Raw genomic sequence first — 115,343 nt, 5'->3', positions numbered from 1 at the left:
TCCGCGCTGATCGTCGGCTGCGGCAATGACGACGCCAAGGCGCCGGATACGGGCAACGCCGGCTCCGCGCTGAACGCCACCGATCAGAGCAACACCGCCGTCCTATCGGCAAATCCCCTTTCTGCATCGCCCTCGCCTGCCGCCGTCACGATTCAAAGCCCAGCACTGCCTGCATCAAGCGCCGACCCGGCATTGTCCGCCGCCGCTTCGACGCCCCTCGCCACACCTGTAATCCATACCGTTGACTGAGTCCCGCGCTTCACGCGCCGCTCATGCCTGCCGCGCTGCGTGGATCGTTTTCCCACTGAAGACACGAAAGCACATACCATGACCTCAAAAAATCGTCGTGATTTTCTACGCTCTGCCGCGCACGCGGCCGGTTCCGTCACCGCGCTGAGCATGCTGCCGCAAGGCATTCGCAACGCGCTCGCCATTCCGGCGAACAACAAGACCGGCACGATCCGCGATGTCGAACACATCGTGGTGCTGATGCAGGAAAACCGCTCGTTCGACCACTACTTCGGCACGCTCAAGGGTGTGCGCGGTTTCGGCGACACGCGCGCGGTCAACCTGCCCAATGGCAAGCCGGTGTGGTATCAACCGCTTGCCGCGGATCTCGGCTATGTGTTGCCGTTTCGCCCGAGCGCGCCGAACCTCGGACTGCAGTTCCTGCAGGACCTCGCGCACGACTGGAATAGCACGCACGCCGCGTGGAACGGCGGCCGCTACGATCAGTGGGTGCCCGCCAAAGGCTCGACCACCATGGCCTACCTCACGCGCGAGGACATTCCTTTTCACTATCAACTCGCCGACGCATTCACGATTTGCGACGCCTACCATTGCTCGCTGATGGGCCCGACGGACCCGAACCGCTACTACATGTGGGCAGGCGGTGTAGGCAACGACGGCACCGGCGGCGGTCCTGTGATCGACAATTCCGAACTCGGCTACGGCTGGTCGACCTATCCGGAAGTGCTGCAAAACGCGGGCATTTCGTGGAAGATCTATCAGGACATCGGCACCGGCCTCGACGCCAAGGGCTCGTGGGGCTGGACTCAGAACGCTTACATCGGCAACTACGGCGACAACTCGCTGCTCTACTTCAACCAGTACCGCAACGCTCAGCCGGGCAACCCGCTGTATGAGAACGCGCGCACCGGCACGAATGCATTGAAGGGCGACGGTTACTTCGACATTCTCAAACGCGATGTGCAGAACAACGCGCTGCCGCAAGTCTCGTGGATCGTCGCACCGGAAGCCTATTCAGAGCACCCGAACTGGCCCGCGAATTACGGCGCGTGGTACATCGACCAGGTCTTGCAGATCCTGACCTCGAATCCCGAGGTGTGGAGCAAGACGGTACTCCTGATCAATTACGACGAGAACGACGGCTTCTTCGACCACATGGTGCCGCCGTGTGCGCCGAGTTCGAGTGCGAACGGCCTCTCCACCGTCGACACCGTCAACGAAATCTATCCGGGCGATGCAAAGAACGTTGCCGCGCCGTACGGCCTCGGCCCGCGCGTGCCGATGCTCGTCGTCTCGCCGTGGTCCAAAGGCGGCTATGTTTGCTCGGAGGTGTTCGACCATACGTCGGTAATCCGCTTTATCGAACAGCGCTTCGGCCAGCAGCACAATCTCGGCGAGCCGAACATCTCGCCGTGGCGACGCGCGGTGTGCGGCGACCTGACGTCGGCCTTCAACTTCAGCAATCCGAACGACGCCTTCCCGACGTTGCCGAGCACGAGCGGCTATGTGCCGCCCGATCAGAACCGTCATCCGGACTACGTGCCGCTGCCGCCTGCGGTACAGGCAGTCCCGAGCCAGGAACCCGGCGTGCGCCCGGCTCGCGCGCTGCCGTATGAAATGTTCGTGCGAGTGCATGGCGAAGGCGCCGAAAAAACGTTGACCATGCGCTTCGTCAATACGGGCAGTGCGGGCGCGGTGTTTCTCGTCTATCGCGCGAACAGCCTCGAGGCGCCGCGCACGTACACGGTCGAGGCCGGCAAGCGCTTGCAGGATCAGTTCCCGCTGAATGCGGACGGCACTTACGATTTCACCGTGCACGGTCCGAATGGTTTCTTGCGCCGCTTCACCGGCCGTCCGATTGCTCGCAGCTGGTGGGACGGCTCGGATATCGCGCGCCCCGAAGTGCTCGAAGGCTACGACGTCGTGAACGGCAATCTGCAACTGCGCCTTGAAAACGTGGGCAGCGCGCATTGCAAGTTCACGATCGTCAATGCGTACGACCCGAAGCACACGATCAAACGTGTGGTGCGCGGCGGCGATACCGACGAGCTTTACCTCGATCTTCGCAATGCGCACGGCTGGTATGACCTGGCGATCACCGTCGACACCGACCCGCTGTTTGCCCGCCGTTTTGCAGGCCACGTGGAGACGGGCAAGAGCAGCATGAGCGATCCTGCGCTGGGCGCCTGAACGAGCGCGAACACCGACGCATGACAACGGCCGCTGCGATAACACGCAGCGGCCGTTTTCTTTAAATCGTAGTGCACGTTGGCCGTATTTGAATCTTATCTTCAGACGAATTCGCGCGATGCACTGCGTGAAAACACTAGCGCACATGCGCTCAAGACTTTCGGTTCGAGAGCCGTAAACCGCGTATGAGGCGCCCGCCTCAATCACTACGGCTCTATGCTCATCCGAAAGACTTCCACCATGTTCACATCCATTCGCGCGCGGATCGTTGCGCTGTGTGTCGCCATCGTCGTGGCGGCACTTGCTGCCAATGCGGTCCTTAATTATGTGGTCGCGAATTCGTATAACGCCGACGCCATCGACAGCAGTTTGACGGCAGTCGAGAGCGGCCATGCAGCCGGTATCAGCGACTGGGTTGCCGCCAATAGCCAGATGATCGACTCGCTGCAGAACGCGGTGCTGCAACCCGACCCGTCGCCGGCGCTCCAGCAGATCGCCACCGCTGGCAAGTTCACCAACGTTTATGTCGGCTACGCTGACAAGACAGCAAAGTTCTCCGACCCGACCGGCATTCCCGCCGACTACGATCCGACCGGGCGGCCCTGGTACAAGCAGGCCGTGGCAGCAGGCAAGCCGGTGGCGACGCCGCCTTATGTCGATGTCGGCTCGGGTAAGCTGGTGGTCGCGTTCGCCGCGCCCGTGGTACGCGACGGCGCGGTGAAGGGCGTGGTGTCCGGCGACGTCGCAATGGACAGCGTGATTGCCAACGTGAAGTCGATCCACCCGACGCCCGCGAGCTTCGGCATGCTAATCGATGCGAGCGGCAATATCGTCGCGCACCCGGATCCAAAGCTCACGTTGAAGCCGGTGTCCGATCTCGTGCCGGGACTCGCGGGCGACAAGCTCGCCGCGCTCTTTAGCGCGCAACGTCCGGTGCAGATGGACGTGAGCGGCAGCCCGAAACTGTTGCGCGCGCAATCCATTCCGGGCACCAACTGGTACGTGGTCGTCGCGCTCGACAAAGCGGAGGCAACCGCCGGCATGCGTTCGCTGCTGACCGCGTCCGTGATCGCGCTGATCGTGATTGCGGGCATTGCAGCGGCTGTCGTCGCGGCGGTCACTGCGGTTTCGTTCCAGCGTCTGTCGAAAGTACGCGATGCAATGGACGACATCGGTTCGGGCGAAGGCGATCTCACGCAACGCCTGCCCGCCGTCGGCAACGACGAAGTCGCGCAGATCGCCCGTTCGTTCAACACATTCATCGACAAACTGAGTCACGTGATGCGTCAGATTCGCGACGCGAGCGAGTCGGTGCGCGTGGCCGCCAATGAAATTGCAGCAGGCAACGTCGATCTGTCCGGACGCACTGAATCGGCTGCGGCGAGCTTGCAGGAAACCGCCGCATCGATGGAAGAGATCACGTCCACGGTCACCCAATCGGCGAGCGCCGCGAAGCAGGCCGACACGACCGCGGTTTCCGCATCGCAGGTCGCTTCGCGCGGCGGCGTGGTGATCTCCGAAGTGATTACCACGATGGGCGAGATCGAACATGCGTCGGTGAAGATCTCCGACATCATCGGCGTGATCGACGGCATTGCTTTCCAGACCAACATTCTTGCGCTGAACGCTGCGGTTGAAGCTGCGCGCGCCGGCGAACAGGGTCGCGGCTTCGCGGTCGTTGCGGGCGAAGTGCGCAGCCTCGCGCAACGCAGCGCCCAAGCCGCCAAGGAAATCAAGGCGCTGATCGAAGCCACGGTCGCGAGTGTGAGTTCAGGCTCGGGCCAGGTGCGCCAGGCGGGCGAAACGATGACGGAGATCGTGAGCAACGTCGCCAACGTGACCACGATCATTTCCGAAATCACGCAAGCCGCCAATGAGCAGACGCGCGGCATTCAGGAAGTGAACCGCGCGGTGAGCCAGCTGGATGAAATGGTTCAGCAGAACGCCGCGCTCGTCGAACAGTCGACCGCAGCAGCAGCCGCATTGCAATCGCAGGCGGTGAGCCTTGCGAGCGCGGTTACGCAGTTCAAGCTCGACTAGACGATCCGAAAAAACCGGTCGCGGCGGGCTCACGACTCGAAGTCGAGCCCGCCGATCAGTGCCACCGGATCGGCCTGCGTGTGCGAAAGAAAATCGAGGTCACGCGCATGATGCCACGCCGCCAGCTTTCGCGGCAGCGCAGCCAGATAGCGAGAGAAACGCGCCTGGCCTTCTTCTTTCATGAGCCTCTCGATCTCGTCGCTGTCCCACGTGAGATAGAGATTCAACGGATGCTCAAACTGGGCGATATGCTCTAGCGGTGCGGCATGAATGCGCAGGCGCGTGGGATGGCCAGGGCCTTCGTACGGCAGTACTTCCGTGTGCACGGTGGTAGCGAAGCACGCGGCGATGGCCTCGGCAATGCGAGGCGCGAACTCTTCATCGAAACGGGCGGCATTCTCTGGACGCATCTGATTCTCCGACATGCTGCGCAATGAGCGGAGCATCGTAGCATGTACTATGCGGCCCGCTGCAAGCACTCAGCTCGGCGCCGCCTAGCCCACGCGCCTCGTTTTACGCGCGCGATTGCCGCGCCGCCGGATCACGTAACTCACGAGCGCAGCGAGCGCTGCCGTCGCCGCATAGCCCGTCAGGCGAATAGCCTGCTCGGTGGGCAGGCGCGCGATCAGCATCGCGACAATGATGCTTGTGAGCACGACGAGAAATGCGATTGTCCACTTCATTCCGGTCTCCGCTGACGTTCACGACGTTCATGACGTTCTTCAGGTTCGTGGCGTACTGTTGCACGGCGCGTGCACGCTCTTTTTCACAGCATACTCGCGAGAGCTACATGAAGGGACAATTGTGGTTGGGCGAAAACGCGCGGGCTACAAAGTGTGGGATATGAAGCGCGGGCTATGAAGCGCCGCCTCTTCCGCTTGCTCGCGCCTGCGCCAGAATGAACTCGATGAAAGTCGCCGCGGCGCGAGTGTGGTGCCGGTTCGGCATGTAAAGCATGTACATGTTCGTGCCGAAGATGCTCAAACGCCATTCGTCGAGCGTGGTCACGGCATCGCCGCGTTTCAGATCATCTTGCACCACATAGTCCGGCAAGATGCCGACGCCCAGTCCTGCGAGTACCGCTTGCCGCAAAAACAGAAAGTTCTCGGAGATGATCGTCGGTTCGAGCAACACCTCGTGCCGTTCGTCACCGAGATAGGCGGCAACGCGTAACTGACGGCCCACGACCGCCGCCGTAATCAACGGCGTGGTACGCAGATCGTCTAGTTGCATGGGCATGCCGTGGCTTTCCGCGAACGCGCGCGATGCACAGGCAACGTATCTGACCGGCCCCATGTCGCGTGCCACGAGATTTTGCGGTGGCTCGGACATGACCCGCACGGCAATGTCCACTTCGTCGCGCATGAGGTCTTCCACGCGGTTCTCGAACAACACATCGAGAACGATGCCTGGATAGCGACGCTTGAACTCGATCAACCACTCCGACATGACGAGCTGGCCATAACCGCTCGGCACGCTCAGGCGCACTCGCCCCTGCAGGCTTTGCCCAAGCGTCGTTACCGATTCGCGCGCGGCCAGTAGCGCGTTCTGAATCGCGCGGCCATGCTCATACAGCTGAAGACCGATCTCCGTGGGCTCGACGCGACGCGTGGTGCGCCGAACGAGCTGCAAGCCGACCGAGCGTTCCAGCTGGTTCAGGTGGTAGCTCACGTTCGCGCGGCTCATCTTCAGGCGCCTCGCCGCCTCGCTCAGGTTACCTGCGTCGAGTATCTCCACCAGCAAAGTCAGCGAATGGACGTCCACAACCGCGCCTTTTGTCAAAGATATTTTGACAGTCTGTCAATCGTTCATGTGATTGTCAATGAACCTTGACCACTCCACAATCAGCACAATTCGCGGGCGCGGGATGCCGCCTACGCGCCCAGACAATCAGCCAGGAGACGACACGCCATGAGCCTCACCACTTCAACCGACGTCGTGACACGCGAATTGCGTGGCAAGGTGCTGCTCGTCACGATCGATCACGCGCCCGTCAACGCGCTCTCCGCCGACGTGCGGCGCGGACTGCTCGCCGCGATCGAAGCCGCCGACAGCGACCCTTCTGTGCAAGCCGTGTTGATTGTCGGCGCGGGCCGCAACTTCATCGCCGGCGCGGACATTCGCGAGTTCGGCAAGCCACCGGTGCCGCCGTCGTTGCCGGACGTATGCAACCGCATCGAAGCGTGTACGAAACCCGTCGTCGCGGCGATTCACGGTGCGGCGCTCGGCGGCGGTCTGGAGGTGGCGCTCGCGGCGCACTACCGGCTCGCCGTAGACGGGGCGAAGCTCGGCTTGCCCGAGGTCCAACTCGGGTTGCTGCCCGGCGCGGGCGGCACGCAGCGCACGCCGCGCCTGATCGGCGCCCAGGCGGCGCTCGACCTGATGTTGAGCGGTCGCCATGCAAACGCGCAGGAAGCACTGGCGTTAGGGCTCGTCGACCGGCTTGGCAGCAGCGACGACATCCTCGCGGAAGGGCTCGCCTATGTTCACGAATTGCTTGCGGGTCATGCGCCAGTGCGGCGCACCCGTGACGCCACTGCGTTGAACGACCGGGCCTCGAGCCTCGCCGCAGTCGCTACGGCACGCGCCGAGACCGCGAAAAAATCGCGTGGTCTGTTTTCACCGCTAAAAATCGTCGATGCAGTCGAAGCGGCGATCGCACAGCCTTTCGAAGACGGCTTGCGCCGCGAACGCCAACTCTTTCTCGAATGCCTCGACAGTCCGCAGCGTGCGGGCCTCGTTCATGCGTTTTTTGCGGAGCGCGAAGTGCTCAAAGCGCCCGAGACGCGCGACACGAAGCCGCGGGCGCTGAACGCGATTGGCGTCGTCGGCGGCGGCACGATGGGTGCGGGCATTGCCGTCGCAGTGCTCGACGCGGGCCTGCCCGTGACGATGATCGAGCGCGATGAAGCTTCGCTCGCCCGGGGCCGCGCGCACATCGAAAAGGTCTATGACGGCCTGATTGCGAAGGGCCGCATGAGCGCCGAGAAAAAGGCCCAACTCATGGCGCGCTGGACCGGCAGTACTTCATACGATGCACTCGCCGACGCAGACCTCGTGATCGAGGCTGTGTTCGAAGATCTGTCGGTCAAGCAGGCCGTGTTTGCCGAACTCGACCGCGTGTGCAAACCGGGCGCGGTGCTCGCAACCAACACGTCGTATCTGGACATCGACGCGATTGCAGCCAGCATCTCACGCCCCGCCGATGTGATCGGTCTGCACTTCTTCTCGCCGGCCAACATCATGAAGCTGCTTGAAGTAGTCGTGCCGAAAGCCGTCAGCGCCGACGTGGTCGCCACCGCATTCGAGCTTGCAAAGAAGCTGCGCAAGACGCCGGTACGCGCAGGCGTGTGCGACGGCTTCATCGGCAATCGCATTCTCGCCGTGTATCGCAGTGCCGCCGACGCAATGATGGAAGACGGCGCCTCGCCCTATCAGATCGATGCAGCGGTACGCGCTTTCGGCTTCCCGATGGGGCCGTTTCAGGTGGTGGATCTCGCGGGTGGCGACATTGGCTGGGCAGCGCGCAAACGGCGCGCAGCGACGCGCAATCCGGCGGCGCGCTATGTGCAGATTGCCGACCGTCTATGCGAGCGAGGCTGGTTCGGTCAAAAAACGGGACGCGGCTTTTATCTGTACCCCGAAGGATCGCGCAGCGGCCAGCCCGATCCGGAAGTCGAGGCGATCATCGATGCCGAGCGTGTACGAGCCGGCATCACGCCGCGTGAATTCTCCGACGACGAGATCATTCGCCGCTACATGGCTGCGATGATCAATGAAGGAGCGAATGTCGTGCACGAACGGATTGCGCTGCGACCGCTCGACGTCGACGTGACCTTTTTATACGGCTACGGTTTCCCGCGTTATCGCGGCGGCCCGATGAAATATGCGGACATGATCGGCCTGCCGCGCATTCTCGCGGACATCCGCGAATTTGCGAAAGAAGACCCATTGTTCTGGCGAGCTTCGCCCTTGCTGATTGACCTGGTCGAGCGCGGCGCGGATTTTGCGAGCCTCAATCACGCGGCATGAAGCGGCTCTTTCTCAGCGTAGCCGTTGAACTCACGAAGGAACAGTCATGGATCTGAACTTCACACCTGAAGAAGAAGCCTTCCGCGAAGAGGTGCTTGCGTTCTTGCGCGACAAGCTTCCACAGCACCTCGCCGACAAGGTGCATGGCGGCCGGCGCCTCACGCGCGACGACATGGCCGGGTGGCATGCGATTCTGAACGAGCGCGGCTGGCTCGCGAATCACTGGCCGGCAGAATACGGCGGACCGGGTTGGACTGCAGTGCAGAAGTTCATCTTCGAAAACGAATGTGCGCTGGCCGGAGCGCCGCGCATCGTGCCGTTCGGCGTCAACATGCTCGGACCGGTGTTGATCAGATACGGCAGTGAATCGCAGAAGCGGCATTGGCTGCCGCGTATTCTCGATGGTTCCGATTGGTGGTGTCAGGGCTACTCAGAACCCGGCGCAGGGTCCGATCTCGCTTCGGTCAAGACCACTGCCGTGCGCGGCGTCGACGCGGACGGCGAGCATTACATCGTGAACGGCCAGAAGACCTGGACCACGCTCGGCCACTACGCGAACATGATCTTCTGTCTCGTGCGCACCGCAACCGACGTACGCAAGCAGGAAGGCATCAGCTTCCTGCTGATCGATATGAAAACGCCGGGCGTCGAAGTAAGGCCGATCATCACGCTCGATGGCGAGCATGAAGTGAACGAAGTATTTTTCACCGACGTGCGAGTGCCCGCTGAGAACCTGGTCGGGGAGGAAAACAAGGGCTGGACGTACGCCAAATATCTGCTGACGTACGAGCGTACGAATATTGCGGGCGTCGGGTTCTCCGTCGCGGCGGTCAACCGGCTGCGCAAGATTGCCGCGAAACAGCAGCGCAACGGCCGGCCGCTTTGCGAAGATCCGGCGTTCGCGGCGCGCATGGCACGCGTTGAAATCGATCTGGAGAACATGAAGACGACCAACTTGCGCGTGATCGCGGCAGTAGCGGGTGGCGGCGTACCGGGTGCCGAGAGTTCGATGCTGAAGATTCGCGGCACGGAGATTCGCCAGGAAATCTCGTCGCTGACGCGCCGCGCGATGGGGCCGTATGCGCAGCCGTTCATCGAAGAAGCATTGCACGACGGTTATCAAGGCGCACCGGTCGGTCCCGAAGAAGCGGCGAGCGCGGCTTCGCTGTATTTCAACAACCGCAAGCTGTCGATTTTCGGCGGCTCGAATGAAATCCAGAAGAACATCATTTCTAAAATGATCCTCGGACTGTAGGAGACGCACGTCATGAACTTCCAGCACACCGAAGATCGCCGCATGCTTGCGGATACGCTGAACCGCTTCGTCAGCGAGCAGTACGGCTTCGAGACGCGCGACAGGATCGCCCGCTCGCCTCTCGGCTTTAGCCCTGAACTGTGGAGTCGTTTTGCGGAGCTAGGCATTATCGGTGCCCTCTTCGATGAAGCGAACGGCGGCTTTGGCGGCGGCGGATTCGATATCGCGGTGGTATTCGAGAGCCTGGGCCGCGGCCTCGTGGTCGAACCGTTCCTCGATACGCTTATTGTGGGGCAGGCCGTCGCACGAAGCGGCAACGCCACGCAACGCGCCCTGCTGGGCGAATTGATCGACGGCTCGCGTATCGCCGCACTCGCGCATGGTGAACCCGGCGGCCATTACGAGCTCTCGCGTGTCACCATGCGCGCCCAACGCGAGGGCAACGCGTGGCAATTGAACGGCGCTAAAGCGGTGGTGCAGCACGGTGAGCACGCTGCACTCTTCCTCGTGTCCGCGCGGACCACCGGTGCGGACGATTCAGAGGAAGGCATAGCGCTCTTTCTCTTGCCTCGGGACGCAGCGGGTGTCAGCGTGCGGGGCTATCCGAAGATCGACGGCGGACGCGCAGCCGAAGTCACGTTCGACAATGTCACACTCAGCGAAGAATCGCTGCTTGGCGCGGAAGGTGCGGGCTTCCCAACGCTCGAGTATGCGATTGCATGTGGTGTGCTTGCGTTGTGTGCGGAGGCTGTCGGCGCGATGGACGTCGCGAAGGACTACACGCTCGACTACCTGCGCACGCGCAAGCAGTTCGGCGTGGCGATAGGCAGCTTCCAGGCGCTGCAGCACAGGATGGCCGACATGCTGCTGGAAATCGAGCAGGCGCGTTCAGCGGTAATCAACGCGGCAGCGGCGCTCGGTGCGCAGCGCACGGTGCGGGAGCGCGCGGTGTCGGCGGCGAAGTACAGCATCGGCAGGATCGGCGCACTGGTCGCGCAAGAGTGCATTCAACTGCACGGCGGCATAGGCATGACGTGGGAGTTGCCGCTCGCTCATTATGCGAAGCGGCTTGTGATGATCGATCATCAGCTTGGAGATGAGGATCATCACCTGGATAGATTCGTGCGCTTGGGGCGTGAGTGAAGTCATAACCGTGTCTGCTCGCCAGGACCAGCAGTCTCCTGACCACTGATGAGAACAGCACTGATGAGAACAGTTCAGGTTCTAAGGGTTATGACTGACGCGCTCGCTTCGACGGTTTCGGGGCACTCCACGCTCGTTTCTGGCCAGCACTGCGCCAGATCGCAACCTCATTCAATGCGCGGGATAAATCCCGGGTTGCCGGTCTTCACGACCTGGTTAAACCGCTGCCTGGTTTCGATGCGATTGATCTCGTCGAAGGCATCAGCGGGAAGAGCTGAAATGTCGAAATTCTCGCGCGCACGCGCGGCGGTCTTCGGCGTCGTCAGGACGGCGGTACCACGCTGCACCGCCCATGCAAGCAGTACCTGTGCAGGCGTCTTGCCAATCCGCGCGGCAATTCGTGAGACGACCGGATCTTCGAGCGGCCCGGGTCTAATTCCGTGACCTAACGGGGCAAACGCCAGAAACACGATCTCTTTCTTCTTGCAGAACTCCAGGAGTTCGCTTTCCGGAAGATAGGGATGCGCCTCGACCTGAACCACGGCCGGCTTTATTCTTGCCGATTCATAGAGCGGTACCAGATCATCGAGGCCAATGTCGGACAGACCTATCGCGCGACATCTCCCCCCGTCGACCAGATCTTCCATCGCCCGCCATGTATCGAGCAGGGTTACTCCTTCGTCATAGAGGACGTTTCCATTTGCGTCGCGAGGATCCTGCTCGTCTCCCGCCTGGAATGCGAACGGCGTATGAATGAGATAAAGATCCAGATAGTCGAGTCGAAGCCTTTCAAGGCTCGCGTCGAAAGCCGGTTTCACACGCTCCGGGCGATGATTCGAATTCCATAACTTCGTGGTCACGAAGATGTCTTCGCGTGCGATTCCTCCCGCTGCAAGCCCCGCTTGTAACGCGTCGCCCACCTCGCGCTCGTTGCGATAGCGTTCCGCACAATCGAAGTGCCGATAGCCCGCTTCCAGCGCGTCTTTCGTGGCGCTTATCGTGATGGCCGCATCGGCGATCAGCGTGCCAAAGCCGATTGCGGGCATAGAGCCGCCTCCGTGGTTCAGCGCAATTCTTTTGAGCCGGAAATCGCAAGGCTCGATCATGACGATACCTCCGCATTGAGTGGTGCCGCACAGGTCCCGTAGCCGGGTACTCCGGTCGGGCAAAGAGACAGGGTCAATGCCACGCATCGAACCTGAAGCGAAGACTGTGCCTTTGCAATTGTCCAACCCTTGTCTCGACTTCCAGCATAGGACGATTTGTGAAGAACACCGGACGATTTCGACGAAGAGAAGAGACGCGATGCGCCGCGCGCCGCATTCACAAATGTAAGCTGACCTGTCTGGCAAACTCGCCGATCACCTCTTCATTGCGCGATAAAAAGACCCACTGGCCCACTCGCGTCGGAACCACAAGTTGCGCCTCTACCAGGCTTGCAACGTGCGCCGAGACCGTGGACTGCGATAGACCGCTGCGCGCGTGAATCGCGTTCGGTGGCACGCCACGACTGAAATCGATGTGACCCTGTGCAAAAACTTCGTCCGGCGTCTTTAACCAGGCGAGAATCTGCCGCCGGAAGGGATTGGCTAGCGCCTTATGAATCAGGTCGACATCAATCATGGCGTTTTGCCCGGAATGGAAATAGAACGCATCGAAAGCATGCTCAGAACATGTCCGCGGCCTGAAGCCGCACTGCCCCTTCCTCTCCCGCCACCGTCTCGGACCGCGACGCTATGAACGGCCCTGTGATCATGTTCGAATAGCTTTGACCCGGACCTACCATTGGAAATACGTCGGCGTTCTGATCGATCATCACTTCCAGAAAGGCGGGTCCCTCGAACGCCACGAATGCTTTCAGTTTCTCATCGAGTTCGCTCGGCGTTTCGACGCGACAGGCAAACTCGAAGCCGTCCGCGCGCGCCGCCATCACAAAGTCCTTGCGATGAAGAGCCTTGTCGCTTACGAAAGTACGTCCTTCGTAAAAGAGACGCTGCCACTGGCGAATCATCCCGTCACCGCGATTGTTGAGCAGCAAAACCTTCACTGGAACGCCATACGTGCTGGCCGTTTCGAGTTCTCCAGCGTTCATGCGGATACTGCCGTCACCGTCGATGTCGATAACCAGCGCATCAGGCCGCGCCAGTTGAGCGCCGATTGCGGCGGGCAGACCGAATCCCATCGTGCCCATGCTGCCCGAGGTAAGAAAGCTTCGCGGCTCGGTGAACTGGTAGAACTGTGCGGTCCACATTTGATGCTGGCCTACACCTGTGCTGATGATTGCGCGCCCACCGGTAATTTCGCTGAGCTTTTCAATCACACGCTGCGGCTGAATCAGCGGGTTGCTGCGGTCATAGTTCATGCCGTGGCGCTGCCTCAGTTCCGTCACCCATCCGATCCATAGGGCGGACGACAAAGCAACGGACTCGTGCTCCATCAATGCGCGCAATGCCTGCCTCGCGTCGCCTATGTGACTCCAATGCGCGCGCTTGACCTTGTTGATCTCCGCCTCGTCGATGTCGATATGTGCGACGTGTCGCGCGCCTGCCGCAAACATGTCCGGTCGGCCGCCCGCGACCCGGTCGTCGAAGCGTGCGCCCACCGCAATCAGGAAGTCGCAATCTTCAACGGCGTAATTCGCGCAGGCGGCGCCGTGCATGCCGAGCATGCCGAGCGATAGCGGGTGTTGCGCTGGTATCGCGCCGAGGCCCATCAACGTCGTCACGACCGGGATCTCGTAACGCTCCGCGAACTGACGCAGTTCGGCCGTTGCGCCTGCCGCGATAACACCGCCGCCCACATACAGGAGCGGTCGCTCGCTTTGTCTAAGGAGATCGAAGAACTGGGCGCCTTTTTGCTCGTCAAGACGAGAACCGTTAGCCACCAATTGCAACCGGTCGGAGTAGCCGCGAAAGTGCAAGGTGCCTTGCCCCTGATACTGACCGACCCAGTTCTGGATGTCCTTGGGCACATCTACCACGACGGGACCAGGGCGGCCGGTGCGCGCGATTTCGAATGCCGTGCGCAATGTCTGTTCGAGTTTGGCGGGGTCGGTGACGAGAAACACCTGTTTGGCGCAGGCCGACATGATGTTGAAGACCGGCGCCTCCTGGAAAGCGTCACTGCCGATTGCCGCACGCGGCACCTGCCCGCATATGAGGACGACGGGAATCGAATCGCCGTTACAGTCGGCGATCGGCGTGACTGCATTGGTCGCGCCAGGCCCGGACGTCACCATGAACACACCTACTTTTCCGCTCGCGCGCGCATAGCCGGCCGCCATGAAACCCGCCGCCTGTTCGTTGGCCGGCACGACGAATTTGATCTGGCGTTCAGGGCGTGCGGCGTGTGATTCGTTGAAACGGAACACCGCGTCATAAGTCGGCAGGATCGCGCCGCCGCTATATCCGAATAGCGTATCGACGCCCTGCTCCGCAAGTACGCGCAGGATAATGTCGGCGCCCGACATTGGTTCGCCGGGAAGCGTTGGTACCGGACAGACTTGTGAAGCAACGTTCAGATTCGTGGTCATGGCTGACTCGTGTGGAGAACCGCCTTGGGATCAACGGCCAGTTCTTACCGGCGATGGACCGGAAGAACCATGAAGACGATTCTGCCAATGTTCGAAACAGCACGCTCAACGATGCAGGCGCTCTACGGGCCAAAAGAGAACACATCCGGGCCAGCGTATCGCCGCGGCATTGCGAAAAAGGAAACGCGGTCGTTCCAGCACCTTGCGGTACACGCTTCGGTTCAAATGCCTGGACGCAATAGTGCTTTTGCAACGTCGCCGGCGATTTGTTCGCCCAGATCTTCTCCGACGAGAGCCAACGCGAGATAGATACCGGCACTCACGCCGCCCGACGAATAGAGATTGCCGTCCTTCAAGCAGATTTCATCCGTTACAACGTGTACTAATGGATACTCGCTTGCAAGACGCTGTGCGTCGCACTCACGCGTCGTCAGCCAGCGATCGTTCGCAAGACCCGCACGCGCCACGAGAAAAGCACCGTTCGACACCGACGCGATCTTTCTCGCGCTGCCTCCAGCGTTCGTTAGCCAATTCACCAGCTCGCGGTGCTCGCGCTCCGAACCTATCGCCGGAGAACCGGGCACCATGACAATGTCCAACGATGTCTGCAAATCGCGCAGAGATGCTGTGGTGCCCACCGCGGTGCCGTTCGAGCATGTAACCGGACCGGGACGCGGCCCGACAACGTGCTGCTCGTAGAAGGCGGCGCCGCATACGCGGTTCGCTTCCTGGAACACGTCCATTGGGCAACTCACCTCGAGCAGTTGAAAACCTGAATACACCATCATTCCGACACGCATGCGCCGTTACTCCGCGAGTGCACTCAACTAGATCGATCCTTCAAATCAACTTTAACCAATCGACGTCGCCCCGGAATGCATAGATCCCGCGATACCTGGCCAATCAGCGCGGAATTTGGGCCACTTCGTGCCGCCGGCATTGCCGTGAGTTTTTGACCGTTCTTTACACTGACGCAAAAGTCATTTAACGGTTACGGCGGGCGCCGCATGTGGCGGTTGCTGTAAGCTAGGCCATCGCTCGTTGCCGTCGCTTATCGCGTTGCATGGCGCCCCCATCAAGGAGCGTCGGCCCATGCTGGTAACGGAAGCGCGTTCCTATTTGATGAAGGTCACGGCATGAAAGTCGCCATTGTCGTATTCGATGGTGTGCAGGCACTGGACGTTGCAGGCCCACTCGATGTATTCGCGGAAGCGAATGCAAATCTCTCCGAGCATCAACGCTATGAGGTGTCGCTTGTCGGAAGCAAAGCCGGTACCGTGACATGCTCCAACGGGATGCAACTTTCCGTACCGTCGGCTTTTGCCGATTCTCTCGCCCAGTTCGATATGGTTCTCGTCGCCGGAGGACCGACCCTGCCCGATTACCGGCCAACCGACGACTTTTTGAAGTGGTTGCAAACGCAGGCATATGGCGCGGCACGGTTCGGTTCGGTGTGCAACGGCGCGTTTGTGCTGGGACACGCGGGACTGATCGACGGCAAGCAAGTAACGACCCATTGGGCAGAAGCCGCCCGCCTCGCGCGCGACTTCCCTTTGGCCTGCGTGCAGCCGGACCGGATTTTCATTCGTGACGGCCGGCTGTTTACATCTGCTGGCGTGACAGCGGGAATCGACCTTTGTCTTTCGCTCGTGGCCGAAGACTGGGGACACGAAATGGCGGTGCGTGTCGCAAAACGCCTCGTTGTATATATCCAGCGGGAAGGCGGTCAATCGCAGTACAGCCCTTACATCGGGGCCGGCAAGGATGACAATCCGATTATCGGCAAAGTGCATCAGTATGTGACCGAGCATATAACCGACACGCTATCGATCGAACAGCTCGCCACCGCTGTTTCGGTCAGCCGACGCACTTTCTCGCGCCTCTTCGCCAAGTATGCAAAGGTCACGCCTTCGGCGTTTGTCGAACAGGTTCGCGTAGATACGGCGAGAAAGCTACTCGAAGACTCGGACGCTCCGCTAAAAACCGTCGCATTCAAGTGCGGTTTTCACAGTGCCACGCAGATGCGTACCACCTTCGCCCGTCGGCTCAATGTCACGCCAAAACAATATCGCCAACGATTCCGCGGCACGGTCGAGTCGCGCCCGCGGACAGATACGGGCAGCGGCATGCTCGTGGCGGCACAAAGCGCGAGTTATTCGTGAGTTGCGCCATCGACGCTCAATCGCTTCCGGATGTTCTAGAGCCAGGTCTATCGCTGATATTTTGTGGAATAAATCCTGGCATGCGTGCTGCAGCGACAGGTCACCACTTCGAGGGTAGAAACAACCGCTTCTGGCAGACGGTGCACCTCGCAGGCTTTACTCCGCAACAGATTCGTCCTGAAGACGACTGTACTTTGCTCCGCTATGGTTGTGGACTCACCACCGCGGTCTCGCGTCCAACTGCGCGGGCAGGCGAGCTTTCGCGACTGGAGATAGAAGCGGCCGCATCTGATTTCCAGCGCAAAATCGCACACTATGCGCCGCGGTATATCGCCTTTCTCGGGAAGATGGCGATCTCGGCAATGTCCGGCACGCGCGATATCCAATGGGGACTGCAGGCCGACAGATTCGGCGGTGCGCGCGCATGGGTGCTGCCCAACCCGAGTGGTCTCAATCGTGCATATAGCCTCGATTCGCTGGTGAGTGCCTATCGCGAACTTTACGTGGCCGTTGCGTCTTCGTCCTGAAGGTGCGGATTGCTGCGCAGGCTATCGGTGACGAAATCCACAAACGCGCGCACCTTGCCGCTCGCGCCCCGTCGCTCGATGTGCAGCAGATTCACTGGCACAGCCTCGGGCTCGAACGCCGTCAGGAGAGCCCGCAGCTTGCCATCGAGCACCTCTGGCGCCGCTTGATACGAGAGCAGTTGAGTGATGCCTACGCCATCGAGTGCCGCCAGCACCGCGGCGGGAGACAGGTCGACAATCATCCGTGGCTGAAGCCGCACCGGCAGTCTCGATCCATTCTCGTTGAACACCCATTCGAACGGACTGGACACGCCGGTAAACGACACACAGTGGTGGTTCATCAGGTCTTTGGGATGGCGGGGCTCACCATGCGCCGCAAGGTACGCAGGCGCCGCGTAGGTCCGGCGTCGCACCGCGCCTAGAGGAACGGCAAATATCGTCGAGTCTCCAAGATGGCCGATACGAATTGCAATATCCACGCCTTCTTCCAGTAGCCGAGTCGTGCGATCGGCATACACGGCATTGACGTTGACCTCGGGGTAGCGCAGCGCGAACGCGTTGATCAAGGGCGCGACGAACCGCTGCCCGAATAGAACAGGCGCCGATACCGTCAGCGTGCCGACAGGATTCAGGTGGTCTGCAGCGACATTCGCGTCGGCCTCGGTAATAGCGTCCAGCACCTTACGGCAGGCATCGAGGTAGCCGACGCCTGCGTCAGTTGGCCGAACCGTGCGAGTGGTCCGTGCGAGCAGTTGCGTGCCAAGCCGCGCTTCAAGCGAATTCAGTGCCCGTGAGACCGCCGGTGTCGACATTCCGAGCTTCTCCGATGCACCCGTAAAGCTGCCACGATCGACGATGGCTACAAAGACCTCCATCTCGCGCAATTTGTCCATTTCAACTCCCCATCGGTCATCTGCTGCGCCCCTCGCGATTGTAGGCACCGGAATGCTTCGTTTCTTCACCTTGGCCCAAAGAAGACCGGGATTGGCCGAGCGCAGGCTATTTAAGGAAGACGCAGATGCAATGCACAAAGTGTTCGCTGTGCTAGCTATGCCCGCATCCGCACTATTGGTCTGACGGAAGAAGACGCTCGTCTCCGCGCGGCGACTGTGGTGACACGCGCCAGCGGAATGGCAAATTTGCCGAACTTATTGGCCCAATATGGGGCGCGCTTGCGCTTCAGTAAATTCGATGCGTCACGGACAATCAATGCGGCCAATCGCCCGACTGCGGGTCAATCGTATCGCTAAGCAAAGGAAGAGTCCGGAATGTTTTCTGCAATGCTCGAAGTACATCCTCTACGTGAACAGTTCGATCTGTATCTCGGCATGGCAAAGATGCTACGCCCAGAACTCGAAAAGATCGTGGGCTTTATCGACAACAACCGCTATGCAAGTTTGACGCGCGACGGGTGGCTACTTTCGCTGTCAACCTGGCGCGATGAAAAGTCCCTCGTGCGCTGGCGCACCACGACGAAGCATCATCAAGTACAACAGGCAGCGGGCGACCGTGTGTTTTCCGACTATCGCCTGCGAATTGGACAAGTCGTCGAGGACACTTGCCTGCCTGAGGGAGAAGTGCTGCTTGAACAACGTCTTGATGTAACCGAGACAGGAGCGGGCACTGCTGTGACGCTACTCGCTGCGACGTACGCTCCGGAGTGGCTCAGACAGGCAGGAGCAGAGGCCGTTGTGAAGTCAATGGGACTCGACCTTGCGGCTTCCGGTCTGGTTGCGTGGGATGTATTCGATGCGCTAATGACGCCAGGCGACGTCATTGCGGTGCTGACGTGGCGCGATCTAGATGCCGCACAGGCATTCCAGCGAGAAGCCGCGCTGCCGGCCAACGTGCACTTGCGACATATTCGTGTGGTGCGCGAGTATGGAATGTTCGATCGCCGTGAAGCACCTCAATACTTCAGCGACGCGCAGCCTGCTGCCTAGCGCGCGGGGCGAATCGGGAGGCGGCTCTACATTGCCTCTCGATACGCCCGAGTACCGTCAGCCTATGCCTCGACAATGCGCACGTCATAGTCTTCGTCGACGAAAGCGACGAGGAACTCCTCCGGCATTAACCACGAATCGACGCTCACGGTTTTTGCATCGACGTTCACGCTAACTTTGGCGTCTGCGTCGACCATCTTCATTGCATGTTCAATGGTCGGGACGTCGTCTGTGTGAATGTCTTTCTTCACCGAAAATTTCATGTCTCACCTCTCCAGTCAATAGCATTACGGCTGCACACGTTCTCCGCACCAGACATCAGACTGCATGCAAGCCAGCACGCAGTTCATGGCGATGCACCTTTCAGAAGAAGCATGGCGCGACGGCACATCGCCGGCTTGTCCTAACTATGGGTGTCGTATTTGCCATTGAAAAGCCTGCACTCTTGCGTTGGCCCAAAAACGATCAGAAATGGCCACCGTACGCTTCGTGGCGAGTTACACGTCTTCGTACTGTCTCCAGCACAACCCATGTCGATTGGCTCGTCCAATCGAAAGAGACTATTCCAGAACATGCGCATGCATGAGGGCGCTCGGACTCATTGGCCCGATTCGCAAACGGAATGGCCAAATGCACAAGCTCCATTGTCTTTCATGAAGATCAGTTGGTCTCCTAGAATTAATCAACCTCGATGCGGTAGTCCAGCGGCGCTGAAATACGTTGAACGGACGCGCCGGAACTACGAGGGGAAAGAAGCGACCTGTACGCCGGTTCCGCTCGATATTTAACACTACCGAGCGTCGGCAATCCCGGTGCCCGGCGCAAAAGCCCAACCATTCTGGTAGATCTGCAGACCTCATGAACATCGCAACGCCACGGACAACTGGAACGGCAGAACCGGAGGAAGTCGGCTCGCCGACGCCGGTCGCCTTACGGGAAGCAGACAGTCCAGCTCCAAAGAACGCTGCGACACCTGGGTTATCGCCTCGCCTCGCGATCGGGTTGGTTGGGATGCTTCTCTCCTCATTGCTGGCGATAGTTAATGAGCAGGTGACGGCGGTCGCGCTGACGGACATCCGCGGCGCACTGTCGATCGGACACGACGACGGAACGTGGCTGACAGCTCTCTTCGAGGCTGCAAACGTGACCACGATGGTATTTGCGCCGTGGTTCGCGATGACGCTCACGCTCAAGCGGTTCACGATCGGCGCGGTAGTGGCCACCATGGTGTTCGGATTTCTTTGCCCGCTGGCACCGAATCTGCCGACGCTGTATGTGCTTCGAGTACTCCAGGGAATAGCCGGCGGATGTCTTCCTCCGATGCTGATCATCGCAGCACTGCGCTATCTTCCGCCGAAGATCAAGCTCTATGGACTTGCTGGCTATGCATTGACTGCAACCTTCGGGCCGGCACTCGGAATTCCTCTCGCCGCGCTGTGGACTGAATATGTGAACTGGCGGATGACTTTCTGGCAGATCGTGCCGCTAGGCCTGCTGAGTTGTATCGCGATCCAGCAAGGGCTTCCTGTGGAGCCGCTCAAACTCGAACGCTTCAAATCGTTCAACTGGAGCGGATTCGTGACAGGCTGTCCTGCAGTTGCGATGCTGGTCATTGGCTTATTACAGGGCGACCGGCTGGACTGGCTCAATTCCGGCTTTATCCGCGTGATGCTCGGCGGTGGTGCATTGCTGCTGGTCGCATTCATCGTGAACGAGTGGTTTCATCCACTGCCGTTTTTCGGCCTGCGTCTGCTTGGCCGGAGAAACTTCACGCACGGCCTTCTTACGCTCGCGGGGGCCGTGATCCTGCTGACCGGCATCGCCGTCATCCCGTCCCAATACCTTGCGAAAGTACACGGCTACCGGCCGCTTCAAACGACGCCGTTGGCGCTGCTCGTCGCACTGCCTCTATTAATTGCGCTGCCTCTGACTGCGGCCGTTCTGAACATCCAGCGGATCGACCGCCGGTGGATTCTCGCCGTAGGAATTTCGCTGATGGGCGTCACCTGCTTCATGGGAAGCTTCATGACGTCAGAGTGGGTGCGCGATAACTTCTACTGGCTGCAATCGCTGCAAATTGCAGCACAACCCATGGTGATCCTCTCGATCCTGATGGGCGTAACCGGTGGTCTCGCTCCAACAGATGGCCCGTTTGCATCCGCCATGTTCAACACGGTGAAGGTTTTCGCAGGAGTGGTAGCGACCAGTCTTATCGAGGGGCTAGGTACTGCTCGCCTGCACTTTCATTCGAGCATGCTCGTTGACCGGCTCGGCAATAGCGCACTGATTACAGCGCAAAGCGTCGGTGAAGATCACGGCCTCCTCGCCGCACTTGCGCATCGTATTCACGAGCAGTCCGTCGTGCTGACATCCGCGGACCTTTATCGCGTGATGGGCTGCATCGCGATAGCCCTGCTTCTTCTCGTGCCCGTGTTACCGACGCGTATCTATCCGCCCTGGTGCACCACGCCTCCCTCTTCCCGCTGATCGATGAATATATGTCAACTGTCTTCCGACTCCCTTTGAAAACGCTTCGGCTCGCCGCGTATGTGGTGGTTCCCTGCGTCGTTGTACTTGTTTGTATATGGCTGTGGGCCGAGCCCGGCAGCGAGTCGACCAACGACGCGTATGTCACCGCCGATTTCACTCTGGTGGCGTCACGCATCGCAGGCCAGTTGTCTGACGTGCCGGTCACAGATAACCAGCAGGTGAAGGCCGGCCAACTGCTCGCGCGTATCGATGACCGTGACTTCCGGGCAGCGCTCATGAGCGCCGAGGCTGACGTGGCCGCCGCGAAAGCCTCCGTTGCGAACTACGACGCAGAGATTGCGCGGCATCCGTCGCTCGTCGATCAGGGCCGCGCGACGCTTCGCTCGGACGAAGCAGCCATCGAGTTTGCGCAAGCAAATGCATCGCGCTATCGCAATCTGTCCGAAACCGGCGCGGGCACGACGCAGGAACAACAGCGTGCATCGAGCGCACTGGCCGAGCAACTCGCACAACAGTCGCGCGATCGCGCGGTACTCGTCGCCACCCAGCAAAACCTCGACGTGCTGCGTACGCAGCGCGATAAAGCAGCCGGCGCCCTCGCGCATGCGCAGGCCACTCTGGAGCAGGCAAAGCTGAACCTTTCCTATACGGAGATTCGTGCACCCATAGACGGGAAGGTCGGACGACGTTCGGCACGCGTTGGCGCATTCATTACGCCGGGTGCCCCGCTTCTTGCCATCGTGCCGCTTACGGATGCATATGTCGTCGCGAACTTTCAGGAAAACCAGCTTGCAAGAATGCGCCCGGGAGCTACAGTGCGCATTAAGGTCGACAGTTTTCCGGGTGTCGTTATTCGAGGCCATATCGACAGTCTTGCGCCCGCTACCGGCGTCAGCTTTGCGCCTATCGCGCCCGACAACGCGACCGGTAATTTCACGAAAGTGGTGCAGCGCGTGCCGGTCAAGATCAGCATCGACCCGGGTCAGCAAGCGGCATCTGCATTGAGCGTGGGGCTTTCTGTCGAGACTGAAGTCGCTGTCGGCAAACCCGCCGATGTGTCGATGAAGGAGGCGGACCTCAAATGAACGCGCGCGAGTTTTCCGTCCGTACACCGGCATTGGCTGTGTTGGTGTGCTTTGCGCTAAGCGGGTGTCTGGTCGGGCCCAACTTCGAGCGCCCAGAGGCCGCTGCACCTGATGTGTTCAATCGAACACAGTCCGCGCAAGCAGCGAGCCGCCCGGTCGAGTCGGAATTCAACTCCGACTGGTGGAAGCTGCTTAACGATCCCACGCTGAATGCGCTGGAAGAACGTCTGGGTGATGCGAACCTTGATGTAGCGGCGGCGTCCGCTCGCCTGCTGCAAAGCCGGGCGGAGCGGCGCATCGTCGGCGCTGAGGAATATCCCAGCCTCAATGGAGCCGCCTCATATAACCGCGAGCGCGGCAGCATGAACGGCATCCTCTCGTTGCTCGGCGTTACACCCACGGGAACACAAACCCAGTCCGCTTCCGGTGCCTCGCCGACCGGCGTGGCGGCATTGCCTGGCGACAAAGGCTCGCCGGCGTACGACCTTTATCAGTTCGGCTTCGACGCGTCGTGGGAACTCGATTTCTGGGGACGAGTAAGGCGTGGCGTGGAGGCCGCCACCGCGATGAGCGAGGCGTCTTATCAGGACCGGAATGCTGTGCTGCTGTCTGCGCGCGCAGAACTTGCGCGAGACTACGTTCAGCTGCGCGACACTCAGGCTCTGCTGGAAATAGCAAAGCAGAACCTTGCAATCGCTCGCGATGCCACGAAGCTCACAGAGACGCGAGTACGTGAAGGCGTCACTACGAATCTGGACGTGGCCAACGCTTCCGCGCAGGCAGAGTCGATCGAGAGCCTCATTCCGACTCTCGAGGCCAGCCGCGAAACAACGATCAATGCAATTGGCGTGTTACTGGGAATGCAGCCGGGTGGACTACAGCAGATGCTCAGCGAGGCCGGTGATGTTCCAGCGTTGCCTCGTCAAGTACCTATCGGATTTCCGTCGGAAGTGGTGCAACGCAGGCCGGACATCAGGAGAGCCGAGGCGCAATTGCACGCAGCGACCGCGACGATCGGTATGGCGAAGGCAGACTTTTATCCGCGCATATCGCTCAATGGTAGCGCGGGATTTCAGAGCCTTCAGCTTTCTACTCTCGCAGACTGGGCGTCGGGTCAATTCGTGATTGGGCCGTCAATAACGCTTCCAATCTTCGAGGGCGGCCGCCTGAAGGGAACACTGCACTTGCGCGAGGCGCAACAGCAGGAAGCCGCTATCGTCTACAAGCGCACGGTGCTGCAGGCCTGGCGCGAGGTGGACGATGCGCTTGTCGTGTACGACGCCGAACAGCGCCGCAACGATCGGCTCAAACAGGTGGTCAGCCTGAATCAGAGTGCGCTTTCGATCGCACGGCAACGGTACAAAGCAGGGGCCGTCGATTTTCTCGACGTGCTCAACGTGCAGAAGCAGTTGCTCGACGCACAGAGTAATCTTGAACACAGCAAAGCGAACGCCGCCACTAATCTCATCACGCTCTGCAAGGTACTCGGCGGTGGTTGGGAGTCGACTTATGGCCAGCAGCAAGCGGAGCATTAGAAGTTGAGCCGCGACGCTGCCCGTTCTTACAATCGACACGCAATTAGGCAATTGCGGCACAAAGGGGTCAAAAGAAGGTATGTAATTCAACCTACACGGTTCGATTCGTGATCCTATCGATCTATACCGGATCGTGCTTCAAACTGAGGTTAAAAATGAAAGTTTCCTTATCTTCAATGCTGGTTGCCACGGTAATGTCCGCTGCATCGGGTCTCGCGTATTCGCAAACTGGCCAGCCTGTCCAGAATAGCGACGGATCAGGTACGACCATGTCGCAACCTGCAATGTCGCAACCTACGGCAGCGACACCCGGGTACGACTCTCTCGGACCGCAACCCGGCGGCTCCGCCGCAAGCGGCAGAGGGCGAGACGGGGGTCCTTGTATCGTTGGCTTGTCTTGTGACATTTATCGGGGCAGCTAACTCGGCCGGCGACACATGTCACCGCGAGGCGTCGAGCATGTGTCGAACGTGTGTCGACCGCCTCGCTCCAGGCTGCGCCGGAACCGCCCGTCATTCCGCCGCGCAGTGAACGTCGAATTTGATGAGCTTCGTCGGGCCGAACGTGTTGCTGATTGCCACGTCGGCGGCATCGCGGCCACGCGCCATCAGTACCCGACCGATACGCGGCACGTTATTGCGCGGATCGAAGGTTTGCCATGAGCCGCCGACATACGCTTCAAACCATGCCGCAAAATCCATTGCGCTCCAGGGCGGCGGCACGCCGACATCGCTGATATAGCCGGTGCAGTAGCGTGCCGGAATATTCATTGCACGGCACAGCGCCACAGCCAGATGCGCGAAATCGCGACAGACGCCTTTGCGTTCCTGCCATGCATCGAATGCGGTTTTGGTCGGGCGCGCGAATTCGTAGCCGAATTCGACATGGCGGTGCACGTAGTCGCAAATCGCCTGAACCCGTGCACCGCCGGGTGGCGTGCCCGAGAACAGTTTCCACGCAATGTCGGAGAGCAGATCCGTTTCGCAGTAACGGCTGCCGAGCAAGAACGCGAGGCACTCGTCCGGGAGCGCTTCGACGGCGTGCTGATAGTCAAAGGGACCGCGCGTCTCCGGCTGATCGGAGACGTTGAGCAGCGCGCTTGTCGAAAGCGAGATCGCCCCTTGAGGTGCAACAAGGCGGCTGCACAGATTGCCGAAACTATCGCGATACTGCGTAATGGCTACTGGCGGATCCACAACCAGAAGATCGGCGGACAACACGTCCTGAGCGTGCGAAAAGTGTGTGTTCAGCATCAACATCATCGGTGTCGGCTGTGCGCACTCATAGACCAGCTCATAGCCCACGCGAAGTTTCATCGGACCATCCTTTCATTGATAAAACACGTGACGCGCTGCGCGCTGGAGATGCCGGGTGCCGGCGGTGACGTGGGTCGGGTGGATCGAGCGACGGATCCAGCGATAACAATTCTGCCGATGGTGACTCGCCAAAAACAGGAAAAAGGTGCACGCGAAATTCGCAGCGACGCTGCTTCTAACTGGCTCTCGTACACCTTGTTGAAATGCGCACACACATGGGGCAAAGCGGCTGCCCGCCACGTGCGCGTGTCGTTACTTTTTCTTCGCTACCGCACTCGGTACGGCAGACTTGGAGGCAGGCGTCCTGAACAGATCCGTTCCCGGTGATGGTGACTTCTTCGGCTGTTTTGGCTTTTTCGCCTCGCGGTTACTACGCAGTTGACCTTTTGCCATTTTGTTCCCCCGTTTCGGCGGCCACGAAGAGGCCGCTCTCCTCCTCATTCTGGGCGCATTTCTGCTTAATGTCGCGATCTATTTAAAAGCGGTGCTCGGAGCCTGGGCTTGTGGCCGTCAACGGCTGCCGATACCGTGCTGCGTCGCGAGACTGCATGCGCTGGCAAACCGGGTCCGCCGGTCACGGGCGTCAATACTCGTAACCGGTAAATATGCATGTCAACGCCTGTCTACGCATCGCCTGCTGCGGGAGGTATTGGACTATGGTCCCATTCACCGTGCCCGACTGACTCGCCTATCCTTGATGCGGAAATGGCAGTGCGGAACACTCAAGATCGCGTCTCTTTTTGCTCAACCATCCGACAAATGCAAGCCGACCATCCTGTTCCGGAAGGTGGACAGACTGCGGCGCCCGCGCGGCGATGGCTGCGTTGGCTGCCCGGTCTGACGATGCTTCGGACATATCGGCTCAACTGGCTACCTAACGATCTCGCAGCGGGACTGGTGCTCACCACGATGCTCGTACCCGTGGGTATTGCGTATGCCGAGGCGTCTGGCGTGCCTGGCGTTTACGGTCTCTATGCGACGATCGTTCCGTTGCTGGCTTATGCCGTCTTCGGCCCCAGCCGGATTCTGGTTCTCGGTCCCGACTCGGCGCTGGCCGCGCCGATCCTTGCCGTCGTTATCGCTACCGCCGGCAGCGATCCGTCTCGCGCCATCGCGATAGCCAGCATGATGGCGATCGTCTCGGGTCTCTTCTGTATCGTGATGGGGCTCCTCCGCCTCGGCTTCATTACGGAACTGCTCTCCAAGCCGATTCGATACGGCTACATGAACGGCATTGCGCTGACTGTCCTGATCAGCCAGCTACCCAAACTCTTTGCCATTTCCTTTGACGACCGCGGGCCCCTGCGTGATCTGCTGTCGCTTGGCGCCGCAATCGTCGACGGCAAAACCAGCTGGTACAGCTTCGCGGTCGGTGCGGGAAGCCTCGCGCTGATACTGTTGCTAAAACGCTTCGATAAAGTGCCGGGCATTCTTATCGCCGTCGTCGTCGCGACGCTAAGCGTTATCGTTTTCGATCTGGACAGCCGAGGCGTCAAAGTACTCGGCAAGATCCCACAAGGTCTCCCGTCATTTGCGTTGCCATCGATCGGCGATGCCGATCCCATCAAGATTCTGTTGGGCGGCTGTGCGGTCGCACTGATTTCATTTGCGGATACCAGCGTGCTGTCACGGACCTTCGCTGCGCGATTTCATACACGTGTGGATCCAAACCAGGAGATGGTCGGCTTGGGAGCGGCCAATTTAGCGGCTGGCTTTTTTCAGGGCTTTCCGATCAGCAGCAGTTCTTCGCGAACACCCGTGGCCGAAGCAGCGGGCGCGAGAACGCAGGTGACAGGTGTTGTCGGCGCGGTGGCGGTAGCAATTCTTCTGATCGCCGCGCCCAATCTGATGCGCTACCTGCCTAATAGCGCGCTCGCCGCTGTCGTCATTGCCGCAGCCCTCGGCCTGTTCGAATTTGCGGACCTCGGCCGCATCTTTCGAATCCAGCAATGGGAGTTCTGGCTTTCCATTGTCTGCTTCGTGGGCGTCGCCGTCTTCGGTGCGATTCCCGGTATCTGCATCGCAATCGTGATCGCGGTCATCGAGTTCCTGTGGGACGGTTGGCGCCCCCACTACGCCATTCTCGGACGCGTGGAACACCTTCGCGGCTACCATGACATCGAGCGCTATCCGCATGCCATGCGGATTCCGGGACTGCTTCTATTCCGCTGGGACGCGCCATTGTTTTTCGCCAATGCCGAGCTCTTTCAGGAAAGCCTGCTGGAAGCCGTCGATACATCTCCAACGCCCGTGCGCACAATCGTAGTGGCTGCCGAGCCTGTCACCAGCATCGACGTGACTTCGGCAGATATGCTCAGAGAACTGACGCGAACACTAGGCAAGCGCGCCATTGAGTTGCACTTTGCGGAGATGAAGGATCCTGTGCGAGACAAGCTCAGACGTTTCGAAATGTCCGATGTGCTCGGCGATGCGCAATTTCATCCGACCGTGGGAAGTGCCGTCGATGATTACCTCGAGCGGCACTCAGCGCAATAACTCATCCGCTATGAATGGGTTACGCGCTTCCCAGCCTCAGATCAGCAGCCGCCTCGCCTCTCCAAACATATCCCGTTCAGGGAGAAGATCACTGCGTTTGAAGCGCAGCAATGCAAACGCACGAGTCAGGTTGGCGGACTCAGGCAGTTGCACGACCGTGAACTCGACCTCGTTCGCCTCCCGACCACCCGTTCCATTCGTACCATCCGTACCATCGGCCACGATATTCATCGGGTCTAGCCGCAGCTTCTTCTGTTGAATGCATAGGTATGGCCCCGGCGAAGACAGTACTTCGCATATCACACCCAGTCCACGCTCGATGGTCTCCGTCTTGAGACCGAGCTTCGCCAGTTCCTGTTCGTTCCGGTTGAGTTGCGCCTGGGCACTCGCCATCTCGCCGACGCTCGGCGGCGCTTTGCTTCCCAGCATGGACTGCACGCCAGCGGCTTGCCGCTCCAATAGCACGAGGCGTGCTCTCAACAGTGCGCGCTCTTCCTGAAGGGCATTGCGCCGCGATTCGTCGGTTTCGATTTTTTGCAGGCCTTGCAACATCAACTGGTCGAGCAGCCGCAGCACGATCTGTTGACGAAGTTCTGCATCGGTTGCGCCGCATACGCGCACCTGATGATCGCTGAAACTGACGGTAGTTTGAGCAACATCCGATCGGGTGGCTACGCCGTGCTGTGCAACGCCGAACACCTGTCTCTGATGCAAGGCCATGCCCAACACCGCGAATACCTCAAGCAATTCCGCATGCTCCTCGAAGTAACTCCGCAAGTGTTCTGATTGACTCAATGCGGCACATACGTCCTGCGGCGTCGTAAAGAAGGCGTGAATGCAGGGATCGCTGGACCATGCGGCAGCAGTCGCCTCGTGCGCAGCGGGAACTTCCGCAGTGAGCCGCTCGATGTAACGCACGGCTTCAGTCAACGCGGGCAACAGACGCGCCTCATAATTCCGGGCGAAACGTAATGGAGGGCTCATTCCGACGACGCGATCCAACATTTGCTTCATCTGCTGGTGATCGGCTCGATCGTCGTGACGGTGGCGGTTCAGCAACCATGACAGCATGCTCATCGCCGGCTCCTGGCGTGCTTTTATCTCTCGCGTCCCCGAAGAATCTGCGCGTTGATCAAGGGTACTGGCAGTACTTGTAATGGATGCGCGACGGCAATGTTCTCGAGGCGTGCATGAGCAAGCGGCACCGCGTTAACGGCCAATGCAAAGCGTAGTCCACGCTGGTCTTGATCGGCGTCTGTTCATGGTCGCACCGCTGTACGACTCCTGTAATCAGACCAAAGTCGTATTACCGGTGGATCAGCCAGCGGTTACGCTGGATTCGCCAACTCCGGTTCATTTTCGGGCGCGGTCGCGCGCTGCGCTCGACCGTCCATTCAGGCCGACGATGACGCGTATCTGGTGCCGTTGGGCGCTTGCGTGTGCAAGTGCATTCGGCACTCTACTGGCCAACGCCCCAGCGTGTTCACAGGAACTGGAACCTCGCTCGTATTCTCCTTCGCCTGTAGGCACCAATTTTCTGGTCGCAACATACTCGCATCTTTCTGGCGATGTACTGACGGACTCGTCTTTACCGATTACCGGTGTGCAGGCCCAATTCAACCTGCTGACGCTCGGCTACGTCAGGACCTTCGATCTGCTCGGTCACACAGCCTCGCTCGGAGTCGGAGTGCCGTTCGCGCGCGGCAACGTCAGCGGCAATGTGATCGACGCGCCCACCGAAGTACATCGAAGCGGCATTGGAGACACGCGACTTCGCTTCGCTTACAACGTCTTCGGTAATCCACCGTTGCCGCCCGAGGCCTTCACGAAGCCGGAATCGACTACGTCGCTTGGAACCAGCCTGACGGTCATTGCGCCGTCCGGGCAATATGTGGATTCGAGGCTCGTCAACATTGGCGCAAACCGATGGGCATTCAAGCCCGAAGTGGGCATCTCGCAGCCATTCGGAAACTGGTTCATGGACGGGTCCGCCGGTGCGTGGTTCTTCACGGCTAACAATGACTTCTTTCGCGGCAAGAAGCGCAGCCAGGCGCCTTTAATGATCTTTCAGTTGCACGTGGGCTACGGTTTTCGCCCCGGCCTCTGGGTCGCGGGCGATATCGGCTACGCAGCAGGCGGCCGAACCACGACGAACGGTGTCGACGCCGCCGATCGATCGGCCAATATGCGATACGGCATGACGTTCTCCGTGCCCATTGCACGAGGCTGGTCGACCAAGTTGGCCTTCTCGCACGGACTCGTCACACGCGCCGGCGGAGACTTCACGTCCATTTCGTTGACGCTGCAGTATCGCTGGTTCAGTCGATGATCATGGCCACGCGCCAAGGAGCGTTATGCCCGAGTGTGTTGTACCCGCTTAGCTAAGCGCTGCCGCATTCGCTCACTCGTCAATGGCGCGAGACCTTCAAGTCAGGTTTGGCCGCGACCGTACAGACGGCTTTATTCGGAACGAAACGTTGGCTATCTTTGATTCAGAGTTAATTAAAACCACATGGAGACGCAATCATGAAAACACTTCAAGTCGTGAGCCGGCTTGTCTTCGCCGGATGTCTGACGCTGGCCTCGAACGTCTACGCGCAAACCAGCAACGCCATGCCGACGACGTCAGCTTCAGGTGCAAGCTCAGGCAGTACGGCACAGTCCGACAAGAAGCTGGCCCGCGATGTTCGCAAAGCGTTGTCTAAAGCGCCCCACTTCAACGTATCGAACGTATTCGTCAAGGCGCGCGGCGGCGTCGTGACCTTATCGGGCAGCGTACCCGACGGTGCCCAGATCGAGCAGGCCGCGACGGTGGCGATGAACGTGCCGGGCGTAACCTCGGTGAGTAACCATCTATCGCTGTACACCAAGGGGTATTAACGCCCGACCATGCAAATCGCGGGCTTAACCGGCGGCGCCGCGAGGCTCGAATGCGAACCGCTCGATCTCGCCGCCGCGCGCCACCACCGCGGTGCTCTCCGGAATCTCTTGCCACCATCCGGGCAAATCGGCGAGCGGTTCTGAAAGAACCAGAAACGCATCCTGCCCGGCCATCGCGATGCGCGTGTCGTCGGGATACAACTGGTGCAGGTGGCGGAACGACGTGTTGTGAAACAACGAGCGCGACTGCCTTTCGCTCGAGTAGCGCACGGCGACGATCTGCTCGCCATCGGTTGCGCAGACGGTCATGTTCAACGGTTCGGCGACGCCGTGGCGGCGCCCCGTTTCTTCGACGAACCCCACCATCCTCTCGATAGCCGTAACGGGTTCAAGTTCGAGACCGAACGTGAGCGCGAGGAAGAACATCACTTCGGAGTCGGTCGAGCCTTCGATCGAAGGGAACAGTTCGGGCGAAATCGCGATCATCAGGTCGCGACGCACCGCAGGATAATTACGCACGAGCCCGTTGTGCGCGAACAGCCAGCGGCCATGACGGAACGGATGACAGTTGGTTTCCTGCGACGGCGTATCGGTCGCCGCCCGGATGTGGGCGACGAATAGCGGCGCGCGGACCGCTCGCGCTGCTTCGCGCAGATTGCGGTCGCTCCATGCGGGCTGAATGCAGCGGTAGCGAAAAGGTATGTCGGTCGGATGTCCGTACCAGCCGATCCCGAAGCCGTCACCATTGGTGGTCGTGTGGCCGAGCCGCGAATTCAGGCTCTGATCGATCAAGGAATGCTTGGCGTTGAACATCACCGTTTCAAGCTGAATCGGGTTGCCGGAATAAGCGAGCCAGCGGCACATGAGAGGTCTCCTGTCAGATACGCCGGGGTAAGTGGCGAAAAGTTCGCGAGGCAAAGGAGCGCCGCACCGGCTCTGTGAAATTGCGGGCCGCAAGCGCGGTGCTAATAGACAAACTTGACGATATCGTTCGAGCAAGGCAACTACGTCGCTCCCGATCCGATCACTGCACGGCCATTACGATCAACGCGGCGGCGACCACCGCCACTGCGTCTTCGACGAGCGCCGCCGGCCGGTCGCGACCAAACGCGCGCGACATGGCTCCGCGGGCTCTCGCGCCGCCCAATGTACCGATGACTGCTCCGACCAGTCCGGCAATCACGCCGCCGACCCAACCGCCGTGCGCCGCGCCGATTGCCGCGCCGCTCAGTCCGCCCGACACGAGACGCGCGCCGAACTGTATCGGCACGGTGCGGCTGGCGGTATTGGGCAACTGATCGACGATGAACTCCGCAATGGCCAGCACCATGAAAATGTAGGGTGTGGCAGCGAAGCCGAAAAATGCGAGCGGTGTCTCCCGCAACGGCAACCAGCCGAGGTACGCCGCCCAACTGACGGCGGTGGGTGCAGTCATCGTGCGAAGCCCTGCCACAACGCCAATCAGCAATGCGAGAACATACATAGACATGCGGACTCCAGGTCGGAACCAATAACGCGTATTAAACACGCTCATTGACTTCCGTGTCATCGGGGTACCGCATCGATTTGCGGTCGGGAGTTGCGATGCGCAGCTACAGGGACCGCCGGCGTTGGGTGTTCCTCAGAACAACAAAGAGGGATCTTCCGGGCGCACTCGCTATCGCGAGATCGGCTTCTTTTTGCTCGACAGGCCTGGAATGGATATCAGGTTAAGCGCAATCACCGCGATTGCGACACCGAAAAAAATCGCGAGTACGCCGTAGCGAAACTCCGCCGGGCGATCGTAAAGCAAGCCGACGATAGTCGTATAAAGACCGCTCAGCCATAAAGCGACGCCGACCAATGCGATCGCAACCCGCCTTTCCGATTTTTTCATCAGGACCTCTGCAGTCTGCGACTGGTTCCTCAAACCATATTAGTGCGCCGTTGCGGCGTTTTCCAGAAGAGGCGCGTTTGCGCCGACAAATATTCGGGCGGACGAGCCCATCGAGGCGCCATTCCGGAATCTCGACGTCCAGGACCAAGGTCTCATTGACCACCCTGAAGTTCGAGTGTTTTATTGCATCGGGAAGGTTTGCGTGTCCGTGACCTGCTTCGCGCCGGTTTTGGACTGATCTGAGCCCGGTGCGCGCTCGCCCGTGAAGCCTCCACGAAATACTGGCTGACGCACCACGGATGCCTCAGGCCACACCGCGATATGAACCGTGTAGAGAGAGAGCAGACATGGACTGGAATCGCTGGTACAGCTTGAAGAGCTACCTGAGGTCTTCGCTGTGGACTGTGCCGCTCATTGCGATCGCGATCTATGCCGTGGTAAAGCCCGTGGCTGAAATGATCGGAAGATGGATGACGAGGCAAGGGACCCTTGACGCAAAAACCAGCCTTCTTGGACTGTCCATGACGGGTGCGCGGTCGCTGCTCGGCGACATCGTTTCCGCAGACCTGGCGTTCCTGGTATTCACGTTTGGTTCATTGCTCGTCGCAATCCAGGTAGCCGGGGGACAGTACACCCCGCGAATCATCGCGACGACATTGCTGCGCGATAACGTCATCCGTAGCATTTCCGGGTTATTCGTTTTTACACTGCTGTTCGCCAATAGAACCGCCGGCTGGATGGGCGAGAATCAGGTACTCCAGCTGCAAGTGTTCATTGCAGCGCTATTCGGATTTACTTCCGTCGTCGCTTTTCTGTTTTTGATCGACTACGCGGCAAAATTTCTGCGCCCTGTCAGCCTCGTGGCTCGCGTGGGAGAGCAAGGAATCGCGGTTATTGAGAGCGTTTACCCCTCCCCGTCTACGGGCGTGGTCGTCGCGCCGGAACTTCACAAAGAGCGAGGCGTACCCGATCGCATCGTTTGTCAGCGCGGAAAGCCTGGCATCGTTCTGGCCGTGAATCTGGAAAGGCTGGTGGCCAAGGCACGGCGCGCTGACGTAGTGATCGAATTCGTGCCGCAAGTCGGTGATTTCGTCGCGGTGGACGAACCCCTCTTTCATTTGTACGGAAACTTCGGCGCAATCGACGAAAACAAGCTGCGCACGCTCGTCGCTTTCGGGACGGAGCGCACGATGGAGCAGGACCCTATGTTCGCGTTTCGCATCCTGGTCGATATTGCGCTCAAAGCGCTGTCGGCGGCGATAAACGATCCGACCACGGCGGTGCTTGCGATCGATCAGTTGCACCGGCTACTACGCATGGTGGGCAAACGTTCTTTGCGCGTTGAAGAGATCGAGGATCGCTCGGGGCGGGTTCGGGTGATCTTGCGGACGCCCAATTGGGAAGATTTCGTGCATATCAGTTTCCGCGAGATACGTCAGTATGGCGCGAGCAGCATTCAAATCGCACGGCGTCTGCGCGCGGCGATAGAAAATCTCATTCAGTGTCTGCCGGAGCATCGTCATGAGGCATTGCGCGTCGAGCTAACGCTGATCGACCGTGCGATCACCAGGCATCATCCATTCCCGGAGGACCTGGCGTTGGCCCGCATCCCTGACTCGCAAGGGCTTGGAGGTTCGGCGGTCTCGACGACAAATAACTATTAAGTAGCCCTTCCGGAGACAAGCCATGCGCAAACTGATAATGGGCATCGTCGAATTTCGCGAGAAAATGCTGCCGCAATACGCGAAGCAGTTCAGCAAACTGGCGCTTGCGCAGACGCCCGATGCGCTCTTCATTACGTGCTCGGACAGCCGGGTTGTGCCGGACCTGCTCGTCTCGACGCATCCGGGCGATCTGTTCACGATGCGCAATGTCGGCAATCTGATACCACCAGCAACTTCGGAAGGAACCTCTACCGGCGACCTCTCCGAGGCAAGCGCAATCGAGTACGCAGTGCTGGTGCTGAAAGTCGCGAATATCGTTGTATGCGGGCATTCCGAGTGCGGTGCGATGAAAGCCGTATATGCACACAACGCCAAGCTGAAAGCGCCGAATCTCGATAGATGGCTGTTCCACGCCAATAACGCAGCGTTTCGCCTCGAAAACGAAGGTCCGCTCAATGGGACGTTGAAAACGCACGATCAATTGTCGCAACTCAACGTGCTTGTGCAACTCGAGCACCTGATGACATACCCGATAGTTCATCAGCAGGTCACGTCCGGGGCACTGGTATTGAGCGGCTGGTGGTTCGACATCGCGACGGGCGACATGTACGCCTATGAGCGCACGAGCCGCTCATTCGAAGTCATCGACCGCGCGATGGCTGACCGGATGATTGCGCGCCTGGCCGCACGTGCACGGTGAAGGCGCGGGCCGATGTTCGCTCGTGGCGACGTCAATCGATGAAACGAAATCAGATGAGTTGCGCAGTGGGACGTACGACGATTTCGTTGACATCGACGTCAGCCGGCTGCTCGATGGCGAACACAATGGCACGCGCAACGGCTGTGGGAGAAATCGCTTTTTTGTAGATCTCCAGAATGCGGGCGCTGTCGGTGCCGGTAGTTTTGTTCTGAATACCACTGTCTACTGCACCGGGCGTGATCGAGGTCACCCGGATTGAATGTTGGGCCATCTCGGCTCGCAATCCTTCCGAGAGCGCTCGAACGGCAAACTTGGAAGCAGAGTGCACGGCGCCACCCGGTGAAAACACCTTCAAGCCATGCACCGAGCCCAGGTTGATCACGTGGCCAAAGCCTTGTCGCAGAAATACCTACGATCAAAACCACCTTACCCTTGATTCCTTCACGCATCACGTATCCTTTTGCCTTTGAAGAGCTTCGGCGCATTTTGCGTTGAGCAAACGCCCGAGCCGCCGTTCATGCATCGACAGATGCTGTTGCTCATCGAAGGACTCATGCTAATCGGCATGTTTTCGTTGAACCATTCGCTAATTTCTGACAATGGCTGATCAAATCCGCACACCGTTCGATTGGGAAGACATCCGTATCTTCGTGTCTCTTGCACGTTATGGGAGCCTGTCAGCCGCAGCGCGTGCGTTGTCGCTTTCCCACGCGACGATATCCCGCCGCATTCGGACGCTCGAGAAAGCGATGGGGGAGAAATTGGTGGAACGTCGTCCCGATGGTTATGCGTTGACCGCGGCTGGCGTGCGCGCTCTGTCTCCTGCGAGCGAGATGGAAGCGGCAGCTGCAAGATTCGGACGCCGAGGCGAAACCCAGGTGCCGAGTGGACTGGTGCGCGTCAATGCCCCTCCCAGTTTGGCCCAAAGCTTTCTCGTCGAAAGACTAGCCCGTTTGAGCACGACCTATCCAACGTTGGATATCGATCTCGCCACCGACTTTCGAGCGGTCAGCCTCGAGCGACGTGAAGCCGACGTTGCGCTGCGGTTCGGTCGGCCAACTGACGGCGATCTCATTGCAAAGCGGGCGGCGACGGTCGGTTTCGGTTTTTATGCTCTGGACGAATGGCGGCGACGTCTGGATGCCGGCGAGAGCCCAACCTTTGTTGGCTTCGACGAGGCCAACGCGCACTTGCCGGAAGCCACCTGGCTCAGTGAAACCTACGCGCGCGCCCGCATGGCATTCAGAAGCAATAGTCAGGTGATGCAGGCTGCAGCGGCGCGCGCCGGCGCAGGAATCGCCCTATTACCGCACTTTGTCGGGCGCAACCAGGATGCATTGGTGCGCTGCCTGATGTTGGAGGCGCCGCCATCACGAGAACTTTGGCTATTGATCCGACGCGATGGCGTCACCGACCTCGCAACCAAAACGGTCGCCGACTTTCTGATCAACCTCTTCTCCAGCGAGCGTGAATCGATCGAATAGGTTGCGCTCGGACATCGCTTAGCTTTTGCCAAGGGTTGTATCGCACGCACGTCGGTTCCGCCTTGAGTGCATCTGTACAAAATTGATCATCCGCTGAACAAATACGAGGAATGCCGCCCGGAGAGCGATGTCGCCATAATCGCCGCATTCTCATTCGACATTAGGCGCTGCGATGACTGGTGCAACGATTACCCTGATTGGCGGACCCACCACTTTGATCGAGATCAACGGCTGCCGGTTTTTAACGGACCCGACGTTCGACCCGCCTGGTACTTACCAGCCATACCCTGGCAAGTCAGTGACGTTTGATAAGACCACCGGTCCCGCGATGACGATCGAGCAGATCGGCTCATTAGATGCCGTATTGCTAAGCCACGACCATCACTTCGATAATCTCGACTCAGCGGGGCGCACAATCTTGCCGGTCGTGAAAACGACCTTCACCACGATGTCCGGGCAGGAGCGTTTGGGCGGCAATGCGTTGGCTCTCGCCCCCTTCGAAACAAAAACGTTCGAAGGCCCGGGCGGCAGGCGTTTGCTGATTACCGGGACGCCGGCACGACATGGCCCGGTGGGAATCGAGCCGTATTCGGGTGACGTCATCGGTTTTCTGCTGGGAGAAGAGGAAGAAGGCGATGCGATCTACGTGACCGGCGATACGGTCTGGTACGAGGGCACGGCTGAGGTCGCCTGCCGGTATTCTCCAAAGGTGGTGATAGTCTTCGCCGGCGCGGCCGAACCGCGGGGACGCTTCCAGATGACGATGGACAGCAACGATGCTCTCGCTGCCGCCCACGCCTTCCCCAATGCGAAGATCCTGGCAGTGCACAACGAAGGCTGGAAGCACAACACGGAAAGCGCCGACGACCTCGCGTCGGTATTCAACTCGCTCGGCGTCGGCGATCGCTTGTTGCCCTTGCTGCGCGGCGAGCCTTTGAGAATCGAGTGGTGAATGACAAACCCGGCGAACGCAGCCGGTCCTACGCTCGGTGTCGAGAAAGCGCAGCGCACACGCTATGCCTCATCCAGAAAAGTGTGCCGGGCCGCATGCAAGGCGCGACCCGGCTTCGCCCCGAGCATCAAGGCACGGCTAGAAGGACTGCCAGGCCGGATTGCTATCGCCGGACATAACGGGTGCGTCGGTCCTGCGCTGGACACTCTTCCTGGTCTTCAGCATAGGGCGGCTTGCTGCGACCGTCGTGTGCTCCGGCAGGCTTGCGAGACCGACGACGTGCGCGGGCAAACGAAACGTCGAAACAAGTTCGCGCAGCGTGCCTGACTGTGCCGCCATCGACTGCGCAGCTGCAGAGGCTTCCTCAACAAGCGCCGCGTTCTGCTGCGTCACCTCGTCCATCTGCATGACGGCCTGGTTCACCTGCTCGATACCGGTATGCTGTTCGACCGACGCGGAAGCGATCTCCCCCATCAGATCAGTAACACGCTTTACCGAGTCGACCACCTCTTTCATGGTAGTCCCCGCGTTATCGACCAGCGATGTTCCGGCCTCCACTTTCGCCACGGACTGGCTGATGAGTTCCTTGATCTCTTTTGCCGCCGAAGCACTGCGCTGCGCGAGTCCGCGGACTTCGCTGGCGACAACGGCAAATCCCCTGCCTTCCTCACCGGCCCGTGCAGCCTCGACTGCCGCGTTCAGCGCGAGGATGTTGGTCTGAAATGCAATGCCCTCGATCACGGAAATGATCTCGGCCACTTTTGCCGAACTCGCGGAAATGTCGTGCATGGTGTGAACCACTTGCGCTACGACTTCGCCACCTCTTGCTGCCACCTCGGATGCGTTGCTGGCCAGCGTATTGCCTTGCTTCGCGTTATCCGTGTTCTGTTTGACCGTCGCCGTCAGCTGCTCCATGCTCGCTGCGGTTTCTTCGAGCGATGCAGCCTGCTCTTCCGTTCGCTGGCTAAGGTCAGTGTTGCCGGCGGCAATCTGCGAGGAGCCGGTAGCAATGCTTTCGCTGCTGGATCGAACGCGGCTGACAACGTCAACGAGTCGTTCGTTCATGTTTCGCAGCGCCAGTAACAGTTGGCTGGTTTCATCGGAACCGGACACCGCAATGTCAGATGTGAGATCACCGCGGGCCACCGTCTCGGCAATACCAACCGCGCGGCCGAGCGGAGTGACAATTGAACGTGTGATCAGCCACGCCACGAAGATAGAAAGAAGGATCGCCGCACAGGCAAGCGTTGCAGTGAGCACAACCGTACTACGGTAGTTCGACGCAGCTTCAGTACTCGCTGCAGCTGCTCCGGCGCGATTCAGCTTCACACCTTGCTCGATCCATTGAAGCGCATCTGTGAATTGCCGTGCGGACTCGCCTGTTGCCAGTGTTTTAGCGGCGGCAAAACCAGCGTCTCCCGACTCGGACAGTTCAAGCAGGCTCTTGTCGGAACCGAGGTATGTCGTCCACGCCTTCTTCATGTTGTCGACGATCTGCTGTTCCTCGTGCGAGGAAACAAGCTTCTCATAATCGGCCATCGCAGTACTTAGCGATGACAGTGCCGCGTCGTGCTGCGTGCGTTGGTCCTGTTTCTGGCGCGCATCGCTTTCCAGTATGGAACGCAGACTTGCCCTGCGCACGCCGTTGGCCAAAGCCCTGATCTCCCCAAGACTCTGCACGCTCGGCAGCCAGTTCTCGGCGATGTCCTGAGTGCCTCCATAGATTCTGGAGACCTGCAAAACCGCCAGCCCCCCGGTCAGCAGCAGCAACAGCAGCGCAACGCCAAATCCGACTCTAAGTCGCGCCCCAATTCGTAGATTGCCCAGATACTTCATTGCTCAACTCCCACTTGATGTGTCTCAGATATATCGGATCGGTCAATGGCACACTGAACGGTGCCAGGTGTAAACACTTCTAACAAATAATGTTCGGTATGCTTAATTATTCTTGCAGTCCATTTAACGCGTAATTCAGGACCTCCAGTCTCCGCAGACATCAGGCGTACGAGAAGCACTCCCTCGAAGGTGACGTGCGCATCCCTTGCCCTATGGTCGATCGGGCGAGTGGCGACGCAGCGCAGGCGTCCGCTTTTCGCTCCCGCGCCTTCCCATGCGGCCCGCTCTCGTAGCTTTCTGCAACGGCAAGCAGCTCACCCAGCTCTCCGCTGCGCGCGGTCAGCGCGGCCCTGATGGACTGCTCGAGCGGTAGCTCCTGAGCAAAATCAGCCTGTTCCCGCGCATAACTCACGTGCAGCAACGACAGCATGCCGGTGAGGTAGGCGGTCTGTGCGAACGCCGTTCCAGCCGGGCGCTGCAACAGGGCGAGTCTCAGCATGAGAGACGCGCGTTGAGTCGCCAGCGCAATCAGCGGGTCACGGGAGACGATGTCGAAGTCCCCATGGTTGTAAAGCAGCAGGCTGCACCACTGGAAGAGCCTCGTTGTCCCGGCCGCAGCGAGTGCGTGGTGCAGCGATGAAATGGCCGTACGTTTCTGGTTGGCAGTACCCGGGCAGTTCGCAAGCCGAAGCAGTTGCGCCACCAGCACGGGCATGGTCGACAGCGCACGTATGATCCGGTGATCACACGCATCGTCGATCAGCAGGTTCAGCACTTCCAGCACCTGGCCCAGGTCAGGCACCATACGGCGCGCCTGCATGAGCTCTGGCCTGCTGAAGTAGAACCCCTGGACCATGTCGCAACCCGAATCGATGGCAACCTGCAACTGCTGCCTATCGTCGACCTTCTCTGCTACGACGACCTTGCCAGTGCGTTTCAGATCGCGCACCACTGTCTTTGCCCTGCCTGCTTCAATGGCGGGCCACTCGAGCTTGACGATGTCTACTACCGGCAGAAAAGCCTCGATGTCAGGAGTGATGTCCAGCACATCGTCCAGCGCGATCCGGAATCCGGCAGCGCGCAGCAGAGCGCATCGTTTTTTGAGCTGGTTGTCGAGCTCGCACGTCTCGAGTACTTCCAGCACGAAGCGCCTGCCCCCGAGGATCTGAGTCACTGAGGAGTGCAGGAAGTCCGCCGTGCAATTCAGATATCCATCGAGACCGTCCAGAACTGCCTCGATCCCCAACGCCCCCACGGTGCGCTCGACAACCTCCGCAGTGCAGCCAAACCCGTCGTGGACATTCGCCCCGGGGCCAGGCCCATCCCTGAACAGAAGCTCATAAGCCACGAGCCGGCCCGCCCGGTCGACAATCGGTTGGCGCGCGACCCGGGTTGTTGCAGCCTGGCTAGCTTCAGTCTGCTCACTGCTACTCATGCTCTCGCCTCCCGTTGTTTGTCCGGCTCGTATTGTTTTCGCCGCTGACCGGCGTCTTCAAATATTGATAACGGCGCGAGCCTGACGATTCTTTAGTGAAATTTCCATTTTTGCCATTTTATGCGGATGCCTAAAACGGCGCCGCGTCCACTCTTCCGAATTCATCGACATGCGGCTTTTCCAAAAAAAAAACCGGCCAATGGCCGGTTTCAGAAATCCTTGCCCGTCGGGGTACGGGAAAGGACGAGGGTTGATACGAGCAACCATCTTAACTCGATTTGCCGAATTTGCTATATTTTTTTGTGATTCACCGTTAACCCCTATATGCCGTATCCTCCCGGGGACGAACAGACTGGAACAAGATGGAAGACCCAATCATCACCACCCGGGCGGCAGCAGAACTGCTCGGCGTTTCGATCCGTACTGCGCAGACATGGATCGAACAGAACGCCCTCGACTCATGGAAAACGCCAGGCGGCCACCGGCGCGTGCGCCGCAGCGCTGTAATGGACCTGATGGCGAGACTCGCGCGTGAAAGAACCCACGGCCCTGCGATGGTCCTCGTCCATGCGCCGCAACATAAGATGCATCGCTACGTTGAAACCTTGGGCGTTTTGCCGGAGTGCACCGTTCGCGCCGGTTCCGACCCGTTCGCAACATTGTTATCGGCCGGATATCTGCTACCGCCAGTGATCGTCGTGGAATTCGACGGCGAAGACGGCGGCTACCCGCGGCTCATAAAAGAAATCCTCCGGCATCCGGGCCTCGGACACACGCATGTCGTCGTGACCGGAGATGTGCCGGGCGAACACGTGGCGAATCTCGGGGGCCCAGGAAGCCGCCTGCATGTGTTGCCGGCGGGTGGGACTTCGGAAATTCTGCAGAAGACAGTCCGCCACTTACTCGGTGACAAAGGGGCACTGTCACGGCCTTCGGTCGGGCCGGAGAGCGGAGATCCAGCGAGCAACGAGTCGCAACGGTTGATGGCCGTTGCCGCCGCCGGCGTAGTCGATACGCCTGAGGAAGAAGCGTTCGACGAGATCACGCGACTGGCGGCAACCCTGCTTGAGGCACCCATTGCGTTGCTGACGTTGCTCACGCCTGAGCGGCAGTGGTTCAAATCTCATTGGGGCCTTGAGCGCAGCGAAACACCGCGTTCATGGGCCTTCTGCAACTTCACGATCCAGCAGGACGACGTATTCGTCGTTGAGGACGCGGTGGCCGACCTGCGCTTTGCAGAGAATCCGCTGGTGACGGGCGAGCCCCACATCCGTTTCTATGCGGGCGTGAGCGTTCGCGACATTCAGGGCTACGCGCTCGGGTCGCTGGCTGTGATCGACCGCGCGCCGCGCAGACTCCTCCAGTCGCAGCGCGACGCACTCTCCACGCTCGGGCGCCTTGCGTCGGACCGTATCAACCTGCGCATCAGGGAACGCCAACTCAGATGGGCTCTGACGAGGCGTGCTGACGCGGGAGCCCCGCCCGTCGCCTGAGATCGAACGAACGATCCTGGTCCATCACTTGAAGGCTCGCCGCTGTCAGTAAGCTCGACGGCGCGTCGCTCGCGCACTCGAAGCCGCGCTGTCTTTTTTCGCAACACATAGCCGCCTGGTTGCGCCAACGCGCAACAGCGTCATGACCGTCAGCGAGCACGCTGACGGGCTCCAATGTTCCCCGCCTCTCCAGCCTGGCGCGTCTTGCGGCTTAGCCCTGCCGAAATGGCATGCGACTTGCCTTGAACGACTCGCAGTCAGACTGCGTTCGCAATGCGATGACGTCGCCGTCCGGCTTCGCGTCGATAACTCAACAGCAACCATGTGGTGTGGATCGGACCAGCGCGCCGCGCTCGAGTTCTGATTGGCCGCGACCACGTCGCATGAGACCGGAGCAGCGCTTAAGCGCGACCTCAGGTCGACACAGGAGACAAGGATGAAAGCACGTTCAATTTCGGTGCTGCGGCCGCGAGCGCTTGCAACAAGCGTCGCCGCGGTCGTCAGTCTGTCATGCGCAACGGCCGCCTTCGCCGACGATTATCCCGCCGTCACCTACGACCGGCTGAGCGCCGCGCAAAGCGATCCGGGTTGGCTCACGTATTACCGCACCTACAACGGCCAGGCACATTCGCCGCTCAAGCAGATCGATACGTCGAATGTGAAGCAGTTGAAACAGGTGTGGAGCTACAAATTTCCCGCGGATCTGCAACAGGGTTTCGAAGCCACGCCAATCGTCAATGGCCATTACCTCTTCGTGACCACGCCGAAAGACAACGTCTATGCATTCGATGCGGCAAGCGGCAAGCAGTTGTGGAAGTTCGAACCGAAGCTCGGCGCCGAGTCGTTCAAAACCGCATGCTGCGACGTGATCAATCGCGGTGTCGCGCTTTACGGCAAGAACGTGTATGTCGCGATGCTCAACGGCGAGGTCGTCGCGCTCGACGCGCAAACAGGTTCGCTCGCATGGCGCAAGACGATGTTCGAGCCGGGAGTCGGCTATGCGTTCTCGCTTGCGCCGCTCGCGATCGACGGCGCACTGGTGGTGGGCAGCGCGGGCGGCGAGTATGGCGCACGCGGCTTCATCGCGGCATTGAATCCTGATAATGGCAACGTGCTGTGGAAGCGCTTCACGGTGCCGGCGGCCGGAGAGAAAGGCGCCAACACGTGGCCCGACGGCATGCAGGAGCACGGCGGCGCGCCTGCGTGGCTCACGGGAACGTATGACGCGGCATCGAGAACGCTGTACTGGGGGGTGGGCAATCCGGGCCCGTGGCTCGCAGATCTGCGGCCGGGCGACAACCTCTATTCGGATTCGCTGCTCGCGCTCGACCCGAAGACCGGCGACCTCAAATGGCATTACCAGTACACGAAACACGACACCTGGGACTATGACGGCGTCAACACGCCGGTGCTCGCGAACATCAAGTATCAGGACAAGAACTATGACGCGATCATTCATGCGGACCGCAACGGCTACTTCCACGCAATCGACCGCGGCACGGGCAAGCTGATCTACGCGAAGCCCTTCGTCAAAGCCACCTCAGTGACAGGCTACACCGCGGACGGCGTGCCGGTTCAGGACCCGTCGAAATACCCGAAGACAGGCACGACCATCGAGACGTGCCCGAGCTTCCTCGGCGGCAAGAACTGGTGGTCGGTTTCGTACGACCCCGACAGGCAGGTTGCTATTGTTCCGGCGCTGCATGCGTGCATGTCGCTGTCCGGCAAGTCGGTCACGTACATGGAAGGACTGCCGTACCTCGGCGAAGGCTTCGAGATCAAGCCTGAGCCTGGCAGCAAGGGCTACGGCGAACTGCAGGCTATCGACGTCACGACCGGCAAGAAGATGTGGAGTTACTGGAGCAAGCTGCCGTGGAACGGTGGCGTTGCCACCACCGCGAGCGGACTCGCGTTTAGCGGTTCGTTGGACGGCCATCTGTACGCATTCGATTCGTCGACCGGCAAGGTGCTCTGGAAGAGCCCGAAGCTCGCCAGCGGCATCGTGGCGCAACCGTCGGTGTTCGAGGTCGACGGCAAGGAGTACGTGGCGATTCTCGCCGGCTACGGCGGCGCTAATCCAATCTGGGGCGGGCCGATGGCGAAAGCTGCCGAAAAGATTCCACGCGGCGGCACGCTGTACGTGTTCGCACTCAACCACGGCTGATCTCCACGCGGGCGCCGCGCCGGCCTCGCGCGCCTGATCGCGCGCGCAGGTGGCTCGCGGCGGTCCGCCCTTCCCGGAAGCAATATCATGAAGACTCGACTCAACTCTTTTGCTCTAGCCGGCGCGTTGCTGGCGAGCGGCATGCCGATGCCTGGTCACGCCAGCGCGGGCGTGCGCGTTTGCACTTTTCCAGGCAGCCCTTCGACGGTGCTCGACGAGGCCGTCACACGCGAAGCATTTCGCACCGCCGGCGTTGCTTTGACGCTTGCGCCAGGAGGTTTCGCGAGCAACGACGACGACGGCGTCTCGCTCAAGGAACTCGACAAGGCGCTCGCCCGCAAATGCGATGTGATCGCCGGCTTTCCGCGCTCCGAGGTCGCCGACGGCTCCAATAGCAAGCTGACTTTCTCGCGGGCTTATCTGCACTCGGGCTATGTGAGCGTGACGATGCAAGAACCCGCGGGGCACACAGGCGACGCCGAGATCGTTGCGGCCACGTATGCGAGCCCCGCGCAGTTGATCGCCGTGCAGCAACCGAACGTGAAGCTCGACTTAGAGAACACCGCTGAACTGACCGTCGATGCCGTCGCCAACGGACATGCACAACGTGCGATCGTCTGGTACCCAGCTGTCGTTGCTTATACGAAAACGCATCCCGAGCGGCGCTTTCAGATCGCGCAAGCCGCTTCGGCATATGCCGACTGGCAACTGGTGTTTGCGTTCGGCAAAAACGGAGCAGCGTTGCAGCCGCGTATCGACGCCGCGCTGCGCAAGATGGAGTCCGACGGCAGACTCGCCGCATTGACGCGCGGCTGGACGCTGCCTCGCACAGCACAGGCGAGCATGCCGGACACAGGGGTGTTCGCGTATCGCGACGGTCCTCGTCATGCCGACATCAAAGGAGCAATCATGCGAGCCGGTGGTCGCGAGATTGCCGAGGGCCATTTCATCAAGGTCGATGCGGCCGTGTCCACGGACGCGCCGGCTTTCGACCGCGCCCAGGTCGCGCATGGCAAGACCTTGTACTCGAGCGCGTGCGCGAAGTGCCACGGTCCCGATCTGCAAGGACTGAACGCGCCTGCGTTGCGAGGTCCGTCGTTTGCACCAACGGCGAATGCGAAGCTGACTATCGGCGGTGTGTATGGGTATATGGCGACCAACATGCCCGCGGACCGTCCCGGCAAGATGAAGCCGCAAGACTACGCGGACATCATGGCGTTCCTGTTGTATTCGAACGGCTACAGCGCCGGAAAGAGCAAGATGACGGACGAGAGCGCGAGGGCGTCGTCGAAACCGCTGAGCGCCGGTAGCTCGCTCAATGCGGGTACTTCGCCCTAGAGGCAAGCGCTGAAAATGTGATTCGCGCCGTGCGGCGCGAGTGAAAGCGCTCAGCGATTCCCTGTGGTTCAGGAGAATCGCTGGGCGCTTTTAACGTATGTGATAAGTACCTTGCGGCGCCCCGAACGCTCAAGTCGTGATCACTCTACCCAGCCGCGTTGCCGGGCATGCTCGATGAAACGATAGACGTCCGTGGCGAGATCCGACGCGTTGAACATGTCCTCGAGCTCGCCGATGATCTCGTCGAGTTCGCGCGTGCCGTCGCAGCGGCTTAGTATTTCGCCTGCTGTCGGATTCAACTTGACGACCCCTGCTGCAGACACCAGCACATAGCCGACTTGCGCGACATCCCGCTGCAAGCGGAAGAGCGGATGCAAATTCGGGCGCGGACCGATGAAGTTTTCAGTATCCGGAGCATTCATGGCAGTCACGCGTGTCTGATTCGTTGTGGCAGGGCGCTGCCTGCATCGAAGCCCGGAATCTATGCTTGCCTAGGCGATGCTTTGAACGCCGCCGCGCGCCTCGTGCAACGTGACGCGCGCGGCGGCGTTTGAACATGGCTTAGCGAGTGGCGATATACATCGTGATTTCAAAACCGAAGCGCAAGTCGGTGTAAGCGGGGGTGGTCCACTGCATGGCTGTCTCCTTGAATAGGACATTTGATAAAAAACCGCGTCGGCGAAGCGGTTCTCTTATGAACGCAATGTCCATGCCGAACGTATCGACCTGCGCTTTGATTTCGCCTGTAGTGCAGCCAAAGCGCTGCGTCCCAAGCGACGGCTTGTTTGCGACCCAATGCCTGCCGCGCGTGGCAAGCACGCCACGCTAGGCGCGGCATCGAAATTCGCACCCGTTCAATTCCGGAACAGTGCTGTTGCACAACGGAGCATCGCAGCGCATAGCTCCCCACGCGAGTCACGCTGCGTCTTCGCTGTTGTTCGCGCCGTGCGCCGGCAGCTTCCGATAGATGGTATTGCGCGAGATGCCGAGCGTGCGAGCCGCAGCCGACACGTTGCCGCCATGCTGCGCGACCGCGTTGGCGATCACGCTCGCGGCAACGTCGTGAAGCCGCCCGCTCGGTAACGACAACACATCCACTCCGTGCGGGGACGATGGCCCGGCGACACGCAGGTCGTCGAAGAAATCGTCGGGAAGATGCTCGCGGCGAATTTCTCCGTCTGCATCCACCATCACCGCCGCCGTACGCAGCAGATTGCCGAGCTGGCGGAAGTTGCCGGGCCACGCGCATTGCCCGAAGAGCGTCATGACGTCGTCTGCGATGCTGAGCGCCTGGCCGCCGCCGTTCTCAGCCGCTGCGCAATCCAGCATTTTTCTGATCACCGCTGATAGATCGGTGCGTTCGCGCAGCGGCGGCAATTTGACGACCAGACCGTTGAGGCGGTAGTACAAATCCTCGCGAAAGCGGCTCTGCGCGATCATTTCACGCAGATCGCGATGGGTCGCGCAAATGATCGCGACATCGACGGGAATCGACTTTGTCGAGCCGAGCGGGTTCACGAGACGCTCCTGCAGCACCCGCAACAGACGCACTTGCAACGGGTACGGCATGTCGCCGATTTCATCGAGAAAAAGCGTGCCGCCGTTGGCCTGCAACAGTTTCCCGACGGCGCCTTTGCGCCGCGCGCCGGTGAACGCGCCCTCCTCGTAGCCGAACAGTTCCGATTCGATCAACGTTTCCGGTATCGACGCGCAGTTCACCGCGACGAAAGGGCCGGCGCGGCGAGGCGAATCGTTGTGGATCGCCTGCGCGAGCAGTTCCTTGCCGGTGCCGGTCTCGCCGGTGATCAGAATCGGGATGTTCTTGCCGATGACCTTGCGCACCTTGGCGATGACCGCCGCGATCTGCGGGTCGCCGGTGTCGAGATAACCGAGCTTCGACAGCGGATGCGCGGGCATGGCGGATGGCTCGCTGCGCTGGGCCGCAGCCGATTCGGTCGGCGTGCGGGAACGGGCGGGCTCTTCGGCGACTGTCGAGCGGCGGAACCGGACGTTCGCGCACACCACGGCGCCGTTGCTCAGGTTCAGCGACAGATGACGATCGCGGTGCGTGCGCAGACGGTCGATCAACTGGGCGCTGGTAAGCCCGAACAGCGACGACAGCGTATGCGCGCGCAACCCCGCAAGCGGCAAGCCGAGCTGGAATTGCGCGCTGCGATTCGCGGACAGAAAGCGGCCGTCGCACGTGAAGGCAGCGATGCCTTCCATCAAGGTACCCAGAAACTCCGGACGGCCATGAAATGCTATCTGCAAGGTTTCGCGGAACGTGTTGGCAAACAGATGATTCTCGATCATCTGCACGGACATTTTTGCGAGCGCCATGGTGTGCTGGTGATAGCTGCGATGGTCGCCCGTGACGTCGAGCACGCCGATGAGATCGCCGTACGGATCGAGAATCGGCACGCTGGAGCAGGTCAGGAAGCGGTTGGCGGCGAGATAGTGCTGCTCGCCGTGCACGACGGTTGCGCTGCGTTCGGCGAGCGCTGTGCCGATTGCATTGGTGCCTTGACGGTTTTCCGCCCAGTTCGCGCCCGGCCGCAGCGCGACCTTTTCGGCGCGCCGCAGGAAGTCGTCGTCGCCGATCGAATGAAGGATCAAACCTTCGGCGTCCGTCAGCACGATCATGCTCTGAGTGTTCACAATCTGCTCATGCAGGGTTTCCATGACCGGCGTGGCGTGCGCGCAAAGAATGCGGTTCTGCTCGAGCTTCAGCGCCAGTTCGCCGGCCGGCAGCACATCGTAGTCGGGACGCATGGACTCGCTCAGACCGAACACTTCCGAGCGTTCATGGGACTTCTGAATCGACGGGGTGAGCCAGCAAGTCTCGTTGGGGGCGAATGGGGTTACGGCGTGATACGTGTCGTCGCGCATTGTCTCCTCCTGGTCAGGCCCGGGTCGTTTTGCCCGGGCCGTGATGGTGCGACACGATGCAAATATTGCGCCAACTCGTCACACACAGCGGCTGGCCTGATGGTTGACGGCACGCATGCCGCCGACATCACGCGCCCGACGGACTCAGCAGATTCCCCAACGCCGACGCCGTCACCGGCCGCGAAAACCAGAAGCCTTGCGCCTCGTCACAGCCGAGCGCCTGTAGCTGCGCCGCCTGTTCAGGTGTTTCGACGCCCTCCGCCGTGACGCGCAGCCCGAGTGCGTGCGCCATTGCGACGATCGCGCCGACGAGCGCGTGACATTGCGGATCGCCGGCCATTCTCGTCACGAACGACTGGTCGATCTTCAGGCGATTGAGCGGAAACCGCGTCAAATACGCGAGACTCGAATAGCCTGTGCCGAAGTCGTCGACGGCAATCTCCACGCCGAGCCCGCGCAGCGCGTGGAGCGTTTCCAGCGTCTGGTCGGTGTCGCCCAGCAACACACCTTCAGTGATCTCCACTTCCAGATAGGACGGAGCGAGCGCGGCGCTGTCGAGCGCGCCGCGAATGGTCTCGAACAGGTCGTGCCGCTGGAACTGCTGCGGCGACACATTAACCGCGACGCGTGGCAGGTTGCCCGTCATGCGAAGGAGTTTGCCCGCGTCGCGACACGCGGTGCGGATCACCCATTCGCCGATCTGCTCAATGAGCCCGGACTCTTCGGCAACCGGCACGAACTCGGCCGGACTGATCATGCCTCGCTCTGGATGATTCCAGCGCAGCAGCGCTTCGACTTGCGCGATGCGGCCAGTGGCGAGCGTCACCTGCGGCTGGTAGACAAGATGCAACTGCTGGCGCTCCAACGCTTCACGCAACATGGTCTCGATCTGGAAGCGGCGCGCGGCCTGCCCTTCGAGCGCGGTCGAAAAACGCCGGACCGCGTTGCCGTTGACCGCCGCTGCCGCCGAGAGCGCGACGCCCGCGCGGCGCATCAACGTCGGCGCATCGCCGCCGTCGTCCGGATACGCGACGATGCCGATGCTCGCCGCAATGTTCAGCGCCGTACCGCCGTAGTCGATCGGTTCGGCAATGCGGCTGAGCGCTTCGGCGGCGAACGCATCGGCAGCGGAGCCGGTCTCGTTGATCAGCAATGCGAACTGCGTGCCGCCGATCGAGGCGATCGTGCCGTCGTTCGGAAAGAGACCGCGCAACCGCTCGCCGACGATCTGCAACACCAGTTCGGCTGCGTGCAAACCGAGTGCGTCGCGAAGCTTGCGCAAGTGATCGAGCTCGGCGATCAGCACGGTAAAGCCGCTCGTATGGCGTTCGCAGCGCGCGATCGTCAACTCGAGGCGCTCGGTGAAAAGCGTCTGATTGGGCAGACGCGTCACGCCGTCGTGATGCGACACATACCAGAGGCGCGCGTCCGATTGCGCATAGCGCGTCATGTCGACGACAACGCCGACGTAACGCGCGTCGCCGGGATGACACACCCCTTCACCGGAGAGCGGGGAAAGCGCGAGCACCACGCGCACGGGCGTGCCGCTGCGTCGCAGATAAGTCCACTCACTCTCGTATCGGGCGCCTATCTTGGCCAATATCGGCAATTCGCCGCGACGTCTCGCAAGCTCTGCCGGATCGTGCAGCGATTCGAAGCTACGCCGGCCGACCAGTTCATTGGCGGTCATTCCCGTCAGTTTTTCGAAGGCCGCGTTGACGTGCTCGAACGTGCCGCGTGCATTGCAGATGAACATGCCGAAGGGCGCCGCTTCGAGAGCGGCGTCGCGCGCATGCACTGCGGGATGAGACGGGTCTTGCATCGCGCGCCTTATATTTTTCTGATAATGGCCGAGACCGCGTGCGGCGACTAAGGCGCGCGCGGCAGCGCTGATTCGATAAACACCGCACAGAGCGCTTGCATGCCCTTTGCGTCGTCTTCGTCGAAGCGCGCAACGAGCGGGCTGTCCACGTCCCATACGCCGATCAGCGTGCCGTCTGGCGCAACGAGCGGCACGACGATTTCCGATTGCGACGCGGAATCGCAAGCGATGTGGCCGGGGAATTCGTGGACGTCGCGTACAACCTGCGTCTCACGCGTTTGCGCAGCCGTGCCGCAGACGCCCTTGCCGAGCGCAATGCGCACGCACGCCGGCTTGCCCTGGAATGGGCCGACCACGAGTTCGCGGCCATCGAAAAAGTAGAATCCGGCCCAGTTCAGACCGCTCAGCGAATGAAATACGAACGACGAGAAATTCGCGGCGTTGGCGATCCAGTCGGTTTCGTCGGCGAGAAGCGCGCGCGCCTGCGCGACGAGTTCTTCGTAATGTGCGGCTTTGGGCAATTGCGAGGCGGAGGAAACTTCGAACATGACGGGTCCGTGATGAAAGCGGAAAGTGAGGAAACCAGCCGGCCCAGTGTAAAGCAAGCGGCTTCCTGGTTCACTGGAGTGCGGCCACTACGACTGCACGCCGATGATCACGCTCGACGCCTTGAAGATCGCCGTCGCCGCTTTGCCTGCCGCGAGGCCGAGGCGCTCGGCACTCTCGTTGGTCACGACCGCAGCGATCTGCGCGCCGCCCGCGCCAATGATCACCTCCGAATTGACCGCGCCTTTCGTTACTGCCGTCACGGTACCCGCGATGCAGTTGCGAGCCGACACCTGATTTTTCGCTACGTCGACCATCACGATAATCGAGGACGCCTTCACCAGCGCGAAGGCTTTCTTGCCTGCGGCGAGACCAAGCGCCGTTGCACTGCCGTGCGTAATGATTGCGACGATGTCCAGTCCGTCCGCGGTGCGCAGCGTGACTTCGTCGTTGACGGCGCCGTGCGTGACCGTCGTGACTTCGCCGGCAAACTGGTTGCGTGCGCTCGTTTGCATATCTTGCTCCTATGAATCAACGCACGAGGCGTTGAATGCGTTCGTTTGCGAATCGATCAAGTGTAATGGAACGCGCGACACCGTATCATCGTGGCCTTGGACTTACTTTGCCGAACTCATGCCTGTAGCCGTCCCTTTCCGCATCGCTCGCTCCTGGCCGAACGCCGCGCGCGCCGTCGTCATTTCCCTGGCTTTCGCGTCGCTTGCGGGGCTCGCCGCGTGTAGTAATCCGTCGCAGACACGCGACGCGCGCGTTACCGCGGATACGATCACGCTGTTCCCGCTCGGCGCCTATGATCAGGACGTCGATCACTGGCTCGATCCGACGAGCCCCGGTTACGACCAGACGTTCCTGAGTACCGCCGACCAGCAGGCGCACTTCCGGGCGCTCTATGCACGCTACTTCGGCACCGGCACCAATGCGCCGTCGCCGTGGAATTCCGCGTACGTCGCCATGCGCGTCTATCGCCAGCAAGGCGCGGATATTGTCGCGTTGCAGCAGCGCCGCATTGCCAGCTTCGACAATAGCGGCAAGAGCGGCGCGGCTGTCGGTTATGGCGAGAACTTCCGCCCGCACGACAAGGCGTGGATCGACGCCATCGCGCGCAACATGAACGTCGCGCAGTTCACCGAGGCGCCGGTCTACCAGCCCTCACGGCGTGCAATCGCGACGACCAACCTCATGGTGCGCGAGTTGCCGACCTCCGACCCGTCGTTTTACAGCCACCGTCTGGCTGGCGAAGGCTATCCGTTCGACAATCTGCAAATCTCCGCGGTGCGGCCGGGCACGCCGCTGTATGTGCTGGGCACGAGCGTCGACGGTGCATGGCGTTATGTGCAAACGCCGGATGTGCAGGGCTGGGTGCGCAGCGACGGTGTGGGCATGGCGAGCGAGCGATTCGTCGATACTTGGCGCGCAGCGACGGCCAAGTCGCTCGGCGCGGTGATTTCTGCTTCGGCGCCGGTGCGCGATAGCCGCGGTGTCTTCCGCTTCGACGCGCCTGCCGGCACGCTGTTGCCATTGATCGCGCGCTCATCGGTCAACGCGGGACGCGGCTTGAAGACGCGTGCGGCGGCTGACGGTAGCGCTAGCGGTGCTGGTGCTGCCAATGACTCGAGCGTGGACGCCAATGCCGGCACCAACGTTAGCGAACCTGGCGCGGTCGCCGATACGCCGGCTCCGCACCAAGTCCTCGTGCCCGCACGCGACGCAGAAGGCGACGCGCTCGTTCGCACAGCCGAACTTACCGACCAACAGATTGCACCGATGCCGCTCGCCGCGACGCCGCGCCATCTCGCGACGCTGATGAAAGCACTGATTGGCCGGCCTTACGGCTGGGGCAACAGCGGCCTCTATAACGACTGCTCGTCGGAGTTGCAGAGCATCTTCGCGACCTTCGGCGTGTGGTTGCCGCGCCATTCGTCCACGCAGATGAGTGCCGGGCGCATGATCGATCTGTCCGCTTCGACGCCTGGGCAACGCCTCGACTATCTGGCGCAACATGGCGTGCCGTTACGCACGCTGATTTATATCGGCGGGCATGTGATGCTTTACATCGGCAATACGACTCGCAACGGCGTCACGGTGCCGGTCGTCTATCAGGACGTGTGGGGACTGCGTCCCGCTGACAATAGCCGGCGCGCGGTGATTGGCGGCTCCGTCATCCTGCCGCTTTTCGAGCACATTCCCGAAGATTCCACACTGCAGTCGCTTGCGGCCACGCCGACATTCCAGATCAGCATACTTGGCGCACCCGACGGGACGGCGGCGCCTTCGCCAGGGCCCGCTGCGGCGCCACCGGCGCCTGCGGATGAAGATAATCCGGCGGGCTGAGGGTCGGGTGCGATGGCTGAAAGCTGACGGCTGACGGCTGACGGCTGATGGCTGACAAGCGACTTTCAGGCCTTTCAACCTCGCCGGTACGCGCACGTTCGTGCTCGAAAATATTTTTTACGGAGTGTCGATCCGGCGGTGATGCGCTCGTCGTAACGTTGGGAGCCTGGCTGAAACAGTCGGACTTCAATCCACGAACCTGTTACTTCAAGGAGTCGCCGTCATGAGCAGCCCTGCTGTCAAACCGATCCCGGAAGGGATGCACTCGCTCACGCCGTACCTGATCTGCGCAAACGCAGCCGAAGCCATCGCGTTCTACACGAAAGCCTTCAACGCCGTCGAACAGTTCCGGCTGCCGGGGCCGGGCGGCAAGGTGATGCACGCGTGCCTGAAAATCGGCGATTCCATGCTGATGCTCACCGACGAATGGCCCGAACACCAGGCGTTCGGACCGAACCACCTGCAAGGCACGCCGGTGACGATTCACCACTACGTCGAAGACGTGGACGCCAGTTTCCAGCAAGCCGTCGATGCGGGCGCGACCGTCAAGATGGCTGTCGCCGACATGTTCTGGGGCGACCGCTACGGCCAGCTAAAAGACCCGTTCGGACATAGCTGGTCGTTGGCGACGCATAAGCGCGATCTCAGCACCGAAGAGATCCAGCAGGCCATGGCGGCGATGAAATAGTTTGCGAGGCGGAATGCCTGGAGGGGAGTGGCGGGGTGAAGTTACCCACAGATTCTGTTCAGTAGTCTGTGCATAACCACCCCACAACTTCCTCAACTCGTTGATACGGTAGCCGTTTTCGCCGTCATGCTGAACCGGGTCACGGTTCCTTAAGCGAGCCTGTGCATCGCCACTGCTGCCCTCCCCCGACTACGGGATCGAGCGGACTTTCCGTCTCCAGGGACCCAAGCCTGGTGTAAGCGCAAAACAGGTCTCCCCGAACGCACCGCCCGCTCAAGCCGCCGCGGCCTGCAACACCGCGTCAACCTGCTCTCCGCCCAACGCGTCGAGCAGGTCACCCAGCATGCGATCGAGTTCCGCAGTCATCAGCGTGAAATCCGAGTCGAAGCGTTCGTCGTCGTTCTGCGCGGTCGGATCGCTGGCTTCCTTCAGCACGTCGAGCGGTGCAATGCGCTTGATCGTCAGCGAAGGCGTCAGTACGAACGACACCCGATCGTTCCACGTCATCGCAAGCCGCATGCATTGCTTGCCGGCCTCGATATGACGGCGCATATCTTCGGCGTCCAAAGCATGTCCGACGTAACGCACGGTTGCGTTGCCTTCCGCCGGTGAGCGCAACTCGGTGTCCTGATCGAGCGTGAAACCAGCGGGCCCCTCGCCCGAGAGCAGCCAACCCGTCATGGCCGCAACCGGCGATTGTGTAACGCGCACGGTGCCAAGCGGCAACTGGTCGATCGACTTCACCAGCAACCCGCGCACTTCGTCGGCAACTGCTTGCGACGCTGCGTCGATGACCAGCCAGCCGTTGCGGCAATCGATCCAAACGCGCGTATCACGCCGGATGCTGAAAGCGCGCGGCAACAGTTCGTCGGTGACCTGCTCCTTGAGTTCGCGCATCTGTTTGCGGCCTGGTTTGAAACCCTGCTGCTCTTCCAGTTCAGCGGCGCGCGCCTTAGTGACTTGCGTGACGACCGAAGCCGGCAGCAGTTTCTTCTCAGTGCGAAACGTGAGCAGCAATTGGCCATTGAGCGCATACACGAGCGAATCATTGTCGCGAGGAGACGCCCAGCCATGGCTTTGCATCTCTACACTATTGCCGGGCGCGAAAGCATGCGGCGCTAGCCACTTCTGCATCTGTTCGGGAGTAACGGACCACGGCGCGGGAAGGCGGTGAAGCTGAAGGTTTTTGAACCACATGGGCAGAGTCGAGTACGGGCAAAGCGCACCATTCTATCTCTATCCGGCAGGTCGCCCGACATACTGACGATGTCGGCGAGCGACGCCGGAGGACCAGCGTTTAGAGATTAACGCAACCGCCACGCGATCGAAGTCCCGGCTCACCGAGACGTCGCCGCCTTCTCCTTCAACAGCCTCGAGGCCAGTGCGAGCATCCGCTGGTTCGCGCTTGCGGGCGCGAAACTGGCGACCTTTTGTGAAGCTGCCTGCACGAGGCCACGGCGCAGTTCGGTCTCGGTGAGAAGACGTTCCATGGCCAGCGCCATCGCGTCGACATCGCCCGGCGGTACTAGCAGGCCGGCTTTGCCGCCCTCCAGCAGATCGCGCGGGCCGGTCGGGCAATCCGTCGATAGAACCGGCGTGCCGAGCGCCATGGCCTCGCCAAGCACCATGCCGAAGCCCTCATAGCGGCTGCTCAGCACTAACAGCTCTGCCTGCCTGATATAGGGCGATGGGTTCGCGCAAAAGCCCAGGAAATGCACGGACGGGGCGATCCCCAGTTCGCGCGCGAGTTGCTCCAGCTCGCCTCGGTCCCGGCCCTCGCCGATCAGCACCAGCGCCGCGCTGCAGCGGCCACGCTCGCGTAATTGGGCGTAGGCTCGCAGCAGCGTCTTGTGGTCCTTCTGACCTTCGTCCAGACGCGCCACCGACACAATGAACGAATCCGCCGGACGTTCGATCTGCCCGGACGCCGCACGCCGCAACGCATCGATGTCGATCACGTTCGGCAACTCGGTAACGTCCACATGACTTGTCGCGAAAAGCTCGCGCGCTTCGCGCAGCATGGCCGGCGTCAGCACGGCTACCGCGGAGTAACGTGCGAAATGCCGGACGCGGCGGGCAACATAACGCTCGCTCTTGTTGCCAAGCCGCGCGGCGAGGCTGAAGTGACTGACGCCAATCCACGGCACGCCGCAACTTCCTGCCAGATGACGCAGCGAAAAATCGAAGTCGCAAACCAGGTCGTGCCGGCTCGCGAGGCGTCGCATCCGCCGCGCCGCCAGCGGCCGGATCGCGCCGTAGGTCAGCGCCTTGTGCAACAGCTTCTCGCCGAGGCCGAGTTTGCGTTGACGCGCTTTCTTATGCAGCGCGACCATCCATTCCGATGAAGCGAGCACATGGACATCGACGTCGTCGGGAATGGAATGCGCGCGCCAGAACGCCAGGTCGTCGGTCGGATAAGCCACCGAGAGGCTCGGTGCGAACAGCCGGCGGTCCAGTGTCTTGAGCCACGACAGCAGCGCCGTCTCGGTGCCGCCCTTACCGAAGTCGTTGATGTGAAACAGAATGCGCAACGGGGCGCGGTCGGTCTCAGCGGCCTTTAATGTCTCGCTCATCACCGCCCTTTTTCATCCAGCTTGACGGTCTGCGATTCGCGTAGCGGTTCGACCCGCCCGGCCGTGGACATGGTGCGCTCAACGCTTTGCGAAGATCCAGCCGACGCTCTGCCGTGCTCCGCGTACCCCAGCAGGAGGCCCGCGAACGACCAGAACGCCAGCATGGTCGTCTGCCACATGAAATCGTCGGTCATGTTTTTCGCGATCATGCCGGCCACCAGTGCGACGCCTGCAGCGCATAACCACGGTTCGGCTCGCTGATACCGCCAGAATCGCGCAACCAGGCTTAGCAACAGCGCCGTCTGCAGCACCACGCCAATGAAGCCTGTCTGCAACCACGTGTTGATGAACAGGTTGTGCGCATGCGTCAGCGCTTGCGGTTCTGCCGCCAGCAACGCAGGCGGCATTGCATTGCGATAGACGATGCCCGGCAATGGCTTGCCGAAACCGATGCCGGCCCAGGCGTGATGCTCGGCCTGGCCGACATAGAACGCCCACAACTTCGGGCGCGTATCGGCCGATACCGTATCGCCGATAGCCGACAGTGAGCCCGGCACGTAGACCTGGTGACCGTCGATCACGACGTCGCGCGCCTGCGTGACCTCCGGCGCGGCACCGCTCGTGCGCAAGCGGGAACTGAGTTCGAGCGTGCCGACGCCGGCTGCACCCACCACGGCAATGGCCAGCACCGCAAGCATGAGGCGGCGCCGATACAGCGGATATAACGCGACGAGAAGCGTTACGGCGGCGGCCGGCCAGAAGAACCGGTTGAGCGTCGCGAGCCCGATAAAGAGGCACAGCACAATGCCGCTCGCGCCGACCACGCGCCAGCGCGGACGCAACAGGAAGCCGGCGAAGAGCGCCATCGAGAACACCGCGAGCGTGCTGGTATGACCGACGCGATTATAGAAATGCAACGGGAAGGTGTTGGCCGTAGGCGGCTGCAGATGCCCCCAGTTGAGCGCGCTGATCGTGGCGAGCACAAGGCACGCAAGCCAGTTGACCGCGACCACGGGCTCGGGTCGCCGCAGTTGGCTGCCGAACAGCCAGAAGCCCCAGAACGATACCAGCGGATAGAGCACCTCGTCGCACCACGCGTGCAGGCTGACCATCGGATACGGCGACCACGCCACCGAAGCAAGCCCCCACCCCGCCCACGCGGCGACGGGCAGCAGCAGCGGCCAGCGCACGAGCGGCGGACGGTCCGCCGAAAAGGCAGCCGCCGCGACACCGAGCGCAAGCAACGCGAGCGCGTTGAAGACGATCGCCGTCATGTGGCCGAACATCACCACGAACAGCAGGACCGGACAGGCAACCCAGAACAGGCGCTCCACTCGCGCAGCCGTGTGAGTCATTACGCTTTCACCAGGATATTTTGCAAAACATTGAATACCGACTCGACCGTGAGTTGGCCCATGCACTCGGCGTGGTCGCCGCGCCACGCGACGCAGGTCGTCTCGTTGCGATCGCAGCGCCGCACCCATGCTACCTCGCGGCGGAAGATAAAAGGCTGATCGCGGCACGGCATGTCGGCGACGGTGATCGGCACGAACGGCACCTCGCGCCAGTAGCGTCCCGCGCCATGAATCTGCGCGTTGCCGGGACCGAAGAGCGCAAGCGTAGGCACACCGATCAGGCGCCCAAGATGGGCAACTCCGGTATCGGGACAAACCACGGCCTCAGCACCGGCAAACAGATGCCACAACTCGCCGAGACCGAGCTGAGCCGCCAGATTCGGATGACGCGCTTGCGGGTCGATCGCGCGGATCAGAGCCGCTTCGCCCGGACCGCCGGTCCACACCGGCAGATAACCCAGTGCTTCGACTCGCCGCGCCAGCTCGAGCCAGCGTGCATTCGGCCAGCGCTTGACGCTCCCACTCGCGCCCGGATGAAGCACCACATAACGTTTTGTGAACTGCGCCGGCTCCGGCAACGCAAGATGCGGCGGCGCGGGCCAATCGGCGGGACGGTAAGCGCGTGGAGGCGGCCCTTCTATCAGTTGCGCGGCGAGGTCGGCCCACGCCTCGGGCGCATTGGGATATGGCACGCTCCGGTCGAGCGGCCAGTTCTTCCACGCGGGCTTGTCGCCGGAGTGTCCGACGATCCACCGGCAGCCGGCCGCGAGCGCGAGCCAGCTATAGCGGTTATCGCCGAGCACGAGGCCAAGGTCGTAAGGTCCGGAAAGCAAAACGTTTCGCACGGACGCCGGATCGCGCGGATCGAACGGCAACGCGTTCACGCCGAAAGGCCGCCCCGCATATAGCGGCACGATGGCTTTCGGGCAGGCCAGAAGAATGTCCGCTTGCGGATATTGCGCACGCAACTTGGCGAGCAGCGGCGTGAGCAGCAACGTATCGCCAAGCAGAAGATGATGCGCGATCAGGATGCGGCGAATGCTCTGCGGCTCGCGGCGAAAAGGCTTGGCGAGCAGTCGCGGAATAGCCGACCTGAAGGTGAGAAGACGCCCGGCAAGCCGACTCATAGGCTCATCGGCGCGTTTATTTCCGCCGCGATCTTGCTGTACGCCGATACCCGGCGCGAGGTCGCGTTCGCCATGCACAATCTCCAGCGTATTCTTTTCGACAGATCCAGTGCGGCGGCTACGGCCCCGTCGTGACGGGTAGGCGCGCCCCGGCGACGGCGCTGCTGGCCCGCCGCCTGTCCTCGCGGGCATTGAAGCCCGGTGAAGTAAAGGGGGTGTTCGGCTCGAATGAGATCAAGCCGAATTCAAGCGTTAATTTCAAGCGTCGATATCGCAAAATTATAACATGTGGCCCTCGCGCAAAACGACGCCAGACCGTGCCCGGCGGCCCACGCGCGCCGTCCCGCAGAGAGTGGCGAGACCTACGAGACAGGTGCGATCTGCTTCGCCAGGCTCAGCAACGCATCGACGTGAGCGGCCACGCTCGGGTCATAGCGGACCGCGGCGGCGTCGGTGAGTTCGGGCGGCGCGAGGCGCGCGTGGTCGCGATGTGCCGCGACCACGCGCGCCAGCGTTGCCCGCAGGTCGGCCACGTCGCCCGGCTCGAAGACAAACTTTGCATGTGAGGCGATAGCGTCGCAGCAACCGATGTTCGACGGGAAAATCACCGGCGTGCCACACATCACCGATTCGATGCCGACGAGGCCGAACGGCTCGTACGTCGATGCAAGAATAGTGAAATCGGCGGCCTGATAACACTCCGCGAGTTCCTTGACGTAGCCGATGTAGCGCAGCCGTTCCGAAGTGCGCGCGGGCGGGCGCCCCGCCACCGCCACCACGATCGGCAGTGACGTATCCCGCAACGCCGCTTCGATGAGCGGCAACCCCTTGCGCTCGTGACTGCTGGACGGAAACAGCAGAACGATCTCGTCGTCCGCAAAACCGTATTTACGCCGCAGGGCGGCGCGAGTGGCCGCATCGGTCGGCTTGAAACGTGTTCCATCAACGGGCGGATACAACACACGGATTTTTGCTTCGTCGACCTCGTACAGTCGCCGCAACTCGTCATGCATGAGTTGCGAATGGGCGACGACGACCTTGGAGCGCGCGTATTGGCGCCGCTCAAGTTCGATCTGCCAATGGTCCGAGTGCTTCTGCGCGCGCCCCGTCGCCTGAAGAAAACCAAGATGCGTACCGCCGCAGATGGCGATATCCGACGAGTCAACGCGGTTGCAGCCAATCAGCAAGTCGACGTGCGCCGCTCGGCGCGCCGAGCGCAAACGCCATGAAAACCACCGGTCGCGCAGTTTGCCCGGCAGGAACGACACATTGATGCGGTGCCGTTCGACCATGCCGCTTTCGGGCAGAGACGTATCGAAACGGCGCGCAAAAAATGCAAGCTCGACGCCGCGTGCCGCGAAGCCTCGCACGAGATCCATCGCATAGCGCTCTAGGCCGCCGCTGTGCTGCAATGCGTTGCTGGAAAGTCCAAGTTTCATCATTCAGACAGCGCGCGCGAGCGCCTCGTCAAACGTTATCGGAGAAGGGGCGCGGCCCGGCAATCGTGGGAGACAAGACCGCCGAAGGCTGACGTCGCGCGCGTTACGCCGCGCTCTGCTGAAACTGGATGCGATGCAGATGTGCATACAGTCCGTTTTGCGCGAGCAACTCGCGGTGGCTGCCGCTTTCGGCGATTCGCCCCGCCTCCATCACGAGAATCCGGTTAGCGCGCTCGATGGTCGACAGACGGTGCGCAATGACGAGCGTCGTGCGGCCCTTCATGAGCGTTTCGAGCGCGGCCTGCACGTGGCGCTCAGACTCGGAATCCAGCGCTGAAGTTGCTTCGTCGAGAATCAGGATGGGCGCGTCCTTGTAGATGGCACGCGCGATTGCGAGACGTTGCCGCTGGCCGCCGGAGAGCATCATGCCGTTGTCGCCCACGAGCGTGTCTATGCCGTTGGGCATAGCCTCGACCGTGTCCCACAAATTGGCCGCCCGGAGCGCCGCGTTGACCTTGTCCCGATCTGCGGTCTGGCCGTAGGCGACGTTGTTGGCCACGGTGTCGTTGAAGAGCACGACGTCCTGGCTAACCATTGCGATCTGGCTGCGCAGCGCGTGCAAGTCGTAGTCGCCAATCGGAACTCCGTCGACCAGAATCTCGCCGCCGGTCGGATCGAAAAAGCGCGGCAGCAAATTCACCAAGGTAGTCTTGCCGCTGCCCGACGGGCCCGCGAGCGCCACCATCTCGCCGGGCGCAACCTTGAACGACACATGGTCGAGCGTGTGACGGTTATGCGTGGCGTTGGTGCTGTACATGAACGAGACGTTGCGGAACTCAACTTCGCCGCGCGCGCGTTCGAGCGGCTTGCCGCCGCCCGCGGGCTCCGCAGGCTCGTCGATCAGACCGAAGATCAGTTCGGCCGCCGTCATGCCGCGCTGCAGCGGCTGGTTCACGTCCATAAGATGCTTGAGCGGCGAGATGATCAGCAGCATTGACGTGACGAATGCGACAAAGCCGCCGACCGTGGTCTGATCCGACGACGACTGCACCACCGCGATCGTAATCACGACGGCGAGCGCGATCGACGCGAGGAACTGCGTCAGCGGTTGAGCAAGGCCGCCCGACACGGTCATGCGCATTGCATAGCCACGCAGGCGCTTGCTCATGGACGTAAAGCGGTCCATTTCGTACTTTTCGCCGTTATGAACCTTGACGACCTTGTAGCCGCCCACGGTTTCCTCGACGATATAAGACAGCTCGTTCGTGAGCAGCTGATGCTCGCGGTTCAGACGCCGCAGCCGGCGGTTGATCTTGCCGACCAGCCAGCCGATGCCCGGCAGCAGTACCGCCACGATCAGCGTCAGACGCCAGTTCAGATAAAACAGATAGCCGAGCAGGAAGATCACGGTGAGCGAGTCGCGCACCAGCGTCACCATCACGCCCAACAGCACGTTGAGAATCTGGTTGACCTCGAAGACGATTGCGTTGATCACCGTGCTCGCGGTTTCACGCTGAAAAAACGCGACGCTCGTGTGAATCATGCGGTCGAACATTCTCAGGCGCAGTTCGAGCAGGATCTTGTTAGATACGTATGCGAGCAGGTAGCCAGACGCATATTGCGATACACCGCGGATCAGCGCGAGACCGATCACAGCGGCCGGCACGAACCATTTTGCGTTGTCGCTCGCATGCGCGCCAAATCCTTTGTCGAGCAGCGGCTTGAGCAACGCGGGGATGGCCGCGTCGGTGCCGGCGCTGACCGCCATTGCGACGATCGCCCCGACGATCACCCACAAGAGCGGCTTGATGAACGGCCACAGGCGGCGGAAAACGACGGCAGGGGACGACGCCTCACCTTCACCGATGGGTTTGCTTAACGTTGGCTTCGCGCTCAAGGAATCCTCTGGGAATGCGGTACGAGATTCGCGCCGGCAACGGGCAGCCCGCCGCGCGAAGATCGAAAAGAAGCATTGTAAACGGTTGGAGTTGAAGGTCGGCTGACGTTTTGGCGCGACGATCCCGGTTAGCGAAGGATCGGACAGGCTGTGTATACTTCCGCGACCCGTTGCGCTCCATCGCGCGCTTTTGCGCGATCCGTCCGGTCATTCCGCCTCCAGTCCATTCCGCGATCAGGCAATTCAGGTATGCAAGAAATCACCCTCGGCGTCGCCATCATCACCAGAAACGCGGCGGCGCGGCTGGCCGAATGTCTGCAGTCCGTGGCCTTTGCCGATCAGATCGTCGTGATCGACGGCGGCAGCACCGACGGCACAGCTGAAATCGCGCGGGCACACGGCGCGCAGGTGATCGAACAAACGGACTGGCCAGGGTTCGGCCCGCAAAAGAACCGCGCGGTGGACGCTCTCACCACCACATGGATTTTGTCGCTCGACGCCGACGAAATCGTTTCGCCGGAACTCGCGGCCGCTATCCGTGCAGCGCTCGCAGCACCCACCGCCGACGTTTATGCAGTGGACCGACTGTCGAGTTTTTGCGGGCACTGGATTCACCACAGCGGCTGGTATCCGGATTGGATTCCACGTCTCTTCAAACGCGGCACCGCGCGTTTTTCCGACGATCTGGTTCACGAACGACTGGTGTTCGATACACCGGCGCAACGCCTCGCCGGCAAGCTGATGCACTACTCGTACGAAAACTTCGAGGGCGTATTACGCAAGCTCGACGCCTATTCGACCGCCGGCGCGCTGCAGCGTCACGCCGCGGGTCAACGCGGCAGCTTCGGCAAGGCGCTTGGCCGCGGCGCCTGGGCGTTCGTGCGAACCTACCTGTTGCGGCGCGGTTTTCTGGACGGCCGCGCCGGCTTCATGATCGCCGTGTTCAACGCCGAGACGGTGTACTACCGCTTCCTCAAACTCGCGAGGCTCGGCGAAGAGCGGCGCTCGCAGTAGCGCCCGCAGGGCGTACGCGGCGGCACCTGCATCGGCGCCAGCGGCGCTCGCATCAATACACGATTTCGATCGCGCTGCCGGCGAACTGGCCGCGCAGGTCGGCAAGCAGTTCGTCGGTGGGCTTCACGCGCCAGGCGTCGCCAAGACGCATTTCGCCCTCCGCGTTCTCGCTGCGGTACACCACCTGAACGGCGAGGCCGTTCGGGATCTGGACCGGCTGACGTTGGCGGCCATTGTCGCCGCCATAGCCGCCACCAAATCCGCCGCCGCCGTTTCGGCCGCCGCCATTGCCGCCGCGCGATGAAGCCGCCGGCGCCGGCACTGCCTGCGGCTCATCTTTACCCGCGCTATGTGCTTCGAGCACGCGCCGCAACGCCAACGCGTCAGCGTTGCCGTTCATCTGCACTTTCACGGCCTCGGCATAGCGGCAACGCGCGCGGCCCAGATCCATGACCGTGTCGACCGTGAAGCGGATACCGCCCGTGAACGCGTCGTTGCGTGCCTGGCCCTGCACGACCAGCAACTCGTCTTCCTTGAACAGTTGCTTGTTCGCTTCGAAGGTCTCGTTGAAGACCGTCACTTCGCATTGACCGGTGCCGTCGTCGAGTAGTGCAATCAGCATCTTGCCGCGCTGGGTCATCTGCGTGCGCAGCGACGCGATGATGCCGGCAACCAGCTTGTCGCGCCCCTCCTTCAGCTCGCCGATTTTCTGGCGCACGAAGCGACGCACTTCTGTCTTGTACGCATCGAACAGATGGCCCGACAGGTAGAAGCCGAGCGCGGCCTTCTCTTCCTGCAACTTCTTCTTTTCGGGCCACTCCGGTTCGTCCACCAGTTCGTGGCCTTGCGACGGCGCGTCGCCCATGTCGAAGAGTCCCGCTTGCAGCGCATTCGCGCTCGCCTGCTCGGCAGCTTCCATGGCGAGCGAAACCGACGCGATCAGCTGCGCGCGATTCTGATGCAAGGTGTCGAACGCGCCTGCGCGAATCAGCGCTTCAACCGTGCGGCGATTCACGACGCGGCGATCGATCCGGTTGCAGAAATCGAAGATGTCGATAAACGGACCGTCTTCGCGCGCGCGCAGGATTTCCTCGATCGCATTCTGGCCGCTGCCCTTGATCGCGCCGAGACCATAGCGGATGGTTTTAGAGCGCTTGCCGTCGGCTTCCGCGACCGGCTCGAAACGATACGCCGACAGATTGATGTCCGGCGGCAGCACCACCATCTTGTTGGCGAGACAGTCTTCGAACAGGATCTTGACCTTGTCCGTGTCGTCCATGGCGAGCGACATATTCGCCGCCATGAATTCCGCCGGATGATGCGCCTTCAGCCACGCGGTGTAATACGCGAGGAGCGCATACGCGGCCGCGTGCGACTTGTTGAAGCCGTAACCCGCGAACTTCTCCATCAAGTCGAAGATTTCGTCGGCCTTCTCGCCGGTCAGCCCGTTCTTCGCGGCGCCCTGGCGGAACAGCTCGCGATGCTGGGCCATTTCCTCGGCCTTCTTCTTACCCATCGCGCGACGCAGCAAGTCGGCGCCGCCCAGCGAGTAGCCGCCGATGATCTGCGCCATCTGCATCACCTGCTCCTGGTAGACCATGATGCCGTAGGTCTCTTTCAGAACAGGTTCGACGCGCGGGTCAGGATACTCAACCACTTCGCGGCCATGCTTACGTGCGCAGAAGCTCGGGATCAGGTCCATCGGGCCCGGACGGTACAACGCGACAAGCGCGATGATGTCCTCGAAGCGGTCCGGCTGCGCGTCTTTCAGCATGCCCTGCATGCCGCGGCTTTCCAACTGGAACACGGCGACCGTATTCGCTTTCTTCAGGATCGAGAACGAGGCCGGGTCGTCGAGCGGCACTTGCCCGAGCGACCAGTCTTTCTTCGACGGATCGAGGCGGCGGATATAACGCTCGGCCCAATCGAGAATGGTCAGCGTGGTGAGACCCAGAAAGTCGAACTTCACGAGGCCGACCGCTTCGACGTCGTCCTTGTCGTACTGGCTCACGACGCCGCTTTCGTCGCCCTGCGTGTAGAGCGGGCAGAAATCGGTCAGCTTGCCGGGCGCGATCAGCACGCCGCCCGCGTGCATGCCGACGTTGCGCGTGAGGCCTTCCACGCGTTGCGCGAGTTCGAGCAGCTGATGCACTTCGTCTTCGTTGTCGAAGCGCTCCTGCAAGAGCGGCTCTTCCTTCATCGCGTCGGCGATCGTGACGTGCTTGCCCGGCTTGAACGGAATAAGCTTCGCGATGCCGTCTGTGAACATGTAGCCGAGATCGAGCACGCGGCCGATGTCGCGCACCGCCGCCTTCGCGGCCATCGTGCCGAACGTCGCGATCTGCGACACGGCGTCTGCGCCGTATTTCTCCTTCACGTACTGGATCACGCGGTCGCGGCCGTGCTGGCAAAAGTCGATGTCGAAGTCGGGCATCGACACGCGTTCCGGATTCAGGAAACGCTCGAACAGCAGGTTATAGCGCAGCGGATCGAGGTCGGTCACGCCGAGCGCATAGGCGACGAGCGAGCCCGCGCCCGAACCGCGGCCGGGGCCCACGGGCACGCCATTGTTCTTCGCCCAGTTGATGAAGTCCGCGACGATCAGGAAGTAGCCCGGAAAGCCCATCTTGATGATCGTGCCGCACTCGAACTCGAGCCGCTGATAATACGTGTCGCGCTGCGCGGCGCGCTCCGCTTCGTCCGGGTACAACTGCTCGAGACGCTTTTCCAACCCTTCTTTCGACAGATGCACGAGGTAGTCGTCGAGCGACATGCCGTCGGGCGTCGGAAAGAGCGGCAGTTTCGGCTTGCCCAGTTCGAGCGTGAGATTGCAGCGCTTGGCGATTTCCACCGTATTGGCAAGCGCCGACGGAATATCCGCAAAGAGCGCGCCCATTTCCTCTTGCGTGCGGAAATACTGCTCGGGCGTGAAGCGCTTCTGGCGCCGCGGATTGGCGAGAATGTCGCCTTCCGAAATGCACACGCGCGCTTCGTGCGCGGTGAAGTCGTCGGGCGTCATGAACTGCATGGGATGCGTGGCGACTACCGGCAGCTTCAACGAAGCTGCGAGCGCGACCGCCTGCTGGACATACTGCTCGCCGCCGGGCTGACCGCAACGCTGCAACTCGATGTAGAAGCCGCCCGGAAAGACTTTTGCCCAATGCAGCGCGTTGCGCTTTGCCGCTTCCTGATTGCCTGCGGCAAGCGCGAGCCCGACGTCGCCCTGCTGCGCCCCCGACAATGCGAGCAAGCCCTCGCCCAAACCGGATTCCAGCCAGCCAGCCTCGACTTCCGCGCGACCGCGATACTGGTTCGTGAGGGAAGCCTTGCTCAGCAACTCGCACAGGTTCAGGTAGCCGCGACGGTCTTTCACCAGCAGCAGCAGGCGCGAAGGCTTGTCGCGGTCGTCCGGATTGGTGATCCAGACGTCGCAGCCGGCAATGGGTTTGACCCCTTTGCCGCGCGCTTCCTTATAGAAACGGACGAGGCCGAACGCGTTGCCGAGATCGGTGAGGGCGAGCGCGCCCTGGCCGTCTTGGGCAGCCGCCTTGACGACGTCGTCAAGACGCACGATGCCGTCGGCAATCGAGAATTCGGAGTGGACGCGGAGATGAACGAAGCGGGGATCTGACATGGGCGACATTGTAACTCCACCCTCCCGGAGATTTCAGCGCAAAACCCCGCGTTAGCCATCCGGCGTAGGACGCTGACTTCACAGCGCCGCGGATTGGCGCTTTCGGAACTTTTGCGAGGTCTCCCCCAGCCTTGTACGGACCTGATGCGCGCAAGTTCGCAGGCCATTTGCGCTAACGCAACTGACTGGCCGTTCGGCCGAGTCGGGGAAAGCGCTGGCTTGAGGGATAATACGGGTTTTGCCGCGTTCGACGTGGCCGCGGCTTCGGGCACCGGGCTTCACGCTGCGGGCTTTCCCCGCACGCGACCATCCGGCAGCAGCCCACCGCGCCCGTCACGCACAACGCCGCCACTTATTACCGCTGGACATTCATGAGTATCGTCAATCTCGCCGCGTACCATTTCGCGACCATCGAAGACACCGCCGCATGGCGCCCGCACGTCACGGAGCGCTGCAACGCGCTCGGCCTGCGCGGCACCATTCTGCTGGCGCCGGAAGGCATCAACCTGTTCGTCGCGGGCACGCGCGAGAACACCGACGCGTTCGTCCACTACATCCGTCACGATCCGCTCTTCGAGGGCAAGTTTGCGAGCCTGCAATTCAAGGAAAGCCTGTCGGAGAAGCAGCCGTTCACGCGCATGCTGGTGAAGCTCAAGCGCGAAATCATCACAATGAAAAAGCCGGCCATCCGGCCGGAGCTGGGCCGCGCGCCGTTCGTCGACGCGCCTACGCTGAAAGCCTGGCTCGACCGCGGCCACGACGACGAGGGCCGCCCGGTCGTCATGCTCGACACGCGCAACGCGTTCGAAGTAGATGTCGGCACGTTCGACAACGCCCTCGATTACCGCATCACGAAATTCAGCGAGTTTCCGGAAGTCATCGAGCAGAACCGTGCCGACCTGGAGGGCAAGACCGTCGTGTCGTTCTGCACGGGCGGGATTCGCTGCGAGAAGGCCGCGATTCACATGAAGGAAGTGGGTATCGAGCACGTGTATCAGCTCGAAGGCGGCATCCTCAAGTATTTCGAGGAAGTGGGCGGCGCGCATTATCACGGCGACTGCTTCGTGTTCGACTACCGCACTGCGCTCAATCCGCAACTCGAGCCCACCGCGACCGCGCAATGCTTCGGCTGCCGCGCGGTGGTCACGCCCGAAGCGCAGAAGTCGCCAATGTACGTGCCTGGCAAGACATGTCCGGCATGTCATCCGGACAGCAAGGCGGCTCGCGCTGCCTGAACGGCGGTGCTTGCCGACTCATGAACTATCGCGGACGCTTCGCGCCCTCGCCCACCGGCCCGCTGCATTTCGGCTCGCTGGTGAGTGCGCTCGCAAGCTGGCTCGACGCCCGGGCGCATCACGGCGCGTGGCTGGTTCGCATTGAAGATATCGACGGACCGCGCACCGTGCCGGGCGCGGCGCAAGACATCCTCGCCACGCTCGAACGCTTCGGCATGTACGCCGACGAGCCACCCGTCTGGCAAAGCACGCGCATCGCGCGTTATCAGCAGGCCTTCGAACAGTTGAAGGCGGCGGGCCTCGTCTATCCGTGCGGCTGCACGCGCAAGGAAATCGCCGACTCGCTGCTGCACGCACATACGCGTAACACCACGCTCGCCTATCCGGGCACGTGTCGCAACGGACTGCACGGCAAGCCGGCGCGCGCGTGGCGCCTGCGCGTGCCGGACGACGACGCGGCCGTGATCGCCTTCGAAGATCGCTGGCAGGGCAAGCAGACGCAGAATCTCGCCACCGACGTCGGCGATTTCGTGCTGAGACGGGCGGACGACCAGTGGGCGTATCAACTGGCGGTAGTAGTCGACGACGCCGACGCGGGCATCACGCACATTGTGCGGGGCGCAGATCTGATGGATTCAACGGCAAGGCAGATTTACTTGCAGCGATGCCTCGGCGTGCCAACGCCACGGTACTTGCACGTGCCTGTGGTGACGAACCAGTATGGTGAAAAGCTCAGCAAACAGAATGGAGCGAGCGCGCTCGACTGCGATCAGCCGCTCGAAGCGCTGAACGCGGCCGCGCGGCATCTGGGATTGAATCTGGACAGTGACGCAAGCGTCAAAGCCTGCACGACGCTGGACGATTTCTTCACCACGGCGACCGCGGCGTGGGCAAAGCGCATGCGCTCGGCGATATGACCTGGCGCTGCGCTGCATGCAAGGCCTGAGGCCGCCATTCGCATGAGCGCTGAAAAGCTACTTCCACGGGTCTAAATCAAACGCCCGGCGCCGCAACGGCGCCAACCCTGAAACTGTCGGCGGCCCTCTTTTACGACGACTTGCGCGGCATGCCAAAGCCGCCCAGCAATGCCGCAAGCGGCTGCTTCGAAGACGACTTCTGCGGCGCCGACCCGGCGGCCTCGGCCTCTTCGCCCTTGCGAACCGAAGCAGGCGACGGTTCATAAGGCTTCAGGAAGAAGTCGTCCACAGGCTGCGCGCGATGATGATGCGGCCGGTCGAACGAACCCGACGGCGCGCCCGAGCGGCGGCGACCGCCCCGCTCGTCACGGCCCTCGCTGCGCTCACGCCGCGGTGCGCGCTCTTCGTGATGATGACGCACGGGCGCCCCGACGGTCAGACGCAGAACTTCCAGCGGACGCTTGATCAGTTTCTCGATATCCGCCAGCTGCTTGCGCTCGTTCGGGCTGCACAGCGACAAAGCGTCGCCGGAAGCGCCCGCGCGGCCCGTACGGCCAATGCGGTGCACATAATCTTCGGCGTTGAACGGCAAATCGAAGTTGATCACAGCCGGCAGTTCGGCGATGTCCAGACCGCGGGCGGCGACGTCGGTGGCAACCAGCGCTTCGATCTCGCCTCGCTTGAATGCATCGAGCGCCTGCATCCGCTCGTTTTGCGAGCGATCGCCGTGAATCGCGGTCGCGACCACGCCGTCACGTTCCAGACTGCGCGCAAGTCGGCTCGCGCCGATCTTGCTGTTGCAGAACACGATTACCTGCTTCAGGCCGCGCTCGCGGATCAACTGAACCACCGCGCCAGTTTTGTCGCCTTCGGCCACTTCGTAGACGATCTGCGTGACATTGGTCGCGGTCGAGTTGCTGCGCGCCACCTCGATAGTCTGCGGATTGCGCAGATATGTGGCAGCCAGCTTCTTGATGTCGCCCGAGAACGTGGCCGAGAACAGCAGCGTCTGACGCTCTTTCGGCAGCAGATTCAGAATGCGCTGCAAGTCCGGCAGGAAGCCCATGTCGAGCATCCGGTCGGCTTCGTCGAGCACGAGGATTTGAACCTGCCCGAGGTTGGCGGTTTTCTGTTGCACGTGGTCGAGCAGGCGGCCCGGCGTGGCGATCAGAATTTCGACGCCGCGGCGCAACTGCTCCGACTGCGGGTTCATGTCCACGCCGCCGAAAACGACGGCGCTGCGCAGCGCCGTGTGCTTCGCATACGACTGAACGTTCGCCGCAACCTGATCGGCCAGCTCGCGGGTCGGCGTGAGAATCAGCGCGCGCACCGGATGGCGGGCGGGCGAAGCGCTCGTGCTGGCCTGCGGCAACAGGCGCTGGATGATCGGCAGCGAGAAGCTTGCGGTCTTGCCGGTGCCGGTTTGCGCGGCGCCCATGACGTCGCGGCCTGCCAGCACGACAGGAATCGCCTGCTCCTGAATCGGCGTGGGCGTGGTGTAGCCCGATTCTTTGACCGCTTTCAGGATGTCGGGTGCGAGACCGAATTGATCGAAGGTCGCAGTGCTGGGGGTGACGGCTGTGTCGGACATGGTGGCTTTCGCTAAAAATGCGCTTGGCGCGTGCGCGCGGCAGCGGTCGGAACCGCAGAAGGCATCAGGATGAAGGCGGAGCCACGGCGTTCCGCACAGGACCCGTCGTTGCGGGAAAGGATGCGGCCGGCTCCGGCCGGCGGAAACACCCGCCGGAAAGGCCGGTATTGTAGCACTTCAGCAAAAACACTCATGGCGCAGGCGCCGGCTTTCTGCTTATGCGGCAAAAGCCCGGCGGCGCGTGCCGGCGCGCGCCGCTGTGCGCCTCGCTCGGCGAGCGTAGTGCGTTCAAACGACAGTCGCATGACAGAGGGAAAAGCAGTTTTGCGCCCGCACCGACTCCCGCACCTCACCAGGTCTCGCGCATCACCATCAGACGCAGTTCGGTCATGTCTTCGATCGCATAGCGCACGCCCTCGCGCCCGAGCCCCGAGTCCTTCACGCCGCCGTACGGCATGTTATCGACGCGAAACGACGGCACGTCGTTGATCACCACGCCGCCCACTTCGAGTTCGTCCCACGCGCGATGCGCGTGCGCCAGAGAATCGGTAAACACGCCCGCCTGGAGGCCGAAGTCGCTGTCGTTGACGGTCGCGAGCGCGGCGCCGAAATCGTCGAAACGCTCCAGAATGGCGACGGGCCCGAACGCTTCCTTGCGATACAGGTCGGTGTCGCGCTTAACGCCTTCGAGCAGCGTGGCCTCGAACATTGCGCCGTCCACCTTGCCGCCCGCGACGATCGTCGCGCCCGCCTGCACCGCGCTTTCCATCCAGCCGGCGAGCCGCTTCGACTCCGATTCGGAAATCATCGGCCCGACGAAAGTCTTTTCGTCCTTCGGGTCGCCCATCACGAGCGACCTGGTTTTGGCGATCAACTTCTCGCGCAGCGCATCGTAGATGCTTGCGTGCACGAGAATCCGCTGCACGCCGATACAGCTTTGCCCCGACTGATAGAACGCGCCGAACGCGAGCCGGTCGACGACATAGTCGAGCTTGCCGCCCTGATCGCCGTCGACAATCGCTGCCGCGTTGCCGCCCAGCTCCAGAATCACCTTCTTCTTGCCTGCCTTTTTCTTCAGTTCCCAGCCCACCGCCGGCGAGCCCGTGAACGACAGCAGCTTGAAGCGTTCGTCGGTCGTGAAGAGATCTGCGCCGTCCCGGTGCGCGGGAAGAATCGAAAAGGCGCCCTTCGGCAAGTCGGTTTCGGCGAGAATCTCGCCCATGATCAGCGCGCCGACCGGCGTGCGGCTCGCCGGCTTCAGCACGAACGGCACGCCTGCGGCAATTGCGGGCGCGACCTTATGCGCGGTCAGGTTCAGCGGAAAATTGAACGGCGAGATAAACGAACACGGACCGATCGGCACACGCTTCACATAGCCGTGGTAACCGTTGGCGCGCGGCGAGATTTGCAGATTGACGATCTCGCCGTCGATCCGCACGGCTTCCTCGGCGGCTACCTTGAACGTGTCGATCAGGCGCGTGACTTCGCCCTTCGAGTCGTTGATCGGCTTGCCTGCCTCGATGCACAGCGCGAGCGCCAGCTCGTCGTAACGCTCTCGAAAGCGCTTCACGCAATGCTCGAGCACCGCCTGGCGCTTGAACGGAGCAAACGCACGCATTGCGGGCATCGCTTCGACGGCGAAGCCGATTGCCTTGTCAATCGCGGCCGCGTCGGCCATTGCGACACGCGTTGCGACTTCGCCGCTGAATTTGTCGGTGACTTCGAGATCCGTGTTCGCCGCAACGGCCTGGTTCGCGAGGTAGTACGGGTAAGTCTTGTTCAGCATGACGCATTCTCCTTCCGATAGGTCACAGCGACAGCGCGGCGCCGAAGCAGCCCGCACCGCTCACAGTTGCGCGGAAAGCCGCTTGATCTCGCGGTTCAGCACGCGCTCGTTATCCGAATAGTCGATGGGCACGTCGATCACATGCACGCCCGGCGTGGCAAAACATTCGCGCAGCAGCGGCGCGAATTCCGCCGCCGCTTCGACCCGGTGCCCTTTCGCGCCATAGCTCTGTGCGTACGCGACGAAGTCCGGATTCGCGAGCGTCATGCCGTAATCGGGGAAGTTCATGTTCTCCTGCTTCCAGCGGATCATGCCGAACGCGTCGTCGCGCAAAATCAGGATCACGAGATCGAGCTTCAGCCGCACCGCCGTTTCCAGTTCCTGCGAGTTCATCATGAAGCCACCGTCGCCGCACACGGCCATGACCTTGCGGTCCGGGTGCACGATCTTGGTGGCGATTGCGGACGGCAAGCCGGCGCCCATCGAAGCAAGCGCGTTGTCGAGCAGCAGCGAATTGGGTTCGTGCGCACGGTAGTAGCGCGCGAACCAGATCTTGTACATGCCGTTGTCCAGACACACGATACCGTCAACGGGCGTGGTCTCGTACACGTCGTTGACGAGCCGCACCGGGTACATCGGAAAGCGGTCGTCGTGCTGGCCTTTCACCAGATGCGCCTCGAAGTGCTCCTTGATCTCCTTGAAGCGCGTGAAGTCCCAGTGTTCCTGGCGCTCCTTCAGGCTCTCCTTTAGCTGCCACACCGCATTGGCGATGTCGCCGACCACTTCGATCTGCGGGAAATACACGGTATCGACTTCCGCGCCGAGGAAGTTGACGTGAATCACCGTTTTCTCGCCGGCCTCGCCGCTGCGCATGAAGAACGGCGGCTTCTCGATCACATCGTGCCCGACATTGATGATGCAGTCGGCGTGATCGATCGCGCGGTGCACGAAGTCGCCGTCGGACAACGTGGCGTTGCCGAGCCACATAGGATGCGACTCGTCGATCACGCCCTTGCCCATCTGCGTGGTGAAGAACGGAATGCCGGTCTGGTCGACGAATTCGCGCAGCATCTTCGTCGTGGTCTTGCGGTTGCCTCCTGCGCCGATCATCAGCAACGGATGCTTCGCTTTCATGATGGCTTCAACGGCTCGCGCGACCGCTTTTTCCTCGGCGACCGGACGCCGGCTGTAGCTCTTCGGAATCGGCTTGCCGTCGCCCTCTTCATGAGCGACGTCTTCGGGCAACTCGAGATGCGTGGCGCCCGGGCGCTCTTCCTCGGCCTGCCTGACGGCCTCGCGCACTGCCGCCGGAATGTTGGCGATGGACACGATCTGGCGCGTGTACTTGGTGAGCGGCTCCATCATCCGCACGACATCGACAATCTGAAAATGGCCCTGCTTGCTCGACTTGATCGGCTTCTGGCCCGTGACCATCAGCATCGGCATGCCGCCCAGCTGCGCGTAGGCCGCCGCCGTCACGAAGTTGGTCGCGCCTGGGCCGAGCGTTGCAAGACACACGCCGGTGCGGCCCGTCAGACGTCCGTAGGTCGCGGCCATGAAGCCCGCTGCCTGTTCATGACGCGTAAGGATCAAGCGGATTTTCGAGCGGCGCAGCGATTCGAGCAGATCGAGATTTTCTTCACCGGGGATGCCGAACACATACTCGACACCTTCGGCTTCCAGCGATTTGACGAACAGGTCGGATGCTTTCATGGAGGGTCTCGCTTGATGGTACGGACGCGGGCGCAAGGCCTGGCCGTGGGTGAGCGGAAACGGACGATCGGAGACTCAGGACGACCGCAGAGACAGCAACGGCGACAGCAGTCACGACGACACGCGCGATGCCACGCCGGACAGCTTACTACTCGGGAAGAAATGATGCGCGCACGGAGACACTGCAGCGCGAGAGAACAAAAGGCCGACGGCTTCGGCCGGCCGCTCGATGATATCGAGGCGGGATTCCGGCACGGCTTCGGCCGACCTTCAGCGATTGAGGGTGATGCAGTCGGACAGAACTGGCGGCGCGTCTTCGCCGGCCATGGCGTCGTAGAGATCGGCGCGCGGACCCTTGGTCCACCATGTAAAGCTGCCGGCCTGATATTTCACGCCGGACGCGGCGATCGTGTTGACGAACAGCAGTTGTTTGCCCTTCACGGGCACGAGCGCGAAGCTCTGGCCGTTGGCCGTATTCCAGTAGGTGACGTGCAGGATCCTGCCGGTCGCGCAGGTGTATTTACGCGTTTGACGATTTTTCGCCTGAACGTCGTCGAGATGCAAGGGCGCGGCGAACGCATAGCCACACATTGCCGCGAGGCTCACTGCAACCAGCCTTTTCTTCATTGAATGCCCCGCTCGTTGCTGATCAAGGGTCGATGACGTCGGCGCAGGCGTCGGTCGGCGCGGCGGCCACGTGCCCGACCACCGGCACGATCTTCAGACCGGCGGACGCAATGCGGCACGGTGCAGCGGCGAGCCCGCAGCCCGTCAACGCCGCACAAAGCGCGAACAACACGCCAAGAGTGCCGAGACGAACGGCGTTGCCGTGCCGGGTTGAGCCGCGCGTCACTGTGCTGCCGGATTCCTGCGACATTCGTACCTCGACTTCGGTGAGACCATTCATTCGTGGGCTCGGAACAATCAGGCTGCGATCGCGCCGGGCTGGCCGGCACGCTCGCGAGCGCGTCATTGCGCAGACTTTCCCGACACCGGACGCACTGCCGCCGCGGCCTCTTTCGCGCGCGAGCGTGCTTCGTCGATGTCGCCGCCTGTTGCCAGCGCCACGCCCATGCGGCGCTTGACGAAGCTCTCCGGCTTGCCGAAAAGGCGCAGGTCCGCATTCGGCACGGCGAGCGCTGCAGCAACGCCTTCGAAGGCGATGCCCGCTTCATCGAGCCCGCCGTAAATCACCGCGGACGCACCGGGCGCGCGCAACGACGTATCGACCGGCAAACCCAGAATTGCGCGCGCGTGCAATTCGAATTCCGAAAAGCGTTGCGAGCAAAGCGTAACGAGACCCGTGTCGTGCGGACGCGGGCTCACTTCCGAGAACCATACGTCATCGCCGCGGACGAAAAGTTCCACGCCGAAGAGGCCACGGCCACCGAGCGCGGCCGTCACCTTGTGCGCGACTTCACGCGAACGTTCGAGTGCGAGCGGGTTCATGGGTTGCGGCTGCCACGATTCGACATAGTCGCCCGCCACCTGCACATGACCGATCGGATCGCAGAAGTACGTGGCGACTTCACCAGTCGACGGATCGACGGCGCGCACGGTCAACTGCGTGATTTCGTAGTCGAAGTCGATAAAGCCTTCGACGATCACGCGGCCATAATTCACTCGCCCGCCGGCCATTGCATACTGCCAGGCGGCCTCGACGTCGGCGTCGCTTTTCAGCACCGATTGCCCCTTGCCCGACGACGACATGACCGGCTTCACCACGCACGGATAACCGACCTTGGCGATGCCCGCCCGCAGTTCATCGAGCGAGTCGGCGAACGCGTACGGCGAGGTGGGCAAGCCGAGTTCTTCGGCGGCAAGACGGCGGATGCCTTCGCGGTTCATTGTGAGCTGCGTGGCGCGCGCGGTCGGAATCACCTCGGCAAGACCGTCGCTTTCGATAGCGGCAAGCGCGTCGGTTGCGATCGCCTCGATTTCGGGGACGATCAGATGCGGGCGTTCCTGCTCGACGAGCGCGCGCAGCGCGGCGCCGTCGGTCATGTCGATCACGTGCGTGCGGTGCGCGACCTGATGGCCCGGCGCGTTCGGATAACGGTCGACGGCAATGACCTCGACGCCCAGCCGCTGCAGCGAGATGATCACCTCCTTGCCGAGTTCGCCGGCGCCGAGCAGCATGACGCGCGTGGCGGATTCAGAAAGCGGCGTGCCGATCCGTTGGCCGATCTGCATGGGGTCTCCAGATAAAAGTCGGATGAGGGTGGGATTGGGTAGAGCACGATGTTAACATGCGGGCCCCTCGCCGCGCCTTGCTCGCGGCGACCGCTCCGATCTGCGCGGTGCGGCTCGAAGAGCTGCCGCGCGCTGACCTCAAATGCGGCGCAATAAGGGCGCTGCCGCAATCTGCGTGAGCGCTCGACGCACCGAGTGCGTTACCCTTACGCCTTTGCCAGTTTCAAGAGGAACGACGCCATGCATCCAAGCTTCTCCACGCGACGTCTTGCGGGCATTGCTCCATTTGCGCGCACGGTCCTCGCCGCGTTGAGCGTCGCGGCGCTGCTCGGCGCTTGCGCGATTCCGAAACATCCGGATTCGGAAGCCCCCGCGCCCGACCCGTTCAACCCCGCCGCCACTCAATTACTCGACGACACGAGCTGGGTTCTCACCGGATGGAAGCAGCCGGACGGCACGGCCCGCACCATTCCGTTCGCGAATCTCGGCGCACCGATCACACTCACGCTTTCGACCGCGAAGGGCCAGCGCCACGCGAGCGGCTTTTCCGGCTGCAATCGCTATATGGGCTCGTACTCGCTAAAAGACGGCAAGCTCAGTTTCGGCACGCTGGGCGGCACGCGCATGGCTTGCGCGACGCCGGGCGGACAAATCGAGAGCACCTACCTGAGCGCGCTGACGCACATCGAACGGACCGGCGTGCAGATGCGCGAGCCGCAGCAAATGCAGCTGGTGCTCGATAACGGCGATACGCTAGTGTTCGAGCGCAGCGCCAAGTAGCAGTAGCGCGGGCGGCGTGCGCATTATTCGGCGCGCCGCCCGGTTTGCATGAGGACGCAGGCATACTTGTGTCCGCCTTCGGAGCCCTCGGGCTTCGCCGGTTTAAACTCGACGGATTGCGTTTCCCTCAATCCGTCATTTGTTGATGTCGAGTATGCACACCGTAGTTTTCGGCTGGTTCGGCGGGTCGGCCGTCTGGTTCATTCCTCTCATATGGCGGCTCGTCAAGTCGATGCTGCCGGGCGGCGCGGGTTTGCGCGGCCCCGGCACGATCCGGCTCTGGCTCGGCTTCGTCTGCGTGATGGTGGCGAGTTGCACGCTGGAGGCGTCGCTGATCGGCGCGGCCGGCACAAACGCGATCGGCCATGCGCTCGCGGCGGGCTTCGGCCATCTGCTCGGACATATCGGCACGCCGCTGGCAGCGCTGGCGCTGCTGTTGGTCAGCCTGCCCTGGCTGATCGGTTTCCACTGGCGCGAGTTTCTCGCGTGGGCCGACGGCGCGTTCGGCCTCGGCCTCGCCTCGCGCGGTCTCGCAAGGCGTGACGATGAAGCGCGCCGCCATCGCATCGACGATGCCGCGTCGCCGCACATTTCCAGTTCCATGAACACGATGGCGCCCAAAACCAAAGGTCGCTATTCGCGGCCCACCGTTTGGCGACCGCCTGTCAAGGCACGCGCTGCGGGTGGCGCCGGGGCTGCAGGCGTCGGCGCTGCCGGATCTGCCGCTGGCAGGGACGCGCCAACGCGCGCGACTGGCGAAAGCTGGCGAGCCGGGCGAGTTGCGCCGCGCAGCCGAAGCTCGCAAGCAGAGCCGGTTCTGGTCACCGGCAGCGCGAATTCGGCGCGGCACGCAACGTCACAGACGCCGATGCATGGGTCGTCTGCCGGCAAGGCGACTTGGGCGCCGACCGAACCGGTCGCGCCGGCGGGTTGGCTGCGCGAGACCACGTCGCAGCCGCGTGCGTCTACTGCGAGCACGGCAGCGCAAAACGCGGCCGGCGATAACGGCTCGCTCGGCACAGGCCGCCCAACTCGTGACCCGCGAGGCAGCGGATTGTTGGGAACCGGCACGGGTGCGGCGGGAGTGGCCGCCGGCATGCAAGGCGCTGATGCGCATGCCGCGCGCTTTGCAGCGAGCACAGCCGCGGGTCCGCGCGGGCCTGCCGGTACGACGTCGCCGAGCGGATCCGGCGATGGCCGCGCCGCGCTCAACCCTGCTTCGACGCCGTTCAATCGCGCGGCATCGCCGGCGCAAGTGCCGCCATCGGCCCCGCGCACCCAGGATGTCGCTTCGGTTTCGGGCACGCGTCGTCCGTTGTCGGCCGCGCCGAGCTACACGCGACCCTTGCCTGCAACACAGAAGGTCACGCCGCCAGCCAGCGTCCAGGAGACGCTGCGCAGCATTGCCGAGAACGCCGCCCGCTGGACGGATATCGCCGGCGTCAGCCTCGCGCGAAGCACCGGCGCGGACGTTGCGAAGATCGCGGAGCCGAACATGCCGACGTCGGGTTCGGGCGCCACTGCGAGCGGGGAAATTGCGCACTACGGCAACGTCGAGCCGCCTTCATTCGCGGATCAGGCAGAGTCTGACGATGTCGCAAGTCCGGCGGCCAGCGATGCGTCGCAAGTCGATGCGATCCACGCCGATGAAACGCCGTTCGAACGGCCCGTTGACATGCAGCCTCCAATGTCGGTGCAAAAAACTGCACTGGAAACGCCGCATGAAACGCCGGTTGTCGCGCACGCTCACACGCTGCGGACGGAACCCGAGGCGCCGGCTGCGAACAGTACGGTGCCGGTCGTGCAGTGGCCGATTGAGCCGCCGGTCATTCAATCGCCGATAAGCTTGCCGACTGAACTTGTGATCCCGTCAACGCCTGCGATCGTGCCCGCAGCAGGGATGGCATCGACGGTCGTGCCAACACTGCCGGTTGCCGCACCACCGCTCAATCGCACGCCGTTCGGCATCTTTGCAACCCGACTGCAGGAGCCCGACGCGCCGTCGCAGACGCCGCCCTGGGAAGAAGACCAGCCTTCGTCGGCGCAACAGCCGGATGACGGTCCGGACAGCCCGACCACGCTTGCAAGTCAGCACCGCGACGAGCGCGTCGAACACCCCGCTACGCCGCTCGTGATCCGGACGGTGTCGGTCGCTCCGGACATTGCGCCAGACAGCGCTCCGGTCCACGCTCCACAGGTCCAGCACGCGGCAATCACAGGCACAAACACAGATACGAGCGAAACCACCGCAGGCTTGGCATCCCCAGCCACTGCCGACCTGCACACGCCCCCTACCCTCGCGGATCAAGCGACCACATCGGTCGAACCGAACGCCGCACCTGTGGCAGATACAACCGGCGCGCCGGAGCCAGGCGCTGCGACGCCGGCGTCGTCTAACGTGGTTCGTTTCCCCAGCCTGGTAACTCAAGCGCACACGGCAACGCGCGACCAGGCGGTACCGCAACCGCATGCGCAACCGAATAACGAGGAAAGCCTCAGCGCACCCCCGACCGCACCGTCGATCCACGCTCCCGCTCTGGACGTGGACGCCACCCATTCCGCGCCGCCCTCTCCACCGCCGGCGGCATCGAACGCCGGGCACGAACCGGTGCCCGCGGCCGAACCGCCCGTGCAGCGCACGCCGCTGCGCGGCCACAGCCCGACTAACGGCTTCGAGTTCCACGCGCCGGCCGCGTCGATGGTCGAATTGCCCACGCTCGACCTGCTTGCGCCCGCCGATACCGACGTCGAGCCCGTTTCCGAGGAAAAGCTCATCGAGACCGGTCTTCTGATCGAACAGCGCCTGCAGGAATTCAAGGTGCCGGTGACGGTGGTCGGCGCATCGGCAGGTCCCGTCATCACGCGTTTCGAGGTCGAACCGGCGCTCGGGGTGCGCGGCAGTCAGATCGTCGGGTTGATGAAGGACCTGTCACGCGGTCTCGGACTCACGTCGATCCGCGTCGTCGAAACGATTCCCGGCAAGACGTGCATGGGCCTCGAATTGCCGAACGCGAAGCGCCAGACGATCCGCCTGTCCGAGATTCTCGAAGCGAGCGTCTATCAGAACTCGCATTCGCAATTGACGCTGGCGATGGGCAAGGACATTACCGGCCATCCGGTCGTCGCCGATCTGGCAAAGGCGCCGCACATGCTGGTTGCGGGCACGACCGGCTCGGGCAAGTCGGTCGCAATCAACGCGATGATCTGCTCGCTCCTCTACAAGGCGACGCCCGAGGAAGTGCGCCTCATCATGATCGACCCGAAAATGCTGGAGCTATCGGTCTACGAGGGCATTCCGCATCTGCTCGCACCGGTCGTCACCGACATGAAGCTCGCGGCCAACGCGCTGAACTGGTGCGTCGGCGAAATGGAAAAGCGCTACCGCCTGATGTCCGCGGTCGGCGTGCGCAACCTCGCAGGCTTCAATCAGAAAATTCGCGACACAGAAGCGAAGGGCAAGAAGCTGGGCAATCCGTTTTCACTGACGCCAGAGGCGCCCGAGCCGCTCGCGCCTCTTCCGCTGATCGTCGTGGTGATCGACGAGCTCGCCGACCTCATGATGGTGGCCGGCAAGAAGATCGAGGAACTGATCGCGCGGCTTGCGCAAAAAGCGCGCGCGGCCGGCATCCACTTGATTCTCGCGACGCAGCGCCCTTCGGTGGACGTGATCACCGGGCTCATCAAGGCGAACATTCCGACGCGCGTCGCATTCCAGGTATCGTCGAAGATCGACTCGCGCACGATTCTCGACCAGATGGGCGCGGAGTCGCTGCTCGGCCAGGGCGACATGCTGTTCCTGCCGCCAGGCACGGGCTATCCACAGCGCGTGCACGGCGCGTTCGTCGCGGACGAGGAAGTGCACGCGATCGTCGAGTATCTGAAGCAGTTCGGCGAGCCGCAATACGAGGAAGGCATTCTCGACGGCCCCGCGACCGACGGCGGCGCGGCACAGGACCTGTTCGGCGACTCGCCGGATGCGGAAGCCGATCCGCTGTACGACGAAGCCGTTGCGTTTGTCGTCCGCACGCGGCGCGCGTCGATTTCGTCGGTGCAGCGGCAATTGCGCATCGGCTATAACCGTGCGGCGCGTCTTGTCGAACAGATGGAAACCGCTGGGCTGGTGTCGGCCATGGGTATCAACGGCAGCCGTGAAGTGCTCGCGCCTGGACCTGCGGAATAAGCCTGTCTGACTGACGGTCAGCTTCGCCGACGCATCGAATACGCGTTACGAGGCGAGCCAGGCTTGCTACAAAACAACGGACCGCTCGAAGCGGCCCGTTTTTCATGCTGCATGCAGCGTACAGCGTGCGTGCTCGCGCGCATGATTCAGTGGCGCCCTCACCTGCGTACAGATGCGGGCCCCTCCCTCACGACGGCGACACGAGCTTGAAGTCAACCGGCGAGCCGATCTCGATACGCTTCGGGTTCGCTTCGAGCAAGCCGCTCTGCGGGTCGCGCCTGAACACGTAGACCGTGTCGCTGTTCTGATTGCCGACGATCAGCCATTTGCCCGTGGGGTCGATCGCGAACTCGCGCGGCGACTTTCCGAGACTCGATTGATGACCGATCTTTTTCAGATGTCCGTTCGTCGGATCGACGGAGAAGATCACGATCTCGTTCGCGTCGCCGCGATTGGTCGCGTACAGGAAGCGCCCGTCCGGCGACAGATGGATCGCCGCCGCCCCGACCGCGCCCTTGAAGCCAGGCTCCGTTAGCGAGACTGTCTGGACCTGCGTGAGCTTGCCGTCGTCGTAATTGAAGATGCTGACGGTGGCGGCGAGCTCGCTCGTCAGGTACGCATGCTTGCCGTCGACGCCGAACACCAGATGCCGGGGGCCCGTCCCCGGCTTTTCCTGCGTATAGCGCCAGTCGGTCGGACCGAACAGGCCGCGGCTGCCGTCGGGCGTGTAGCGGTACGAATAGAGCTTGTCGGCGCCGAGATCCTGCGCGAACAGATAACGTCCGTCCGGCGAAAAGACAGTGGAGTGCACGTGCGAGTTGTCCTGGCGTCCTTTCACCGGGCCGCCGCCTTCATGATGCACGGTCAGCACCGACGCGCCGAGCTGGCCGTCCGCCTGCACCGGAAACACCGCGAAGCTGCCGCCCGGGTCGGCCGCAACCGAATAGTTCGCGGTCAGCAGATATTTGCCATCCGGTGAGAGACTCAGGTAGCACGGATCGTTGCCGTCGGCGGAAACCTTGTTGAGGAAGCTCAACTGGCCGCTCGCGGCGTCGAAGCGAAATGCGCTGATGCCGCCGCGCTGACTGGCCGGTCCGTTGTCGCCAGGCAGTTCGTTGACGGCATAGACGAACCGGCGGTCGCGGCTCACTACCAGATACGACGGGTTGACCGTCTGCGCGACCGAGACGCGCGTCGCGTCGCCGGTCTTCGTGTCGAAGCGATAGACATACAAGCCTTCGCTCTTGCCGCCGGTATAGGTGCCGACCAGCATGTCATAGACGCCGTCGGCGGGAGCGGGGCCGGCGTCCTGGGCGAACGCGGGCGAAGCGACAATCGAGACCATGAGCGCGAAACCTTTTATGATCGAGCCGGCGGAGTGCATGGGAGACCATGTGCGCGCGCGCCGTGAAGGGGAGCCCGCATCGGCATACGAAGAAGGCTGAGTAACACCTGAGGCGGCGCGCACTGCGGCCCGGTGACGACGAAGCATATAACCTCCTCTAAATCGTTTATTTGCATGAACTGGTTGTAATGGCGTCTCTGGTCTGCCGCGCGACGGTCGAGCGTTGCTTACGTCGAGCAAGTATAAAAGTGTTGCAACGGATGATGCAGCGAAGCAGGCCGCGAATCTGTCGGCAGGTAGTCAGTCGCGTAGCGGACTGTTTTAGAACTCGGATGCTGCAACGCCGGCCGCTGCATGGGTAGCAATTGTCCCGCCTGAACGGGATCTTTTTTAATCGCGTATCACCACACTACGGAGTATTCATGAACGTCACACTCAGCCTGGGCCCGCTGGTTTCGTTGATCGCCGGCATACTGATTCTCGTGATGCCGCGGCTGTTGAACTATATCGTCGCGCTCTATCTGATCATCATCGGGATCATTGGGATTTTTGGCGTGGGGTCTTCGCACTTCTGAGCGCGGCAGCCGGGCGCAAGACGGCCCGGCATATTTCGATGCGAGGTGGATGGGCGGTCGGTATGCGAGCGTTGCCGACACTGCCGCCCGGCGACAGTGCTCAACGTGCACGAACTGCACGAACGCATGCGAGCACGCACAAGTGCGCACGGCCGGACAAGACCGTGCGGTCACTGCCGCATGGCAAGAATAGACGTCAGGCGTTCACGCAAGGCAAGGCCGGGCGCCGCCCGGTGTCAATGCCGTTCGCGGAAAACGCCGGCGTCAGCCGTTCGAAAGCTGTTCCAGACGCCAACGCCCCTGCAGCGACAGCGCGCCGACGGCATAATGGCCGTCACCTTCCTGATAACGCCGGAAGCAGGCTCGTTCGATCAGAAAGCTCGCGGCGGTCTGCATGCCGTTGCGGCTCAGACCAAGGCGGCTGTGATCGAGAGGCAACATTGAATCGTCCGCAAGCTGGCTCGCGGCGGAGAGAATCGTGATGCAGTCGGATTTTGACGGATTCAGCATGGCTTTCGTCCTCGAAACGGCGTGTGCATGCGCGATGGGCAAGCCGGTTCGCAAAACAGTGAAGATTTCCGCGCCGGCCAGATTACTGATTGTAGGCATAGGCTCGAAATTTACCAACTCGCGTTTTGCCGCATTGCCGACCAAGCCGAAAAACCGCCAGCGAGTCCGGAAAGAACAACGAACAGGTGGGGCCCGTTGCGCCGCACCTGCTACTCAAACGCACTGATACGCAAGCTCATGCCCGCACCCATCGAAGACTATGCGCTCATCGGCGACGGCCACACCGCCGCGCTCATTTCCCGCGAAGGTTCCGTCGACTGGCTTTGCTGGCCGCGATTCGACTCTGGAGCATGTTTCGCCGCGCTGCTCGGCACGCCGGACAACGGCCGATGGCTGATTTGTCCCGATACCGACGCGCCCGTGAAAATCACCCGCCGGTATCGGGGCGAAACGCTGATACTCGAAACCGACTTTGAAACGCCCGAAGGCGCGGTGACGCTCGTGGATTTCATGCCGCCGGGCAACGGCTGGTCGGAGATGGTGCGTATCGTCGTCGGCAAACGAGGCACCGTGCGCATGAAGATGGAACTCGTGCTGCGCTTCGACTACGGCTTCTCGATTCCGTGGGTCCAACGCCTGAAAAACGAAAGCGGCATCCGCGCGATCGTCGGCCCGGATAACGCGGTGCTGCGCACGCCCGTGGAACTCGTCGGCGAGAACATGAAAACGGTGGCCGAATTCACCGTCAAGGAAGGTGAACGTGTGCCCTTCTCGCTCGCCTACGCGGCTTCGCACTTGCGGCTGCCGCCGGCACGCGATCCGCACACGGCGCTCGCACGCACCGAGAACCATTGGCTCGAATGGTCGGCGCGCGGCAGCATCCAGGGAAGATGGGCCGAGCCGATCCGCCGCTCGCTGATCACGCTGCGGGCGCTCGCCTACGAGCCGACTGGCGGAATCGTCGCCGCGCCCACCACGTCGCTGCCCGAACAGCTGGGCGGCACGCGCAACTGGGACTACCGCTACTGCTGGCTGCGCGACGCGACCATTACGCTGCTCGCGCTGATGCGCGGCGGCTATTACGACGAGGCGCGTGCATGGCGCAGCTGGCTCGGCCGCGTTACGGCCGGCGCGCCCGACCAGTTGCAGATCATGTATGGGCTCGCCGGCGAGCGGCGCCTGCCCGAGTTCGAGATCGACTGGCTGCCCGGCTATCAGGGCGCGAAGCCCGTGCGGATCGGCAATAACGCGGTGGGGCAGCTTCAGTTGGACGTGTACGGCGAGGTGATGAACGCGCTGCATCTGGCGCGCGTCGGCGGCTTGCAGGCAGACGACACCGCGTGGAACGTGCAATGCGCGCTGCTGCGCCACCTGACGACGATCTGGCAGCAACCCGACGAGGGCATCTGGGAGACGCGCGGCGGGCGCCAGCATTTCACTTTCTCGAAGGTCATGGCGTGGGTTGCGTTCGACCGCGCGCTTGCATCGGCGGAAATGTTCAAGCTCGAAGGCCCGCTCGACGAATGGCGCGCCACCCGCGCGCAGATTCACGCGGAAGTCTGCGAAAAGGCGTGGAATCCGTCGCGCAATGCGTTCGTGCAGGCGTACGGCAGCGACCAGCTGGACGCGAGCGTGCTGCTCATGCCACTCGTGAGCTTCCTGCCGCCGAACGATCCACGAATAAAAGGTACGGTGGAGGCCATCGAACGCGACCTGATGCACGACGGTTTCGTGATGCGCTACCGCACGACCGAATTCGACGACGGCCTTCCGCCGGGGGAAGGCACGTTTCTGGCTTGCTCGTTCTGGATGGTGGACAACCTGGCGCTCCAAGGCCGGCTTGACGAAGCGATCGCCATGTACGAACGGCTGCTCGGACTATGCAACGACGTCGGGCTGCTCGCCGAGGAATACGATCCGGCAGCGAAACGCCTGGTTGGCAACTTCCCGCAGGCGTTCTCACACGTGTCGCTCGTCAATACCGGCCTGAACCTGATGAAACACGAACAGGCGATGGCGCGGGCCACGGGTCAGCCGTCTCATAACGGCATGCACCAGGCGGAACTTGAGGCTGCTGCAAGCCCGGATAGCGGCACAGCAACATCGCCAGTAGCATGATTCAATGACACTTTCACGGATTAACGCGACCAGATTGCTGCATTGCACAACACCACTTGTTTCTATATCATCGAACCGTCTGTCGGCCCAAAAATAGTGTGCCAACAACCAAAATGGCCTGCCGCAACGCCACACGCGTGTTTGCGAAGCCCCATGCGAACCGCTTAAAACGGAGCACCCATGCTCTACCAATTGCACGAATTCCAGCGGGCTATGCTGAGCCCGCTTACCGCCTGGGCTCAGGCCGCGTCAAAATCGTTCGCGAATCCTGCCAGCCCGCTGGCCTACGTGCCCGGTGCCACGCGCCTTTCCGCCGGCTACGAACTGCTCTACCGGCTTGGTAAAGATTACGAGAAGCCGGAGTTCAATCTGCATCAGATCGTCAAAGACGGTCACAACATCCCGATCATCGAGCAAACGATCATCGAGAAGCCGTTCTGCCGTCTGATGCGCTTCAAGCGTTTCGCGGACGACAGCGACGCCGTGACCCAGCTCAAGGACGAACCGGTCGTGCTGGTCTGCGCGCCGTTATCGGGCCACCATGCCACGCTGCTGCGTGACACAGTGCGCACGTTGTTGCAGGACCACAAGGTCTATCTGACCGACTGGATCGACGCGCGCATGGTGCCGCTCGAAGACGGCGAGTTTCATCTCGACGATTACGTCGCCTACATTCAGGAATTCATCCGCCACATCGGCGCGAAGAATCTGCATGTGATCTCGGTGTGCCAGCCGACCGTGCCGGTGCTCGCCGCCATTTCGTTGCTGGCGAGCCGCGGCGAAGACACGCCGCGCACCATGACCATGATGGGCGGGCCTATCGACGCGCGTAAGAGCCCGACCTCGGTCAACTCGCTCGCCACGCAACACTCCTACGAGTGGTTCGAAAACAACGTGATCTTCACGGTGCCGCCGAACTATCCGGGCGTGGGCCGCAAGGTGTACCCGGGCTTCCTGCAACACACGGGCTTTGTCGCGATGAACCCGGAACGTCATGCGGCTTCGCATTGGGACTTCTACCAGAGCCTCCTGCGTGGCGACGAAGACGACGCGGAAGCGCATCGCCGCTTCTACGACGAGTACAACGCCGTGCTCGACATGGACGCCGATTACTACCTGGACACGATCCGCGTGGTGTTTCAGGAGTTCTGTCTGGCCGAAGGCACCTGGGACGTGGCCGGCGAACGCGTGCGTCCGCAGGACATCACGAAAACCGCGCTCTTCACGATTGAAGGCGAACTGGACGACATTTCCGGCGACGGTCAGACCTATGCCGCTCATGGGTTGTGCACCGGCATTCCGGAGAACAACAAGCGTCACTTCACGGCGGAAAAGTGCGGGCACTACGGTATCTTTTCGGGCCGCCGCTGGCGCACGATCATTTATCCGCAGTTGCGCGACTTCATCCTCGAGCACAACAAGGCGCCGAAGGTCGTGAAGGAAAAAGCTGAAGTGTGACGCGTGTCATGCGGACTTCGAGCAAGCGTCATGCAGGCTTTTTCGGCCAATCATGAAGTCACACGAAGTCCTCGCGAAACAGATAAGAACGGCCTCCTGATTAGGAGGCCGTTTTTTTTGGCACGTCTCAAACGGCCCGTTCAAAAGCAAGCAAAGTTGACAAGCGTCTTAGCGCATCTCAACTTTGCAGACCAAGACCGAGGCCGTCCTACTTTCGCAACAGATAAGCGAGCAATAGTTCGGTGTTCATCTGAATCACCTCACTGCGTTCGCTCGCACTGCTGAAATCGCGACCAAGCGTGGCTTCGAGCGTGAAGCGATTGGACACGATGTAATAGCCCATGCCCGACAGCGTGACGTAGAAGCGCAGCGGATCCACGTTCGTGCGAAAGAGCCCTGCGCGTTGACCACGCTCGAGAATGCTGCCAAGCGTGGCGACGATCGGCGAAATCATTTCGCGGATGCGCGTGGACTTCTGCATATAACGCGCCTCGTGCAAATTTTCATTATTGACGAGGCGCAGCAGTTCAGGATGGTCGCGGTAGTAATCCCAAACAAAATGCGCGAGACGCGTAACTGCCTCGACCGGCGCAATGCCGTTCAGTTCGAGCGTGCGTTCCGCTTCGTTGAGCGCGCTGAACGCGTGCTCGAGTACTGCAGTGAAGAGCTGCTCCTTGCTACCGAAGTAGTAGTAGAGCATGCGTTCATTCGTCTCCGCTCGGCGGGCGATCTGATCGACGCGCGCGCCGAATAGCCCACCATTTGCAAACTCTTCGGCTGCCGCAAGCAGAATGCGGCGCCGGGTGCCTTCAGGATCTCTTTTGATTTTCGGCTGATTCATGGTGGCATGGTCTTCGTGAGCCGCGTTTTCCAGATCGTGCCGCCGGCCTCTCCTCGGGCCTTGCATAGACGGCACTGAACGGGCTGGTTGGGGGAAACCCTTCTGCGGTCTTTCGAAAAAGGCGCTTCGATTATGGCACATGGATTGCCGATGGCAATTGGGGAAATCGGCGATAATGTGCTATTTAGTTCAAGCTGTGCGGCCGCCCCGCCGAGCCCCGCTTGGCCCCACATCGTGACCGTGACACAGATCAAAACACTCGCAGATCGCATTGAAGATCTGCTTCCCCAGACGCAATGCACCAAGTGCGGTTATCCGGCGTGCCGTCCGTACGCCGAGGCCGTCGCATGCGGCGAAGCCAATTACAACCAGTGCCCGCCGGGTGGTCAAGAAGGCGTCGCGCGCCTCGCCGCCTTGCTCGGCAAACCGGTGATTCCGCTCAATTCCGCCAATGGCGTCGAACGCCCACGCCCTCTGGCGGTTATCGACGAACAGGTGTGCATCGGTTGCACTTTGTGCATGCAAGCGTGCCCCGTCGACGCAATAGTTGGGGCACCGAAACACATGCACACGGTAGTCGCCGAGTTGTGCACGGGCTGCGACCTGTGCGTACCGCCCTGCCCGGTCGATTGCATTTCGATGCCGCCTGTCACCGGCGACGCGACCGGCTGGGACGCATGGAGCCAGCCGCTCGCCGACGCCGCTCGCGAGCGGCATAACCGGCGCGAAGCGCGTCTTGCACGCGAGCGCGAAGCTGCCGAAGCACGTGTTGCGGCGCGGCGAAGCAGCGCAGCCGCTAGCGGGGCTACCACTGCGGCTGCCACTGCACCGGCTGGCAACGTGTCGACGCCCTCCGTATCGCCTGCAAGCACTGCTGAGAATGCGGACGCTGAAGCGAAGAAACGCGCGATTATCCAGGCCGCGCTCGAACGCGCGCGCAAGAAGAAGGAGGAGCTGGCCGCCAAAGGCCACGTCCCTTTGAACACCGAGCAGGTGAGCGCCGACGTGCAGGCGCAGATCGACGCGGCCGAAGCGCGCCGCCGCCGTCTCGGACTTACCGGCACAGGCACCGACCAACGTACCGATAAACGTATCGATAAACCCGCCGACGATACCGCCGGCAACCCGCCGCCGTCGACGCCGGCCGGCACGCGCAATCCGCGCTAACAGCATCCGCCCGCTGAGCATGAACGCGAACAAACGCCGCGCCATCTACGAAACGCTTCAGAGCATCAATCCGCATCCTACGACCGAACTGGAGTACACCACACCGTTCGAACTGCTGATTGCCGTGCTGCTTTCGGCGCAGGCGACTGACGTCTCGGTCAACAAGGCCATGCGCAAGATGTTCCCTGTGGCCAACACGCCGCAGAAAGTGTTGGAACTCGGAGAAGAAGGCGTCGCCGACTACATCAAGACGATCGGGTTGTACAGGAACAAGGCCAAGAACGTGATCGCGACTTGCCGCATCCTGCTCGATCAATACGGCGGCGAAGTGCCGGAGGACCGCGAGGCGCTGGAAAGTCTGCCGGGCGTCGGGCGCAAGACGGCTAACGTGATTCTGAACACGGCGTTCGGCCATCCGACTATCGCCGTCGACACACACATCTTTCGGGTTGCGAATCGAACCGGGCTGGCTCCCGGCAAAGACGTGCGCGCGGTTGAAACAGCGCTCGAAAAATTCACGCCCGCCGAGTTCAAGAAGGACGCGCATCATTGGCTGATCCTGCACGGCCGTTATGTGTGCAAGGCGCGTCGGCCGGAGTGCTGGCACTGCGCGATCGAGCCGCTTTGCGAATTCCGGCCAAAGACGCCGCCGCCCGATCTTTGAGCTGGCGCGTCCCCAGCAAGCCGCGGCACCGGCGCGTAAAATGCCGCGTTATATATAGTGCGGCGCCGGCCTGAGTTATACGCGGCGGCACCGGCCAGCGTGAGCGGCTCCGCAAGGCGCGTTCTCACAGCAACGCCTCACCGCACGCAGCCGTTGCGTCCTCTCACTTTCCACTCGATAAACCGGTCCCACGATGTTCAATCCAAGCCGCGACGAAGTCCGTCAATTTTTCACCGAGACCTGGCGCAAGCAGCGTCAGGGCGAGATTCTGACGCCGCTCGAAGCGATTGCCGCCGACTGGATCACTGAGCATCCGGAGTATCACGCGGAACTGACCGATACGGAGGCGGCCCAGGCCCAGGACTACTCGCCGGAGCGCGGACAGACCAATCCGTTCCTGCATCTGTCGATGCACCTGGCCATCACCGAACAACTGTCGATCGACCAGCCGCCAGGCATCCGCGCCGCGCATGAGCGTCTTGCCGCCCGTCTTGGGTCGACGCACGACGCGCAGCACGCGATCATGGAATGCCTCGGCGAAACCATTTGGGAAGCGCAGCGCACAGGCTTGCCGCCCGATACGGACGCGTATCTGCAGCGCATCGAACGGCGCGCGACGCGCGACTAGCGGCAAGCGTGCGCGGATCGCAACGCGAATAGGAGCATCGAAGGGAACGCGCAAAAGAGCGCGCGGGCCGCGAACTCAACCACGCACGCAAACTCCGGCATCAAAAAGCACGACACCCCGTCGAAGCGGGGTGTCGTTGAAGTTGCCAGGCAGCGCCGAGGTGGCGCGGCGAGCTTACTTCTTCTGCACGAGATCGCCGTTCAGCGATTCGATGTAAGCCGCGATGTCTTTCATGTCAGATTGCGACAGGCTCTGCACCTGCGCCTGCATGATCGCGTTATTGCGACCCATGTGCGGGTTGCCGTTACCCATCTGATACTGACGCAGCGCCCAGTAGACGTAATCGGAATGCTGACCCGCGAGCTTCGGATATTCCGGGCTTACGGGCTTGTTCAGGTTCGGGCCGTGACATGCCGCGCAGTTGTGGCTCTCGGACAGCACCTTGCCGTTGCCGGCGTCGGCCGCATGGGCGACGCTCGTTGCAACCAGACCGATTACTGCCGCCGACGCGCATGCAGCCTTGAACACCGTGTGGAGTGCCTGTTGGGGCTTATTCATGAATTCTCCTATCCCGCGAATTTAATAGCCGTGTGACTGGTTGGATAACCGCAGCCGGTCACTTGTCGGGATTGCTCTTCGATGAGGAATTTTGCGCCGCGTAGTAAGCAGCGATGTCGGCGATGTCCTGATCCGATAGCGACGCGGTGATCGCGTGCATCGTTTCGAAGTGGCGATCGCCCTTCTTGTAGCCGCGCAGGGCGTTTTCGAGGTACGCCTGATTCTGGCCGCCGAGCATGGGCACGCGGTAGACCTCAGGATAAGCCGTGCGATATTCAGGGATGCCGTGGCAGCCAATACACATCGCGACCTTGCCTTGGCCCGCTTTCGCGTTGCCGACGACATCCGCTGCCTGCGCACTGGCCGCATAGCCCGCGAGCACCGACAGCGCTGCGATCACGACGTGTTTGCCGACGAATTTATTCATAGCATGTAACCTGGCTTGAGGGGAAACGGGCGCCCAAAAAGGCAACGGCCCGCGCCGTTATTCTTATAGGGAGCCACGCAGGCCAAAAAAATCGGGCTAATTGTACCGCGACGCCGCGCCGAACGTCCACCGCGCGGGGCGCGCCGGCCGGCGGGCCTGCATTGCGGCCGGGCCGCACCGCGGCTGAAACCATACGCGAGCCCGTTTCAGGCCAACAGGGCTTCTGACTTATACTGGGTTTTTTCCGCCCAAAGAGCATCTCGCCATGCGTTTCGAAGGCTCATCGCAGTACGTCGCCACCGACGACCTCAAGCTCGCGGTCAACGCCGCGATGACGCTCAAGCGCCCGCTGCTGATCAAGGGCGAGCCCGGCACCGGCAAGACCATGCTGGCCGAAGAAGTCGCCGCCGCGCTCGGCATGCCGCTGCTGCAGTGGCATATCAAGTCCACCACCAAGGCCCAGCAAGGCCTCTACGAATACGACGCGGTGTCGCGCCTGCGCGATTCGCAACTCGGCGACGAGCGGGTGAAGGACATCCGCAACTACATCGTCAAGGGCGTGCTGTGGCAGGCGTTCGAGTCGGACGAACAAACGGTGCTGCTGATCGACGAGATCGACAAGGCCGACATCGAATTTCCGAACGACCTCTTGCGCGAGCTCGACCGCATGGAGTTCTACGTGTACGAGACGCACGAGTTGATCCGCGCGAAACAGCGTCCGCTCGTGATCATCACGTCGAACAATGAGAAGGAGCTGCCCGACGCGTTTCTGCGCCGCTGCTTTTTCCATTACATCAAGTTTCCCGACCCGGCCACGATGCAGCAGATCGTGGAGGTGCATTATCCTGGCATCAAGAAGGAGCTGCTGGCCGCGGCCATGCAAAGCTTTTTCGAGCTGCGCAACGTGGCCGGGCTGAAGAAAAAGCCGTCCACGTCCGAACTGCTCGACTGGCTCAAGCTGCTGCTCGCCGAAGACATCCCACCCGAAGCGCTGCGCTCGTCGGATCAGAAGCAGATCATCCCGCCGCTGCACGGCGCGCTTCTGAAGAACGAACAGGACGTAAGCCTGTTCGAGCGGCTCATTTTCATGAACCGCAATAATCGTTGAATTTCTAGTGAGTGCCCGCGCCGCGGAGAACCCAGCATGCTGATCGACTTCTTCTACTCGCTGCGCGCCGCGAAACTGCCCGTGTCGGTGAAGGAATACCTGACGCTGCTCGAGGCGCTCAAAGCCAACGTGATCGCGCCGTCGCTCGACGAGTTCTATTACCTCGCGCGCATGACGCTCGTGAAGGACGAACAGTACTTCGACAAGTTCGACCAGGCGTTCGGCGCGTATTTCAACGGCGTTGCGCAGACCTCGGAACTTGCCTTCGACGTCCCGCTCGACTGGCTGAAGAAAAAGCTGCAACGCGATCTGTCGCCGGAAGAAAAGGCGCAAATCGAGGCGATGGGCGGCATCGACAAACTGATGGAACGCCTGAAGCAGCTGTTCGACGAACAGAAAGAGCGCCACGAAGGCGGCAGCAAGTGGATCGGCACGGGCGGCACGTCGCCGTTCGGCAATGGCGGCTACAACCCGGAAGGCGTGCGCATCGGTGGCGACGCGGCGGGCAATCGCACTGCCGTGAAAGTCTGGGAAGCGCGCGCCTATCGCGACTACGACGACCAGGTCGAAATCGGCACGCGCAACATCAAGGTGGCGTTACGCCGCTTGCGCCGCTTCGCGCGCGAAGGCGCGGCCGAAGAACTCGATCTGCCCGACACGATCCGCAGCACGGCCGCGAACGCCGGCTGGCTCGATCTCAAGATGGTGCCCGAGCGGCACAACAAGGTGAAAGTGCTGATGCTGCTCGATGTCGGCGGCTCCATGGACGATCACATCAAGCGCACCGAAGAACTGTTCTCCGCCGCGAAGGCCGAGTTCAAGCACCTCGAGTTCTACTACTTCCACAACTGCGTGTACGACTTCCTGTGGAAGAACAATCGTCGCCGTCACACCGAGCGCATGCCGACGTGGGACGTGCTGCACAAATTCACGCCCGATTACAAGCTGATCTTCGTCGGCGACGCAACCATGAGCCCCTACGAAGTGCTGCAGCCGGGCGGCTCCGTCGAATACAACAACGCCGAAGCCGGCGCCGTGTGGCTGCGACGCCTCGCCGACCACTTCCCGCATTACGCGTGGCTCAATCCGGAACCTGAAGGCCTGTGGGCGTACCGCCAGTCCGTCAGCGCGATCCGCGAAGTGCTCGGCCAGCGGATGTATCCGCTCACGCTCGCCGGGCTCGAGTCCGCCATGCGGATGCTGAGCAAATAGAACCGACCGCTCCACCCTCCAACGACAAGAAAGTTTTTGCATGAGTCGCTCGTCATCGCCTGATCTCGCGCCTGCCGGCATTCCGCCCGGGCGCTTCAACCCATTGGCCGACACTTCGCTGTCGGCGATCGTCGCGGGCTTCGTCGCGATGATGACGGGCTACACCAGTTCGCTCGTGCTCATGTTCCAGGCGGGTCAGGCCGCACATCTGACGAATGCACAGATTTCGTCATGGATCTGGGCGTTGTCGATCGGCATGGCCCTCTGCACGATCGGACTGTCGTTGCGTTTTCGCGCCCCGATTGTGATTGCATGGTCGACGCCCGGCGCGGCGCTTCTGGTGTCGTCGCTGCCGCATGTGCCTTACGGGCAGGCGATCGGCGCGTTTATCGTCTGCGCGCTGCTGCTGACCATTGTCGGACTGACGGGCTGGTTCGACACGCTCATGAAGAAGATTCCCGCTGGCATCGCGGCCGCACTGCTGGCGGGCATCCTGTTCGAGATCGGCATCGAGATTTTTCGCGCCGCGCAGTTCCAGACGGCGCTCGTTCTGACGATGTTTCTGACCTACCTGGTCGTCAAACGCCTCGCGCCGCGTTACGCGATTCCAATGACGTTGATTGCCGGCACGATTGCTGCGGGTGCCCTCGGCCTGCTCGACTTCAGTCACTTCCAGGTGGCGCTCGCGCATCCCGTCTTTACGATGCCGGCGTTTTCTCTTGCCGCGAGCATCAGCATCGGGATTCCGCTTTTCGTCGTCGCCATGGCGTCACAGAACGTGCCCGGCATCGCGGTGCTGCGCGCGGACGGCTATACCACGCCGTCGGCGCCGCTGATTTCCGCGACGGGAATCGCGTCGCTGCTGCTCGCGCCGTTCGGCTCGCACGGCGTCAACCTTGCCGCGATCACGGCGGCGATCTGTACCGGCCCCGAAGCGCACGAAAACCACGGCAAGCGTTACATGGCCGCGGTGTGGTGCGGTATCTTCTATCTGATCGCCGGCGTTTTCGGCGCGACCATCGCGGCATTGTTCGCGGCGTTTCCGCGCGAACTCGTCGTGTCGGTCGCGGCGCTGGCGCTGTTCGGCTCGATCATGAGCGGACTCACCAACGCAATGCAGGACGTGAGGCAGCGCGAAGCGGCACTCGTGACCTTCATGGTGACGGCGTCGGGGCTGACGTTGCTCTCTATCGGATCGGCCTTCTGGGGGCTGGTGGCGGGCGTGCTCACCCAGGTCGTCCTGAATGCGCGGCGCGCATGAGTACGTGCGATGGCCCGCGCGTTGCGGGTGTTCCTGCATGCGGCGCATAGCGGCACCTTAGCTCGCCCGCAACAGCGGTGAATGCCAGTGAAATAGCTGTGAACGGATCGCCGCTACCAACTGTCAACACTACATCCGACGATCCGCCATAAAATAGAAGCATCCGGCAGCGTTTCCCGGCAACATCGGGCGAATGCTGCAGCGTGACTCGCGGCCGCCGGGCCCGGTCTTTCATTCCGGCGGCGACCTCGTTCTCCTGAACCACGGCGCATGCGCCCTCTGAAGGCACGAATATGACAACCGCACTCGAGCAACTCAAGCAATACACCACGGTCGTGGCCGATACCGGTGACTTCCAGCAACTCGCGCAGTACAAGCCGCAGGACGCGACCACCAATCCGTCGCTGATTCTGAAGGCCGTCCAGAAAGACGACTACCGGCCGCTGCTCGAAAAAACGGTGAAAGATCATGCGTCGAAGCCGATGGGCGCGATCATCGACCAGTTGCTGATCGCTTTCGGCACCGAAATCCTGAAAATCATCCCCGGGCGCGTGTCGACCGAAGTGGATGCGCGCCTGTCGTTCGACGTGCAAGGTTCGATCGCCAAGGGCCGCGAAATCATTGCGCTCTACAAGGACCACGGCATCGACCGCGAACGCGTGCTGGTCAAACTGGCTTCCACCTGGGAAGGCGTGCGCGCGGCCGAAGTGCTGCAGAAAGAAGGCATCAACTGCAACATGACGCTGCTGTTCTCGCTCGCCCAGGCCGCCGCCTGTGCTGACGCCGGGGCGAAGCTGATCTCGCCGTTCGTCGGCCGCATTTACGACTGGTACAAGAAAAACGCCGGCAGTGCGTGGGACGAAGCGAAGGACGGCGGCGCGAACGACCCGGGCGTGCAGTCCGTGCGACGCATTTACGCGTACTACAAGAAATTCGGCTACAAGACCGAGGTCATGGGCGCGAGCTTCCGAACCACGGGCCAGATTCTGGAACTGGCGGGCTGCGATTTGCTGACCATCAGCCCGGATCTGCTGCAAAAGCTGCACGAAAGCACCGAGAAGGTCGAGCGCAAGCTCTCGCCGGACAGCGCGAAAGACGCCAACATTGAACGCGTGCCGGTCGATGAAGCGTCGTTCCGCTTCCTCGTCAACGACGAGGCCATGGCAACCGAAAAGCTCGCCGAAGGCATCCGCGCGTTTGCGGCCGACGCAGTGAAGCTGGAAAAACTGATCGAAGCGCTGCGTTAAGCGCCTGCGTCAGTCGCGGCGGTCGTCTACGTCGGCAAGACTCGGCGACCCAAGCAGGCGATCACAACTCGCGGCCCCGAAGCTCATGGTTCGGGGCCGCGTTCCGTTTACCGGGATCCGGCTATCCGCTCATCCGCTGACGGCGGCCTTCGGCCGTTTCCGGCGAGCCGTCTTTTCCTCACGACACAAAGTCACAAACGCCCGAAAACCGTTGCCTAAAATGGTCTGCACGCCTGCTGCTTTGGCCGCCATACGGCGCGAAGGCGTTCATATCCACATTTCGGGAGACGATGATGGAAGTTCAACCCTACGTTTTTTTCAACGGACGCTGCGAAGAAGCGCTCGATTATTATCGCCAGCACCTCGGTGCCGAAGTCACGTTCATGATGCGCTTCAAGGACGCCCCGCCCGACTCGCAGAACCAGCCGCGGGCCGGCGTCGAAGACAAGATCATGCACGCGAACGTTCAGATGGGCTCGACACAGTGGATGGCGTCCGACGGCAATTGCGACCAGGACGCGAAGCCCATGAGCGGCTTCAGCCTGTCGCTGACGGCGGACGACACGGCATCGGCGCAAAAATACTTCAACGCGCTCGCCGACGGCGGTCAGATCGTGATGCCATGGGGCGAGACCTTCTGGAGCAAAGGCTTCGGCATGACGGTGGACCGCTTCGGCCTGATGTGGATGGTGACGCTGCCGCAAGAGTGATCGGCCCGAGCCCTTGTCAGAAACCGTGACCGGACTTCACCGGCATCTTTTCTAACTAAGCCTTCTGCAGAACCCGCGAGCGCCGCTCGATGTTCCAGTTCACCTCTGTCTCAAGTAACGCTGCGCGCAGGCGGTCCACCTGTTCCGCGAGCCGCTGCCCGAGCCAATACGGCCCTTGCAGGTCGGGCGGGAGTTTAGACGCGACGTCTCCCGCGGTTCGCACGAGCGGCGACGCGGCCGGATTGCCGGCCACCGGATTGCCGGCCACCGGATCGCCGGCCGCCGGAGTGCAGTCCACCGGCCCGCCGCCCGCCGGATCGCCGGCCGCCGGAATCCTAAAATGCGTCGCGCGGCCAAAGCGCAGGCCGCGCGCGATCGCCAGCAGCATGGCGCGCACCGCCCGCACCTCCGCGCCGCACTGTTCGGCATACGCGGTACGCGCGGCGGCGCCGGCCTGCATCAATGGACCGGTGGCAAGCAGTTCGAGCGAACTCAGCACCGAGCGATGCAGCCGCTGAATCTCCTCGAGCTTCGCCTGCGGCACGTCGATCTCCTTTGCCACCGAAGGCATCAGCGAACGCAATTGCACGAGCCGCCGGTTGATCGCGAGAAACCGCTTCACCTGCTCTTCCTCGCCAATCGTCTCGCCCTCCAGCAAACGCGTATAGATTTGCGCGCACTCGCGCAGATTGGCCGCAATACCGTAGCGCCATGAATAAGTGGCGTGCAGCGGCAGCGCGAATGAAAAAGCCAGCGCAATCACAATGCCGATCAGCACGTTCAGCGTGCGCCACAGTCCGACGTCGATCAGATTGTCGCCATGCCCCGCGACGATGCACATCGTGATGGCCGTCAACAGCCCGATATAGCCGGACGAGCCGATTGCGAACCACGCGCAGATCGCGGCGAAGATCGACATCAAAACATAGGTGAGCGGCAGCGAGCCAAGCAGATTCTGCTGCACGATCAGCAGCAGCCCGATCGACGCCCCGAGCAAGGTGCCCGCGGCCCGCTCCGCCGCTTTCTTGCGGATATTGCCGTGGTGCTGCAAACCGCCGATCACCACGAGCAGCGTCACCGACGACCAGATGCCGTGCGGAATGTCGATACCGGTTGTCGCGAGAATCGAGAACAGCATTGCCAGTCCTACGCGCAGGCTGTGCAGGACCTTCGCGTGTCGATAGCGGTAATACGGCGACGTGATCGCGCGAACCATCCGGCTCACCGCCGAACGGCGCGGAATCACGGTGCGGGAATCGGCAGGAGCCATGGCGGAGTTAACGACGCTTGTGAGAGACGGTCCCGCTATCGTGCCCTGGAGTGCGCCGCAAACACAAACGCCCGCAGACTTTCATCTGCGGGCGTTGCGTTTGAGTTGCACCGTTTCGCTTGCTAGCCGGTATGCCCGGCCGCCAACAAGCTTGCGACGCTTAGCTTTCGACCACGTCCAGATAGTCTTCCGGACGCGTGCGGTCTTCGGCGCGCTGCATGCCGAACGCGCGCACCAGCAGGCTCACCACCACCGCCACAACCAGGTTCACGATCAGCGACCAGACAGCCGCGTAGCCCGGAATCGCCATGCCGAACAGGTGGATCGTAAAGATCGAACCGGCGAGCTTCAGCGAAACGGCCATCCACGTGCCGGTCGCGATGCCCACTGCCCAGCCGAGCAGCAAGCCGCGATAGTCGAGCACTCGCGTGTACAGACCGAGCACGATCGCGGGCAGCGTCTGGATGATCCAGATGCCGCCGAGCAATTGCAACTGGATCGCATACGTGAGCGGCAGGCCGAGAATGAACGCCACTGCGCCGACCTTCACGATCAGCGACACCAGCTTCGCGACGTTGGTCTCCTGTTCGTGCGTCATGTTGCGATTCACGAACTCCTTGTGGATGTTCCGCGTGTACAGGTTCGCTGCCGCAATCGACATGATCGCCGCCGGCACCAGCGCGCCGATGCCGATCGCCGCGAACGCCACGCCGACGAACCACGACGGGAAGAAGTGCAGGAACAGCGCCGGCACCGCGAAGTTCGGACCGAACGCCTTGAAGTACGGGGCGAATTCCGGCATGTCCTTCACGCCCGAGGCAAGCGCCATGAAACCGAGCAGCGCGAGCAGACCGAGCACCAGCGAGTAAGCCGGCAGCATCGCCATATTGCGGCGGATCGTATTGCCCGATTTCGACGACAACACCGCCGTGATCGAGTGCGGGTACAGGAACAGCGCGAGGGCCGAACCCACCGCGAGCGTCGCATACGCGCTATAGCCGTTCAGACTCGACACGTCCGGCGCCTTGAGCAGCAGCTTGGCCGGCGGCACCGTTGCGAAGATGTGGCCGAAGCCTCCCAGTTGCGGCGGAATCACAATGATCGCAGCGAAGATCGTGATGTAGATCAGGACGTCCTTGACCACGGCGATCATGGCCGGCGCGCGCAAGCCCGACGTGTACGTGTAGGCAGCCAGGATCGCGAACGCGATGATGAGCGGCAGATCGCCGACGAAGCCCTTCGTGTCGAAGCCGAGCGCGCCGATCACCACTTCGATCCCGACCAGTTGCAACGCGATGTACGGCATGGTCGCGACGATACCCGTCACCGCGATTGCGAGAGCGAGCATACGGCTGCCGTAGCGTGCCGATACGAAGTCCGCCGACGTCACGTAGCCCTGACGTTTCGCGATACTCCACAGTTTCGGGAAGACGACGAACGCGAACGGGTAGATCAGAATGGTGTACGGCAGCGCGAAGAAACCGGTTGCGCCCGCACCGAATACCAGCGCCGGCACCGCGATGAAGGTGTACGCGGTGTAGAGGTCGCCGCCCAGCAGAAACCAGGTGACGATGGTGCCGAAGCGCCGGCCGCCGAGACCCCACTCTTCCAGATGAGCAAGATCGCCGCGCCGCCAGTGCGCCGCGATAAAACCGAGAATGGTGACGCCGATAAAAAATAGAACGAAGACGAAAGTCGCGATGGCGTTCATTATTGTGCGTCCCCCTGAGGACGGCCCGACGAGCGCGCCTTGGTCTTCATATAGACGAGCGCCGTAATGACTGCGCTGATCAGCACCCAGAGGAGCTGATACCAGTAGAAAAACGGAAAGTCGAACAGTACCGGTTCGACCTTGTTGTACGACGGCACCCAGACCATGGCGATCCAGGGCAACAGCAACAGCCAGAGCCAGTGCTTGCTGGCTTTATTCGCGTCGGCGTCGTGAGCCATGACGTCTCCTCTTCCCTATTATTGAAATGTTGGCCCGTGTTCGACGGGTGCTGGACCGCCACGCGGAAAACCGCCTCGCGGCAGCAAGCCCGCGGAGGATCGCCCCGCGTGGGACACGAGTGCCCCGAAAGCCTCGAAAGAGTATAGGAGCCGCGAACGTGCGGTCAAGCAGGGAGGACCCGAGGCATTGACACTGCCGCAAGAGCCGACAGGACGGTGTTTCAGCGGATGTCGGGCGGGAGAAGTGCCTTGGCGAGAACCTGGTCAGGACCCACGCGCAGCGCGGATCTTGAGGCCTCGGCGCGTTCGCGTGTGGAGCAGAAAACAGCGGATTTTCGGCGCAATGCCGGATAGATAGCAGATCTGAATTCCGTCGCGCGGATGCGACGCTCGTCAGGGTGAGGCCGGTCCGTTATGGCCCGGCCCCTTGCGGCGCTATGCGATCAGATGACGAACGACGCGCCCGTCTGTCCGGTCGACTCCTGCAGACCCTTGATCCATTTGCGGGCGGGCAAGCCGAGTTCCGCTTCGATCAGCTTCGCGCGTGTTTGCAGCGCCGTGAACGGCACGTCGAGCGCGGGGCCGGAAAACGCAATCGCGATGCGGTTGCCGTCGTGCACTTCCGGCAGCGCGACGACGCGACCGTCGAACGCTTCGTTCAGACGCTTCATGTTGCGCACGAAGCTCGGGTGATCGCCGAACAGATTGACCGTTGCGACGCCCGCATCGCTCAGACACGCGCGAGCCGCACGGTAGAAGCCGACGCTGTCGAGCACCGGGCCGCGCGCCGTTGCATCGTAAATGTCGATCTGCAATGCGCCGATCGTGCCGTGGTTCGCGCGGTCGTTGACGAAGTCCCACGCGTCCGTCTCATGCACGGTGAGGCGTGCGTCGTCCGGCGGCAACTCGAACATTGCGCGAGCGGCGATGACCACTGCCGGGTTTACTTCGACCGCCTCGACTTTGGCGCGCTTCAGGAAGCGATGTGCGAACTTGGTGAGCGCAGCCGCGCCGAGGCCGAGCTGGACGATGCGCCTAGGCGTTTCGATGAACAGCAGCCACGCCATCATTTGCTGAGCGTATTCGAGTTCGATGTGGTCCGGCTTGCGCAGACGCATCGCGCCTTGCACCCATTCCGTGCCGAAATGCAGATAACGCACGCCGCCTTCTTCTGAAAACGTGACGGGCGCAAAACGCGGCTTGCGCGGCGTTTCGATTTGCGGCGCGTCGTGCAGATCGTCGTCGTGCGATGACTTTTTCTTGTTGCGCGCCACCTCGCGTTTGCCCGCACCGTCGGCATTGCGGTTGCGGAATGCACGCGCTTCAGCCGAAGCGCGCTTGATGAGTTTCGTCATGTCAGGATGTCGCGCCACAGGCGCAATTTTTGATCGAACGAGAGCATAGCATTGGCCGGACTGGACGAAGGCAATACGAGGGTCGTGTAGCCCGCCTCGCCGATCACCGGCGCGAAGCGGCCCGCCGTCTTGCCGTTGAAACAGACCTTGCGCAGCTTCGGCGCGTGTTCGCGCAGCGACGCAAAGTCGTTCGGCTGCGCGTTGCGAATGGCCGCATCGAGACTGCCCTCGCGATGGCACGCGGCGAGCACGTCCCACACACCGATCCCGTGAGAAAGCACCCGCCGCAGCCGCTCTTCGTAGGCGAGTTCTGCGAGCGGGTCGTCGAGCACGGCGCCGAGCAGACGCCAGAACTGGTTGCGCGGATGCGCGTAGTACTGGGTCGCGGCGAGCGACGCCTCGCCGGGAAAGCTGCCGAGAATCAGCGTATGTGTGTCGGCGGCGACAACCGGAGGAAAGCCGATCAGCATTGTCTGCTCCGTTCGCTGGCCGCATGCGACACGGGATGCGCGCGCGATGCCGTGTGCTCGATCGGCCGGCCATGTTCGCGCATGCGCGGGTGACCCGCGGGCGTGGAGTCGACGGAGGGAGCGAGTGAGCGGCGAGAGCCGCCTACATTCGCTAATGACGCGAGATGCGTCCACAGGGCCGGCAGGAAACATTCGGTGACCATCAGCGGCTCGCCATGCCGCTCGAACACCGAGCGGCGCGCCGACAGTGCGTGCGGCGGCATCCCGCCGACTTCACGCGCCGCCAGCCGGTACAGCGGATGCCGCGCGGTCACGCGGCGGCTGACCAGCGCTGAGCGCGCGACGCTGCTATCGCTATACAGCAGTTCGGCAAGCGGCCGCGTGCGCAGGCGTCGCGTGGCTTGCCATACGCCGACGCTCGCGGTCAGAGGCGCAACACTGTGCGCGGCGACGAAGGGCACGGCATCGACCGACAAGACGACCTCGCGCACCCACACTGGCGCGCGCGCGGGCAGACCCAACGCGGCATGCTCGTCGGCCCAGGCCAACGCCACGCCTTCACGTGTGACACGCACCGCGACTGCGCCGAGCGCGCGCAGATGCGCGGTCAGCGAACCGCCACGGGTCAACCAGTCTTTCTGCGCGGCGCCGAGGCCAGGTGAGGGAGCGACGCGCCAGTGCGCGTCGGCAGCATCGAAACGGATAGGCATGGGTTCGGATTATAACGGCGCGACTGTCGGACGATTGCCCGGCCCGCACGCGTCTTTTCCGACGATCCGGCCGCACTGCCGCATCGGTATCGAAATGCCCAATCGGGTCGCCGATTTCGGAAAGGTCCGATTCTCCAACGCCGCGACCCACGATAAAACCTCCGTGCTTTACGAACCGGCGATTCGCCTGCTGTCGACGGGCGCGCCATCCGATGTGCAAACGAACGAGAGAGCAAACATGAAGAAAATTCTGAGCATGAGCGCCTGCGCAATGTCGGTGCTGCTGATGGCTGGCTGCGCCGCGCCGTTGAACCGCGATACTGAGACGTCGTTGAACAAGGCCGTGGGCATCGAGGTTGCACCGGTCGCGGATGGCGTCGCCGTGAAGCTGCCCGAGAAAGCGCTGTTCGATTTCAACAAATCGGAAGTGCGCGGCGATGCGAGCGCGGTGGTCGACCGGTCCGCGGTGCTGCTCAAGCGCAGCAAGAAGCCGGTCATCGTCGAAGGCTACACGGACAATGTCGGCACGCTCGACTACAACCAGCAACTCTCGGAAGCGCGCGCGACCGCCGTGGGTTACGCGCTCGTGGCGCGCGGCGTGACGATGGAGCGCATCCGCACCAAGGGCAACGCGTACAACAATCCGGTTGCAAGCAACGACACGCCCGAAGGACGCGCGCTCAATCGCCGCACTGAGATCGTCGTGCGTGGCGAAACCATGGAAACGTTGATGGGCAAGAAGTAGGCACCAGCCTCTTCAGGCGGATTACGCTAGTCACACCCAGGGCCGGCTGCGCCGCGCGCGCCCGGCTCATCTGCCGACTCACCTGCAGATTCACCTACCGATTCAGCTGCCGACGTACTCCTGCAGCGCCTGCGCGACCTCAGCGAGCACCGCTTCCCATTGATTCAACTCACGCTGTCTGAAAAGACGCATTGACGGATACCACGGACTATCGGCGCGTTCGGCCATCCAACGCCAGTCTGTAAAGGTGGGCACCAGTACCCACACCGGCGTGCCGCAGGCGCCGGCAAGATGCGCGACCGCAGTGTCTACGGTAACGACCAGATCGAGCGACTGAATGATCGCCAGCGTATCCATGAAGTCGTGAATCTCCGGTCCGAGATCATGCATGTCGATCCCCTCGGATAAAGCCGCCGCGTCGTACTGCGCCTCTCCTTTTTGCAGCGAGAACCAACGCACGCCCGGCTGCTTCAGAAACGGCCGCCATTGCTGAAGCCCAATGGACCGATAGCGGTCGAGCGCATATGCGGGATTGCCCGCCCAAACGATCCCGACGCGCTTCGTGAACGGCCCTTGCCCCGCGACAGGACCGAGTGCGTCCATGCGGTCACGCCAGCGCTGCACCGCTGCAGGCTGTGCCTGCACATAAGTCGTGGCAAGCGGCAACATCGGCAAGTCGAGTTTCATATGCGCAGGCATGCTCAACATGCGGCACCAGTAGTCGTACGGGCCGGGCGGCGCTGTGGTCCATGCCGCATGCACGCCCGCCGCATGGCGCGCCACATCGCCAAGCGGCTCTTCGACCCAGACGTCCACTTGCGCGCCACGCCGATGCAGCCAGTCGGCCATACGCAGAAACTGGATCTGATCGCCAAGGCCCTGTTCGCCGATCAGCAGGAAACGGCAACCGAGCACGCGCTCGCCTTGCCACTCCGGGAAATCCGGGCGAACCAGATCGTGATTTTCCGGTAGCGCGTCATGCCACCGGTATTGCTTCCAGCCTCGTTCGAAATCGCCCGCGCGGAGCTGTGATGCCGCGAGGTTGAACTGCATCGACGGGTTGTCCGGCATGAGCCGGGCGGCCTCGGCGGTATGCATCTGCATGTGCTCGAAGTCGCCGAGCATATTGAGCGCAAACGACGCGTTGTGATGCAGCCAGGCGTTGTTCGGTTCAACGCTGATTCCCTGCCTCGTGACGCTGACCGCGTCCGCAAAACGATGCGCGCTGTTCAGAGTGAATGCAAGTTGCTGCAGAGCTGCCGCGTCGGAACTGCAGCGTACGCGCAGGGCCGGCAACAGATCGCCGATCTCGGCATCGCGCTGGGCCTTCGACAAAGCCGCGATCAGCATGAACGCATCTGCAATGTTCGCGGAGTCGAGCGCCCATGCTCGCGCCCAATAGTTCGCTGCGTCGGCGTGCTGCTCCTGTTCCGTGCAGATCTGCGCGAGCGCGCGAACTGCATGGTGCAATGTGGGCTCGAAGCGGACCGCGGTCTGATAGTGTTGGCGCGCCTCGGCGAGTCGCGCGGAGAGCTTGAGGCAATCAGCAAGATTCCGATGAATGCTGGCACTCCCACCACTTAAGTTCAGCGCGCGATGGTAGAACGCCTCGGCCGCGATCCGATTGCCGCCCAGTGCCGCAAGCAGCCCGCGATGCTCCCAGATATCAGCACGGTCGGGCGCGAGGTTTAGCGCTTGATCCAGCAGCTCGCAGGCACGCTCGAGCGCGCCGTCGCGAAAGTGTGCAAGCCCGAGTTGATGCAGTGCGTCTGCGTCTGAATCTGCATCTAGGTCGGCTGGCAGGGCCTCGCTGCGTGATAAACCCGAATCACCCGTGTCAGTTGTCATCAGCCGATTACTGCCGGATGCGCTGCGTGGCTCGATTCCACGCTGCTCGCGCCGGTCGCCATCAGCGCTTGCAGGCGCGCCGTCACACGCTCGATGACGGGGGCCCAGTGCCCCGGCTGCGGCTGCCTGAAGAGCTCCACCGAGTCGTACCAGGGTTGCGCTTCCTCGTTGCCCCACGCCCAGTGCGACACGTGGTCGAGCATCGCCAACACCGGCCGCCCTAGCGCGCCGCCAAGATGCAACGGTGCACTGTCGACCGTGATTAGCGCGTCGAGCGCACCGAGATGGGCGGCAACGTCGTCAAAGCCGGCATGGTATTGCGCCGTCATGTCGCACACGCTGTAACCCTGCGCGGTCAGCACCGCGACGTCGGCCGCACGTCCTGGTGTAAGCGAATAGAAGATGACATCTGCAAGCGACAGCAACGGTTCAAGCGTTGCCCGCGCAATCGAACGCTTTTCGTCGCGACGATGCGTAGGGCTTCCCGCCCACACGAGCCCAACATGCAGTCTCGCCTGCGGCGCCTGTCTGCGTAGCTGCTCACGCCACGCGCTCACCTTGTCCGGATCTGCGTGAAGATACGCATCGCCCCGGACCTGCTCCGGCTGCAGGTCCAGCACAAGCGGCAAGCTCATGATGGGCAGGCTGTAATCCGGCGCGCCGAGCGGGCCGTCTTCGATGGACACGCAGTCCGCGTAAAAACGCGTGAGCAGCGCGTGCAACGACTTGCGCACGCAGAGCACGAGCCTGCCGCCTTCCTGACGCACGCGGGCGGCAAGTTGCGGGACATAGCGCACCATGTGAATGTCGTCGCCGTTGCCCAGTTCGCTGTGCACGACAAGCGTCTTGCCGGCGAGCGCCTCCCCTTGCCAGCGCGGACACAGGCGAGCCATAACCGAAACGATATTGTTCGGCTCGCGGTCGTCGCGTGCGAGGCGTGCCTCGAAACGCTTCCAGCCGCTTGCCCATGCGCCGTGCCGCAGATCCAGGTCTGCAAGATCGACTGCCGGCGTCACCGCGTGCGGATTGACCGCGAGTGCTTCGCGCAACATCGCGGCACTATCCTCGTAGCGCGCCTGTTCGCATAGATAGAAGCCAATCGCGGCGAGCACGTCGGCATTGCCTGGCGACGCAGCATTCGCGGCGCGCATGGTCGCCTCGGCCGCCGCGGCGTCGTTGCACTGCCATTGCGCGTGACTGAGCTGCCACGCCATTTCCGCGTCTGCGGGATTGCGCGCCAGCGCCTCGCGGCACACGTGCCCGACCGCAGTCCAGTCGCGCACCTCGCGCAATGCCAGCACGAACTGCAACGGCAACGCCGGATCGATGGCCGGATCGAGCGAATATGCGCTCGCGAGCGCGGCACGCCGCTCCTCGCGCGCGCCCGGACCGCTGGCCCCGCCCGCCCCACCCGCCGCACCGAGCGAAATAGCCAGCCACCACGGCGCGCGCGCGTCGTGCGGCGCTCGCTGCCGATAGGCGCGCAACATATGCGCCGCCGCGGAATGCGCGCCACACCCGTTGATGAGCCAGACGATCCATTCGAGCGTGGTGGCAAGCGGCTGCGCGGCGACCGCGATCTCGCTGTGATGCCGCGCGACCTCGGCGCGGGCGAGCGCGTCGGCGAACAGCGCAAGGCGAGCATGGCGCGCGCCGCCGGCTTCAGCTTGTGCCTGCGATGCGCTGTGATACGCCTCTGCGAAACGCCCCGCGCTCGCGTGCAGATCGGCATGCAACTGCCATGTCACGCCAGCGGCGGCCAGTTCGGCCGCACGCAGCACTGCCGCGTGGTGGCCCTCCTCGCGCAGAACCGACCAAAGAAGATGAACCGTCTCGAGAGGCGTTGTGACATTGATCAGTGCCGCCGGAGCGGCCAAAGCGGAATCGGACATGAAAACTCAGAAAGTGCCGCAACGCGCAGGCGCTTCAATCGCAAAAGAGATTCCACGCGCACGGCTTGTACAAAAAGTGGCTCGAAGAACGTGCCCGATCTTCGAGCCGCCCAGTTTCGAAGCGCGACGGTCAAGATAATGCCGTGCCCTGTGTCTCATAAACTAATCTCAATTTATGGTCGTTGATTAGTTTTAGTTAGTTAACCATAATTAATTTTGCACGACGTCGAAACAAACCTAAGGCGCCGAGCAAATCTATAACTAGCAGCAGGGAGTCAGCTTGAGTACTACAAACGTAAAGGAAACTTCTGACCGTATCGCGCATCTTGCGTCGGTCGTATTGGCTCGTCAGGGCGCTACCCATATCGAGAAAGAGCTAGCCGGCTCCGCGCTCGCGCAACACCACACTGCTAAACAGACGAGCGCGGCAATCGGCAGCCTCGCGGCGCAGGTGCTCGGCGATCATCATTCCAGTTTCGAGGCGAAGGAGCTGGCCGGGAGCGTGCTTGCGCAAGTGCGTCACCTGCACGGGCTAACATTCGCCCATTAATGCACACGCAGTGACCGATCCGGATTTCTCTCGGTCGGTCCATAACACCACAAAGCGCGCGGCAAAAAAAATGCGCTGCCGAAGCAGCGCATTTTTTCTTTCACTACGTTGAACGTCGGTTCAACGCTAAGCGATCAGGCTCAGTTCGCGCGCGCAAGCAACAACGCGTTCGTACGCTTCACGAAGCTCGCCGGATCTTCAAGCGCGCCGCCCTCGGCCAGCAAAGCCTGGTCGAACAGCAGGTGGCACCAGTCGTCGAAGTTCGCGCTATCGGCATGCAAGCCCTTGACCAGTGCGTGCTCCGGATTCACTTCCAGAATCGGATGGAACGAAGGCGCCTGCTGCCCTGCGGCCTTCAGCATGCGCTGCAGGTAACCGCTCATCTCGCCGTCGTCGGCAACGAGGCACGAGGGCGAATCGGTCAGGCGGAACGTGAGGCGCACGTCTTTTGCCTTGTCCTTCAGCGCTTCCTTCATTTTGTCGACGAGCGGCTTGAGCTCCTCGCTCACCTTTTCCTGCGCCTCTTTTTCCTCGTCGTTCAGCGCGCCCAGATCCAGATCGCCGCGCGCCACGCTCTGCAGCGGCTTGCCGTCGAATTCGTTCAGGAACGACAGCATCCATTCGTCCACACGGTCGGTCAGCAGCAGCACTTCCACACCCTTCTTGCGGAACACTTCGAGATGCGGGCTGTGCGTCGCGGCCTGCCAGGTGTCGGCGGTCACGTAGTAAATCTTGCTTTGCTCCGGCTTCATGCGCGCGACGTAATCGGCGAGCGACACGTTCTGCTCCGGCGTTTCCGTATGCGTGGACGCAAAGCGCACGAGCTTGGCAATACGCTCGCGATTCGCAAAATCTTCGCCGATGCCTTCCTTCAGCACCTGGCCGAACTCCTTCCAGAAGCCGGCGTACTTCTCCTTGTCGGCGTCGTTATCCGAGTTGGCCAGATCTTCCAGCATCGACAGCGCGCGCTTGGTCACGCCCTCGCGGATCGCCTTGACGTCGCGGCTTTCCTGCAGGATCTCACGCGAGACGTTAAGCGGCAGATCGCTCGAATCGACCACACCCTTGACGAAACGCAGGTACGCGGGCAGCAGTTGCTCGGCGTCGTCCATGATGAACACGCGCTTCACGTACAGCTTCAGTCCGCCGCGATGATCGCGGTTCCACAGGTCGAACGGCGCGTGGCTCGGCACGTACAGCAACTGCGTGTATTCGCTCCGGCCTTCGACGCGGTTATGCGTCCACGTAAGCGGATCCTGATGATCGTGCGACAGATGCTGATAAAACTGCTTGTACTGCTCTTCGGTGATGTCGTTCTTCGCACGGGTCCACAGCGCGCTGGCCTGATTGACGGTCTCGTCCTCGTCTTTCGTGACCATCGCGCTCTTTTCCGCGTCCCACTCTTCCTTCTTCATCAGAATGGGCAGCGCGACGTGATCGGAATACCGCTGAATGATCGACTTGAGCCGATGTGACGACAGCAGTTCGTCTTCGTCTGCACGCAGATGCAGCGTGATGGTCGTGCCGCGCGCGGCGCGCTCGATCTGCTCAACGGCGAAATCGCCCTCGCCGGCGCTTTCCCAGCGCACGCCTTCCGACGCCGGCAATCCGGCGCGGCGCGTCTCGACCGTGATCTTGTCCGCGACGATGAAGCCCGAGTAGAAGCCCACGCCGAACTGCCCGATCAGCGCAGCGTCTTTCTGCTGATCGCCCGACAGCTTGCCGAAGAATTCCTTGGTGCCCGAGCGCGCGATCGTCCCGAGGTTCGCGATAGCTTCGTCACGGCTCATGCCGATGCCGTTATCGTCGATCGTGATGGTGCGCGCGTCCTTGTCATACGACACGCGAATGCGCAGATTCGGGTCGTTCTCGTACAACCCGCTGTTTTCAATTGCTTCGAAACGCAGCTTGTCGGCCGCGTCGGACGCATTGGAAATCAGCTCGCGCAAAAAGATTTCCTTGTTGCTGTACAGCGAATGGATCATCAGTTGCAGAAGCTGTTTCACTTCTGCCTGAAAGCTCATGGTTTCTTGTGCCATGGTCGGACTTCCTCTCTGTTGCGAATCGGTTTTTGCGAATCGGGTGTTGCAGATGCGCTTCGGGTCAGGCGTGGCACGGGGCCGGGTTGCCGACGTGCGGTGCCGTGCCGCCGGATCGTCCGCCTAAATAAGGGCGATGCGGCGCCGTTTCAAGAGGCGCGGCGCGCAACGCCGTCCAGGTAACGGCAGAGGAACGTCGCCAGTTCCGGATCCCCGCAATTGGCAATGTTGAAGCGCATCCACGTGGTGGGCGACTGCTGCGGCGAAAAAAGGCTGCCGGGCGTCAGCAGAAAACCGGCTTCGTGGCCGGCGGCCGCGAGGCCGTCGGCGTCGACTCCGGTGTCGGCCCATACGAACATTCCCGCCGTGGGCGTCAGGAACAGCTTCAGGCCGGTCTTTTCCAGCATCCGCACGGATTTTTCGCGCACCCCGTCGAGCCGAGCGCGCAACCGCTCGACGTGGCGTCGGTAGTGACCCTCGGTGAGGATTTTGTACAGCACCCGCTCGTTCAATTCCGGGCTCGTCATGCCGACCAGCATTTTCTGATCGCTGACCGCCTTCGCGACTTCCGGCGCGCACGCGATGAAACCCACGCGCAGATTCGGCGCGAGCGTCTTTGAAAAACTGCCCAGATAGATCACGCGCTTGAGCTGATCGAGGCTTGCCAGACGCGTGCCCGCATAGCTCGGCGGGCAGAGATCGCCGTAAATGTCGTCTTCGACCACGATGAAGTCGTACGCCTCGGCAAGCCGCAAGATGCGGAACGCCTGCGCGGCCGTGAGCGACGTGCCGGTCGGATTCTGCAGCACCGAATTGATCACCAGCATCTTGGGCCGCCACGTCTGCACGAGCGATTCGAGCGCGTCGAGATCCGGGCCGTCCGGCGTATAGGGCATGCCGACAAGCCGTGCGCCTTGCGACGCGAAACGCCCGAACATCTGGAACCACGCCGGATCGCCGACGATCACCGAATCGCCCGCCTTCACATAAATGCGCGAAATCAGGTCGATCGCCTGCGTGATGCCCGACACCATCACGATCTGCTCGGGCGACGCGCCAATCTCCAGTTCCTCGAGCCGCGTCTGCAATTGCTGGCGCAGCGGCAGAAAACCGAGCGGCGTGCCGATCCCCAGCATCTGCGCGCCGCTTTGCCGGCCCAGCGTGCGCAGCGCGTTGGTGATCAACTCGCCGTCGAGCCAGCGCGCCGGCAGATAGCCGAGACCCGGACTGCGCTCCGGGCGCGCCCCGGTATGCAGCATGTTGCGCAGCAGCCAGACCACGTCGATGGTCGCCGGCGCAGGCGCCTGCGTGACCGGACGCATTTCCGAAACCGCCGCGCCCGCCAGACGCTCGCGCACGAAGAAACCCGAGCCGCGCCGCGACTCCAGGTAACCCTGTGCGACTAGCCGCTCGTACGCCTCGACCACCGTGAAACGCGACACGCCTTTGTCGAGCGCCAGCTTGCGGATGGACGGCATACGCATGCCGGGGCGAAACACGCGCTCTTCGATGCGGCGGCGGGCCCATTGCACGAGTTGCTCGACCAGCGTCAGCGACGCCGTGTCGTGCGGGGCGGGAATTTGTGTAAGCGGGACGGACATAGACGCACTCCAACTGTACCGAACGGTATCGAATCGATTGTACCGTTACTGTGCAGGTCGTCGCCGCTACATTTGAGACAGAAGAAGCGCGCCGGCCGGATTCGCGGCGTCGTCGAAGTACCGAGCCTGGCGGCGATCCCGCCGAGCAGGCTATCGGATGCGTGAGCGCCGTTTTGCAGCGGCGAGCGAACCGATAGGGCAAGCCGGCAAGTTAACCGGCACGCGCCCCCCCCCGACAGACTCACGGCCAGTCGCCGTAAAGTTGCCGTGAAGCCGCCGCAAAGACCTCGCACCGCACGTTGATCGCCCCTTAAGGGCACGTCGATCGCCCGTCAAGCGCACGTTCGCAGGTCGTCGTCGCCCCGTGACCGGTTATGCTTACGTGCCCGGGCACCCGCATACGCTGCGCGTGGTGCGGGTCCGGCCCGATGTGAAACCCGTTTTCCCGATCCGCAATGACCGCACATTTGCTTCGTCTCGATCATCTCGTTGTTTCCGCCCGCACGCTCGACGAGGGTACGCAATACGTCGCCGACGTTCTCGGCGTGGCACCCGTCGGGGGCGGTGCGCATCCGTTGATGCGGACTCACAACCGCCTGCTGAACCTGTGGGACGGCGCGTATCTGGAAGTGATCGCAATCGATCCGCATGCCGACGCCGCGCAGGAATCGGCCGCCGCCGCGCCGCGCGCGCGGCTCTTCGCGCTCGACGACCCCGCCACGCACGCGCGCCTCGAGAACGGGCCGTATCTGTCGCATTGGGTCGTCCGCGTCGACCGCCCGAAGCATCTGCCGACGTGGCAGGCCCAGTACCCGCAGCGCATCCCGCCGATCGTGCCTCTCACGCGCGGCGAGTTCAGCTGGGGGCTGTCCATCGCGGACGACGGCGCGTTTCCCTCCTGGCAAGGCGCCGGCGACGGCGTGCTGCCCTCGCTCATCCAGTGGGACACGGCGCGGCATCCGTCGGAGTCACTTCCGGAAACCGGCATCGCACTAAAAGCGCTGAACGGCCAGCATCCGCAAGCCGGGACGGTGGCCGCGCAATTGCAGTGGCTAGGCGCCGCGCATCTGATAAAGCTGCATCCGACGGACGACGCAGCGGCCCCGGCCGCGCTCACCGCCGAGTTCGAAACACCCAACGGTCTACGGACCCTTAAATAGCCAGCGCGCGCGGGTCGCCGACTCGCGCGATAATCGAAGTTTTGACAGGTTCCAGAGATACCAGCAGAGGAGACCATGGACCAAAGCGACTTGAAAGCCCCCACGTGGCAATTGTCCGAACGCGCACGCAAGCTCACCAGCTCGGCGATCCGCGAGATCCTGAAGGTCACGGAGCGGCCCGAAGTCATTTCGTTCGCGGGCGGCCTGCCCTCGCCGGCCACCTTCCCGGCCGAACGCATGCGCGAAGCGTCCGACCGCATTTTGCGCGACTCGCCCGCCGCCGCGCTTCAGTACAGCGCAACGGAAGGCTATGCGCCGCTGCGCGAGTGGGTCGCGAAGCGCTACTCGGTGAACGGCGCGCAGATCCGCCCGAGTCAAGTGCTCATCACCACTGGCTCGCAGCAGGCGCTCGATCTGCTCGGCAAGGTGCTGGTCTGTCCGCAAAGCCCCGTACTGGTCGAAACGCCGACCTACCTCGGCGCGCTGCAATCGTTCTCCATGTACGAACCGCACTACATCCAGGTGCCGACTGACGAACAAGGGCTGATTCCCGAAGGACTCACGCCCGAACTCACCGCCGGCGCCCGCCTGTTGTACGCACAACCGAATTTCCAGAATCCGACTGGCCGCCGCCTGCCGGTCGAGCGCCGCCGCGCGCTCGCCGAATTCGCGAAGACCGCGCCGTTCCCGGTAATCGAAGACGATCCCTACGGCGCGCTGGATTATGCGGGCGAACCGCTGCCGACCATGCTGTCGATGGCGCCCGACCACATCGTCCATCTGGGTTCTTTCTCCAAGGTGCTCGCGCCGGGTCTGCGGGTCGGCTACATCATCGCGCCCGAAGAGTTGATCTTCAAACTCGTGCAGGCCAAGCAGGCCACCGACCTGCATACGCCGAGCTTTACTCAGCGCATCGTTCATGAAGTGATCAAGGACGGCTTTCTCGACACGCATGTGCCGACCATCCGCGAGCTTTACCGCGACCAGTGCGCGGCAATGCTCGCCGCGCTCGAACGTTACATGCCCGAAGGCGTGCAGTGGAACCGTCCGGAAGGCGGCATGTTCATCTGGGTGAGCCTGCCTGCGCAAATCGACAGCATGAAGCTGCTCGAGGAAGCGGTCGCACAGAATGTCGCGTTCGTGCCGGGCGGTCCGTTCTTCGCCAACGAAGCGCAGCACAACACATTGCGCCTGTCGTTCGTCACGGTGCCGCCGGTGAAGATCGACGAAGGCGTGTCGCGTCTCGCGACGCTGGTCCGCGCCAAGCTCTGAAACTAGCCGGCCCGTTCGCCGCAACCACCTCTCATTACCGACCGAGGACACAACATGGCTCAAACTAATGTTTATGACAAGCTGAAGGAACTGGGCATCGAATTGCCCAACGCCGGCGCGCCGGCGGCCGCCTATGTGATGAGCGCGCAAAGCGGCAATACGGTGTACCTGTCCGGCCACATCGCGAAGAAGGACGGCAAGGTGTGGGCGGGCAAGCTCGGCGCCGAGCTCAGCACCGAAGACGGCAAGGCCGCGGCGCGATCCATCGCCATTGACCTGCTTGCCACACTGCACGCGCATGTGGGCGATCTCAACCGCGTCACGCGCATCGTCAAGCTGATGAGTCTGGTCAATTCCACGCACGAATTCACCGAGCAGCACCTCGTCACGAACGGTGCGTCGGAACTCGTCGCCGACGTGTTCGGCGAGCGCGGCAAGCACGCACGCTCGGCATTCGGCGTCGCGCAGATTCCGCTCGGCGCATGCGTCGAAATCGAAATGATCGCGGAAGTCGAGTAACGCATCGCGATCCAAGGCCGGCTCGTCCGGCCTGTCGCATTGAACGCGTCGCGAGGTGTCGATCACCCGCGGCGCGTTTTGCATTTGTGGCGAGGTAGCCCGTTCCCGCAGCAGCAGATAGAATCCGCGAACCCTATCAACCGCAGGAATCGCCGGACCGCCCCCGATGCCCGCTAACACAGTTCGTTTCAAACAGGTCGACGTGTTCACGTCGGTGCCGTTCAAAGGCAATCCGCTTGCTGTCATATTCGACGCCGACACGCTCAGCGCCGAGCAGATGCAGGCGATCGCGCACTGGACCAATCTGTCCGAAACAACCTTCCTGTTGAAGCCGACGGATCCGGCCGCCGACTATCGCGTGCGCATTTTCACGACTCATGGGGAATTGCCCTTTGCCGGTCACCCGACACTCGGCACCGCGCACGCCCTGCTCGAAAGCGGCTATCAGCCGAAGCAGCCGGGCAAGCTCGTTCAGCAGTGCGGCGTGGGGCTCGTCGAATTGCAGTCCGTTCGTGAGGACTCCGGCGACATGCATGGCGCGTGGGCCTTCGCCGCACCGCCTGCGCGAATTTCGCCGCTGCCGGAACA

98 protein-coding genes (2 of these 98 only partly in view) are annotated in these 115,343 nt (G+C 62.0%); 46 read left to right on the top strand and 52 right to left on the bottom strand.

The genetic code is table 11. From position 1 onward, the window contains the following. The 3 genes from H281_RS0101875 to H281_RS0101865 form a co-directional block, all read left to right on the top strand. Positions 1-249, top strand: partial view of a hypothetical protein gene (locus H281_RS0101875; protein ID WP_020065395.1) — the 3' portion only. The gene continues 75 nt to the left of window position 1, outside the view; the window shows 249 of its 324 coding nt (coding positions 76-324); its start codon lies beyond the left edge, outside the window; its stop codon occupies positions 247-249. A 78-nt stretch (positions 250-327) separates the two neighbouring features. Continuing rightward, on the top strand, positions 328-2,439 hold the full coding sequence (locus H281_RS0101870) for a phosphocholine-specific phospholipase C (RefSeq protein ID WP_020065394.1): 2,112 nt from the start codon (positions 328-330) through the stop codon (positions 2,437-2,439). Between the two features lie 240 nt (positions 2,440-2,679). Next, positions 2,680-4,479, top strand: a complete 1,800-nt coding sequence (locus tag H281_RS0101865) for a methyl-accepting chemotaxis protein (RefSeq protein WP_020065393.1) — start codon at positions 2,680-2,682, stop codon at positions 4,477-4,479. A 29-nt stretch (positions 4,480-4,508) separates the two neighbouring features. Here H281_RS0101865 and H281_RS0101860 read toward each other — a convergent pair whose 3' ends face one another. The 3 genes from H281_RS0101860 to H281_RS0101850 form a co-directional block, all read right to left on the bottom strand. Then, positions 4,509-4,889: a DUF5594 family protein gene (locus H281_RS0101860; protein ID WP_020065392.1), complete on the bottom strand. Its 381-nt coding sequence runs from the start codon at positions 4,887-4,889 to the stop codon at positions 4,509-4,511. A gap of 84 nt (positions 4,890-4,973) precedes the next feature. Then, entirely contained in the window at positions 4,974-5,162 is a 189-nt protein-coding gene (locus tag H281_RS0101855; protein WP_020065391.1) for a hypothetical protein, read from the bottom strand. 172 nt (positions 5,163-5,334) lie between these two features. Continuing rightward, the gene (locus H281_RS0101850; protein ID WP_020065390.1) at positions 5,335-6,243 is read right to left on the bottom strand and encodes a LysR family transcriptional regulator; all 909 of its coding nucleotides are present in this window, start codon (positions 6,241-6,243) and stop codon (positions 5,335-5,337) included. Between the two features lie 147 nt (positions 6,244-6,390). On the opposite strand from H281_RS0101850, the gene H281_RS0101845 reads away from it, so the two are divergent. The 3 genes from H281_RS0101845 to H281_RS0101835 are packed head-to-tail and all read left to right on the top strand — an operon-like array spanning position 6,391 to position 10,909. After that, on the top strand, positions 6,391-8,511 hold the full coding sequence (locus H281_RS0101845; protein ID WP_020065389.1) for a 3-hydroxyacyl-CoA dehydrogenase NAD-binding domain-containing protein: 2,121 nt from the start codon (positions 6,391-6,393) through the stop codon (positions 8,509-8,511). A gap of 46 nt (positions 8,512-8,557) precedes the next feature. Continuing rightward, the gene (locus H281_RS0101840) at positions 8,558-9,766 is read left to right on the top strand and encodes an acyl-CoA dehydrogenase family protein (RefSeq protein WP_020065388.1); all 1,209 of its coding nucleotides are present in this window, start codon (positions 8,558-8,560) and stop codon (positions 9,764-9,766) included. A gap of 12 nt (positions 9,767-9,778) precedes the next feature. After that, positions 9,779-10,909: an acyl-CoA dehydrogenase family protein gene (locus tag H281_RS0101835; RefSeq protein ID WP_020065387.1), complete on the top strand. Its 1,131-nt coding sequence runs from the start codon at positions 9,779-9,781 to the stop codon at positions 10,907-10,909. A 167-nt stretch (positions 10,910-11,076) separates the two neighbouring features. On the opposite strand, the gene H281_RS0101830 is transcribed toward H281_RS0101835, so the two are convergent. From H281_RS0101830 to H281_RS0101815, 4 genes are all read right to left on the bottom strand, one after another. Beyond that, on the bottom strand, positions 11,077-12,015 hold the full coding sequence (locus H281_RS0101830; protein ID WP_020065386.1) for an aldo/keto reductase: 939 nt from the start codon (positions 12,013-12,015) through the stop codon (positions 11,077-11,079). A 217-nt stretch (positions 12,016-12,232) separates the two neighbouring features. Next, on the bottom strand, positions 12,233-12,532 hold the full coding sequence (locus tag H281_RS0101825) for an ArsR/SmtB family transcription factor (protein WP_020065385.1): 300 nt from the start codon (positions 12,530-12,532) through the stop codon (positions 12,233-12,235). Positions 12,533-12,575: 43 nt separating this feature from the next. Beyond that, entirely contained in the window at positions 12,576-14,441 is a 1,866-nt protein-coding gene (gene ilvB, locus H281_RS0101820; protein ID WP_027804215.1) for a biosynthetic-type acetolactate synthase large subunit, read from the bottom strand. A 221-nt stretch (positions 14,442-14,662) separates the two neighbouring features. Next, complete coding sequence (locus H281_RS0101815; protein WP_020065383.1) at positions 14,663-15,241, bottom strand: AraC family transcriptional regulator; 579 nt, start codon at positions 15,239-15,241, stop codon at positions 14,663-14,665. A 336-nt stretch (positions 15,242-15,577) separates the two neighbouring features. Between H281_RS0101815 and H281_RS0101810 the strand changes: the two genes are divergently transcribed. After that, the gene (locus H281_RS0101810) at positions 15,578-16,603 is read left to right on the top strand and encodes a GlxA family transcriptional regulator (RefSeq protein ID WP_020065382.1); all 1,026 of its coding nucleotides are present in this window, start codon (positions 15,578-15,580) and stop codon (positions 16,601-16,603) included. Beyond that, a complete protein-coding gene (gene mug, locus H281_RS0101805; RefSeq protein WP_123282626.1) occupies positions 16,600-17,130 on the top strand; it encodes a G/U mismatch-specific DNA glycosylase in 531 nt (176 codons plus the stop codon). Before H281_RS0101810 ends, mug begins: the two co-directional genes overlap by 4 nt. Here the strand turns inward: mug and H281_RS0101800 are convergent. Then, positions 17,103-18,023, bottom strand: coding sequence for a LysR family transcriptional regulator (locus tag H281_RS0101800; protein WP_020065380.1), 921 nt, complete (start codon positions 18,021-18,023; stop codon positions 17,103-17,105). The genes mug and H281_RS0101800 overlap by 28 nt on opposite strands. A gap of 375 nt (positions 18,024-18,398) precedes the next feature. Here H281_RS0101800 and H281_RS0101795 point away from each other — a divergent pair, with 375 nt between their 5' ends. Continuing rightward, positions 18,399-19,073 (top strand): antibiotic biosynthesis monooxygenase family protein, encoded by a 675-nt coding sequence (locus H281_RS0101795; protein ID WP_020065379.1) that lies wholly within the window; start codon positions 18,399-18,401, stop codon positions 19,071-19,073. 62 nt (positions 19,074-19,135) lie between these two features. Here the strand turns inward: H281_RS0101795 and H281_RS0101790 are convergent, their stop codons facing one another. Next, complete coding sequence (locus H281_RS0101790; protein WP_020065378.1) at positions 19,136-19,336, bottom strand: hypothetical protein; 201 nt, start codon at positions 19,334-19,336, stop codon at positions 19,136-19,138. A 595-nt stretch (positions 19,337-19,931) separates the two neighbouring features. Here H281_RS0101790 and H281_RS0101785 point away from each other — a divergent pair. Genes H281_RS0101785 through H281_RS0101775 form a run of 3 tightly spaced genes read left to right on the top strand, consistent with a single transcriptional unit; the run spans position 19,932 to position 24,183 of the window. Next, positions 19,932-21,560 carry an MFS transporter gene (locus tag H281_RS0101785; protein WP_027804213.1) on the top strand — a complete coding sequence of 543 codons (1,629 nt, stop codon included), beginning with the start codon at positions 19,932-19,934 and terminating at the stop codon, positions 21,558-21,560. 11 nt (positions 21,561-21,571) lie between these two features. Next, on the top strand, positions 21,572-22,648 hold the full coding sequence (locus H281_RS0101780; RefSeq protein ID WP_027804212.1) for an HlyD family secretion protein: 1,077 nt from the start codon (positions 21,572-21,574) through the stop codon (positions 22,646-22,648). Next, on the top strand, positions 22,645-24,183 hold the full coding sequence (locus H281_RS0101775) for an efflux transporter outer membrane subunit (RefSeq protein WP_020065375.1): 1,539 nt from the start codon (positions 22,645-22,647) through the stop codon (positions 24,181-24,183). Before H281_RS0101780 ends, H281_RS0101775 begins: the two co-directional genes overlap by 4 nt. Positions 24,184-24,695: 512 nt before the next feature. Here H281_RS0101775 and H281_RS0101770 read toward each other — a convergent pair. Continuing rightward, positions 24,696-25,499, bottom strand: coding sequence for a transglutaminase-like domain-containing protein (locus tag H281_RS0101770; RefSeq protein WP_020065374.1), 804 nt, complete (start codon positions 25,497-25,499; stop codon positions 24,696-24,698). 759 nt (positions 25,500-26,258) lie between these two features. Between H281_RS0101770 and H281_RS0101765 the strand changes: the two genes are divergently transcribed. Further along, on the top strand, positions 26,259-27,995 hold the full coding sequence (locus H281_RS0101765; RefSeq protein ID WP_020065373.1) for a SulP family inorganic anion transporter: 1,737 nt from the start codon (positions 26,259-26,261) through the stop codon (positions 27,993-27,995). A gap of 36 nt (positions 27,996-28,031) precedes the next feature. On the opposite strand, the gene H281_RS0101760 is transcribed toward H281_RS0101765, so the two are convergent. Beyond that, positions 28,032-29,072: a hypothetical protein gene (locus tag H281_RS0101760; protein WP_020065372.1), complete on the bottom strand. Its 1,041-nt coding sequence runs from the start codon at positions 29,070-29,072 to the stop codon at positions 28,032-28,034. 526 nt (positions 29,073-29,598) lie between these two features. Here H281_RS0101760 and H281_RS0101755 point away from each other — a divergent pair. Further along, positions 29,599-30,324, top strand: coding sequence for a transporter (locus H281_RS0101755; protein ID WP_020065371.1), 726 nt, complete (start codon positions 29,599-29,601; stop codon positions 30,322-30,324). Between the two features lie 197 nt (positions 30,325-30,521). Beyond that, on the top strand, positions 30,522-30,875 hold the full coding sequence (locus tag H281_RS0101750; RefSeq protein WP_020065370.1) for a BON domain-containing protein: 354 nt from the start codon (positions 30,522-30,524) through the stop codon (positions 30,873-30,875). Between the two features lie 24 nt (positions 30,876-30,899). Here H281_RS0101750 and H281_RS0101745 read toward each other — a convergent pair whose 3' ends face one another. From H281_RS0101745 to H281_RS34230, 3 genes are all read right to left on the bottom strand, one after another. Then, positions 30,900-31,739 (bottom strand): class II glutamine amidotransferase, encoded by an 840-nt coding sequence (locus tag H281_RS0101745; RefSeq protein WP_020065369.1) that lies wholly within the window; start codon positions 31,737-31,739, stop codon positions 30,900-30,902. 160 nt (positions 31,740-31,899) lie between these two features. Next, positions 31,900-32,364 (bottom strand): membrane protein, encoded by a 465-nt coding sequence (locus H281_RS0101740; protein WP_027804210.1) that lies wholly within the window; start codon positions 32,362-32,364, stop codon positions 31,900-31,902. Positions 32,365-32,532: 168 nt separating this feature from the next. After that, positions 32,533-32,751: a DUF2964 family protein gene (locus H281_RS34230; protein WP_020065367.1), complete on the bottom strand. Its 219-nt coding sequence runs from the start codon at positions 32,749-32,751 to the stop codon at positions 32,533-32,535. A gap of 347 nt (positions 32,752-33,098) precedes the next feature. Between H281_RS34230 and H281_RS0101730 the strand changes: the two genes are divergently transcribed. Together H281_RS0101730 and H281_RS0101725 are read left to right on the top strand one after the other, a co-directional pair. Further along, positions 33,099-34,415 (top strand): DUF2254 domain-containing protein, encoded by a 1,317-nt coding sequence (locus tag H281_RS0101730; RefSeq protein ID WP_020065366.1) that lies wholly within the window; start codon positions 33,099-33,101, stop codon positions 34,413-34,415. A gap of 22 nt (positions 34,416-34,437) precedes the next feature. Continuing rightward, positions 34,438-35,115, top strand: coding sequence for a carbonic anhydrase (locus H281_RS0101725; RefSeq protein ID WP_020065365.1), 678 nt, complete (start codon positions 34,438-34,440; stop codon positions 35,113-35,115). 49 nt (positions 35,116-35,164) lie between these two features. Here the strand turns inward: H281_RS0101725 and H281_RS34225 are convergent, their stop codons facing one another. Further along, positions 35,165-35,497 (bottom strand): SDR family NAD(P)-dependent oxidoreductase, encoded by a 333-nt coding sequence (locus tag H281_RS34225; protein WP_051120882.1) that lies wholly within the window; start codon positions 35,495-35,497, stop codon positions 35,165-35,167. Positions 35,498-35,714: 217 nt separating this feature from the next. On the opposite strand from H281_RS34225, the gene H281_RS0101710 reads away from it, so the two are divergent. Both H281_RS0101710 and H281_RS0101705 read left to right on the top strand, forming a co-directional pair. Then, positions 35,715-36,599, top strand: coding sequence for a LysR family transcriptional regulator (locus H281_RS0101710; RefSeq protein ID WP_020065362.1), 885 nt, complete (start codon positions 35,715-35,717; stop codon positions 36,597-36,599). Between the two features lie 172 nt (positions 36,600-36,771). After that, complete coding sequence (locus H281_RS0101705; protein ID WP_020065361.1) at positions 36,772-37,551, top strand: MBL fold metallo-hydrolase; 780 nt, start codon at positions 36,772-36,774, stop codon at positions 37,549-37,551. Between the two features lie 138 nt (positions 37,552-37,689). Here the strand turns inward: H281_RS0101705 and H281_RS0101700 are convergent, their stop codons facing one another. The 3 genes from H281_RS0101700 to H281_RS36715 all read right to left on the bottom strand — a co-directional run bounded on the left by H281_RS0101700 (position 37,690) and on the right by H281_RS36715 (position 41,089). Further along, entirely contained in the window at positions 37,690-39,387 is a 1,698-nt protein-coding gene (locus H281_RS0101700) for a methyl-accepting chemotaxis protein (protein ID WP_020065360.1), read from the bottom strand. A gap of 160 nt (positions 39,388-39,547) precedes the next feature. After that, a complete protein-coding gene (locus H281_RS0101695; RefSeq protein ID WP_020065359.1) occupies positions 39,548-40,822 on the bottom strand; it encodes an EAL and HDOD domain-containing protein in 1,275 nt (424 codons plus the stop codon). 57 nt (positions 40,823-40,879) lie between these two features. Further along, positions 40,880-41,089, bottom strand: a complete 210-nt coding sequence (locus H281_RS36715; protein WP_164701814.1) for a hypothetical protein — start codon at positions 41,087-41,089, stop codon at positions 40,880-40,882. Between the two features lie 95 nt (positions 41,090-41,184). Between H281_RS36715 and H281_RS0101690 the strand changes: the two genes are divergently transcribed. The 3 genes from H281_RS0101690 to H281_RS0101680 all read left to right on the top strand — a co-directional run bounded on the left by H281_RS0101690 (position 41,185) and on the right by H281_RS0101680 (position 45,817). Further along, a complete protein-coding gene (locus H281_RS0101690; RefSeq protein WP_020065358.1) occupies positions 41,185-42,315 on the top strand; it encodes a GAF domain-containing protein in 1,131 nt (376 codons plus the stop codon). Positions 42,316-42,751: 436 nt separating this feature from the next. Continuing rightward, positions 42,752-44,479, top strand: coding sequence for a methanol/ethanol family PQQ-dependent dehydrogenase (locus tag H281_RS0101685; protein ID WP_020065357.1), 1,728 nt, complete (start codon positions 42,752-42,754; stop codon positions 44,477-44,479). Between the two features lie 87 nt (positions 44,480-44,566). After that, complete coding sequence (locus tag H281_RS0101680; protein ID WP_027804209.1) at positions 44,567-45,817, top strand: c-type cytochrome; 1,251 nt, start codon at positions 44,567-44,569, stop codon at positions 45,815-45,817. Between the two features lie 140 nt (positions 45,818-45,957). On the opposite strand, the gene pqqD is transcribed toward H281_RS0101680, so the two are convergent. The 6 genes from pqqD to H281_RS0101650 form a co-directional block, all read right to left on the bottom strand. Then, complete coding sequence (gene pqqD, locus H281_RS0101675) at positions 45,958-46,239, bottom strand: pyrroloquinoline quinone biosynthesis peptide chaperone PqqD (protein WP_020065355.1); 282 nt, start codon at positions 46,237-46,239, stop codon at positions 45,958-45,960. Between the two features lie 139 nt (positions 46,240-46,378). Next, entirely contained in the window at positions 46,379-46,453 is a 75-nt protein-coding gene (pqqA, locus tag H281_RS34220; protein ID WP_033379411.1) for a pyrroloquinoline quinone precursor peptide PqqA, read from the bottom strand. 279 nt (positions 46,454-46,732) lie between these two features. After that, positions 46,733-48,706 (bottom strand): sigma-54-dependent Fis family transcriptional regulator, encoded by a 1,974-nt coding sequence (locus H281_RS0101665; RefSeq protein ID WP_020065353.1) that lies wholly within the window; start codon positions 48,704-48,706, stop codon positions 46,733-46,735. Between the two features lie 127 nt (positions 48,707-48,833). Then, on the bottom strand, positions 48,834-50,528 hold the full coding sequence (locus H281_RS0101660; RefSeq protein WP_020065352.1) for a putative bifunctional diguanylate cyclase/phosphodiesterase: 1,695 nt from the start codon (positions 50,526-50,528) through the stop codon (positions 48,834-48,836). Between the two features lie 47 nt (positions 50,529-50,575). After that, the gene (locus tag H281_RS0101655) at positions 50,576-51,076 is read right to left on the bottom strand and encodes a GAF domain-containing protein (RefSeq protein WP_020065351.1); all 501 of its coding nucleotides are present in this window, start codon (positions 51,074-51,076) and stop codon (positions 50,576-50,578) included. Positions 51,077-51,163: 87 nt separating this feature from the next. Continuing rightward, complete coding sequence (locus tag H281_RS0101650) at positions 51,164-51,589, bottom strand: TOBE domain-containing protein (protein WP_020065350.1); 426 nt, start codon at positions 51,587-51,589, stop codon at positions 51,164-51,166. A 118-nt stretch (positions 51,590-51,707) separates the two neighbouring features. Here H281_RS0101650 and H281_RS0101645 point away from each other — a divergent pair, with 118 nt between their 5' ends. Then, positions 51,708-53,423 (top strand): SH3 domain-containing C40 family peptidase, encoded by a 1,716-nt coding sequence (locus tag H281_RS0101645; protein WP_027804208.1) that lies wholly within the window; start codon positions 51,708-51,710, stop codon positions 53,421-53,423. 223 nt (positions 53,424-53,646) lie between these two features. Further along, positions 53,647-54,111: a VOC family protein gene (locus tag H281_RS0101640; protein WP_020065348.1), complete on the top strand. Its 465-nt coding sequence runs from the start codon at positions 53,647-53,649 to the stop codon at positions 54,109-54,111. Positions 54,112-54,384: 273 nt separating this feature from the next. Here H281_RS0101640 and H281_RS0101635 read toward each other — a convergent pair whose 3' ends face one another. The 6 genes from H281_RS0101635 to msbA form a co-directional block, all read right to left on the bottom strand. Continuing rightward, complete coding sequence (locus tag H281_RS0101635; protein WP_020065347.1) at positions 54,385-55,308, bottom strand: recombination-associated protein RdgC; 924 nt, start codon at positions 55,306-55,308, stop codon at positions 54,385-54,387. Between the two features lie 140 nt (positions 55,309-55,448). Further along, positions 55,449-56,684 carry a glycosyltransferase gene (locus H281_RS0101630; protein ID WP_020065346.1) on the bottom strand — a complete coding sequence of 412 codons (1,236 nt, stop codon included), beginning with the start codon at positions 56,682-56,684 and terminating at the stop codon, positions 55,449-55,451. Next, the gene (locus H281_RS0101625) at positions 56,684-58,039 is read right to left on the bottom strand and encodes an O-antigen ligase family protein (RefSeq protein ID WP_020065345.1); all 1,356 of its coding nucleotides are present in this window, start codon (positions 58,037-58,039) and stop codon (positions 56,684-56,686) included. The genes H281_RS0101630 and H281_RS0101625 overlap by 1 nt, the downstream gene beginning before the upstream one ends. Continuing rightward, complete coding sequence (locus H281_RS0101620) at positions 58,039-59,166, bottom strand: glycosyltransferase family 9 protein (protein WP_027804207.1); 1,128 nt, start codon at positions 59,164-59,166, stop codon at positions 58,039-58,041. The genes H281_RS0101625 and H281_RS0101620 overlap by 1 nt, the downstream gene beginning before the upstream one ends. Before the next feature lie 362 nt (positions 59,167-59,528). Beyond that, positions 59,529-60,605, bottom strand: a complete 1,077-nt coding sequence (locus H281_RS0101615) for a glycosyltransferase family 4 protein (RefSeq protein ID WP_027804206.1) — start codon at positions 60,603-60,605, stop codon at positions 59,529-59,531. A 103-nt stretch (positions 60,606-60,708) separates the two neighbouring features. After that, on the bottom strand, positions 60,709-62,502 hold the full coding sequence (msbA, locus tag H281_RS0101610) for a lipid A export permease/ATP-binding protein MsbA (protein ID WP_020065342.1): 1,794 nt from the start codon (positions 62,500-62,502) through the stop codon (positions 60,709-60,711). 249 nt (positions 62,503-62,751) lie between these two features. On the opposite strand from msbA, the gene H281_RS0101605 reads away from it, so the two are divergent. Further along, positions 62,752-63,516: a glycosyltransferase family 2 protein gene (locus H281_RS0101605; protein ID WP_020065341.1), complete on the top strand. Its 765-nt coding sequence runs from the start codon at positions 62,752-62,754 to the stop codon at positions 63,514-63,516. Between the two features lie 52 nt (positions 63,517-63,568). Here H281_RS0101605 and dnaE read toward each other — a convergent pair whose 3' ends face one another. After that, complete coding sequence (gene dnaE, locus H281_RS0101600; protein ID WP_020065340.1) at positions 63,569-67,159, bottom strand: DNA polymerase III subunit alpha; 3,591 nt, start codon at positions 67,157-67,159, stop codon at positions 63,569-63,571. A gap of 362 nt (positions 67,160-67,521) precedes the next feature. On the opposite strand from dnaE, the gene H281_RS0101595 reads away from it, so the two are divergent. Continuing rightward, on the top strand, positions 67,522-68,385 hold the full coding sequence (locus H281_RS0101595) for a sulfurtransferase (protein ID WP_020065339.1): 864 nt from the start codon (positions 67,522-67,524) through the stop codon (positions 68,383-68,385). A 20-nt stretch (positions 68,386-68,405) separates the two neighbouring features. Then, on the top strand, positions 68,406-69,302 hold the full coding sequence (gene gluQRS / locus H281_RS0101590; protein WP_027804205.1) for a tRNA glutamyl-Q(34) synthetase GluQRS: 897 nt from the start codon (positions 68,406-68,408) through the stop codon (positions 69,300-69,302). A gap of 130 nt (positions 69,303-69,432) precedes the next feature. Here the strand turns inward: gluQRS and H281_RS0101585 are convergent, their stop codons facing one another. The 6 genes from H281_RS0101585 to purT form a co-directional block, all read right to left on the bottom strand. After that, positions 69,433-70,893, bottom strand: coding sequence for a DEAD/DEAH box helicase (locus H281_RS0101585; RefSeq protein ID WP_020065337.1), 1,461 nt, complete (start codon positions 70,891-70,893; stop codon positions 69,433-69,435). A 349-nt stretch (positions 70,894-71,242) separates the two neighbouring features. Further along, positions 71,243-72,679: an aldehyde dehydrogenase family protein gene (locus H281_RS0101575; RefSeq protein WP_020065335.1), complete on the bottom strand. Its 1,437-nt coding sequence runs from the start codon at positions 72,677-72,679 to the stop codon at positions 71,243-71,245. Between the two features lie 60 nt (positions 72,680-72,739). Further along, positions 72,740-74,392, bottom strand: coding sequence for an acetolactate synthase large subunit (locus H281_RS0101570; RefSeq protein ID WP_020065334.1), 1,653 nt, complete (start codon positions 74,390-74,392; stop codon positions 72,740-72,742). 270 nt (positions 74,393-74,662) lie between these two features. Further along, on the bottom strand, positions 74,663-75,019 hold the full coding sequence (locus H281_RS0101565) for an MliC family protein (protein WP_020065333.1): 357 nt from the start codon (positions 75,017-75,019) through the stop codon (positions 74,663-74,665). A gap of 22 nt (positions 75,020-75,041) precedes the next feature. Then, the gene (locus H281_RS0101560) at positions 75,042-75,269 is read right to left on the bottom strand and encodes a DUF6726 family protein (RefSeq protein WP_027804204.1); all 228 of its coding nucleotides are present in this window, start codon (positions 75,267-75,269) and stop codon (positions 75,042-75,044) included. Positions 75,270-75,361: 92 nt separating this feature from the next. Continuing rightward, positions 75,362-76,585 carry a formate-dependent phosphoribosylglycinamide formyltransferase gene (gene purT / locus H281_RS0101555; RefSeq protein ID WP_020065331.1) on the bottom strand — a complete coding sequence of 408 codons (1,224 nt, stop codon included), beginning with the start codon at positions 76,583-76,585 and terminating at the stop codon, positions 75,362-75,364. A 240-nt stretch (positions 76,586-76,825) separates the two neighbouring features. On the opposite strand from purT, the gene H281_RS0101550 reads away from it, so the two are divergent. After that, on the top strand, positions 76,826-77,365 hold the full coding sequence (locus tag H281_RS0101550; RefSeq protein ID WP_020065330.1) for an META domain-containing protein: 540 nt from the start codon (positions 76,826-76,828) through the stop codon (positions 77,363-77,365). Between the two features lie 154 nt (positions 77,366-77,519). Beyond that, positions 77,520-81,545 carry an FtsK/SpoIIIE family DNA translocase gene (locus tag H281_RS0101545; protein WP_020065329.1) on the top strand — a complete coding sequence of 1,342 codons (4,026 nt, stop codon included), beginning with the start codon at positions 77,520-77,522 and terminating at the stop codon, positions 81,543-81,545. 187 nt (positions 81,546-81,732) lie between these two features. Here H281_RS0101545 and H281_RS0101540 read toward each other — a convergent pair whose 3' ends face one another. Then, positions 81,733-83,037 (bottom strand): lactonase family protein, encoded by a 1,305-nt coding sequence (locus H281_RS0101540; RefSeq protein ID WP_027804203.1) that lies wholly within the window; start codon positions 83,035-83,037, stop codon positions 81,733-81,735. Positions 83,038-83,312: 275 nt separating this feature from the next. Between H281_RS0101540 and H281_RS35805 the strand changes: the two genes are divergently transcribed. Next, complete coding sequence (locus tag H281_RS35805; RefSeq protein WP_007175701.1) at positions 83,313-83,465, top strand: DUF3096 domain-containing protein; 153 nt, start codon at positions 83,313-83,315, stop codon at positions 83,463-83,465. Positions 83,466-83,729: 264 nt separating this feature from the next. On the opposite strand, the gene H281_RS0101530 is transcribed toward H281_RS35805, so the two are convergent. Next, positions 83,730-83,975 (bottom strand): hypothetical protein, encoded by a 246-nt coding sequence (locus H281_RS0101530; protein ID WP_006048362.1) that lies wholly within the window; start codon positions 83,973-83,975, stop codon positions 83,730-83,732. Between the two features lie 237 nt (positions 83,976-84,212). Between H281_RS0101530 and H281_RS0101525 the strand changes: the two genes are divergently transcribed. Both H281_RS0101525 and H281_RS0101520 read left to right on the top strand, forming a co-directional pair. After that, positions 84,213-86,093: a glycoside hydrolase family 15 protein gene (locus H281_RS0101525; RefSeq protein ID WP_020065326.1), complete on the top strand. Its 1,881-nt coding sequence runs from the start codon at positions 84,213-84,215 to the stop codon at positions 86,091-86,093. Positions 86,094-86,273: 180 nt separating this feature from the next. Continuing rightward, positions 86,274-87,551 (top strand): polyhydroxyalkanoate depolymerase, encoded by a 1,278-nt coding sequence (locus H281_RS0101520; RefSeq protein ID WP_020065325.1) that lies wholly within the window; start codon positions 86,274-86,276, stop codon positions 87,549-87,551. Between the two features lie 208 nt (positions 87,552-87,759). Here the strand turns inward: H281_RS0101520 and H281_RS0101515 are convergent, their stop codons facing one another. Beyond that, complete coding sequence (locus tag H281_RS0101515; protein WP_020065324.1) at positions 87,760-88,392, bottom strand: TetR/AcrR family transcriptional regulator; 633 nt, start codon at positions 88,390-88,392, stop codon at positions 87,760-87,762. A 234-nt stretch (positions 88,393-88,626) separates the two neighbouring features. On the opposite strand from H281_RS0101515, the gene rsxB reads away from it, so the two are divergent. The 3 genes from rsxB to H281_RS0101500 all read left to right on the top strand — a co-directional run bounded on the left by rsxB (position 88,627) and on the right by H281_RS0101500 (position 90,851). Further along, on the top strand, positions 88,627-89,559 hold the full coding sequence (gene rsxB / locus H281_RS0101510; protein ID WP_020065323.1) for an electron transport complex subunit RsxB: 933 nt from the start codon (positions 88,627-88,629) through the stop codon (positions 89,557-89,559). Between the two features lie 19 nt (positions 89,560-89,578). Further along, positions 89,579-90,223, top strand: coding sequence for an endonuclease III (gene nth, locus H281_RS0101505; RefSeq protein ID WP_020065322.1), 645 nt, complete (start codon positions 89,579-89,581; stop codon positions 90,221-90,223). Positions 90,224-90,416: 193 nt separating this feature from the next. Further along, positions 90,417-90,851, top strand: coding sequence for a DUF1841 family protein (locus H281_RS0101500; protein WP_020065321.1), 435 nt, complete (start codon positions 90,417-90,419; stop codon positions 90,849-90,851). 174 nt (positions 90,852-91,025) lie between these two features. On the opposite strand, the gene H281_RS0101495 is transcribed toward H281_RS0101500, so the two are convergent. Together H281_RS0101495 and H281_RS0101490 are read right to left on the bottom strand one after the other, a co-directional pair. Next, the gene (locus tag H281_RS0101495) at positions 91,026-91,409 is read right to left on the bottom strand and encodes a c-type cytochrome (RefSeq protein ID WP_020065320.1); all 384 of its coding nucleotides are present in this window, start codon (positions 91,407-91,409) and stop codon (positions 91,026-91,028) included. 58 nt (positions 91,410-91,467) lie between these two features. Continuing rightward, positions 91,468-91,836 (bottom strand): c-type cytochrome, encoded by a 369-nt coding sequence (locus H281_RS0101490; RefSeq protein WP_013338619.1) that lies wholly within the window; start codon positions 91,834-91,836, stop codon positions 91,468-91,470. Positions 91,837-92,101: 265 nt separating this feature from the next. On the opposite strand from H281_RS0101490, the gene H281_RS0101485 reads away from it, so the two are divergent. The 5 genes from H281_RS0101485 to H281_RS0101460 all read left to right on the top strand — a co-directional run bounded on the left by H281_RS0101485 (position 92,102) and on the right by H281_RS0101460 (position 97,374). Continuing rightward, positions 92,102-92,944, top strand: a complete 843-nt coding sequence (locus H281_RS0101485; protein ID WP_020065319.1) for an AAA family ATPase — start codon at positions 92,102-92,104, stop codon at positions 92,942-92,944. Between the two features lie 36 nt (positions 92,945-92,980). Then, complete coding sequence (locus tag H281_RS0101480) at positions 92,981-94,156, top strand: vWA domain-containing protein (protein ID WP_020065318.1); 1,176 nt, start codon at positions 92,981-92,983, stop codon at positions 94,154-94,156. Between the two features lie 40 nt (positions 94,157-94,196). Next, complete coding sequence (locus H281_RS0101475; protein ID WP_020065317.1) at positions 94,197-95,417, top strand: benzoate/H(+) symporter BenE family transporter; 1,221 nt, start codon at positions 94,197-94,199, stop codon at positions 95,415-95,417. A gap of 293 nt (positions 95,418-95,710) precedes the next feature. Beyond that, on the top strand, positions 95,711-96,664 hold the full coding sequence (gene tal / locus H281_RS0101465) for a transaldolase (RefSeq protein ID WP_020065316.1): 954 nt from the start codon (positions 95,711-95,713) through the stop codon (positions 96,662-96,664). A 293-nt stretch (positions 96,665-96,957) separates the two neighbouring features. After that, on the top strand, positions 96,958-97,374 hold the full coding sequence (locus H281_RS0101460) for a VOC family protein (protein ID WP_020065315.1): 417 nt from the start codon (positions 96,958-96,960) through the stop codon (positions 97,372-97,374). A 55-nt stretch (positions 97,375-97,429) separates the two neighbouring features. On the opposite strand, the gene H281_RS0101455 is transcribed toward H281_RS0101460, so the two are convergent. The 6 genes from H281_RS0101455 to H281_RS0101430 form a co-directional block, all read right to left on the bottom strand. After that, on the bottom strand, positions 97,430-98,644 hold the full coding sequence (locus tag H281_RS0101455) for an FUSC family protein (protein ID WP_027804201.1): 1,215 nt from the start codon (positions 98,642-98,644) through the stop codon (positions 97,430-97,432). 160 nt (positions 98,645-98,804) lie between these two features. After that, a complete protein-coding gene (gene mctP, locus H281_RS0101450) occupies positions 98,805-100,355 on the bottom strand; it encodes a monocarboxylate uptake permease MctP (protein WP_020065313.1) in 1,551 nt (516 codons plus the stop codon). Then, positions 100,355-100,594 (bottom strand): DUF3311 domain-containing protein, encoded by a 240-nt coding sequence (locus H281_RS0101445; RefSeq protein WP_020065312.1) that lies wholly within the window; start codon positions 100,592-100,594, stop codon positions 100,355-100,357. Before H281_RS0101445 ends, mctP begins: the two co-directional genes overlap by 1 nt. Before the next feature lie 443 nt (positions 100,595-101,037). Continuing rightward, positions 101,038-101,949, bottom strand: coding sequence for a class I SAM-dependent methyltransferase (locus H281_RS0101440; protein WP_020065311.1), 912 nt, complete (start codon positions 101,947-101,949; stop codon positions 101,038-101,040). Further along, on the bottom strand, positions 101,946-102,419 hold the full coding sequence (locus H281_RS0101435) for a DNA-deoxyinosine glycosylase (RefSeq protein ID WP_020065310.1): 474 nt from the start codon (positions 102,417-102,419) through the stop codon (positions 101,946-101,948). The genes H281_RS0101440 and H281_RS0101435 overlap by 4 nt, the downstream gene beginning before the upstream one ends. Further along, entirely contained in the window at positions 102,413-103,129 is a 717-nt protein-coding gene (locus H281_RS0101430; RefSeq protein ID WP_020065309.1) for a chorismate--pyruvate lyase family protein, read from the bottom strand. The genes H281_RS0101435 and H281_RS0101430 overlap by 7 nt, the downstream gene beginning before the upstream one ends. A gap of 238 nt (positions 103,130-103,367) precedes the next feature. Here H281_RS0101430 and H281_RS0101425 point away from each other — a divergent pair, with 238 nt between their 5' ends. After that, complete coding sequence (locus H281_RS0101425) at positions 103,368-103,874, top strand: OmpA family protein (protein WP_027804200.1); 507 nt, start codon at positions 103,368-103,370, stop codon at positions 103,872-103,874. Between the two features lie 102 nt (positions 103,875-103,976). On the opposite strand, the gene H281_RS0101420 is transcribed toward H281_RS0101425, so the two are convergent. Both H281_RS0101420 and H281_RS0101415 read right to left on the bottom strand, forming a co-directional pair. Beyond that, positions 103,977-105,722 (bottom strand): hypothetical protein, encoded by a 1,746-nt coding sequence (locus H281_RS0101420; RefSeq protein WP_020065307.1) that lies wholly within the window; start codon positions 105,720-105,722, stop codon positions 103,977-103,979. Further along, positions 105,722-107,614, bottom strand: coding sequence for a tetratricopeptide repeat protein (locus H281_RS0101415; protein WP_020065306.1), 1,893 nt, complete (start codon positions 107,612-107,614; stop codon positions 105,722-105,724). The genes H281_RS0101420 and H281_RS0101415 overlap by 1 nt, the downstream gene beginning before the upstream one ends. A gap of 280 nt (positions 107,615-107,894) precedes the next feature. Here H281_RS0101415 and H281_RS0101410 point away from each other — a divergent pair, with 280 nt between their 5' ends. After that, positions 107,895-108,164: a hypothetical protein gene (locus tag H281_RS0101410; protein ID WP_020065305.1), complete on the top strand. Its 270-nt coding sequence runs from the start codon at positions 107,895-107,897 to the stop codon at positions 108,162-108,164. A gap of 140 nt (positions 108,165-108,304) precedes the next feature. On the opposite strand, the gene htpG is transcribed toward H281_RS0101410, so the two are convergent. Both htpG and H281_RS0101400 read right to left on the bottom strand, forming a co-directional pair. After that, a complete protein-coding gene (gene htpG, locus H281_RS0101405; RefSeq protein WP_020065304.1) occupies positions 108,305-110,203 on the bottom strand; it encodes a molecular chaperone HtpG in 1,899 nt (632 codons plus the stop codon). 149 nt (positions 110,204-110,352) lie between these two features. Continuing rightward, entirely contained in the window at positions 110,353-111,804 is a 1,452-nt protein-coding gene (locus H281_RS0101400; protein ID WP_020065303.1) for an aminotransferase-like domain-containing protein, read from the bottom strand. Between the two features lie 455 nt (positions 111,805-112,259). On the opposite strand from H281_RS0101400, the gene H281_RS0101395 reads away from it, so the two are divergent. The 4 genes from H281_RS0101395 to H281_RS0101380 all read left to right on the top strand — a co-directional run. After that, entirely contained in the window at positions 112,260-112,964 is a 705-nt protein-coding gene (locus H281_RS0101395; RefSeq protein WP_020065302.1) for a VOC family protein, read from the top strand. A 75-nt stretch (positions 112,965-113,039) separates the two neighbouring features. Continuing rightward, positions 113,040-114,236: an aminotransferase-like domain-containing protein gene (locus H281_RS0101390; RefSeq protein ID WP_020065301.1), complete on the top strand. Its 1,197-nt coding sequence runs from the start codon at positions 113,040-113,042 to the stop codon at positions 114,234-114,236. 54 nt (positions 114,237-114,290) lie between these two features. After that, on the top strand, positions 114,291-114,755 hold the full coding sequence (locus H281_RS0101385) for a RidA family protein (RefSeq protein WP_020065300.1): 465 nt from the start codon (positions 114,291-114,293) through the stop codon (positions 114,753-114,755). 166 nt (positions 114,756-114,921) lie between these two features. After that, positions 114,922-115,343 carry the beginning of a PhzF family phenazine biosynthesis protein gene (locus tag H281_RS0101380; protein WP_020065299.1) on the top strand. 481 nt of this gene lie beyond the right edge of the window, so only the first 422 of its 903 coding nucleotides appear in the window; it begins with the start codon at positions 114,922-114,924; its stop codon lies off the right edge, out of view.

The sequence above is a fragment of the Paraburkholderia caledonica genome (assembly GCF_000383275.1).
Lineage (GTDB): Bacteria > Pseudomonadota > Gammaproteobacteria > Burkholderiales > Burkholderiaceae > Paraburkholderia > Paraburkholderia caledonica.
This window is presented reverse-complemented; position numbering and strand designations above follow the sequence as displayed.

Excerpts from the sequence above, each read along its gene's own strand:
- H281_RS0101635 (WP_020065347.1), bottom strand. The coding sequence starts at position 55,308 with ATGTGGTTCAAAAACCTTCAGCTTCACCGCCTTCCCGCGCCGTGGTCC.
- H281_RS0101800 (WP_020065380.1), bottom strand. The coding sequence starts at position 18,023 with ATGGACAAATTGCGCGAGATGGAGGTCTTTGTAGCCATCGTCGATCGT.
- H281_RS0101495 (WP_020065320.1), bottom strand. The coding sequence starts at position 91,409 with ATGAATAAGCCCCAACAGGCACTCCACACGGTGTTCAAGGCTGCATGC.
- H281_RS0101825 (WP_020065385.1), bottom strand. The coding sequence starts at position 12,532 with ATGATTGATGTCGACCTGATTCATAAGGCGCTAGCCAATCCCTTCCGG.
- H281_RS0101865 (WP_020065393.1), top strand. The coding sequence starts at position 2,680 with ATGTTCACATCCATTCGCGCGCGGATCGTTGCGCTGTGTGTCGCCATC.
- H281_RS0101490 (WP_013338619.1), bottom strand. The coding sequence starts at position 91,836 with ATGAATAAATTCGTCGGCAAACACGTCGTGATCGCAGCGCTGTCGGTG.
- H281_RS0101420 (WP_020065307.1), bottom strand. The coding sequence starts at position 105,722 with ATGACAACTGACACGGGTGATTCGGGTTTATCACGCAGCGAGGCCCTG.
- H281_RS0101475 (WP_020065317.1), top strand. The coding sequence starts at position 94,197 with ATGAGTCGCTCGTCATCGCCTGATCTCGCGCCTGCCGGCATTCCGCCC.
- H281_RS0101440 (WP_020065311.1), bottom strand. The coding sequence starts at position 101,949 with ATGACGAAACTCATCAAGCGCGCTTCGGCTGAAGCGCGTGCATTCCGC.
- H281_RS0101745 (WP_020065369.1), bottom strand. The coding sequence starts at position 31,739 with ATGTGCCGCTGGCTCGCTTATTCCGGCAACCCGATTCAGCTTGAAACG.
- H281_RS0101695 (WP_020065359.1), bottom strand. The coding sequence starts at position 40,822 with ATGAGTAGCAGTGAGCAGACTGAAGCTAGCCAGGCTGCAACAACCCGG.
- H281_RS0101640 (WP_020065348.1), top strand. The coding sequence starts at position 53,647 with ATGAGCAGCCCTGCTGTCAAACCGATCCCGGAAGGGATGCACTCGCTC.
- H281_RS0101690 (WP_020065358.1), top strand. The coding sequence starts at position 41,185 with ATGGAAGACCCAATCATCACCACCCGGGCGGCAGCAGAACTGCTCGGC.
- H281_RS0101795 (WP_020065379.1), top strand. The coding sequence starts at position 18,399 with ATGTTTTCTGCAATGCTCGAAGTACATCCTCTACGTGAACAGTTCGAT.
- ilvB (WP_027804215.1), bottom strand. The coding sequence starts at position 14,441 with ATGACCACGAATCTGAACGTTGCTTCACAAGTCTGTCCGGTACCAACG.
- H281_RS0101855 (WP_020065391.1), bottom strand. The coding sequence starts at position 5,162 with ATGAAGTGGACAATCGCATTTCTCGTCGTGCTCACAAGCATCATTGTC.
- H281_RS0101500 (WP_020065321.1), top strand. The coding sequence starts at position 90,417 with ATGTTCAATCCAAGCCGCGACGAAGTCCGTCAATTTTTCACCGAGACC.
- H281_RS0101390 (WP_020065301.1), top strand. The coding sequence starts at position 113,040 with ATGGACCAAAGCGACTTGAAAGCCCCCACGTGGCAATTGTCCGAACGC.
- H281_RS35805 (WP_007175701.1), top strand. The coding sequence starts at position 83,313 with ATGAACGTCACACTCAGCCTGGGCCCGCTGGTTTCGTTGATCGCCGGC.
- pqqD (WP_020065355.1), bottom strand. The coding sequence starts at position 46,239 with ATGAATGCTCCGGATACTGAAAACTTCATCGGTCCGCGCCCGAATTTG.
- H281_RS0101560 (WP_027804204.1), bottom strand. The coding sequence starts at position 75,269 with ATGTCGCAGGAATCCGGCAGCACAGTGACGCGCGGCTCAACCCGGCAC.
- H281_RS0101660 (WP_020065352.1), bottom strand. The coding sequence starts at position 50,528 with ATGCAAGACCCGTCTCATCCCGCAGTGCATGCGCGCGACGCCGCTCTC.
- H281_RS0101740 (WP_027804210.1), bottom strand. The coding sequence starts at position 32,364 with ATGTCTATGTATGTTCTCGCATTGCTGATTGGCGTTGTGGCAGGGCTT.
- H281_RS0101515 (WP_020065324.1), bottom strand. The coding sequence starts at position 88,392 with ATGAATCAGCCGAAAATCAAAAGAGATCCTGAAGGCACCCGGCGCCGC.
- H281_RS34230 (WP_020065367.1), bottom strand. The coding sequence starts at position 32,751 with ATGAAAAAATCGGAAAGGCGGGTTGCGATCGCATTGGTCGGCGTCGCT.
- H281_RS0101700 (WP_020065360.1), bottom strand. The coding sequence starts at position 39,387 with ATGAAGTATCTGGGCAATCTACGAATTGGGGCGCGACTTAGAGTCGGA.
- H281_RS0101760 (WP_020065372.1), bottom strand. The coding sequence starts at position 29,072 with ATGAGCATGCTGTCATGGTTGCTGAACCGCCACCGTCACGACGATCGA.
- H281_RS0101485 (WP_020065319.1), top strand. The coding sequence starts at position 92,102 with ATGCGTTTCGAAGGCTCATCGCAGTACGTCGCCACCGACGACCTCAAG.
- H281_RS0101645 (WP_027804208.1), top strand. The coding sequence starts at position 51,708 with ATGCCTGTAGCCGTCCCTTTCCGCATCGCTCGCTCCTGGCCGAACGCC.
- gluQRS (WP_027804205.1), top strand. The coding sequence starts at position 68,406 with ATGAACTATCGCGGACGCTTCGCGCCCTCGCCCACCGGCCCGCTGCAT.
- H281_RS0101545 (WP_020065329.1), top strand. The coding sequence starts at position 77,520 with ATGCACACCGTAGTTTTCGGCTGGTTCGGCGGGTCGGCCGTCTGGTTC.
- H281_RS0101595 (WP_020065339.1), top strand. The coding sequence starts at position 67,522 with ATGAGTATCGTCAATCTCGCCGCGTACCATTTCGCGACCATCGAAGAC.
- H281_RS0101810 (WP_020065382.1), top strand. The coding sequence starts at position 15,578 with ATGAAAGTCGCCATTGTCGTATTCGATGGTGTGCAGGCACTGGACGTT.
- H281_RS0101430 (WP_020065309.1), bottom strand. The coding sequence starts at position 103,129 with ATGCCTATCCGTTTCGATGCTGCCGACGCGCACTGGCGCGTCGCTCCC.
- H281_RS0101455 (WP_027804201.1), bottom strand. The coding sequence starts at position 98,644 with ATGGCTCCTGCCGATTCCCGCACCGTGATTCCGCGCCGTTCGGCGGTG.
- mctP (WP_020065313.1), bottom strand. The coding sequence starts at position 100,355 with ATGAACGCCATCGCGACTTTCGTCTTCGTTCTATTTTTTATCGGCGTC.
- H281_RS0101425 (WP_027804200.1), top strand. The coding sequence starts at position 103,368 with ATGAAGAAAATTCTGAGCATGAGCGCCTGCGCAATGTCGGTGCTGCTG.
- H281_RS0101785 (WP_027804213.1), top strand. The coding sequence starts at position 19,932 with ATGAACATCGCAACGCCACGGACAACTGGAACGGCAGAACCGGAGGAA.
- H281_RS0101655 (WP_020065351.1), bottom strand. The coding sequence starts at position 51,076 with ATGTTCGAAGTTTCCTCCGCCTCGCAATTGCCCAAAGCCGCACATTAC.
- H281_RS0101845 (WP_020065389.1), top strand. The coding sequence starts at position 6,391 with ATGAGCCTCACCACTTCAACCGACGTCGTGACACGCGAATTGCGTGGC.
- H281_RS0101765 (WP_020065373.1), top strand. The coding sequence starts at position 26,259 with ATGCAAGCCGACCATCCTGTTCCGGAAGGTGGACAGACTGCGGCGCCC.
- H281_RS0101665 (WP_020065353.1), bottom strand. The coding sequence starts at position 48,706 with ATGCGCGACGACACGTATCACGCCGTAACCCCATTCGCCCCCAACGAG.
- H281_RS0101565 (WP_020065333.1), bottom strand. The coding sequence starts at position 75,019 with ATGAAGAAAAGGCTGGTTGCAGTGAGCCTCGCGGCAATGTGTGGCTAT.
- H281_RS0101630 (WP_020065346.1), bottom strand. The coding sequence starts at position 56,684 with ATGAGCGAGACATTAAAGGCCGCTGAGACCGACCGCGCCCCGTTGCGC.
- H281_RS0101395 (WP_020065302.1), top strand. The coding sequence starts at position 112,260 with ATGACCGCACATTTGCTTCGTCTCGATCATCTCGTTGTTTCCGCCCGC.
- H281_RS0101550 (WP_020065330.1), top strand. The coding sequence starts at position 76,826 with ATGCATCCAAGCTTCTCCACGCGACGTCTTGCGGGCATTGCTCCATTT.
- htpG (WP_020065304.1), bottom strand. The coding sequence starts at position 110,203 with ATGGCACAAGAAACCATGAGCTTTCAGGCAGAAGTGAAACAGCTTCTG.
- H281_RS0101625 (WP_020065345.1), bottom strand. The coding sequence starts at position 58,039 with ATGACTCACACGGCTGCGCGAGTGGAGCGCCTGTTCTGGGTTGCCTGT.
- H281_RS0101680 (WP_027804209.1), top strand. The coding sequence starts at position 44,567 with ATGAAGACTCGACTCAACTCTTTTGCTCTAGCCGGCGCGTTGCTGGCG.
- H281_RS0101710 (WP_020065362.1), top strand. The coding sequence starts at position 35,715 with ATGGCTGATCAAATCCGCACACCGTTCGATTGGGAAGACATCCGTATC.
- H281_RS0101705 (WP_020065361.1), top strand. The coding sequence starts at position 36,772 with ATGACTGGTGCAACGATTACCCTGATTGGCGGACCCACCACTTTGATC.
- H281_RS0101835 (WP_020065387.1), top strand. The coding sequence starts at position 9,779 with ATGAACTTCCAGCACACCGAAGATCGCCGCATGCTTGCGGATACGCTG.
- H281_RS0101570 (WP_020065334.1), bottom strand. The coding sequence starts at position 74,392 with ATGAAAGCATCCGACCTGTTCGTCAAATCGCTGGAAGCCGAAGGTGTC.
- H281_RS0101780 (WP_027804212.1), top strand. The coding sequence starts at position 21,572 with ATGTCAACTGTCTTCCGACTCCCTTTGAAAACGCTTCGGCTCGCCGCG.
- H281_RS0101840 (WP_020065388.1), top strand. The coding sequence starts at position 8,558 with ATGGATCTGAACTTCACACCTGAAGAAGAAGCCTTCCGCGAAGAGGTG.
- H281_RS0101685 (WP_020065357.1), top strand. The coding sequence starts at position 42,752 with ATGAAAGCACGTTCAATTTCGGTGCTGCGGCCGCGAGCGCTTGCAACA.
- H281_RS0101770 (WP_020065374.1), bottom strand. The coding sequence starts at position 25,499 with ATGAAACTTCGCGTGGGCTATGAGCTGGTCTATGAGTGCGCACAGCCG.
- H281_RS0101585 (WP_020065337.1), bottom strand. The coding sequence starts at position 70,893 with ATGTCCGACACAGCCGTCACCCCCAGCACTGCGACCTTCGATCAATTC.
- H281_RS0101725 (WP_020065365.1), top strand. The coding sequence starts at position 34,438 with ATGCGCAAACTGATAATGGGCATCGTCGAATTTCGCGAGAAAATGCTG.
- tal (WP_020065316.1), top strand. The coding sequence starts at position 95,711 with ATGACAACCGCACTCGAGCAACTCAAGCAATACACCACGGTCGTGGCC.
- H281_RS36715 (WP_164701814.1), bottom strand. The coding sequence starts at position 41,089 with ATGGTTGCTCGTATCAACCCTCGTCCTTTCCCGTACCCCGACGGGCAA.
- H281_RS0101385 (WP_020065300.1), top strand. The coding sequence starts at position 114,291 with ATGGCTCAAACTAATGTTTATGACAAGCTGAAGGAACTGGGCATCGAA.
- H281_RS0101870 (WP_020065394.1), top strand. The coding sequence starts at position 328 with ATGACCTCAAAAAATCGTCGTGATTTTCTACGCTCTGCCGCGCACGCG.
- H281_RS0101860 (WP_020065392.1), bottom strand. The coding sequence starts at position 4,889 with ATGCGTCCAGAGAATGCCGCCCGTTTCGATGAAGAGTTCGCGCCTCGC.
- H281_RS0101615 (WP_027804206.1), bottom strand. The coding sequence starts at position 60,605 with ATGAAACTTGGACTTTCCAGCAACGCATTGCAGCACAGCGGCGGCCTA.
- H281_RS0101540 (WP_027804203.1), bottom strand. The coding sequence starts at position 83,037 with ATGCTTCGTCGTCACCGGGCCGCAGTGCGCGCCGCCTCAGGTGTTACT.
- H281_RS0101480 (WP_020065318.1), top strand. The coding sequence starts at position 92,981 with ATGCTGATCGACTTCTTCTACTCGCTGCGCGCCGCGAAACTGCCCGTG.
- H281_RS0101830 (WP_020065386.1), bottom strand. The coding sequence starts at position 12,015 with ATGATCGAGCCTTGCGATTTCCGGCTCAAAAGAATTGCGCTGAACCAC.
- H281_RS0101650 (WP_020065350.1), bottom strand. The coding sequence starts at position 51,589 with ATGCAAACGAGCGCACGCAACCAGTTTGCCGGCGAAGTCACGACGGTC.
- H281_RS0101415 (WP_020065306.1), bottom strand. The coding sequence starts at position 107,614 with ATGTCCGATTCCGCTTTGGCCGCTCCGGCGGCACTGATCAATGTCACA.
- H281_RS0101730 (WP_020065366.1), top strand. The coding sequence starts at position 33,099 with ATGGACTGGAATCGCTGGTACAGCTTGAAGAGCTACCTGAGGTCTTCG.
- H281_RS0101750 (WP_020065370.1), top strand. The coding sequence starts at position 30,522 with ATGAAAACACTTCAAGTCGTGAGCCGGCTTGTCTTCGCCGGATGTCTG.
- purT (WP_020065331.1), bottom strand. The coding sequence starts at position 76,585 with ATGCAGATCGGCCAACGGATCGGCACGCCGCTTTCTGAATCCGCCACG.
- H281_RS0101400 (WP_020065303.1), bottom strand. The coding sequence starts at position 111,804 with ATGTCCGTCCCGCTTACACAAATTCCCGCCCCGCACGACACGGCGTCG.
- nth (WP_020065322.1), top strand. The coding sequence starts at position 89,579 with ATGAACGCGAACAAACGCCGCGCCATCTACGAAACGCTTCAGAGCATC.
- H281_RS0101605 (WP_020065341.1), top strand. The coding sequence starts at position 62,752 with ATGCAAGAAATCACCCTCGGCGTCGCCATCATCACCAGAAACGCGGCG.
- H281_RS0101525 (WP_020065326.1), top strand. The coding sequence starts at position 84,213 with ATGCCCGCACCCATCGAAGACTATGCGCTCATCGGCGACGGCCACACC.
- H281_RS0101520 (WP_020065325.1), top strand. The coding sequence starts at position 86,274 with ATGCTCTACCAATTGCACGAATTCCAGCGGGCTATGCTGAGCCCGCTT.
- H281_RS0101460 (WP_020065315.1), top strand. The coding sequence starts at position 96,958 with ATGGAAGTTCAACCCTACGTTTTTTTCAACGGACGCTGCGAAGAAGCG.
- H281_RS0101790 (WP_020065378.1), bottom strand. The coding sequence starts at position 19,336 with ATGAAATTTTCGGTGAAGAAAGACATTCACACAGACGACGTCCCGACC.
- H281_RS0101815 (WP_020065383.1), bottom strand. The coding sequence starts at position 15,241 with ATGCGTGTCGGAATGATGGTGTATTCAGGTTTTCAACTGCTCGAGGTG.
- H281_RS0101445 (WP_020065312.1), bottom strand. The coding sequence starts at position 100,594 with ATGGCTCACGACGCCGACGCGAATAAAGCCAGCAAGCACTGGCTCTGG.
- H281_RS0101775 (WP_020065375.1), top strand. The coding sequence starts at position 22,645 with ATGAACGCGCGCGAGTTTTCCGTCCGTACACCGGCATTGGCTGTGTTG.
- H281_RS0101435 (WP_020065310.1), bottom strand. The coding sequence starts at position 102,419 with ATGCTGATCGGCTTTCCTCCGGTTGTCGCCGCCGACACACATACGCTG.
- H281_RS0101575 (WP_020065335.1), bottom strand. The coding sequence starts at position 72,679 with ATGCTGAACAAGACTTACCCGTACTACCTCGCGAACCAGGCCGTTGCG.
- dnaE (WP_020065340.1), bottom strand. The coding sequence starts at position 67,159 with ATGTCGCCCATGTCAGATCCCCGCTTCGTTCATCTCCGCGTCCACTCC.
- H281_RS0101530 (WP_006048362.1), bottom strand. The coding sequence starts at position 83,975 with ATGCTGAATCCGTCAAAATCCGACTGCATCACGATTCTCTCCGCCGCG.
- H281_RS0101620 (WP_027804207.1), bottom strand. The coding sequence starts at position 59,166 with ATGAGTCGGCTTGCCGGGCGTCTTCTCACCTTCAGGTCGGCTATTCCG.